This window comes from Ruegeria sp. CG3 (assembly GCF_056537205.1).
In genome coordinates this window covers 222,228-332,817 of the sequence record NZ_JBQFRC010000002.1, presented here as the reverse complement: position 1 = coordinate 332,817, position 110,590 = coordinate 222,228, and the positions used below count along the sequence as shown (strand labels likewise).

Here is a 110,590-nt window from a genome sequence, read left to right as displayed (position 1 = left end):
GGACAATCACACAGTCGGAATCGGGGAACAAGAGGTCAGTAGAAATAGACCGCGTTGTTGATGAGGATGATCCGCAGCGCATAGACCCCGATCAGCACCACCAGAGGCGTCAGGTCCAGACCGCCCATGTTGGGCAGAATGCGGCGGATCGGGCCGTAGATCGGTTCGAGCAGGCGGTTCAGGCCGTACCAGATCTGGGCGACCAGCTGTTGATGCAGGTTCAGGACCTGGAAGTTGATCAGCCAACTCATGATCACATGGGCCAGGATGATGAACCAGACGATGTCCAGGATCAGCAGCAGGATTTGGATCAGCGACAGCATGGGCACCTCGTTTTCCGTACGGCCTGAGACCTAAGTGCCCAAGCGGCAATAGGCAAGCCCGCAGTCACAGAACGCTTGCGAAATGGCCCAAAGGCCCGTCTTATGAAATCAAAAGCAGGCAAGGGGCAGAGATGGCAGTGATTTCCAAGCGCAGGCGCATCTGGGGCTGGTGGTTTTTCGACTGGGCCAGCCAGCCGTATCACACCCTGTTGGTAACCTTTGTCTTTGGCCCGTATTTCGCCGGCGTTGCGGCCGAATATTACGCAACCGCCGGGATGGATGCCGAGGCCGCCGCCGCGCAGGCGCAGACGGTCTGGGCCAACTGCCTGACGATCACGGGCCTGATCATCGCTTTCGGCGCGCCGCTGCTGGGGGCGATGGCCGATGTCTCTGGGCGGCGCATCCCGTGGATCTTTGCCTTTTCGGTGATGTATGCCGTGGGGTCTGCCGCGCTGTGGTTCACGCTGCCGGACGGGTCGAACATGTGGCTGATGCTGTCGGCCTTCGGTCTGGGCTTTGTCGGGGCGGAATACGCGCTGATCTTCATCAACTCGCAATTGCCCGATCTCGGCGATGACAACGAGGTGGGCGAGATCTCGGGCTCGGGCTTTGCCTTCGGCTATTTCGGCGGGCTGATTTCCCTGGCGATCATGCTGGCGCTGTTCGTCGAGCAGCCCAACGGCAAGACGCTGATCGGAATGGAGCCGCTGTTCGGGCTGGACGCCGGCGCACGGGAAGGCACGCGTTTTGTGGGGCCGTTCACCGCCGGGTGGTTTATCCTGTTCATGGTCCCGTATTTCCTGTGGGTGCGCGACGATCCCGCCGCCGACAAAAAGGGCAGCGTATCCGAGGCGCTGCGCCTGCTGGGCAAATCCGTGGCCGCTTTGCGGTACCGGGTCAGCCTTGCCAGCTATCTGGGGTCATCGATGTTCTACCGGGACGCGCTGAACGGGCTGTACAGTTTCGGCGGCGTCTATGCGCGGCTGGTGTTGGAATGGGACCTGATCAAGATTGGCGTCTTCGGCATCATCAGCGTGCTGGCTTCGGCGGTCTTCGCCTGGATCGGCGGCAAGCTGGACCGGAAATTCGGCCCCAAGCCAGTGATTCTGACTGCGATCTGGGTTTTGATCCTGGTCTGCACCACCATCGTGTCGATGGACCGGACGCAGATCTTCGGCATCGCCCTGCCCCAAGGCTCGGGCCTGCCGGACATTGTATTCTTTGGCTGCGGCATCCTGATCGGCGGGATGGGCGGCATCCTGCAATCGGCCAGCCGGTCGTTGATGGTGCGCCACACCGATCCGGCCGCCCCGGTCGAGAGCTTTGGCCTCTATGGTCTGTCGGGCCGCGCCACCGCTTTTGCGGCGCCTTTGATGATCGGAATTGCAACAACCGCGACCGGCAGCGCGCGGTTGGGGGTGTCTCCGATCGTCGGGTTGTTTATTCTGGGATTGTTCCTAATGCGCTGGGTCAAACCGGAAGGGGATCAGAGCAGATGATTTCATTACGTTTTTTGGTGTTTTTGGCAGGAATTGCGCTTGCCGGGGCGGCCGGGGCCCAACCGCTGGCCAAGCAGTTGTTCGGGGCTCAGAAGGACAGTTCGCAACAAAAGCCGGCCGCTTTCGGCAGTTATTCGCGCGGATGCGCCGCCGGATCGGTGCAACTGCCCGAGACCGGGCCCACTTGGCAGGCGATGCGTCTGTCGCGCAACCGCAACTGGGGCCATCCGCAAGCCATCGACTTCGTGCAGGACCTCAGCCGTTTTGCGGCAAGGCAACCGGGGTGGAACGGGCTTTACATCGGGGATATCAGCCAGCCGCGGGGCGGGCCTATGACCTCGGGCCACCGCAGCCACCAGCTTGGCTTGGACATCGACATCTGGATGCTTCCCGGTGACAACATGCGCCTGTCGCGCAAGGCCCGCGAGAACATCTCGTCCATCTCTCTGCGGCGCTCGAACGGGGCCTATGTGAACGGCAACTGGACGAAACAGCACCACGCCATCCTGCGCGAGGCGGCCAAGGACAAACGCGTGGCCCGCATCTTCGTGTTTCCGGGCGCCAAGGTGCAGATGTGCAAGGAAGAAAAAGGCAACCGCGCCTATCTGCGTAAGATCCGGCCCTGGTGGGGGCATCATTATCACTTCCACGTCCGGCTGAACTGCCCGCGCGGCTCGCGCGGGTGCGTCAATCAGGATCCGCCACCCAAGGGTGACGGCTGCGCCGAGGCCGAACAGTGGGTGCGCAACATCCTGAACCCGCCGCCGCCCGACCCCAACGCGCCGCCTCCGAAGAAACGGCGTGAGTATGTTCTGGCGGATCTGCCCCAGCAATGCGCCGCCGTCTTGCAGTCCAACTGATCGCCAGCCTGTTTCTGGCCGGCTCCGCCTGGGCGGTCGAAGTCAAATCGACCGAATATCTGGGCAGCTTTGCATGGCGCGCCGGCCATGACTGGTTCGGCGGGTTTTCCGCCATCCATGTCTCGGATGACGGGCAGCGCGCATGGGTGCTGAGCGACCGCTCCACCCTGGCATCGGTCCGCATCGAGCGGGATGGCGATGAGATTGTCGGCATCCGTATTGTTGGCCACTGGCCGGTTCTGTCCAGCCGGGGACGGATCATGCCCGGCAGCTCGGGTGACTCCGAGGGGCTGGCGCTGGCGCCGGATGGCAGCTTCTACATTTCGTTCGAAGGCGTGCATCGCGTGGCCCGTTATGCCGCGCCCGGTGCCCATGCTCAGGTGCTGCCGCGCCCCAAGGCCTTTGACGGGCTCGACCAGAATGGTTCGTTCGAGGGGCTGGCCATCGACGCGCAGGGTCGCCTGTACACGCTGCCCGAGAAAAGCCGCACGGCAAATGGCGACATTCCGGTCTATCGCTGGAACGGGCGCGCCTGGTCCACGCCCTTCGTCCTGGCGCAGCGGGACGGTTTTCTGCCCGTAGCGGCCGATTTCGGCCCGGACGGGCGGTTCTACGTACTGGAACGCGCGGTCTCGCTGACCGGGTTCCGGTCGCGTCTGCGTCGGTGGCAGATCGCGGGTGATACACCTGCGGCCGAGGAAATCCTGTTCCAGGCCAGAACCGGAACCCATGACAATCTCGAGGGGCTGTCGGTCTGGCGCGACGGGCAGGGGCGGTTGCGGGTCACGATGATCTCGGACGACAACTTTCTGGCCCTGCAGCGTACCGAACTGGTCGAGTATCTGCTGCCGGATTGACACGGGCCGATCCCGGGTCTAGAAGCGCGGCTTGCCTTGGGACGGTCCCTTGGCCAAGTCGCCGCTACCTTGTCAAAACGGGCATCAGAACATGCAACGCAACTTTATCCCCGGCATTCTTGCCATGGCCGCCATCGTCGTGGCCTCGAACATCCTGGTCCAGTTCCTGATCTTTGATGGGCTGTTGACCTGGGGTGCCTTCACCTACCCGCTGGCCTTTCTGGTCACCGACATCATGAACCGCGTCTATGGCGTGGGCCCGGCCCGCAAGGTCGTGTTTGCCGGCTTCGTCACCGGCGTGATCTGCTCGCTGATCGGCAGCCAGATCATGCTGCAGGGCGACGGCTTCACCTACGCCGCCGTGCCGTTGCGCATCGCCGTGGCTTCGGGAACCGCGTTCCTGATCGCGCAGCTGACCGATGTCACCGTGTTCAACGCCATGCGCGAAGGCCGCTGGTGGCGCGCGCCGCTGGTATCCACACTGGTCGGATCGGCGCTGGATACCGCGATCTTCTTCACCATCGCCTTCTCGGCCTCGGTGACCTTCTTCGGCGCCGATGCGGATGCGGCCATCAACTGGGCGTGGGAGCCTGTGCCCTTCATGCTGTCGGGCCCCGAGGCGCCTCTGTGGGTGACGCTGGCAATTGCAGACTGGCTGGTGAAGCTGTCGCTGGCTTTGGTCGCGCTTATCCCCTTCAAGGTGATCGTCGCGCGCCTGACCGCACAGCCCGCGTAAAAAACGCTTTGAGAATGGCACAAGTTGTGTCACCATCCTTTTCAACCGCAACAGATAGAAAAGGAGGTGATCCAGTGTCGAGAAAGAGATTGGAGAGAGGTGTCGGAACAACCGGGGGGACCGCCTGCTAGGGCAGCCCTTGGCGGAGCGCGCGCTCCGGCTGGTCGATTGATCTAACCGACCCGACCTCCTGAACTTTCGAAGGGCCGTCCCGCCGGGGCGGCCCTTTCTGTTTCCGGGTGGCGCCTGTAAGGTCGCGCCCATGTTGCGCATCACCGAAGATATCACCCTGCACGATTGGGAAATGACCGAGAGCTTCATCCGCGCTTCGGGGCCCGGCGGGCAGAACGTGAACAAGGTCTCGACCGCGGTCGAGCTGCGCTTCGAGGCGGCGCGCTCGCCCTCGCTGCCCGATCCGGTCAAGGCGCGGCTGAAACGGCTGGCCGGGCGGCGCTGGACCAAGGATGGTGCAATCATCATCCAATGCGACGAAACCCGCAGCCAGGCCCGTAACCGCGAGATCGCCCGCGCCCGTCTGGCCGAGCTGATCGGCAAGGCGCTGGTCAAACCCAAGCGGCGGATCGCCACGAAACCCACCTATGGCTCGGTCAAGCGCCGGCTGGCGGCGAAAAAGGCTCGATCTGACGTCAAGGCGCTGCGCGGCAAGGTGGCGGAAGATTGATCTGGCATCTTTCCCTGCCGTTGCTAGTCTGACCGCGACAGGCGGCAGGGAGGCAAGGCTATGAGGCTGGAGGGAAAAACCGCAATCGTGACCGGCGGCGCATCCGGGTTCGGGGCCGGGATCGTGCAGAAATTCCTGTCCGAGGGCGCACGGGTGATGATCGCCGACATCAACGGGGATGCCGCGCGTCACATGGCGGCAACGCTGGGCCCTCTGGCCGACCACTGCCAGGTGGATGTCTCCGACGGCGACTCGGTCCAAGCGATGGCGGATGCGGCGCTGCGACTCTACGGCCATCTGGACATCCTGGTGAACAATGCCGGTGTGACCCACCTGCCGACGCCGCTGGAGGAGGTCAGCGAAGAAGACTTCGACCGCGTCTATCGTGTGAACATGAAGTCGGTCTTTCTGACTGCGCGGGCGCTGGTGCCACATATGAAATCGCGCGGGGCGGGGGCGATCCTGAACGTCGCCTCGACCGCCGGATTGTCGCCGCGCCCGAATCTGAACTGGTACAACGCCTCCAAGGGCTGGATGATCACCGCGACCAAGACGATGGCGGTCGAACTGGCCCCCTCCGGTGTCCGCGTGAACGCGATCTGCCCGGTAGCGGGGGAAACGCCCCTGCTGAAATCCTTCATGGGCGAGGACACGCCCGAAATTCGCGCCAAATTCCTGTCGACCATCCCGTTGGGCCGGTTCTCGACCCCGCAGGACATGGGCAACGCCGCCTGTTTCCTATGCTCGGACGAGGCCAGCATGATCACCGGTGCCGCGCTTGAGGTGGACGGGGGCCGCTGTATCTGAACACCCCTTCATCTGGCCCGAAATATCCCCGCCGGAGGCAGCGCGCACCAGCGCGCTTTCCCGCAGTAAAGGACAAATCCGCATGACCCCCGGACCCAGAAACCTGATCACCGACGTACCCGGCCTGCTGGTGGGCAACGCTCAGGGCGCGGCTCTGAAATCCGGTGTCACCGTCCTGACCGGAGATCAGCCCCTGCGGGCCTCGGTTCATGTGATGGGGGGCGCCCCCGGCACGCGTGAGACCGATCTGCTGGCGGCCGACAAGACCGTCGACCGGGTGGATGCGATCGTGCTCTCGGGCGGCTCGGCCTTCGGGCTGGATGCCTGTTCGGGCGTGATGGACGCGCTGCATGCACTGGGACGCGGGTTTCAGGTGGGGCCGGCCGTGGTGCCGATCGTACCCGGGGCGATTCTGTTCGACCTGCTGAACGGCGGCGACAAGGCGTGGGGTGAAAACCCGTACCGCGCCTTGGGCCGGGCCGCATTTGACGCCGCGGCGGAGACGTTCGATCTGGGCAGCGCCGGGGCCGGAACCGGCGCGCTGACGGCCATGTGCAAGGGCGGGCTGGGCTCTGCCTCGGCGGCGTTGCCTGGCGGCGTGACCGTGGGTGCGCTGGTTGCGGCCAACCCGCTGGGCAGCGTCACCACTCCGGGCGACCGGCATTTCTGGGCCGCCCCGTTCGAGATCGGGGCCGAGTTTGGCGGGCTGGGGCCGGATGCGGCGTCCGGTCTGGGGGACCCCGCGCCCAGCCGCAAGGCCCGGGCGATGGGCCATCCCCCGCCCGACAAGGCCAACACGACCATCGCCATCGTCGCCACCGATGCCGCCCTGACCAAACCGCAATGCCAGCGCATGGCGGTGGCCGCCCATGACGGGATCGCCCGCGCCATCCTGCCCGCCCACACGCCGGGCGATGGCGACCTGGTGTTCGGCGTCAGCACGGGACGGATCCCTTCGGCCGAGGCCGATCTGGCCCTGCTGGGTCACGCCGCGGCTCTGTGCCTGACCCGTGCCATCGCACGCGCGGTCTACCATGCGAAACCGGCGCCAGGCGACCTGTTGCCGTGCTGGTCGGATCTGCAAAATACGCCTTGAAAATATACCTTTTCGGCTGCGTCAGGTCGCCGCCGCGCGTCAAATTGCGCATTGACTCTGCGTGCGTTTGATACTGGTTAAAGGGCAGCCAATTCATATCGGAGCAACGCCAATGAAACGTATCATCGCGACTGCCATCGTCGGCCTGCTGGCTGTGCCGGCCCTGGCCGAAGGCGACGCCGAAGCCGGCGCCAAGACCTTCAACAAGTGCAAGTCCTGCCACATGATCGCAACGCCGGACGGCGAAGCCATCGTCAAGGGCGGCAAAACCGGGCCGAACCTCTACGGCATTGCAGGCCGTACCGCCGGCACCGAGGAAGGCTTCAAATACGGCGACAGCCTGGTTGCGGCCGGCGAAAAAGGTCTGGTCTGGGACGAAGAAAGCTTTGTCGCCTATGTTCAGGACCCCAAGGCGTTCCTGAAAGACTACCTGGGTGAAACCTCGGCCAAGTCGAAGATGACCTTCAAGCTGAAAAGCGGTGGCGAGGACGTCTTTGCCTATCTGCAGAGCGTTTCGGCCGAATAAGCCGCACTTGCCAAAAAATCGGAACAAGTACAAAAGGCCGCAGCCCTGCGGCCTTTCGTGCGCTTGATTGAAACGTCGATCATCGCCAGTTTTGACGCAGACCAACAAAACACTGCGCCCAACCCGCCAGAGCATCGCACCCAGTTACCGATGCCGCCAGATCGACGCAGTCACATCAGGAGAGGACAGATGGGAATCATGATCCCGGCTTGGGTTCATGGCGAGCTTACACCCGTGGACAAGCTGGAAGCCCACGAAAAGGGGCTCAAGCACAAGGCGGTCTCGGTCTTCGTCGTGCGGGGCACCGAGATTCTGATGCAGCGCCGCGCGCTGGGCAAATATCACACGCCCGGCCTGTGGGCGAATACCTGTTGCACCCATCCCGACTGGGACGAAAACTCCTCGGACTGCGCCGTGCGCCGCCTGCGCGAGGAGTTGGGCATCACCGGGCTGTATCCCGAATACCGGCACCGGCTGGAATATCACGCGGATGTCGGCAACGGGATGGTCGAGAACGAGGTCGTGGACGTGTTCCTGGCGCATGTACGCGGGCCGCTGAAGATCGAGCCCAATCCCGACGAGGTGATGGAGATCCGCTGGATCGACTACCACGATCTGCTGGCCGAAGTGCGCCGTCATCCCGAACGGTTCACCCCGTGGCTGAAGATCTACCTGCACAACCACGCCGACACGATCTTTGGCCCCGACCTGATCATCTCGGCCAAATCCTGACGCGCCCATCTTGCAAGGGCTGACGAAGCCGCATACATCACGGCGTCATGGCCAAGCAGAAGACAGACCCCAACTACAAGGTGATCGCCGAAAACCGGCGGGCCCGCTTCGATTACGCGATCGAAGAGGATATCGAGTGCGGCATCGTGCTGGAAGGGTCCGAGGTCAAGTCTCTGCGCGCGGGCGGGGCCAACATCGCCGAAAGCTATGCCGCGGTCGAGGATGGCGAACTGTGGCTGATCAACAGCTACATCGCGCCCTACGAACAGGCCAAGGCGTTCAAGCATGACGAGCGCCGCCGGCGCAAGCTGCTGGTGTCCCGCAAAGAGCTGTCGAACCTGTGGAACGCCACGCAGCGCAAGGGCATGACGCTGGTGCCGCTGGTGCTGTATTTCAACCACAAGGGCCGGGCCAAGCTGAAGATCGGCATCGCCAAGGGCAAGAAGATCCACGACAAGCGCGAAACCCAGGCCAAGCGCGACTGGTCTCGCCAAAAACAGCGCCTGCTGAAGGATCACAGCTGACCCGGGCTGCGCCGCGGGTCAGACTGAATCAGAATGCCATGGTGGCCTGCACCGCCCGTTTCCAGCGCGCATAGGCCGCCTCGCGGTCAGCCTCGGGCAGGATCGGTTCGAACCGCTGGTCCAGCGCCCAGGTGTCGGCGAATCCCGCCTGATCGGGATAGACCCCGGCCTTCATCCCGGCCAGCCAGGCCGCGCCCAGCGCCGTGGTTTCCTGCATCACCGGCCGGTCGACCGGCGCGCCCAGAATGTCCGACAGACCCTGCATCGCCCAGTCGGACGCGCTCATCCCGCCATCGACCCGCAGGATCACGTCGGCCTCGGCGCCCCAGTCGCCCTGCATCGCGTGCCAGAGGTCGCGGGTCTGGAAAGCGATGCTCTCCAGCGTGGCCCGTGCGATCTCGGCCCGGCCCGAGTTGCGGGTCAGACCGAACATGGCGCCGCGGCAGTCGGGCTTCCAATAGGGCGCGCCCAGCCCGGTGAAGGCGGGCACCAGAACCACATGCTGGTTGGGGTCGGCCTGCGCGGCCAGTTCGCCGCTTTGCGGGGCCGAGTCGATGATCCGCAGCGCGTCGCGCAGCCACTGCACCGCCGCGCCCGCGATGAAGATCGAGCCTTCCAGCGCATAGGTCCGCTGACCGTCCAGCTGATAGGCGATGGTGGTCAGCAGGCGATTTTTCGACTCCACCGGCTGCGTGCCGGTGTTCAGCAGCGCAAAACAGCCCGTGCCATAGGTCGATTTCATCATCCCCGGTTGGAAACAGGCCTGCCCGATCGTGGCGGCCTGCTGGTCGCCGGCCACGCCCAGAATCGGGATTGCTCCGCCGAACAGGCCGGTCTGGCCGAAATCGGCCGCGCAGTCGCGCACCTCGGGCAGCATCGACAGCGGCACGTCCAGAAGATCGCAGATCTCGGCGCTCCAGTTGCCCTTGTGGATGTCGAACAGCAGGGTACGCGCGGCGTTGGTGGCGTCGGTGGCGTGGACGCGGCCCTCGGTCAGGCGCCAGATCAGGAAACTGTCGATGGTGCCGAACAGCAGCTCGCCCGCCTCGGCCCGGTCGCGCGCGCCGGGCACGGTGTCCAGCAGCCATTTGACCTTGGTGCCCGAGAAATACGGGTCGAGCAGCAGGCCGGTCTGGGCGGTCACGTCATCCTCGCAGCCCGCGTCGCGGAACCGCTGGCAGATCTCGGCGGTGCGGCGGTCCTGCCAGACGATGGCGTTGTGGATGGCCTTGCCGGTCGTCTTGTCCCAGACCACGGTGGTTTCGCGCTGGTTGGTGATGCCGATCCCGGCGATCTGGTCGGCCGCGACGCCCACCTCGTCCATCACCTGCCGGCAGACGTTCAGGACGCTGTCCCAGATTTCCTCGGGGTCGTGCTCGACCCAGCCTTCCTGCGGGAAATACTGGGTGAATTCCTGCTGTGCGGTGCCCACGCGCTGCATCTGCGCGTCGAACAGGATCGCGCGCGAGGACGTGGTGCCCTGATCGATTGCCAGAATATAGGTCATGCCAGTGCTCCCCCCGGTCGTCATTTTCAGGGGACATTAGGCGATTGGTCGGGGCCGTTCCAGACCCCAGTTTCAGGCCACCGGCACGTCGATATTGTCGATCAGGCGCACGCCCTCCAGCCAGGCGGTGGCGAACAGGCGCGCGGGGCGGGTGGCGGCGGTCAGCGGCGCAAGCGTTTCGGCGCAGCGCAGGTCGATATATTCCACCTCGGAAAAGCCCGCCGCCAGCAGCGTGTCGCGGGCCGGCCCCACCAGATCGGCGAACGCGACGCCCTGCGCCAGCTGCCCGGCCATGTCCTGCATCACCGCATGCATCAGCGCCCCGGTCGCCAGCCCCTGGTCCGACAGGCGCAGATTGCGCGAGGACATCGCCAGCCCCGAGGGCTCGCGCACGGTGGGGCAGCCGATCACCTCGATCGGGATGTCCAGATCGCGGGCCATGCGCTGCACGACCATCAACTGCTGATAGTCCTTTTCCCCGAAATAGGCCCTGTCTGCCTGCGTCTGCAGGAACAGTTTTGCCACGACGGTTGCCACGCCGTCGAAATGTCCGGGGCGGAATTCGCCCTCCATTACGTCGGTCAGGCCGGCGACGGACACGGTGGTGACGAACCCGTCCGGATAGATCTGGTCCGGGTCGGGGACATAGATCGCATCGACCCCCAGCGGCGCCAGCTTGGCCGCGTCGTCCTGCTCGGTGCGCGGGTACTTGGCCAGATCCTCGGGGTTGTTGAACTGCTTGGGATTGACGAAGATCGTCACGATCACCCGGTCGCAATCGGCCCGCGCCGCCTGTGCCAGCGACAGGTGCCCCTGATGCAGCGCGCCCATGGTGGGCACCACGCCGATGGTCTGGCCCGCCCGGCGCCAGGCCCGGGTCTTGGCGCGCAGCTCCGAAAGGGTGCGCAGGATGGGCGCGGTCATGACTTGCCCCCCTTGGCGGGCGCCTGATCGGCAAACACATGCTCGGCCGCGGGGAAGGTGCGGGCGCGCACCTCGGCGGCGTATTCGGCGATGGCGGCCTCGGCCAGCAGGCCTAGATCGGCATAGCGTTTGACGAATTTCGGTTTGAAGGCCGTGAAAAAGCCCAACATGTCGTCAACCACCAGGATCTGACCGTCACAGCCGGCCGAGGCTCCAATGCCGATGGTAGGGATGGGCAGCTCGGCGGTGATCCGGTCGGCCAGACCCTGCGGAACCTTCTCGAGCACGACCGAAAACGCCCCGGCCTCGGCCACGGCGCGGGCGTCGGCCAGCACCGTCTCGGCCTGTTCGTCGCGGCCCTGCACCTTATAGCCGCCCAGCGTGTTGATCGATTGCGGCGTCAGCCCGATATGCGCCATCACCGGGATGCCGCGCTTGACCAGAAAGCGGATCGTCTCGGCCATCTCGACCCCGCCTTCCAGCTTGACCGCGCTCGCGCCGGTCTCGGCCATAAGCCGGGCCGCGTTGCGGAAGGCCTGCTCGGGGCTTTCTTCATAGCTGGCAAAGGGCATGTCGATGACCATCATCGCCGTCTCCAGCCCGCGCGCCACGGCCTGCCCGTGCAGGATCATCATCTCCATCGTCACGCCCAGGGTCGAGCTCAGCCCGTGCAGCACCATGCCGACGCTGTCGCCCACCAGGACGAAGTCGCAATGGGGGTCCATCAGCCGGGCCATCGGCGTGGTATAGGCGGTCAGGCTGACCAGCGGATCGCCCCCTTTGCGGGCGCGGATATCCTCGGCATTCGGGGCTGTCTTGCGGGCGGTGGCGCTCATGCTCGCTCCTCGCGGGGTTCATGTTGCAGCGCGGCATAGCAGATCGGCAGGGGCCAGAGAAACCCCGGTTGCGCGAACATTTCCTTGAATGACCCAAGGTTTGCAGGGACATTGTTACCGTCAGGGCCGCGTCAGCCGCCGCCCATCCGCACATTCTGGGAGGGAATTTACATGACCAAGCCGTTCTTTCGTACCTTTGCCGGCGTCATGGCGCTGGGCGTGGGGCTGCTCGCCTCGCAGGCCATGGCCCGGTCGGACATCACCATCGCCATGCAGCTGGAGCCGCCGCATCTGGACCCGACCAGCGCCGCCGCGCAAGCCATCGATTCGGTCGTCTACACCAACGTGTTCGAAGGGCTGACCCGGTTCATGGGCGATGGCTCGGTTGTGCCCGGGCTGGCCGAAAGCTGGGAGATCTCCGAGGACGGAAAGGTCTATACCTTCACGCTGCACGATGGCGTCACCTTTCACGATGGCACCACGATGGATGCCGAGGACGTGAAGTTCAGCCTCGACCGTGCCACCGCCGAGGACAGCGCCAATGCGCAGAAGGCCCTGTTCGCCGGGATCGAAAGCGTCGAGGTCGTGGACCCGCTGACCGTCAGAATCACTTTGGCGGAACCCAACGGCAACTTCCTGTTCAACCTGGCCTGGGGCGACGCGGTGATCGTGGCGCCCGAAAGCATTGAGGGCATCAAGACCAACCCGGTGGGCACCGGCGCCTACAAGTTCGCCGAATGGGTCCAGGGCGACCGCATCACCTTGGAGCGCAACCCCGATTACTGGGGCGATCAACCCGCGCTGGAGAAGGCCACGTTCAAGTTCATCTCGGACCCCACCGCCGCCTTTGCCGCGATGATGGCCGAGGACGTGGACGTGTTCGACAATTTCCCCGCGCCCGAGAACCTGCCGCAATTCGAGGCCGACCCTCGGTTCCAGGTGCTTGTCGGTTCGACCGAGGGCGAGACCATTCTGGCGACCAACAACAAGACCCCGCCCTTTGACGACGTGCGGGTGCGGCAGGCGCTGGCCCATGCGATCGACCGTCAGGCCATCATCGACGGCGCGATGTTCGGTTATGGCACTCCGATCGGCACGCATTTTGCTCCGCACAACCCGGCCTATGTCGATCTGACCGGAAATTCGGCACATGACCCGGACAAGGCCCGGGCACTGCTGGCCGAGGCCGGTTTTGCAGACGGGTTCGAAACCACGTTGCATCTGCCGCCGCCCTCCTACGCCCGCCGTGGGGGCGAGATCGTGGCCGCGCAGCTGGCCGAGGTCGGCATCAAGGCCGAGATCATCAACGTGGAATGGGCGCAGTGGTTGGAAACCGTGTTCAAGGGCAAGGATTTCGCCCTGACCATCGTCAGCCATACCGAGCCGATGGACATCGGCATCTATGCCCGGCCGGATTACTACTTCCAATATGACAACCCGGACTTCCAGACCCTGATGGCGACGCTGAACGCGACCACCGACCCCGACGAACGCACCCGCCTAATGGGCGAGGCGCAGCGCATGATCGCCGAAGATTACGTCAACGCCTATCTGTTCCAGCTGGCCAAGCTGGGCGTGGCCACGGCCGGCGTTCAGGGCCTGTGGGAAAACGCGCCCACGGCGGCCATTGACCTGACCGCGATCAGCTGGGCGGAATGAGCCCTGCGGGTCCGCCCTGCGGGCCCGTTTCCCCCAATTTAGGGTCTTTTTCAGATGACACGTTGCCTGGTTTCGGTGTTTTTCTTCATGGCCGCCCTGGCCCTGTCTGGGCCCTCGGGCGCGCAAGGGTTGTTTCAGGATGGCCACAGCGCGCTGTTGGGCACCCCGGAAAACCCGGTCGAGGTCGGCGTCGGCATCAGGATCGATCAGATCACCTCGGTCGATCAGAAGGCCGAGAACTATGGCGCTGTGGTCGTGCTGCGGTTTGAATGGAGCGATCCGGCCCTGGCGTTCGATCCGGATGAACTGGGCCGCGATTTCCGCGTATTCGATCCGCCGGCCTTCGTGCGCCATGCGGCCGCCCGGGATGCGGTGGTTCCGGCCTTCGTCATCCACAACCAGCAATCCAACCGCTGGGTGCACGAATCCGCGGCCGCTCTGCGCCATGATGGGCATGTGACGTTTGTCGAGAAATCCTCGCTGACGCTGCAGGCGCCGCATTTCAACTTCCTCAGGTTCCCCTTCGACACGCAGGAGTTCCACTTCGAGGTCGTCTCGGTCTTTCCGTCCGACTTCGTGCACTACTACGCGCTGGACCAGTTCTCGGGGCTGGGCGACACGCTGGGCGAAGAGGAGTGGATTCTGGGCAACGCCCGTATGCTGGCCTCGACCACGACGGGCCTGTCGGGCAATGAAAGCGATCAGGTGTCGCTGGTCTTCGAGGGCAAGCGCCACCTGACCTACTATGTCATCCGGGTGTTCCTGCCCATGCTGGTGCTGGTTCTGGTCGGCTGGGCGCTGTTCTTTCTGGACGAATACCGCAAGCGGATCGACATCGCCGGGGCCAACCTGCTGGTCTTTGTCGCCTTCAACTGGGCGATCTCGGCCGATCTGCCCAAGTTGGGCTATCTGACCTTTCTGGATTTCATCCTGCAATGCATGTTCCTGATGACCGGGGCGCTGGTGGTGTTCAACGTTATGCTGCGGCGGCTCAAGGTCTCGGGGCGCGAGGACACGGCGCGCAAGCTGGACAACTACGCGATCAAGTGGATCTATCCGCTGGGCTATGCCGCGATCGTGGGCTATGCGGTCTGGGCGTTTCTGATGCAGTCCTGACGCGCTGTGCCGCTGGACCGGCGGCCAATCCCGGCCTAACGTGGCGGCAATGCTCCGATATGCGCTCAAACGTCTGATTTCGCTGGCACTCAGCCTGGCTATCGCTTCGGTGGTCATCTTCGCGGTGATCGAGGTGGCGCCGGGGGATCCGGCCTCGTTCATGCTGGGGGTGAACGCCCAGCCCGAAACGCTGGCCGCCCTGCGCGCCGAGCTGGGCTTGGACGTGTCACGGCCGCAGCGCTACCTGAACTGGGTCAGCGGCATGCTGGCCGGAGATTTCGGCACCTCGTATACCTATCGCACGCCTGTGGCGCAGATGGTGGCCGACCGGCTGTGGGTGTCGTTGCCGCTGGCGCTCTATGCGCTGACACTGTCGACGCTGATCGCCTTTCCGGTCGGCATCTATGCGGCCGCGCGCCGGGGGAAACCGGGCGATCTGGCGGTGATGGGGGCCACGCAGTTGGGCATCGCGGTGCCGAACTTCTGGTTCGCGATGATGCTGGTGCTGATCTTCGCGATCAATCTACGCTGGTTCAACGCGGGCGGGTTCGCGGGGTGGGACAACGGCCTGTGGGCCGGGCTGCACTCGCTGACGCTGCCGGCCATCGCGCTGGCCCTGCCGCAGGCGGCGATTCTGTCGCGGGTCATGCGCTCGGCGCTGCTGGACATTCTGGGTGAGGATTTCATGCGCACCGCCCGCGCCAAGGGGCTGTCGCGCCGCCAGGCGCTGTGGCGGCACGGGGTGCGCAATGCGCTTATCCCAGTGCTGACGATCATCGGGCTGCAGTTCTCGTTTCTGCTGGCCGGGTCGATCATCATCGAGCAGGTCTTCTACCTGCCCGGGCTGGGGCGGCTGGTGTTTCAGGCGATCTCGGCGCGGGACCTGATCGTTGTGGAGTCGGTGGTGATGCTGCTGGTCTTTGCGGTCATCACGGTGAACTTCCTGGTCGATCTGGCCTATGCCGCGGTCGATCCCCGGTTGCGGAGCCGCACATGAGCCGCGCGCTGATCCTTGGGGCGGGGCTGACCTCGGTGGTGGTGCTGATGGCCCTGCTGTCCTTCGTCTGGACACCCTATGATCACGCCGCGCTGAACATCCCAGACAAGCTGCAGCCGCCCAACGCACAGCACTGGTTCGGTACCGATCATTTCGGGCGCGACATGTTCTCGATGATCATGGTGGGTGCGCGTACCTCGATCGCGGTGGCGCTGGTGGCGGTGGGCATTGGCATGGGGTTCGGCGTGCCATTGGGCCTGACGGCCGCGGCGCGCAAGGGGTCTTGGCTGGATGAGCTGATCATGCGCGGCAACGATCTGGTCTTTGCCTTCCCTTCGCTGGTGATTGCTATCCTGATCACCGCCGTCTTCGGCCCCGGTGCGGTGAACGCGATCATCGCCATCGGCATCTTCAACATCCCCGTCTTCGCCCGCATCACCCGCGGCGCGGCGCTGTCCCTGTGGGAGCGCGAGTTCATCCTGGCGGCCCGTGTCGCGGGCAAGGGCGCGGCGCGGATTTCGGCCGAGCACATCCTGCCCAACGTCGCCAACCTGCTGATCGTGCAGGGCACCATCCAGTTCAGCCTCGGCATTCTGGCCGAGGCGGGCCTCAGTTATGTCGGTCTGGGCGCGCAACCGCCCACGCCAAGCTGGGGCCGGATGCTGGCGGATGCGCAGACGATGGTCAGTTTTGCCCCTCATTTGGCTCTGATTCCGGGGCTGGCGATCATCGTGACGGTGCTGGGGCTGAACCTGCTGGGCGACGGGTTGCGCGATTGGTTGGACCCTCGAATCCGGGTGGCCCGCGCGTGAGCCTGCTGGAAATCCATAACCTGTCGCTGTCGATCCACGGGGTCCCCGTTCTGGACCAGGTCAGCCTGTCCATCGACCCCGGTCAGATCGTGGCCGTCACCGGTGAGAGTGGCTCGGGCAAGTCGATGACGGCGCTGGCGGTGATGCAGTTGCTGCCCGCAGGGGCCGTGGCCAGCGGCTCGGTCCGCCTTGACGGGCACGAGGTTCTGAACAGCCCCGAGGACGAGATGTGCCGCCTGCGCGGCGCGGCCGTCGGGATGGTGTTTCAGGAGCCGATGACGGCGCTCAACCCGGTGAAGACCATCGGTGATCAGGTGATGGAGACCATCCTGATCCACAAGGCCATGCCCGCCGACGCCGCCCGCGCGCGCGCCCAAGAGGTTCTGACCCGCGTCGGCCTTCCGCCTGATCGCTTTCCCCTGTCGCGCTATCCGCACGAACTGTCGGGCGGGCAGCGGCAGCGGGTGGTGATCGCCATGGCCATCGCCCTGCGCCCCAGGCTGCTGATCGCTGACGAGCCGACAACCGCGCTGGACGTGACCACGCAGGCGCAGATCCTCGACCTGCTGCGGGGGCTGGTCACCGAATACGGCATGGGCCTGCTGATGATCACCCACGATCTGGCGGTGGTGGCCGACATGGCCGACCGGATCGTGGTGATGCAGAAGGGGCGGGTGGTCGAAACCGGGGCCACCGACCACCTGCTGCGCCACATGCAGCATCCCTATACGCGGATGCTGTTTCAGGCCTCGGGCCGCCGGGTCGCATTGCCTGCGCCGCCCGCGCCCGCGCCGTTGCTCGAGGTCCGCAACGTGGTGCGCGACTATCGCCTGCCGCGTGCGCGGCTGTTCGAAAAGCCCGGCCATCATCGCGTCGTGGACAATGTGAGTTTCACGCTGAATCGGGGCGAACGCCTTGGGCTTGTGGGCGAGTCCGGTTGCGGAAAATCGACTCTAACGCGGGCCATTTTAGGGCTCGAGGAGGTGCAGGGCGGGCAGATCCTGCTGGACGGCCAGCCGGTGTTCACCGGGCACAAACCCAATCTGGCGGTGCGTCGTAAAATGCAGGTGGTGTTCCAGGACCCGTTCGGCAGCTTCAACCCCCGCCACCGTGTCGCCCGCCTGATCACCGAGCCTTTTCACCTGCTGGGAACGCCGCCCACCGGGTCCGAACGGCAGCATCGGATCGCCGAGATGCTGACCGCCGTAGGCCTCTCGCCGGACGATGCGGGGAAATACATCCACGAATTCTCGGGCGGGCAGCGCCAGCGCATCGCCATCGCCCGCGCCCTGATCATCCGGCCCGAGCTGATCCTGTTCGACGAAGCCGTCTCGGCACTCGACGTGTCCGTGCGGGCGCAGATCCTCGACCTGCTGGCCGAGCTGTGTGCGGCCTATGACCTGACCTACCTGTTCATCAGCCATGACCTGAGCGTGGTGCGCACCATCACCGACCGGGTGATGGTGATGCAAGCAGGCCGGATCGTCGAGCAGGGCGAGACCGAGCGCGTGTTCGCGGACCCGCAGCACCCCTATACGCAATCCCTGATCCAAGCCGTGCCGAAATTGCCCGAGATCGGGCAGGGCGCAGCATGAAATCCCATTGTTAGAGCCTATTTTGGAGGCAGATATGCTAAATCCCATCTGGTTTGACCCCACCCTGTGCCTGATCGGCGGCGATTGGGTCGCAACCGACGACACGCTTGATCTGACCAACCCGTCCGACGGCACGCCGCTGTGCCGGATTGCGCGCGGTGGGGCGCCGCAGATCGATGCCGCCGTGCAGGCCGCGCAGGCGGCGCTGGACGGTGATTGGGGCAGGACGACCGCGCTGGAGCGGGGCCGCATCCTGACCCGGCTGGGGCAGTTGGTGCGGGACAGGACCGAAGAGCTTGCGCTGCTCGAAGCGTTGGACGTTGGCAAACCGCTGACCCAGGCGCGCGCCGACGCACTGGCGCTGGCGCGGTATTGCGAATTCTACGGCGGTGCGGCGGACAAGGTGATGGGTCAGACCATCCCCTATCTGGACGGCTACACCGTCTATACCCTGCGCGAGCCGCATGGCGTGACCGGCCATATCGTGCCGTGGAACTACCCGATGCAGATCATCGGCCGCTCGGTCGGGGCGGCGCTGGCCATGGGCAATGCCTGCGTTCTGAAACCGGCCGAAGAGGCCTGTCTGACAGCACTGGCCTTTGCCCATCTGGCCACCGAGGCCGGCCTGCCGCCGGGGGCGCTGAACGTGGTGTCCGGCATCGGGTCCGAGGCGGGCGCGGCCCTGTCGGCGCATCCGAGTGTGCATCATATCTCGTTCACCGGGTCCGTGGCGACGGGTGCGCTGGTGCAGCAGGCGGCCGGGGCCAACGTGGTGCCGGTGACGCTGGAACTGGGCGGGAAATCTCCGCAACTGGTGTTCGATGATGCCGATCTGGAGGCCGCGTTGCCGTTTCTGGTGAATGCGGGCATCCAGAACGCGGGTCAGACCTGCTCGGCCGGGTCGCGCGTTCTTGTGCAGCGCGGGGTCTATGCCGAGGTCAAGGCGCGCATGGCCGCTGCCTATGCCGACCTGACCGTCGGCCCCGCGACCGAGGATCTGCGAGTCGGACCGCTGATCTCGGACCGGCAGAAGCGGATCGTGACCGGCTTTCTGGCGCAGGGGGCCGATCTTGAGATCGCAGCACAGGGCCGGATCGTGGATCACGCGCCGCCGGGCGGGGCCTATGTGCGCCCGACGCTGTTTGGTGACGTGCCGCCCGATCATCCGCTGGCGCAGCAGGAAATCTTTGGCCCGGTCCAGGTTCTGATCCCCTTCGACACCGAGGAGCAGGCCATTCAAATCGCCAACGACACCGATTACGGGCTGGTGGCCGGTGTCTGGACGCGGGACGGCGCGCGGCAGATGCGGCTGGCCAAACGGCTGCGCGCTGGGCAGGTGTTCATCAACAATTACGGCGCGGGCGGCGGGGTCGAACTGCCGTTCGGCGGGGTCGGAAAATCGGGCCATGGCCGCGAAAAGGGGTTTGAGGCGCTGTATGGGTTTTCCCAGTTGAAAACCGTGGCCGCCCATCATGGCTGAGCCGGGCTAGACGATCACTTCGATCGCTTCTTGGTCCCCCACGCCAAAGACACGCTTGTAGCGCTCGATCTCGTCTTTCGGCCCCATCGCCTTTTCGGGGTTGTCCGAAAGTTTCACCGTCGGACGCCCATTGGCCGAGACCGCCTTGCACACCAGCGAGAACGGCGCCAGCGCATCCCCCGGCACCAGCCCGCGGAAATCGTTGGTCAGCAACGTGCCCCACCCGAACGAGACCTTCACCCGGCCCGCGAATTGGCCATGCAATTCGCGGATCTTGTCCACGTCGAGCCCGTCCGAGAAAATGATCCGCTTCTGGCTGGGATCCTCGCCGCGCGATTTCCACCAGTCGATGGCGATCTCGGCGCCCTTGGCCGGATCGCCGCTGTCGATGCGGATGCCGGTCCATCCGGCCAGCCAGTCGGGCGCGCGGTCCAGAAACCCCTTGGTGCCATAGGTGTCGGGCAGGATGATCCGCAGGTTGCCGTCATGTTCGTCATGCCAGTCGCTCAGCACGTCATAGGGCGCGCGGGCCAGTTCTTCGTCGGTTTCGGCCAGCGCCGAATAGACCATCGGCAGTTCATGTGCATTGGTGCCGATCGCCTCGACCTCGCGCCGCATGGCGATCAGGCAGTTCGACGTGCCGGTAAACGCCGGGCCCAGCCCTTCGATCATCGCCTGCACGCACCAGTCCTGCCACAGGAAGGAATGCCGCCGCCGGGTGCCGAAATCGGCGATGCCGAGGCCCTCGATCGCGCGCAGCTTTTCGATCTTTTCCCAGACGCGGGTCATGGCGCGGGCATAGAGAACCTGCAACTCGAACCGACGCATGTCATTCAGAACCGCGCGTGAGCGCAGCTCCATCAGCACCGCCAGGGCCGGGATCTCCCACAGCATGACCTCGTGCCATTTGCCCTCGAATGTCAGCTCGTACTGGTCGCCGCGGCGCTCCAGGTGATAGGGCGGCAGGCGCAACCCCTCGAACCATTCCATGAAATCGGGGCGGAACATCTGGCGTTTGCCGTAGAATGTATTGCCTCGCAGCCAGGTGCTTTCACCCCGGCTGAGGCTGAGCGAGCGGATGTGATCCAGCTGTTCGCGCAACTCGCCCTCGTCGACCAGCTTGGCCAGTGGAACGTGATTCGACCGGTTGATCAAGGAAAACTCGACCGTTGTTTGAGGTCGGTTTCGAAACACTGACTGGCACATCAGCAGTTTGTAGAAGTCTGTGTCGATCAAAGACCGGACAATCGGGTCGATCTTCCATTTGTGATTGTAGACACGGGTCGCGATGTCGACCATGGGGAACTCCTGCCATTTCCGTTGTTAGATCAATCGGGGCGGTGAATGGCAAGAGTCGCGGATTTGGTAACAATGCCAAGGACAGGCCATAATGCGGGCATAATGTCTGTTCTTTTCGCGGTCTAGTTAAACGGTGGGATGGTACGAGAAGGTAGTAGTTGGTTGAATGGTTCTGGCTTACGACTTTGATATTGTAACGATTGCAAAAGATGGGGGCGATTGCGGTTCGTCGGCTAAGACCGAGCCGAAAACCGCAACGGTCTGTGCGCGTTTTCGCGACGTGAAGACGGCCGATGCTCTGAGGGGGGCGTCACCGAAGCTGCGTCAGGTGTTCGTGGATGCCGGGTTCATTCTGGACAGCCACGGCAGTGGTGAATCGCGTGGTTTCTATCCGCCCGAAGACGCCGCGGCCCGCGAAAAGATCCTGCGCCAGCTGTTTGCAAATATTCGGGCCACGGGATTGCGCGGCCAGTATTGCGGTGAATTCGATCTGCGCGACTTTCTGCGCCATGTTCGCAGCGCGCAGCCTGGGATCGGCATCAAACGCCGCGATCCGGTGCGCCGTCCGCAGCCGGCCACACCTGCGCCCGCAAAACCTGACCGAAGAACCGTGCCCGGGCGCATTGGCTTCGCCCTTGGCCTTGCGGTGATCGTGTTCGTACTGCTGAAATACCTGGCTGCGGCCGGAGCGACGCCCTGAACCGCTAGGCCAGCGTAACACCCGCGTCGCGCATGGCCTGTTCCGCCGCTGCGAGCGATCCATCCAGATCGATTGCGCGGCAAACGTCGGTTCTGACGGTCACGTCAAAGCCCAACCGGGCCGCATCCACTGCCGAATAATGCACGCAGAAATCGGTCGCCAGGCCCACCAGCGTCAACCGGTCGATCTCGCGCGTGCGCAGATAGCCTTCCAGCCCGGTGGCCGTGGTGTGGTCGTTTTCGAAGAAGGCCGAATAGCTGTCGATCGCGCTGCGGAAGCCCTTACGCAGGATCAGGTCGGCATCGGTGCGCAGGTCGGGGCGGAATTCGGCGCCGGGCGTGCCCTGAACGCAATGGTCGGGCCACAGGACCTGCGGGCCATAGGGCATCTCGACCAGATCATAAGGTGCTTTGCCCGGATGGGATGACGCGAACGAGGAATGACCCGCCGGGTGCCAGTCCTGCGTCAGGATCACCGCATCGAAATCGGGCATCATGGCATTGATCGGGGCGACGATCTCATCCCCGTTGGGAACCGCCAGCGCACCGCCGGGGCAGAAGTCGTTCTGGACATCGATCACGATCAGGGCATGGGTCATGGCGGCCTCCTTTGCGTGTCCTATCGGTAGGGGGGCGGGCAGGGGTCGTCAATGCGGTGTCTTGCGTTGCGGGGGGCCGCGCATTAGATCGCGGCCATGTACACGATCGCCGCACTGTATCACTTCACCCGTTTTGCCGACCCGAACGCCCTGCGCGCGCCGCTGTTGGAGCTGTGCCGCGCGCAGTCGGTCAAGGGCACGCTTCTGCTGGCGCATGAGGGCATCAACGGCACCATCGCCGGCCCACGCGCCGGGATCGACGCGGTGCTGGCGCATATCCGGGCGCTGCCGGGCTGTGCCGATCTGGAATGGAAAGAGGCCACCGCCAGCCAGCCGCCCTTTGGCAAGATGAAGGTACGCCTGAAGAAAGAAATCGTGACCATGGGCCAACCGGATGTCGATCCGCGCGCCCGCACCGGCCACTATGTCGAGCCGCAGGATTGGAACGATCTGATCCGCTCGGATGATGTGGTGGTGATCGACACGCGCAACGACTATGAGGTGTCGATCGGCACGTTCGACGGGGCAATCGACCCTAAAACGGCCAGTTTCCGCGATTTTCCTACCTGGTGGGAGCAGAACAAGGACCGGTTCCACAACAAGCGCGTCGCCATGTTCTGCACAGGCGGCATCCGCTGCGAGAAATCAACCAACTATCTGCTGGGGCAGGGGGTCGAGGATGTCTATCACCTGAAGGGCGGCATCCTGCGCTATCTCGAGGAGGTCCCGCCCGAGGACAGCGCCTGGAAGGGTGAATGCTTCGTGTTCGACAACCGTGTCTCCGTAGGGCACGGGTTGGTCGAGGGACCGCACCAGCTGTGTCATGGCTGCCGCCGCCCGATCCTGCCCCAGGACATGAAGCGCCCCGAATACGAGCATGGCGTGTCCTGCCACCAATGCATCCACGAAACGTCCGAGGCCGACAAGGCCCGGTTCCGCGAACGGCAGAAACAGATCTCGCTGGCAAGGGCGCGGGGCGAAGAGCATATCGGCGGCCAATAGCTTCGAATCCCGCAAAAAAGCTTGCGATGATGCGCCCGGCGTTAAAAAATGGCCGGTACCCGTGCTTGGGAGGGGGGACGATGGCGCATGATCCAACCACATTGCAGGATTGGAAGCCCACGCTGATCGCAGCGATGGGCCTTGTCATGCTCAGTGCGCTGGCTTGGTACATCCTTTCACACCTGACCGAATCCGCCGCCGGCGACACGATCGGAGCCGCAGCCACCATCGGGCTGGCGATTTGGCTGTTCTCGCAAACCTGGTACTACATTGCGCTTGTGCGCTCGCCCAAGCGGCAGTTGCTGCTAATGGGGATTTCCTTCATCCAGGTCGTGCCGTTCCTGTTCGCTGCAGTCTACGGGTCATACGGGTACTACGATCTGTGCGTTGAAGGCGCCCGCGGTCCGGCGGATGTCCTGTATTTCTCGTATGTTACCTTCACGACGGTTGGTTTTGGTGACTTGCGGCCAGTTGGCGTGTGCCGCGCCCTTGCCGTGGCTGAGGCGATTACCGGCTATATTCTACTGGGCCTGTTCGTGGCAGCGGCCGTAGGGCTGTATGGTCGGTCGCATCGCCATCGCCATGACAAAGACGCCTGAGCCCGCCGGCCCCATTTCTTCACTTGTTCTGATCAATCCATCGCGACATCGCGCGTTTGTCGCGGAAGCACTCGCTGGGGATCGGGCGGCGTTTGGTGCGCGAGATCCGCTCGGCAAAGGCCACCTGTTTGCCCGTCGGGTAGTCGGCAAAAGGGGAGGGATCGTGCGGCTTGTGCGCCGAGATCCAATCGGACATGGATCGCCGGTCGCGCTGCGCCTCGACCGGAATCTCCAACGCGGACTGCTGGGCGATCGCGCGCGCATAGCGCATCTGACGGTCCGTGACGGGCAGAATGTGGTAGTCGTTGGTCGGCCCCATCGGGGTGGTTTTGCGCAATGACTGTTCCATCGGGTGATCCTCCGATCATGTAGAACAGAAATGGAACATTAACCATTTTTTTCAAGAGGCCCCCTTTTTTTGTTGGCAAGAATTCGCCCAAAGCAGTGCTTTATTGACTGATCAATCAATAATCATTACCTGCGGATGAAACCGACCGGCACCGGTTCCCCGGGGCCCGAGTAAAAAGGATCCGCGATGAAAATTCAGCCCAAGGCCAGCCACTTTATTGATGGCGAATATGTCGAAGACACCGCAGGCACCCCGATCGACGTGATCTATCCGGCCACGGGCGAGGTCATCGCCCGCCTGCACTCGGCCACGCCGCAGATCATCGAACAGGCTCTAACCAGCGCAAAACGGGCACAAAAGGCCTGGGCAGCGATGACCGGAACCGAACGCGGCCGCGTCCTGCGCCGCGCCGCCGACATCATGCGCGAGCGCAACCGCGAGCTGTCGATCCTCGAAACCCATGACACCGGCAAGCCGTTGCAGGAAACGTTGGTGGCCGATGCGACCTCGGGCGCGGATGCGTTGGAATATTTCGGCGGGCTGGCCGGGTCCCTGACCGGTGAGCACATCCCGCTGGGTGGCGGCGATTTCGTTTATACCATCCGCGAGGCGCTGGGCGTCTGCGTCGGCATCGGCGCGTGGAACTACCCCACCCAGATCGCCTGCTGGAAGGGCGCCCCGGCGCTGGCCTGTGGCAATGCGATGGTGTTCAAACCCTCGGAAACCACGCCCCTGTCGGCGTTGAAAGTGGCCGAGATCCTGATCGAGGCCGGCGCGCCCAAGGGCATCTACAACGTGGTTCAGGGCTATGGCGACGTGGGCGCCGCGCTGGTCACCGACCCGCGCGTGGCCAAGGTGTCGCTGACCGGCTCGGTGCCCACGGGCCGCAAGGTCTATGCCGCCGCGGCCGAGGGCATGAAACACGTCACGATGGAATTGGGTGGCAAGTCGCCCCTGATCGTGTTCGACGACGCCGACATCGAAAACGCCGTCTCGGGCGCGATCCTGGGCAATTTCTACTCATCCGGTCAGGTCTGTTCCAACGGCACGCGGGTCTTTGTGCAGAAGGGCATCAAAGAGGCCTTCCTGGCCCGTCTGACCGAACGCCTTGCCAACGTGAAGATCGGCGACCCGATGGATGAGGCCGTGAATTTCGGCCCGATGGTCAGCGAAAACCAGATGAACATCGTTCTGGGCTATATCGAAAAGGGCAAGACCGAGGGCGCACGGCTGGTCCATGGTGGCGCGCGGCTGGATCTTCCGGGCTTCTACATTCAGCCCACTGTCTTTGCCGACGTGACCGACGACATGACCATCGCCCGCGAGGAGATCTTCGGCCCCGTCATGTCGGTGCTGGATTTCGAAACCGAAGACGAGGTGATGGCCCGTGCCAACGCCACCGAGTTCGGCCTGGCCGCCGGCGTGTTCACCAACGACCTGACCCGCGCCCATCGCGTGGTGGCCGGGTTCGAGGCAGGCACCTGCTACATCAACACCTACAACCTGGCCCCTGTCGAGGCCCCGTTCGGCGGGTCGAAAATGTCAGGCGTCGGGCGCGAGAATTCGAAGCTGGCGATCAACCACTATTCGGAAATGAAAACCGTCTATGTCTCGATGAACGACGTCGAGGCACCCTACTAGACGTTCCCAAATCGGGATTCCGGTCCAACTTGCCCTGTTCCCGACATTTGGGGTCGGGAACAGAGCATACGGTGTGCAGGTCCTGTGGCTGACTTCTGAGGCAGAGGGGTGACGCGTCCCCGCCAGTCAGGAGAAAAGCCCAATGAGAACCCATGCACAGGCCGTCGTGATCGGAGGGGGCCTTGTCGGTTGTTCGATCCTCTACCACCTTGCCAAGCTGGGCTGGACCGACGTGATCCTGCTGGAACGGGACGAACTGACCAGCGGTTCAACGTGGCACGCTGCGGCCAACATCCACGGGCTGCACGACAACAACAACGTTACGCGCATCCAGCACTACACGATGAACCTGTACAAGCAGCTGGAGCAGGAAACCGGGCAGGGCTGCGGCGTGTTCCAGCCGGGATCGCTGTATCTGGCCCAGACCGAAGCGCGCGAGCACCAGTTGCGCCTGCAAGAGGCCAAGGCGCGGTTCTACGGCTTGAACTTCCATGAGATCAGCCGCGAACAGGCGATGGAGCTGCACCCGCTGGCGCAGTTCGATGACATCCGCTGCATCATGTATGAACCCGACGGCGGCAACGTGGACCCTTCGGGCGTGACCCACGCCTATGCGGCCGGCGCGCGCGCGCTGGGGGCCGAGATTCAGCGGTTTTGCCCCGTAATAGGGACTGAACAGCAGCCTGACGCCTCGTGGATCGTGCGCACGGAAAAGGGCGACATCCACACGCAATGGGTGGTCAACGCCGCCGGGTTGTGGGGACGCGAGGTGGCCGCGCTGGCGGGACTGGAACTGCCGCTGCAACCGACCGAGCATCAGTATTTCGTAACCGAGGCGATTGACGAGGTCGCCGCCCTTGGCCGCCGTCTGCCGTCGATCGCCGACCGCGACGGCGAGTATTACTTCCGGCAGGAAGGCAACGGGTTGCTGATCGGCGCCTACGAGAAAGACATGCGTTTCTGGGCCGAAGACGGCACGCCCCTGGATTTCGCCCATGACCTGTTTCCCGACGATCTGGACCGGATCATGGAGAACGTGATCCGCGCGACCGAGCGTGTGCCGGTGGCCGCGACCGCAGGTGTGAAACGGGTGATCAACGGCCCGATGATCTGGTCTCCGGATTCCAACGCCATCTGGGGGCCGGTGCCCGAACTGCGCAACTATTTCTGCTGCACCGGTATCATCCCCGGCTTTTCGCAATCGGGTGGGCTGGGCCTGCTGGCCGCGCAATGGATGATCGAGGGCGAGCCGCAATACGACATGTTCGCCTGGGATCTGGCGCGGTTCGGCGAATGGGCCGACAAGAACTTCACCAAGGCGCGGGTCGCCGACCAGTATTCCCACCGCTTCGCCATCCATTTCCCGAACGAGGAACGCAGCGCCGGCCGTCCGGCCCGCGTGCGCCCTGCCTACGAGTTGCAGAAGCAGATGGGCGCGGTCTTCGGCCTGAACTGCGGCTGGGAACACCCGCTTTGGTTCGCCGATCAACCCGGAACGGTCGAGACCACTGGCTTTACCCGTCAGAACTGGTTCGAACCAGTGGGGCAGGAGGCCGGGATGCTGCGCGAGCGCGTGGGCGTGATCGACATCTCGAACTTTGCCAACTACGTCATCAAAGGGCCGGGCGCGCGTGACTGGCTGGATCGGCTGGTGGCCAACCGGGTGCCGACCGAAGTGGGACGTTCATGCCTGACCCCGCTGATTTCCGTGCGTGGCGGCGTGGCGGGTGATTTCACCATCACCAAGACGGCCCAAGACGACTACATGATGATCGGCTCGGGTATGGCCGAACGCTATCACCAACGGTTCTTCAACATGGTGGACCTGCCCGAGGGCACCACCTTCGAAGTTGCCACCAACCGCATCGCGGGCTTCAACATCGCTGGCCCGAAATCGCGCGAGGCCTTGCAACGGCTGACCAACGCCGATCTGTCGAATGAGGCGTTCCGCTTCATGCGCTCGGCCACGATCGAGGTTGCCGGGGTCACCTGCCTTGCCATCCGCGTCAGCTTCACCGGCGATCTGGGGTGGGAGCTGCACTGCGCCGAAGAGGACCAAATCAGACTCTATACAGCGCTTCTGGACGCTGCCCGCGCCTGTGGTGGTGGGCCGGTCGGCGGCCGTGCTCTGGGCGCGTTGCGGATCGAAAAAGGCTATGGCTCATGGGGGCGCGAGTATTCGCAGGAGTACTGGCCGCACGAGGTCGGTCTGGATGGGTTGGTCAAGCCAGACAAGGATTTCCTGCACAAGGCGGCCTGGCTGGCGATCAAGGACAATCCCGCGCGCGAGGTGCTGTCGATTTTCGAGGTCGATGTCACCCACGATGCCGATGCCAGCGGGGGCGAGCCGATCTTCACCCCAGATGGTACGCCCGTCGGGCGCGTCACCTCGGGCGCTTATTGCTATACGGTCGGCAAGTCGCTGGCCATCGGATACGCCAACCCAGCCGTGGCCCAGCCGGGCGACGAGGTGCACGTCTTCATTCTGGGCAAGCCGCACAGGGCGCGGATCCTGCATGCGCCTCCGTTCGACCCCCAGGGCCTGCGCCTGCGAGACCAGAAACCGGCGATGGAGGGCGCCAGGTGACCGAAACCTTCGCCCGCGTTGCCGAGTTTGTTCTGAACCGCCCGGCGGACCAGATGCCCGACAGCTCGCGCGAAGCGGCGACCCTGATGCTGCTGGATACTTTGGGCATCGTGATCGCCTCGACCCCGATGGAGGCCGGCGTGATCGCGCGGGACACCGCGGCGCTGCTCTACGCCTCGACCGATCCGCGCTTCTCGGCGCGGATGCTGTGTGATGGGCGTCGGGTCAGTCTGGCAGGCGCGGCCTATGCGGCCGCCACGCAGACCGATAACCTCGACGGGCACGACGGCTACAACCCGACCAAGGGGCATATCGGCGTGGTGGTCGTGCCCGCGCTGTGCGCATTGGCCGAACACTGCCCTGATCTGTCCGGACCCGATGCATTGGCCACCGTCATCACAGGCTACGAAATTGCGGGCCGCGCCGGTATCGCGCTGCACGCCACCGTCAATGACTATCACACCTCGGGGGCCTGGAACGCGCTGGGCGTGGTTGCCATGGCGGCCCGCTTGCGGGGCCATTCACCGGATCAGCTGCGCCAAGGTCTTGGCATTGCTGAATACCACGGCCCCCGCAGCCAGATGATGCGCGAAATCGCCAACCCCACGATGCTGCATGACGGCTCGGGCTGGGGCGCGCTGGTGGGCATGTCGGCGGCAATTCTGGCCGAGCGCCGCTTTACCGGCGCCCCCGCCATCACCATCGAGGAGGATCGCGCCGCACCCTATTGGCAGGACCTCGGCACGTTTTGGCAGATGGAACATCAATATGTGAAACCCTATCCGATCTGCCGCTGGGCGCATGCCGCCATCGACGGGCTGCGCATGGTGATGAACTCGCACGGTCTGACCCATGACCAGATCGCCCGCGTCGAGATCCACAGTTTTCACGAAGCGGTTCAACTGTATTCGGGGATGCCCGAGACAACGTCGCAGGCGCAATACTCGCTGCCATTTGCCGTCTCGACTTTTGCAGTACACGGGCGGATCGGGGTAGAGCACATCAGCGGCGATGGACTATCCGATCCGATCGTCGCCGATTTCCTGAACCGCATCACCGTATCCGAGTCGGACCTCCATAATTCCCGCTTTCCCGCCGGGCGCTGGGCCGACGTTCAGGTAACGACGCAAGACGGTCGCGTTTTCCGCTCGGGCGACATCCATGCCCGGGGCGGGCCTGAGTCTCCGATGTCGCGACAGGACGTCATCGACAAGTTTGTCGAATTTTCTTCTCGGGAAATCGGAGGGTCTGCTGCCAAGAATCTGAGCAGCGCGGTTTTGAACCTTACCGATCCAGGCACCCGGTTTAGTGACATGGTGCAGCCTCTCTACCGGTCGGCCAAGTCGTCAGCCTGACCGGACCAGCCTTGCAACTGCAGAGGATAGGTCGACAGCGTTTCATATCGTGCGCCGTCCGGCCGAAGTGTCGAAGAGTTCAGGTTGAACTGGGTCACCACCATGGTGTCTTGGGTAACTGGGATATGCAAAAAGGGCTTGTTTAGAGACGATTCAATACCCCGAACTATGGTGATATGCGGTCGAAAGCGGCGGCGTTGCAGCTTCAGCCCGGCCCGCCTAATGCACTGCAGGACGCTTTCATGCAGGCGCAGGAGTTCGGGATCGGGCTCTACCACCATGTGCAGCGAGTTTCCGAAACTACCCAGCCCGGACAGTCTGATGGAAAAGGCCGGGCGCTTCAGCGCTTCGAGGTGATCATTCAATTCGATCAAGACGTTTCGGGTCTGGTCACCCAGGAAAGCCAGCGTCAGATGAAGGTTTTCAGCGGGCAAACTTCGACCGCAATGTGCCGCGCGCGCGACGTCGGCGCATAGCTGGGCGATTTCGGAAGATACGGGAATGGCGACAAAACATCGAATGAGCGCTCCGGACATCCGTTGCCCCTGACCTGGGTAAGGTTGAATTTGCTGGGCAGTCTGCCGGTGCTTGCTCTTTCAGACAAGCGCACGCTCTCAATTCGAGGCGCGCAAGCCGGCCGTTCGTCGCGCGGGTCCTGACTATTCCAATTCAGTTGTCACGTTCAGCAATTCGGCTATCTTCTGCCGCGCGTCGGCGCTGGCCTCAAGCAGCTGTTCAGCGTCCGAAATCGGCTTGTCCGGTTCTCGCTGCACTGGCGCACGCAGGGCCGAGCTCAGATCTATGACCTGCCCTAGCGCGGTGTCCTTCGCCCCAACTTCTTCCAAGTTGAACCCCGCCCACCATGACAGGCGCGCGGCGGTATCCTCATCCCCTATGTCTCGCCAAGCCTCAACAGCGGCCGCGTAATTTCCCATATCGGTCAGGGCTTGGGCCCGCAGCCTTTCAGCGTCATCGGAGGGATCCTCGGCCAATTCGCGCAGGGCCAGATCCGGTCGGTTTTCCAGCAGCGCGGCCCGCGCCCGAAGGATGGCGCGTTCGCGCCTGCGTGTCCCATCCGAACCTGCACCCGTCAAGTCTCGGGCTTGCTTGGCAAAGCCGAGGTCCGCAAAACGCTTGGCGAGCAACAGCGAAGTCTCGGTCGAAATAGACTCTAGTTCATATGGTTTCAGAGTACTTGAATACAGCAGAAAGGTCAGGTCATCCGCGCGCTCTGCTGCCAGATGCAAGATACGATTGCGCGTGCCGGCCCAGGTCTCGTCTCCGCGATGGGCATCAAGGATACTGAAGGCCGCAGAAAACTCGCCGCCCAGGGCAAGCGCCAGGGCGTGACCGCGGGCCATGACCGGGCCCAATTCAGAATTGCGCAGTTCGATCGCGTAGCCCGAGATCAGATCGATTTGCCGTCGCGAAACGGCCCCACCCTCTGCCCACTTCTTTTCAACGAGCCGGGCCAGGGCAAGCGGGGCTTCCAAATCCGAGCTTGGGTTGTCGATGACGTCGTTCAACAAAACGTCGCTGGTGTCCGCATCTCCCTCAGCGGCAGCAACAGTTGCCTGCGCGAGTGTCGCCTCGGGGTGTTGCAGAGTTTGGACGCGATCCACCGAACGCAGTACCCGCCGGGCGGCCTCAAGCTGGCCGGAGTTGACGAATATCTCGGCCAGCCGGGGGCCAAGGATCCGGCGTAGATGCTCAGGAAGCCTCAGGTACGCCTGTTCCATCCGTTCCTGCTGCGCATCATCCTGCAACTGGCCATCCGCCATCGCGGCCCACATGGCAACCGCGCCGTCGCAGCGTTGCAACCCCCGCAGTTTGTTAGGCTCTGATACGGGCTGATCATCAATAATTTGCGCGACCGCTCGAACCCATTCCTGTTCCGGCGATGCATCTTCCATCAACTGCAGAACCTGAATGGCCTCTGAACCAAAACCCCAGTGTGCCAACAGCTTTGCGAGCTTGAGCGCGATGGATCTGTCGACCCTGTCGAACTCCCGGAACAGCCCTGCGCGCAGCTCAGCAACCTGATGCGCAAAGGGCCGACCGTCAGACCAGGCGTCGAACCCCAATTCCGCATCCGAAATACAGGCTGGCAGCGACTCCAGAGGTTGCAGTGGTGGCTCTCCCAGTCTGCCCAACTCGTCAAGGATCGAGTTTACCTGGATATGGGCAGGCAGATCCCGCGCGATGTCCGGAAGCGCTTCCGGCGCCGAGGCACGCGGACCCGGAGGTGTGACGTTCAGGTCCACAAGCTCGCGATCCGAGCCTTGCAACAGACGGGTCGAAAGGCGCTGCTGCAGGCCATCGCGATCCAGTTGCAGAAGGGGGGCAACGATTTCAATTGATGGCGCTTCGGCCTGTGGGCGACGTTTGGAAGTCTGTTCTGGGATCACAATCGATGGAATGTCCAGACTTGGCGGAGGCAAGGCTTTTTGCGCCGCTATGTCCACAACGATCATCCTATCCTTGTACAAAAAAGCGGTCGCCGCGCAATCACAGCCGAAGTCCAGCTCAAGCGGTGCGCCGGGATCGGCCTGCGATATCGCCTCAAGCCGGCCTGCGGACAATCGTGCAAAGACCGATCCGGTCTTGAACACCACGTCGTCCAATTCGACGGCCAGGCGCGCGCCGTTTTTTCGGTGGGCGAGGCTCCAGTTGGTGCCCGCAGGAACGCTGAGAACAAGCCGCGTGAAACCGTCATGTTCGCCGGACCGCACCGGAACGTCCTTCGCCAGCACACCAGTTGCCAATGCGTTCAGGCCAAGGGTCAGGAGCAAAATCCGGATCATGCTGCCGCCTGCTTGATCTCTTTCAAGGCTTCTTCCAATTCGGTGAAGCCGGGGCGATTGTGGGTCGGCGTGTTCTGGCGACCAACCTCGATACACATTGCAGGGTTGTGATTGTGCAGGTTGGCAACCAGAACTTCCCGGATCAGTTGATAGAAGTGATTGTCTTCCTCCACGACCGCTTTCAGCTTTCCGGCGAAGGGGCCGACCAGCCCGTAGGCCAGAAAGACGCCCAAGAAAGTCCCGACAAGGGCACCTCCGATCAACTTGCCCAAGACCTCAGGCGGTTGGTCGATCGAGCCCATGGTCTTGATCACGCCGAGAACCGCCGCGACGATCCCCAGTGCCGGCAGCCCGTCCGCCACGGTTTGCAAGGCGTGGCTGGAATGCATGGCGTGGTGGAAATTGGCATCCATCCGCTTTTCCAGAACCTCTTCAACCTGATGGGGATCGTCATAGTTCATCGCCGCCGACCGCATGGTGTCGCAAATCAGGTCCACCGCCTCTTTGTCCGCCTGTATCTTGGGGAAGGCTGCAAAAATGGCTGAGTTTTCATGGTCTTCGATGTGCTGCTCGAGCTCGACCGGATTTGAACGGGCAAGCCGGATTAGCGAGAACAGAAGGCACAGCAGATCGCGGTAGTCTTCGGGCTTCCACTTCGGGCCTTTGAAAACCTTGCCCAGATCCTTGATCGTGTGTTTGACCGCCGACATGTCATTGCTGATCAGAAAGGCGCCGATGGCGGCCCCGCCGATCATCATCATCTCGAATGGCAGAGATTTGAGGATGATGGCCATCTTGCCGCCGGCGGCGAGGTAGCCGCCAAATACCATTACGAAAATAACGACGATTCCAAGAATTCCGATCATGTGGTCTCTCCGGCAGAGCGGTCTTTGAGGGTGGGGCTCATGGCGGCTACTCAGTGGGGGCGTTGGCGTTGCGTCCGGCCATTACGACACTGATGGTATAGGCGGCCTCGGGGCTGAGACCGGCCATCACACCCGCAGCAGCCTCAGGCGGCATACGCGACAGGAAACCGGCAGCAAAAACCGGATCCATCGTTTCGAACAGCGCCGCGGCGTCCTTGGGCTTCATGTTCTGATAGACATCGGTCAGACGGGTGAGGTCGGTTTCAGCCGCCTTGTCCGCCACGGCCAATGTCTCGCGCAGCGATGCCTCGGCCTCTTGCAAATCAGAGAGGCGCGTCGCAATGGCCTCGTTGGCAATCTCCAGGGCGCGCTCCCTGTCGCGCAGCGCGCTCTCACGCTGTTTGACGGCTGCTTCCCGACGCAGCAATTCGGTCAGCAAGGCTTGCATGTGCGGCTTTTCGTCCGACCCGGCGCTGTGTGTCGAGACTTCCGAGGGGTAAGGCCCCCTTGCCAAAGCCGGCCCAGCCTCAAGCCCCAGCCGTATGATGGCGGAACTGATCATCAAGGCTGAAATGAGGGTCAGAACGCCACCACGTGGTCGACGTTGGGCAGGTTGCAGGCTGCGCATCAGAATCGGGCCTCGCTACCTTGCGCCTTGTGCCTGAAAAACAATACGCCCTTGGGAATCGGGCCCGGATCCTCTGCGGGGTCGTTGGTGGATTTGACCTCGGCTTCCGGCCTGGATGGAATTTGTTCCACAGCCGCAGGCTCGGCGGGTTGCTCGGGTGCTTGAGACCGGGATTCCTCTTTCAGCGAGACCGGTTCCGCCTCGAGAGGTGACGGCTTTTTGGTTTCGGCCGAGGAATTTGCAGGGTCTTCAGCCGCGGGTTTGTCCTTGGGGATCACGTCGTGCATCGACGCCATGATCAACTCAAGCCGCTGTGCGACTGACTCGGCGCGCTCGGTCAGATCCTGCAGTTTGTGTCCGGACTGGTCAGATGCAGCACGCGCGGCATCCAGGGATTTTTTCAGTTCTTCCACCTGTGCGGACAGCACGGAAACCGCGCCACCGACGCCCCGCTCTAGGTCCGTGAACCGCCTGAGGCGTCGGGCCAGAACAAAACAGTACAACCCGGCCCCCAAGGCGCCGGCGACCAGCAAAATGTCCGAGATCAGTTCCAATTTCGCCTCCTAGTTCAATACGAATTCCGTGACCAGAACGTCACGTACCCGACCTTCGCCAACGACGATGCCGATGCGCCGCAGCAGATGCCCGCGGATGCGAACCAGAGCCAGCGAGTCTTCGAGGTCGGACAGGTTGATGGCCCGGAGATAGCCGTTCATCACGTCCACGATGCGGGGAATCATCTTTTCCACCTCGGCCTCGTGACCGGCGGCCACCTCAAGTTGAGCGTGGAATTTCAGATGGCGCGAATCGCCGGAATTCACGGACACGATCACGGGCGGTAGGTCGACGAACCCGACATCCGGCAACGCATCGATCGCATGTCCGGCGTCCGCATTTTCCGCTGTTTTTCCCTCGGCCTCTGGGGCTTTGCCCAAAAGCCCGGACGCGGTCACATAGTACCCGCCCGCAGCACCCAGCAGCGCCAGAACCGCGCCAATCATCAGTCCCTTTTTGCCCGACTTCTTCGGGCCTTCTGCCTCATCCACGGTCGCGTCTGTCATGGCGTCCTCATTCTTGCGTTCGGCACCCGTCATAACCCCGCAGGGACTAACCGATTGTTAAGGGCAATCGTTCAAACAGGGCACGAGCCGCACAGAATGTCGGCGAGTCGGAGGTGAGCGTGCAGCAGATCGGAACTGTCTGGGCAAGTTTGGGCAGGCGCAAACAAATCATCGTGGCGGGCGCGGCTGTCGTCGTGTTCCTGAGTGTCCTGGCGATGTCGCGGTTGGCGACATCGCCGTCCATGACACTCCTCTATGCGGGGCTGGAAAGCGGGGCAGCGGGGGATATCGTCCGGGCCTTGGATCAACGCGGTGTCACCTACGAGATTCGTGGCGGCTCAATCTATGTTCCGGGCTCGCAACGCGACGAGTTGCGCATGACCCTGGCAAGCGAGGGTCTGCCTGCAAATGGCAACCGGGGTTATGAACTGCTGGACACGCTGAGTGGGTTCGGTACGACCTCGCAGATGTTCGACGCTGCCTATTGGCGCGCCAAAGAAGGTGAACTGGCGCGAACCATCGTCAGCAGCCCTCATGTAGGGCAGGCGCGGGTTCACATTGCCAGCGGGTCCACAAGCCCGTTCCAGCCCAGCGTTTCGCCAACCGCTTCGGTCTATCTGGTGCCATCCGGGGCCAAGATCACGGTCGAACAGGCCAAGGCGATCCGTTTTCTGGTGGCCTCCGCAGTGACCGGCCTCGCGCCCGAGGATGTTGCGGTGATCGATTCCAACGGTGCGGTGATCGGCCCGAAAGAGACGGCGGTTGCCGCCGACACTGCCGATGACAAGGCCAAGGTCCTGCGCGACCGCGTCCTGCGGCTGGTCGAGGCACGCGTCGGACCCGGCAATGCGGTGGTCGAAGTCAGCGTCGACACGGTCACCGAGACCGAATCCATAAGAGAGCGGCGGTTCGACCCCAAGGGCCGCGTCGCAATCAGCACCGATGTCGAGGAACGGTCGGATACCTCCCGCAATCAGTCGTCTGATGTGACGGTCGCGTCCAACCTGCCGGACGGGGACGGCAATGGCAGCGATGAATCGAATTCTTCAGCCACGCAAACCCGCGAGCGGATCAACTATGAGGTTTCAGAGACCGAGCTTGAAGTTCTGCGGGTGCCGGGCGCCATCAAACGCCTGACGGTTGCCGTGCTCGTCAACGGGACCCGCAAAACGGACGCCACCGGTGCCGAGGTTTTTGAACCGATGGCACAGCCGGAACTGGATGCTCTGGAAGAGCTTGTCGCCTCGGCCGTGGGCTTCGATGCGGATCGCGGGGATGTCATCACGCTGATATCCTTGGAACTGCCCAATGTCGAACCGCAGGGAACACTGGCGACCGCTTCGGTCTGGCAAAGCATCCATCTGGATACGATGTCGCTGATCCAGATGGCAGTGTTAGCCATCGTCTCGCTGGTCATGGGGCTGTTCGTGATCCGGCCGATCCTGACCGGTTCGGCCGCAGTGCCAGCCTTGCCGCCTGTCGCAGCCTCCGCCGATGGCGGCGCGCCATTTCTTGTCGGTGAAATCTCAGAAGCTGATGGACAGGAATTCAGCGCTCTCACGGGCCAGGGTGAAAACGGAGGCTCTGTGCCTGCGATCGGGTCCACGGCAAGCGAAGATGCGGTCGGACGTCTGCGCGCCATGATCGGGGACAAACAGGAAGAGACGGTTGAAATTCTGCGGAGCTGGCTGGAAGAAAACGAGGAGAAGGTGTGATGTCGATCGCCCACCTTCTCGAGGATTTCACGGCTCAGGCTGACGGCGCGAATCTGCGGTTGCTGGACGAAGAAGCTTTGGAGGAAGAGCGGCTCGCCGCTTTCGAACGCGGATATGGTGAGGGGTGGGAGGATGCGCTGCAGGTTCAAGCCCAAGATCGCGCTGCGCTGACCGAGGATATGCGGGCAGCCTTCTCCGACATGTCCTTCACCTACCAGGAAGCTCTGACCCGGATGACCTTGTCGCTTGAACCGATGTTCAGCGCTCTGGTTCAGACCGTTCTTCCCCAGGCGTTGGATCGGGGGCTTGCCGCCCGCGTGATCGAGCAGTTGAGCGAAATGGCCAATGCGCAGGTTGCACAACCGATCCTTCTGTTGGTTCCACCCGGTGTTGAAGGGGATGTCGAGGCGTTGTTGCCCGTCGACATCACGCCCCTCCCCAAGGTCGTCGCGGACCCCGAGTTGCTGCCGGGTCAGGCGCGGTTGCAGGTCGGCACCGCCCGGTCCGAGGTTGATTGCACCGCGCTGCTGGACGCGATCGCCGCCGCTTTCGACGCATATGTTTTTGAGGCAAGAGAGGCTTTGTCAAATGAGTGACGTACCTGCATCCAAACCTGAAAGACCCAATCCGTTCGAAGCCGTTCCCATCGAGGTGACGGTTTCCGTCGGTCGGGCGCGCCCTCTGATACGCGACCTGTTGAGCATGGGTGAGAACGCCGTTCTGACCTTGGACAAACGGGTCGAAGATCCGGTGGATCTGTATGTCGGCGACCAATTGGTCGCTCGTGGTCTGCTCGAGGAAATGGAGGGGGACAATGCCGGTCAATTGGCGGTGCGTCTGACCGAGATTTCGGATTTCCAGAACGGACTTGGATGATGCGCCGGGCGGCCTGGTGTGCATTGGCGATCCTTGTGCTGACACCAGCACTGGCATCGGCACAGGAGCTGTCGCTGTCATTGGGCGACGGCGGATCCATATCGGCGCGAACCATTCAGTTGATCCTGCTGATCACGGTGCTCAGCTTGGCACCCGGCCTTGCGATCATGGTGACCTGTTTCCCCTTTTTGGTCACGGTACTGGCCATTCTGCGGCAGGGGATCGGGTTGCAACAGTCCCCGCCCAACATGTTGATCGTCAGCTTGGCGCTGTTTCTGACCTACTTCATCATGGAGCCGGTCTTTACCCAGGCTTGGGACACCGGGATCCGACCGATGGTCGAAGAAACACTTGCGGTAGAGCCTGCATTGGAACGTGCGATGGTGCCGTTCCGCGCGTTCATGGTGGCGCGGCTGGATGGTGACACGTTTCGGGCCATGGCGGCCTTGCGCCCCGACACCGCGTCGATGCAGCTGTCGCCGGAGGCGCCACTGTCGGTTCTCATGCCGTCGTTCATGCTGTCCGAGGTTGCCCGCGCGTTCCAGATCGGATTCCTGATATTTCTACCGTTTCTGATCATCGATCTTGTAGTGGCCGCGGTACTCATGTCGATGGGGATGATGATGGTGCCGCCCGCCACGGTTTCGCTGCCGTTCAAACTGGCGTTTTTCGTGATTGCAGATGGGTGGTCCCTGATCGCCAGTGCCTTGGTGCGAAGCTATTCCTAGCCTGCGTGTGGACGGTCTCAGCGCCGGATTTGCAGCCGTGCCCGCAGACCCTGATCACCCGCTTCAAAGCGCAGCGAGCCGCCATGCTGCTCTGCCACGGTTGCAACGATTGTCAGGCCCAGCCCGAACCCGTCGGACGACCCGATGTTCGAACCGCGCCGGAACGGGGCCATCAGCGCTTCGATGTCCGAGACGGACAAGTTGGTTCCCTTGTCTTCGACGACAATCGTGGCGGTTTCCGCGTCGGTTTCCAGTTCAACCGTTGCGTGGCGCCCGTATTTCAGCGCGTTGTCGATCAGGTTCGTCAACGCCCGTTTCAATGAGATCGGTCGCGCCATGACAAGGATGCGGCGGGTTTCCGGAAGCGAGCCATGCCCGCGCCGCGACATGAAGAGCGACGCCGCGCCCTCTACCTCGACCGGGGCGACTTGTTTCAGGGTCACAGGCAGATCCATGTCCTGATAGTCGGCAACCAGCGACTCGACCAGTGAGGTGAGAGAGATCTGGCGCGGGTCCTCGATGCTCAGTTCCGAGCGGGTGTAGGTCAACACGCTTTCGATCATGCCGGTCATCTGGTCGACATCGGACTCCAGCTTCTCTCGCAATTCGGCGTCCGGAATCAGCGCCGCGCGCAGACGCACGCGGGCCGCTGGCGTCCCAAGGTCGTGGCTGACGCCGGACAGGACCGTGGCACGCTTTTCCAGCTGTGCGCGTTCGTCCTCAAGATGCGTATTGACCGCCGATACGATGTCGCGCAGTTCGGCCGGCCCGGACATGTCGTAACTGTCCGGACCCCCGCTGCGCCGGCGGTCACGCAGCGACTGGGAGAACCGCGAAAAGCTGTCTGTCACATTGCCGACTGATGTCAGAATGATCGCAAGTGCCACGACCGCCAAAAAGATCGCGGGCAGGCGCAGGTCGGCCGGGGCCGCATCGCACCCCCAGACCTGCGTACCGTCGATCTTCTGCCACGCGCCCTGTCCGAACCGGGCCACCAGAATGGGTTCGCTGCAATAGGTGGCCAGCAGGCGTGTCAGGTTGCCCATCTTCTGCGGCCCGGTCTGGTCGCTGCCTGACACGATGTCGGATACCGGATAGACCAGCCGGTCGGACAAGACCGCAAGCGCCAGGTTCCGCCCGCTGAGCGGTGCGGAGCTGTCGGTCAGAATGGACAGGTTGGTCAGAAACCGGCGTCCTGCAAGGTCGGGCAACTGCTCGAATTCACCGGCATCTGCAAGACTTGCGGCCTCGGGCGGCAGTGGCGTGATAAACACGTCGGGATGCGAGGCGCGACCTGTGCGCAGATCTTCGTAGACCGAGAACCCGGCAACATAGGCCCGGGTCAGATAGGCGTCCCAGTTGCGAACGGATGAAAACCACAGTCCTGCCGCCAGCAGCCCGGCAGCAAACGCACCCAGGCTCCAGGCCCAGCCCAGATCCCGCAGGCGCAGGGTCATGCCTCCTGTTCCACGGTGACCTCGCAGGCGAAGACATAGCCGACACCGCGGGCCGTGCGCAGCATCTGCGGATCTTTGGGGTTGGCCTCGATTTTGGAGCGCAGCCGCCCCACCAGAACGTCGATGGCCCGACCCTGCGCTTCGGGCTTGTCACCGGTGCCGGTCACGTCCAGCGCGGCGGCGATCTCGTCGCGGGTCAGCGGAATGTGCGGGTTGGCCAGCAGCACCTTGAGCAACGCGGTTTCGCGCTGCGACAGCGACACCTGGTACCCGTCCGGGGCATGCACCTCGTCGCGTTTGCCGTCATAGACCCATCCGCCAAAGCGGAACGTGCGGATCCGTCGGCGATAGGCCAGCGATGGCGTGCGCCGCGCGCGCTGCATCACCGCGCGCACACGCGCCAGCAGCAGTTGCGGGTTGAACGGCTTGGCGATGTAGTCGTCGGCGCCAACCTCGTACCCGGCCATCCGCTGATGATCGGCAGACAGGGCCGACACGAAGATGATCGGCACGTCCTGCTCGCGGCGCAGGCGGGCGCAGATATCGACTCCGTTCTCGTCACCCAGCATGACGTCCAGAAGGATCAGGTCGATGCGACCTGACTTCAGGTGTGCCTGCACCTCGCGCTCGGTGGCTGCTGGCAGGGCAATGAACCCGTTCTGGTGAAAGAACTGGGTCAACATCGACCGGATTTCCGGATCGTCATCCACAACCAGCAGACGTGGAATGCTCACACTGTTCCTCCCCGATTTCCCCCTCGACGCTGCCCTCAATTGTAACGGACTGCAACAGATTCAAGGTCAACGTAACACGCTGTAACAAAAGGCGGGAAAATTTGCAGCCCGCGCCGGATACATGGGAAATTTGCCATTGCCAGACGGCAAGCGGCTACCGGTAATGTCCCGCATCGCTGCCCCGCGGCAGCAAACAAGGATCTGGGAGGATACCAAACATGAAACGTTTCGCACTCGCCACGGCGTCGTCGCTGGCCGTTCTGGCTGGCACGTCGGTGATGGCCGAACCGCAGGCCGAAGTTCTGCACTGGTGGACATCGGGCGGCGAGGCCAAGTCGGTCGCCGTTCTGCAGGAAGAGTTTGCGGCCAATGGCGGCACCTGGACGGATATGCCCGTTGCAGGCGGCGGCGGAGACGCGGCGATGACCGCGCTGCGCGCCCGCGTTCTGGCCGGCAACGCGCCGACCGCCGTTCAGCTGAAAGGCCCGGCGATCCAGGAATGGTACGAAGAGGGTGTTCTGGCGGACATCTCGAACGTTGCCGAGGCCGAGGGCTGGGCCGAAGTCCTGCCCGCCTCGATCGCGGCGCATATGCAGTGCGAAGGCACCTGGTGTGCCGCACCGGTCAACGTGCACCGCATCGACTGGATCTGGGCAAATGCCGACATCCTGGCCGCCAATGACATCGAGATGCCGACCACCTGGGACGAGTTCAACGCCGCTGCCGAGAAGCTGCAGGCCGCAGGCATCATCCCGCTGGCCCACGGTGGTCAGGCCTGGCAAGACGCAACCGTCTTCGAAGCAGTTGCGCTGGGCATCGGTGGACCCGAGTTCTTCAAGAAGGCCTTTGTCGATCTGGACCCCGAGACTCTGACCTCGGACACGATGGTTCAGATTTTTGACCAGATGCGCACCCTGCGCGGGTTCGTTGATGAGAACTTCTCGGGCCGCGACTGGAACCTGGCCACCGCCATGGTCATGAACGGTGAAGCCGCCTTCCAAATCATGGGTGACTGGGCCAAGGGTGAATTCCTGGCCGCGGGCAAGGTCCCCGGCGAAGACTTCCTGTGCGCCTCGACCCCCGGTGACGGCTATCTGTACAACGTCGACAGCTTTGCCATGTTCGACGTGGACGGCGACGACAAGCGCGCCGGTCAGGAACTGCTGGCCAAGCTGATCGTCGCGCCCAAGTTCCAGGAAGTGTTCAACCTGAACAAGGGTTCGATCCCGGCGCGGACCGACGTGGCGCTGGACAAGTTCGACATCTGCGCCAAGATCTCGGCCGAAGACATGGGCGCTTCGTCCGCCAATGGCTCGCTGCTGCCGTCCTACGCGCATGGCATGGCGCTGCGCGGTGCGCAGGCTGGTGCGATCACCGACGTCGTGACCGCGCATTTCAACTCGGATATGTCCTCGGCTGACGCGGTTCAGCAACTGGCGGACGCGGTGGCAAACAGCTACTGATCCAACACGCTCTGCCCCCTATACTGCGGGGCAGAGCATCTTTCCCCGGAGGAAAAAATGTCCGAATGGCTGGAAAACCACCTTCCAAAGGTGGTGCTGGCACCGTCGTTCATCGCCGTATTGATCTTTGTCTACGGATTTATCGGATGGACCGCCTGGGTGTCGCTGACCCGATCGAAACTGCTGCCGAAATACGAGATCAAGGGCTTCATCCAATATGACCGCCTGTTTGACTCGCCCCGCTGGGACACGGCGATCAACAACCTTTACGTCTTTGGCGCGCTGTTCATCGTGATCGCGATGGTGCTGGGCCTGCTGCTGGCGATCCTGCTGGATCAGAAGATCCGCGTCGAAGGCGCGATCCGTACGATCTACCTGTACCCGATGGCGCTGTCGATGATCGTGACCGGCACCGCGTGGAAGTGGATCCTGAACCCGGGTCTGGGTATCGAGGCCATGGTCCAGGGCTGGGGCTTTCCGAATTTCAAGTTCGACTGGCTGGTGAACCCGGACTACGCGATCTACACGATCGTCATCGCCGCGATCTGGCAGTGTTCGGGTTTTGTCATGGCGCTGTTCCTGGCCGGACTGCGCTCGGTGGATGGTGAGATCATCAAGGCCGCGCAGGTCGATGGCATCCCCACTTGGCGGATCTATACGGCAATCATCATTCCGTCGATGGCTCCGATCTTCCTGTCGGCCTTCATCGTGTTGGCGCACCTTGCGATCAAGAGCTTTGACCTTGTCATTGCCCTGACAGGCGGTGGTCCGGGTTACGCAACCGATTTGCCCGCAACATACATGTACGCGATGGCGTTTTCGCGCGGCGATATCGGCCAGGCGGCGGCGTCCGCGATGATCATGATGCTGGTCGTCTTTGCCATCGTGGTTCCTTACCTCTACTCAGAACTGAGGGCGAAAAATGACTGATCTGTCGATGCCCCAAACCCGAACCCGCAGCCAGAGTGCCACGGGCAAGATTGCCCTGCGTTGGTTGCTGTATGTCCTGCTTGGTCTTTTTGCGCTCTACTACCTGATGCCGCTTTTCGTGATGCTGACCACATCGCTCAAAAGCCTCGAGGAAATTCGTACGGGATCGCTGATCTCACTGCCGCGCGAGGTCAGTCTGGATGCCTGGAAAACCGCCTGGTCAGGCGCCTGCACCGGTATCCAGTGCGAAGGCCTGCGGCCCTATTTCTGGAACTCGGTCCTGATTGCGGTCCCTGCCGTGGCAATCTCGACCCTTCTGGGGGCGTTGAACGGATTTGTCGTCGCGCAGTGGCGTTTCAAAGGGGCCAACATCATCTTTTCTCTGATGCTGTTCGGTTGCTTCATCCCGTTCCAAGTGGTCCTGCTGCCGATGGCGCGTCTGCTGGGCATGATGGGGATCGCCGGAACCATTCCGGGCCTGATCTTCGTCCACGTGATCTATGGGCTTGGCTTCACAACGCTGTTCTTCCGCAACTACTACGTCACCATCCCGGCCGAGCTGACCAAGGCGGCGCGAGTGGATGGTGCCGGGTTCTTTCGGATCTTCTGGTCGATCTTCCTGCCGCTGTCGCTGCCCATCATCGTGGTGACCGTGATCTGGCAGTTCACCCAGATCTGGAACGATTTCCTGTTCGGCGTTTCGTTCAGCCAGGCGGGCACGCAGCCCGTGACCGTGGCGCTCAACAACATCGTCAACTCAACCACCGGCGTCAAAGAGTACAACGTCGACATGGCCGCCGCGATCATCGCGGGGCTGCCGACGCTGCTCGTCTATGTCGTTGCCGGTAAGTATTTCATCCGCGGCCTGACCGCCGGTTCCGTGAAGGGATAACCCATGGCTCCCATCCTCGATATCCAAAACCTGTACAAGAATTACGGCGCAACCGAGATTCTGAAGGACATCAACATCTCGATCGAACCGGGCGACTTCCTGGTGCTGGTCGGCCCTTCCGGCTGTGGCAAGTCGACCCTGCTGAACTGCATCGCCGGGCTCGAGCCGATCTCGGGCGGGACGCTGTCGATTGGCGGCAAGGACATGACTCATGTCAGCCCCAAAGACCGCGACATCGCGATGGTGTTCCAGTCCTACGCCCTGTACCCGACCATGTCGGTGGCCAAGAACATCACCTTTGGCATGAAGGTGCGCGGCGTCGATCAGGCAACTCAGGACGCCAAGCTGAAAGAGGTCGCCTCGCTTCTGCAGATCGAGCCGTTGCTGAACCGCCGCCCCAGCCAATTGTCGGGTGGTCAGCGACAGCGTGTGGCAATGGGCCGGGCTCTGGTGCGTGACCCCAAGCTGTTCCTGTTCGACGAACCGCTTTCAAACCTGGACGCCAAGCTGCGGGTCGAGATGCGGACCGAGATCAAGAAGCTGCATCAGACGCTGGATGCCTCGATCGTCTATGTGACCCATGACCAGATCGAAGCGATGACCCTGGCCACCAAGATCGTGGTGCTGAAGGGCGGCGTGGTGCAGCAGATCGGCACCCCGGCCGAGATATACAATCGCCCCGCCAACCTGTTCGTGGCCGATTTCATGGGCTCGCCGGCGATGAACCTGATCCCGGCGCGGGTCCAGCGCAACGGGACCGGCACGCAGGTCGCCATTGCGCGGGATGGGGCTGACCCGATCGTGCTGACGGATACGCGCGATCTGGACCTGCCCGAAGAAGTGATCCTGGGCCTGCGCCCCGAGGATATCGCTGAATCCGGGTTCCGCGCTGGTGCCGGTGTGCAAGAGGCCGCCTGCCTGGTCGATATGGTCGAACCGGCCGGTGCCGATACCTACGTCGTGTCGGAACTGGGCGGCAAACAGGTCACTGCGCGCCTGCATGCCGAGACCAGTGCCAGGGCCGGTCAGATGCTGAACCTGGCCTTTGACATGAGCAAAGTGTCCTATTTTGCGAAAGCGACGGGCGAACGCCTTAACTGAGCAACGAAAAACGCCGCGCAGGGATCCTGCGCGGCGTCATTATCACTCTGACCGGTTGGTTCAGCCGGTCTTTTTCAGGTCATTGATCAGCTGATCCAGGTTGCCTTTGCGCGCATCCAGCATGGCGCCGATCTCGGTCCTCTCTGTCAGCAGCAGGTTCACCCCTTCGATGAACATGTTGTAGAACTTGTCGCGACCCGACTTGTCCGACACCAGGAAGGTCACTTCGAACGGTGCTTCGCCGCGCAGCTTGACGCTGCTGCGAACCTCGTAGCCGGCCTTGATCTTGCGGGCATTCTTGACGGTGACTTCACCCCCGATGAATTCGCGGAAGCGTCGACCGTATTTGCGCGAGATATACCCTTGGAAAGCCTTGGTGAATTCGCGCATCTGGGCATTGCTGGCGCTGCGGGCGTCGGCGCCCAGCGCATAGCGCGCCATGATCGGAACGTCGGCATATTGCACGAAGATCTTTTCGAAATCGCGCAGCATGGCGCTTTCGGATTTGCCCGACTCGATCACGCGCGTGATGTCGGAAACGACGCTGTTGACCAGTTGTGTCGCGCTGGCCTCGGTCAACGCCAGGGTCTGCTGCGGAAGGCCAGCCACGGCCAGCCCGGCCAGGGCGGTGGCGGCAAAGGTACGGCGGTTCATGGCGTTATTCAGCATAGGGGTCCTCATATGGGTCCTCGTAAGGGTCAAGGTATGGGTCCCTGACCGGGTCGGTGCCGGTATCGGCGTAGGGATCGGAATACAGACCCAGATAGGCATCCTCATCGTCCCTTGCCAGTTCGAACCGGCGGTTTTGCAAATAGATCAGGCGGGCCTGAGCGTAACTGTCTGCGCTTTCGTACAGAATCGAGTCGACCGTGTCCGAGAATCTGCCCCGATCGCCCATCCGCCGTACCACCTCGGCATAGACGCCCAGGTTGTCGGCCGGTCGCGTCGGCGAGAAGTTGATCGGGTTCGAGAACAGGTTGACCACAACGCCGACCGCATCCCGGGTCGTCGAGGGGCCGTAGAACGGCAGTTCGACATAAGCCCCTTCGCCGAAGCCCCAGACATGAAGCGTTTCGCCGAAATCGGTATCAACCTGCGGCAGGTTCAACTCATCCGCCGGTTTGGACAGACCGAACCCGCCCACGGTCGAGTTGATCACGAACCGCAGCAGGGCGTTGCCCGACTGTTTCAGATTGCCCTGCAGCAGATAGTCGACGGCCTGTCCGGGCAACGAGATGTTTTCAGCGAAGTTGTTGAAGCTGGTGACCATCGGGTCGGGTACGATTTTCACATAGCCTTTCGAGGCCGGGCGGAACAGGAACCGGTCGACGCCCAGATTGAACTTGTGAATGCCGCGATTTGCGTTTTCGTAGGGGTCGAAGACCTCGCCGCGGGCCGCTGCGTCCTGGGGCTGCGACGCGCAGGCCGACAGAACCGCGAACAGCGACACTGCGACGATGTGCTTGAAACGGATCCGGTTGGACACGGTCTTGGTTACTCCCGATCGTCCGGATGTAATCCAGCCGGACACTCAATCAATACGTTTTCTCGTTGGCACAACGGACCAATTCAACGGCACATAGTCGTTTCGCACCCGAAAGGAAACTCCTAGCGTTTAACCCGCGCGCCGGACCCGGGTAAAGTGGCCTGCATTCAACACATCCGCATGAGTGGAGACCTGCCCAAATCGCGGGCAAATGCGAAATTGCCGGTTTCCGGCTTTCCGTGGGCGGTGTTCCCGGTTAGCGTCCGCCCGAGTCACATGAAGTTGAGGACAATCACATGAGCATCGCAGCCAAACTGGAATCCCTGGGCGTGACCCTGCCGGACGCCCCTGCACCGGCAGCCAATTACGTGCCGTTCGTGCGGGTGGGCAACATCGTCTATGTGTCGGGTCAGATCTCAAAGGACGATGCGTTGATCACCGGCAAGCTGGGCGCCGATATGGATGTCGCTGCCGGTGCAGCGGCGGCCCGGGTCTGCGCCATCAACCTGCTGGCCCAGGTCAAGGCGGCCTGCGGCGGGGACATCGACAAGCTGGTGCGGGTGATCAAACTGACCGGCTTCGTGAACTCGACCGCCGATTTCACCGACCAGCCGCAGGTGATCAACGGCGCATCGGACTTCCTGGTCGAGGCGCTGGGCGATGCGGGCCGCCATTCGCGCTCGGCCGTCAGCGCCGCGTCGCTGCCGTTGGGCGTGGCCGTCGAGATCGAAGGGATTTTCGAGATCCAATGACACCGTCTCTGCCTCGTGTGTTCATGGGCGCGCCGATCGCGCATCGGGCGTTGCATGACATTCGCCAGAACCGCCCGGAAAACAGCCGGGCGGCCATCCGGGCCGCCATTGCTGCGGGCTACGGGATCGAGATTGACCTGCAGTTGACGTCGGACGGCCATGCCATGGTGTTTCACGACTATGATCTGACGCGCCTGACCGGGCGGCCGGGCGCCATTCAGCAGATCACCCGGGCCGAGGCCGCGGACCTTCCGCTGCTGCACGGGGACGAGGGTATCCCTTCGCTTGAGGAAGTTCTGCAACTGGTGGCCGGCCGCGTGCCGCTGCTGATCGAGTTCAAGGATCAGCACGGTGCGATGGGGCCTGTGGACGGGCGGCTGGAGCAAGACGCGGTCGCGCTGCTGAAGTCCTATGACGGCCCGGTCGCGCTGATGTCATTCAACCCCAACTCGGTGGCCGAGCTGGCCCGGCTTGCGCCGGAGATGCCGCGTGGGTTGACGACCTGTTCCTACAAGCCCGAAGTCGAGCATCTGCCTGCCGAGGTCTGCGACCACCTGCGCGAGATCCCCGATTTCGACCGGGTTGGCGCCAGCTTCATCAGCCACGAGGTGCAGGACCTGTCCCGCCCCCGCGTGGCCGAGTTGAAGGCGCAAGGCGTGCCGATCCTGTGCTGGACGGTGCGCTCGGCCGAACAGGAGGCCGAGGCGCGCAAGGTGGCCGACAACGTGACCTTCGAGAACTATCTGGCCGCCATTCCGGGTTGAACCCGGCTGCCGGCGTCACAGATAGTTCAGGGGACGCAGGAGGGCACATGGACCAGTCACAGATCGAGATACGGGTTCTGTCGGCGCTGGATCAGATCCCGGCGGCCGAATGGGACAGTTGCGCCTGCCCCGAGGCCGCCGACGGCACCCGCCCGCTGGACCCGTTCACCACGCATCGGTTCCTGCGCGCGCTGGAAGACAGCGGCTCGGTCGGGCGGGGCACCGGCTGGCAGCCGCAATACCTGACCGCCTATCTGGACGGCCTGTTGATCGGGGCCGCGCCGATGTTTGCCAAGTCGCATAGCCAGGGCGAGTACATTTTCGATCACAGCTGGGCCCATGCCTATGAAAACGCGGGCGGGCGGTATTACCCGAAATTGCAGATCGCGGTGCCCTTCACCCCGGCCACCGGGCGGCGGTTTCTGACACGGCCCGGCTATGACGGGATCGCCATGTCGGCGCTGGTGCAGGGGGCGGTGCAACTGGCCGCCGACAATCGCCTGTCGTCGCTTCACGTCACCTTCTGCACCCAGGACGAGGCGCTGGCCGGGCAGCAGATGGGCCTGCTGGCGCGCGACTCGCAGCAGTTTCACTGGCTGAACGACGACTATGCCGATTTTGAAGCCTTTCTGACCGCGCTGTCCTCGCGCAAGCGAAAGAACATCCGCAAGGAACGGGCGCAGGCCAATGCCTTTGGCGGCGAAATCCGCACCCTGACCGGCGCCGATCTGCGCCCCGATCACTGGGACGCGTTCTGGGAGTTCTATCAGGACACCGGCGCGCGCAAGTGGGGCTCGCCCTATCTGACGCGACAATTCTTTGACATCGTTCACGAAGCCATGGCCGATGACGTGGCGCTGGTGCTGGCCGAGCGGGGCGGATACCCGATCGCGGGGGCGCTGAACTTCATCGGGCGCAAGACCTTGTTCGGGCGCTATTGGGGCTGCAACGAACATCACCCCTGCCTGCATTTCGAACTGTGCTACTATAGGGCGATCGACTTTGCCATCGCGCATGGTCTTGACCGCGTCGAAGCCGGCGCGCAGGGAGAACACAAGCTGGCGCGGGGTTATCTGCCCACGCGCACGCACAGCCTGCACTGGATCGCCGATCCCGGCTTTGCGGACGCCGTCGCGCGGTATCTCGAGGCCGAGGCCCGCGCGGTGGGGGAAGAGATCGAAATTCTGACGGATTACGGCCCGTTCAGAAAAGCCAACCCGGAGGAACAGCAATGAGCGAACTTCTGTCGACCGAGACCCGTGGCCCGCTGCTGGATCCGCTGTTCAAGAACGGCTGGACCATGGTCAAGGATCGTGACGCGATCACCAAGACCTTTATCTTCGACGATTTTGTCGATGCCTTCGGCTGGATGACCAAAGTGTCGATCTTTGCGGAAAAATGGAACCACCATCCCGAATGGTCCAACGTCTACCGCACGGTCGAGGTGGTGCTGACCACTCATGACGTAGGCGGCCTGTCGTCTCAGGACGCCAAGCTTGCGCGCAAGATGGACAGCCTGCTTTAGCCGCGGTCGCCCCGCGACCCCATGCCCCCAGCCAGCATCGCTACCTCGCCCAGACGGCGGAACTCGGCCGGGGTCACGGTGCCGTCGCTCACGTCGATGTCGCGCGGGATCCCGGCGGTGCGGTTGCCCATCATCCGTACGCTGCGCGCCGCGGGATTGATGTCCAGACAACGCGTCTGATAGCAGGTCAGACCAGCTGTATTGATCTGAATGCGCGCTTGCCCGTCCGGCCCGGTCACGACCGGCGCCTGCGGGACGTCGCACGCTGCCAGCAGAACGACCGCGCCAAGCCAATAAAATACTCTCATGCCTGCGCTCCTGTTGGTCACAGGGTCAGCCGTGCCGCGGCGCCGGGCCTCAATCCAACTGACCGTTCCGGTCTTTGTCCGCAGACAGGAAATCGTCATTCATCTGCGAGTCATACTCTGAGCGAGAGATAGTGTTGTCGCGATTGCGGTCAATCTTCTGGAACATCTTGATATCCATGAACGGCTTGGCCTCGTCCAGACCGAGCGTGCCGTTCTTGTCATCGTCCATTTCCTGATAGGCGTAATCCGAAAAGGCATCAAATTCGTCGCGCGACAGGAAACCGTCGTTGTTGGCGTCGATCGCGTTCAATTCGCGCTCATTCAGTTCGGCCACGCTGTCTGCGGCGGCAGGTGCTGCCATCATCAGGGCCGTCATCAATAGAACCGAGTGTTTCATCCTGGCGCTCCTCAGCATGCGAATCTCTGGCCTTCGACCCCGCCGGCCACGGCGCCGGCTGCGGTCAGAATATCCTTGCCCGACCCACCGCCAAACTGGTTGCCGATGGCGCCGCCGATCAACGCGCCGCCCAAGGTGCCGCCAAGACAGGCGATCTCGTGCTGGCGCGCAGCCTGTTGCTGCGGTGTTGGCGCAGGCCCGCACGCGGTCAACAGCCCCGCGCCGCCCAAAGTAATGACTGCTAGAAATCTTTTCATGAATGAGCTCCCGGTTCCCATGCAGGAACACTGGCACATTCCGAGGGTGCGGGCCAAGTTAATTGGCCTTCATCCAACGTGACCTGTGGCATGGCCCCGGTGCGCACCGGGGCCGTCCTGTCAGATGACTACGAGCAAGCCTTCGCCAGCCGAAATCTCGCAAGCGCCGGGGCTTTCCTCGAGGTTCAGTGCCACGACCTTGCCGTCTTCGACCAGCATCGCATAGCGCTTGGAGCGCGCGATCAGGCCGGCTGGCGGGGCGTCGAAATCCATGCCGATCGCCTTGGTGAATTCCGAGGCCGGATCGGCCAGCATGGTCAGTCCGGCCGCAGTTGCGCCCGTGGCCTCGCCCCAGGCCTTCATCACGAAGGGGTCGTTGACCGACACGCAGATAATCTCGTCCACGCCTTTGGCCGCAAACTGGTCCTTGGTGCGCATGAAGCTGGGCACATGGGCCGAGTGGCAGGTGGGGGTGAACGCGCCGGGCACGGCAAAGATCACCACCTTGCGGCCCTTGACCTTGCTGGAGACCCGCACCTCTTCCGGTCCGTCAGCGCCCATCTGGATCAGGGTTGCTTCGGGCAGGGTGTCGCCGGTTGAAATCATCTTCATGCTCCTGTCGATTGAAATTGCAAACTCGCTCCTTGCCGCAATATAGGTGGGCGGGTGGCACAAGCCACGGGAAATCGACAGGGGGCGGACCAGATGAGCCATATCGTCGTGATCGGAGCCGGGCAGGCGGGGTCATCCCTGGTGGCCGGGCTGCGCAAGGGCGGGTTTGAAGGGGCGATCACTCTGATCGGAGCGGAACCCGTGCTGCCCTATCAGCGTCCGCCGCTGTCCAAGGCCTATCTGCTGGGCGAGATGGAGCTTGAACGTCTGTTCCTGCGTCCCGAAAGTTTCTATGCCGAGAATGACATCACCCTTCGGCTGGGTCAGCAGGTGGACGCGATCGACCCGGCGGCCAAGACCGTGACCATCAGCGGTGAGGTGATCTCCTACGACCAGCTTGCCCTGACCACCGGTTCGCATCCGCGCCGCCTGCCTGCCGCCATCGGTGGAGACCTGGCGGGCGTGCATGTGGTGCGCACGCTGGCCGATGTTGACGCGATGGCCCCCGCCGTCACCCAAGGCGCGCGGGCGCTGATCGTGGGCGGCGGTTACATCGGGCTCGAGGCCGCGGCCGTCTGTGCCAAGCGCGGGGTGCAGGTGAAGCTGGTGGAAATGGCCGACCGTATCCTTCAGCGGGTCGCGGCCCCCGAGACCAGCGACTATTTCCGAGCACTACACAACGCGCATGGCGTGGACATCCGCGAGGGCGTCGGGTTGGAGCGGATCTCCGGCGAGAATGGCAAGGTCACCGGCGCAGTGCTGGGCGACGGGACGGAACTGGCGGTCCATTTCGTGGTCGTGGGCGTGGGCATCGCTCCGGCCACCGAACTGGCCGAGGCGGCCGGGCTTGCCATCGAAAACGGAATCAAAACCGACGCGCAGGGCCGCACCTCTGCCGCCCATATCTGGGCGGCGGGCGATTGCGCCTCGTTCCCCTACAAGGGCCGGCGCATCCGTCTGGAAAGCGTGCCCAACGCCATCGACCAGGCCGAGGTAGTGGCGCAGAACATGCTGGGCGCGGGCAAGGATTACGTGGCCACGCCCTGGTTCTGGTCGGACCAGTATGACGTGAAGCTGCAAATCGCCGGGCTGAACACGCGTTATGACCGGGTCGTAACCCGACCGGGCGAGGGGGCGACCACCTCGTTCTGGTATTACCAGGGCGATCAGTTGCTGGCGGTGGACGCGATGAACGACCCGCGCGCCTACATGGTCGGCAAGCGCCTGATCGACGCGGGCAAGACCGCCGATCCGGCGGTGGTGGCCAACCCCGCAGCGGATCTGAAGCCGCTGCTCAAGGCGTGAGGATCATTGCCGGAGATTTCCGGGGCCGGGCATTGGCCTCGGTCGGCAAGGGGGACGCGGGCGCGCATCTGCGCCCGACCACCGACCGGGTGCGCGAAAGCCTGTTCAACGTGCTGAACCACCTGATCGATTTCGACGGGCTGCGGGTGCTGGACCTATTTGCCGGCACCGGCGCGCTGGGGCTCGAGGCGCTTTCGCGCGGCGCGGCGCATGTCACCTTCGTCGATGACGGGCGGGTGGCGCAGGGGCTGATCCGCAAGAATATCGAGATGACCCGCAGTGCCGACCGCACCGCCCTGATCCGCCGCGATGCGACGCGGCTGGGCGACAATCCCCGGGAACCTTTCGACCTGATCTTCCTCGACCCGCCCTATGGCAAGGAAATGGGGCAAAAGGCGCTGGCGGCGGCGCTGAAGGGCGGCTGGCTGGCCGATGACGCGCTGGTGGTCTGGGAAGAGAACGCCCCGATGGCCGCGCCCGAAGGCTTCACGCTGCACGATGCGCGCAAATACGGCGACACCCATATCTCTCTGATGTGGCGGGACGGAACGCATGTATGATCTGGTAATCTTTGATTGCGACGGTGTCTTGGTCGACAGTGAAACGATCTCCAATCAAGTGATGGTCGACAACCTGGCCGGGTATGGGCTGCACCTGTCGCTGCAGGACTGCATGTCGATGTTCGTGGGCGGCACCATGTCGGGCGTCCGGGACTCGGCTCGCAACATGGGCGCTGACCTGCCCGATGACTGGACCGAGCAGATCTATGCGCAAATCTATGATGTGCTGCGCGCGGGAGTTCCCGTGATTCCGGGAATCCCCGAGTTGCTGCGCCATCTGGAGGAACAGCGCATTCCATTCTGTGTGGCCTCGAACGGACGTCGCGAGAAGATGCAGATCACCTTGGGCCAGAACGGGCTGTGGGACAGGTTCCAGGGCGCGATCTTCTCGGCCCATGAGGTCGGCAGCGCCAAGCCCGAGCCGGGGTTGTTCCAGACCGCAGCCCGACATTTCGGTGCGAAGTCGCCCGTCGTCATCGAGGACAGTGCGAACGGTGTGACCGCCGCGATCCGGGCTCAGATGAGGTGCCTTGCCTATGCGCCGCATGATGACGGCGCACGCATGGCCGGGCTTGGGGCCGAAGTCATCCGTCACATGAAGGACGTGCCGCGGCTTTTGGGTCATTGACCGGCCTGTGCTAGACTGCGGTCATGGATCGCGCACTCTCACGCCCGCTCTGGACCGCCCGGTTCGAGGCGCAGGCCACCTCAGGACCCGAGCCACAGGCTCGGCCCGCACCCGTGTTCATTCAGGACGCGGTGACGCCTTGGGGCCCGGACACCCTGCTGCTAAAGCTTCTGCGCGATCAGGCCGCCGATCAGGAGGAGTAGGTCGGGTGGAACTTGCCGCCTGGTGACAGGGTAAAGATATCTACCCCGTCCGCCGTCACACCTACAGAGTGCTCAAACTGCGCCGACAGCGACTTGTCGCGGGTCACGGCGGTCCAGTCATCGGCCAGCGTCTTGGTCTCGGGACGGCCCAAGTTTACCATCGGCTCGATGGTGAAGAACATACCTTCTTCCAGAACCGCGCCGGTGCCCGGGCGGCCGTAATGCAGCACGTTGGGCGGCGCGTGGAACACGCGGCCAAGCCCGTGCCCGCAGAAATCGCGCACCACGCTCATGCGGTGGGCTTCGACATAAGACTGGATCGCGTGGCCGATGTCACCGAAGGTGTTGCCCGGCTTGACCATCTCAATGCCTTTGAACAGGGCGTCGTGGGTCACCTGGATCAGCCGCTCGGCCTTGCGCGGCAGCTTTCCGGCCACGTACATGCGCGACGTGTCGCCGAACCAGGCGTCGACGATCACGGTCACGTCGATATTCAGGATGTCGCCATCCTTGAGCTTCTTGTCCCCGGGAATCCCGTGGCAGACCACGTGGTTCACGCTGATGCAGCTGGCGTGCTGATAGCCTTTATAACCGATAGTGGCCGATTTCGCGCCGGCGTCCTCGACCATCTGGGTGATGATCCGGTCGATCTCGCCGGTGGTCTGGCCGGGAAAGACATGCTCGGCAATATCATCCAGGATGCGCGCCGCCAGAGCCCCTGCCGCGTGCATGCCGGCAAAGTCAGCCTGTTCGTAGATGCGGATACCGTCCTTCGTCAGACGGCCACGATGCTCTTTCATTCGTGCGGGGCTCCAAAAAATTCTGCGCAGCATCCTTTCTACGCTGCTTGTGCAGAAAGTACCAGAGGGCGCAGGGACGCGGGTGCCTGCCCTGATCTGAATTTGGATGCGGGGGGCGAAACGTCAAGGGACGTTGCCGCGTTTTGCGCGGGTGGTCCGGCCCGGCGTCAAAAGGCCTCGACCGATGCCCGGATTTGGGGCCAAATGAATGTACACAGACTCATTTGGTCGGGAAGAGAGGAGCCGGATGAATGTCGCAGAAACGGGAACTGATATCGAATGGAAACCCCATGGAGGCGGTCGTCGGCTTCAGCCGCGCCGTCCGGGTGGGGAATTTCATCGCGGTCGGGGGGACTGCCCCGGTCGATGCGCAAGGCAAGACAGTCGGGGTCGGGGACGTCTATTTGCAGACCAAACAATGCTTTGAGATCATCAAGGATGCGCTGGAGCGTGCCGGATCGGGTTTGCAGGACATCGTCCGAACCCGCGTGATCCTGACCGATATCGACAATTGGAAGCAGGTGATCGAGGCCCGCAAGCTGTACTGTCTGGACGCGCGACCCGTGGACACGATCATGGCGATCAACCGGTTCGTAAATCCCGAATGGTTGGTTGAAATCGAGGTCGACGCCGTCGTCCCCGATTGAATCGCCACGCGGCGGAAATCGACCGGCCTTCAGTCGCTGGAGATCGTCGCCTGCGGCTGAACCCAGACGCCGTCCGGTGAAATGCGCGTACCACAGACCAAGTGTTCAACCCCATTGGCCCGGGCAGTCGAAAACGCTGCCGCATAGGCCGGGTCGATATCGGCGGCCAATGCGAAATTGCGGCAATCCGTGCGCTGAACCAGGTAGAGCAGGATGGCCCGGTGCCCTTGCGCGGCCATTTCGGCCAGTTCCCCCAGATGCTTGGTGCCCCGCGCGGTGACGCTGTCGGGAAACTCGGCCAGCCCCGGTTCGCGCGACAGGGTCACGCTTTTGACCTCGACATAGGCGTCGGGCAGCCCGGGTTGCGAAAGCAAAAAGTCGATGCGGCTGTTCTGGCCGTATCTGACCTCGGGCCGCACGGTTTCATAGGCGGCAAATGCGGGGATCTCCCGGGCTTGGAGCGCAGCGCGCAAGGCCCGGTTGGGCACCGAAGTATCGACCCCGGTGAAATGGCCGTTTTCATGATCGACCAGCCGCCAGCCGTATTTGAGCTTTTTCTTCGGGTCTTCATTAGGCTCAAGCCAGATCTTTTCGCCCGGTTCGGCCAGACCCATCATCGAACCCGGATTGGCGCAATGGGCCGTCACCTCGCGCCCGTCCTCAAGCCTGCAGTCGGCCAGAAAGCGTTTATAGCGGCGGATCAGGCGGGCGGGCACAAGAGGGGTTTGAAAGCGCATGGTTCCGGGCCTATACCTGCCGCAAAGGTCGATCAAGAGGAGAGCGTGCCATGCCCAACCCAACCGCTGCAATGCTGGTGATCGGGGATGAAATCCTGTCCGGCCGAACCCGCGACGCCAACATGCATTATCTGGCGCAGGAGCTGACCAAGCATGGCATCGATCTGAAAGAGGTCCGCATCGTCAGCGACGAGGCACCGGCGATCGAGGCCGCCGTCACGGCGCTGTCGCAGGGCTATGACCATGTGTTCACCAGCGGGGGCATCGGCCCCACCCATGACGACATCACCGCCGATTGCATCGCCCGCGCGGTCGGGGCGCAAATCGATGTGCGAGACGATGCCCGCGCCCTGCTGCAGGCGCACTACGACCAATCGGGGCTGGAGCTGAACGAAGCGCGCCTGCGCATGGCGCGCATCCCTGACGGGGCAACGCTGATCGACAACCCGGTTTCCACCGCGCCAGGGTTCACACTAGGTAATGTCCATGTGATGGCCGGCGTCCCATTGGTCTTCCAGGCGATGGTGGCCAGTGTGCTGCCCACCCTGACCGGAGGAAAACCGTTGTTGTCTCAGACCTTGCGGGTCAACCGGGGAGAAGGTGACATCGCTGCGACCCTGGCCGCCGTGGCAGAGGAATTTGGCGACGTGTCGATCGGGTGTTACCCGTTCCAGATCAACGGCGTCTTCGGGGCCAACGTGGTTGTTCGGGGCACTGACGGGTCGCGTATCGATGCGGTCACGACGCGACTGGCCAGGGAGCTTGGCCTGTGACGGTAGACTGGGCGGCAGTTGTCGATGGCACATGGCCCGCCGCAGGGTATGAGCAATTGGGTCCGTTTCTGCTGCGCGAAGGGCAGGGGGGCGGCTCGCGCGTGTCGGCGGCCAGCCGTATCGGCCCGGTCGCCCCGCCGGATATCGACGCGGCCGAGGCGGCCATGCTCGCGATGGGCCAGAAACGCATCTTTTGCCTGCGGCCGGGTGACAAGGCACTGGATGATATGCTGGCTGCGCGGGGCTATGAGATCCTCGATCCGGTCAACATCTATGCCTGCCGGGTCTCACGGCTGACGGACCAGCCGGTCCCGCCGGTCACGGTGTTCTGCCTATGGGAGCCGTTGGCGATTATGCGCGAGATCTGGGCCCAAGGTGGCATCGGGCCTGCCCGGCTGGCCGTGATGGAACGGGCAACAGGTCCGAAAACCGGGCTGTTGCTGCGTCACCGCGATCAACCGGCCGGCACCGCTTATGTCGCCATACATGATGGTATCGCCATGCTGCACGCGCTTGAGATCGTACCCGCCCACCGCCGGCAGGGGCTGGGCCAATGGGCAATGCGCGCCGCGGCCTTTTGGGCGCTGGACAATGGCGCGCATACCCTTAGCGTGATCTGCACCAAGGCCAATACCGGCGCCAACGCGCTCTACCACTCTCTGGGGATGGAACGCGTCGGAGAGTATCACTATCGCCAGCTGGTCTGAGAGGAGACAGACGTGACCGATCGAGACATGCCCACCGCGCTTGACCTGCCAATGGTGGATCCGCTGCCGCCCGAGACGCAGAAATACTTCGATATCTGCGTCGAGAAGCTGGGCATGGTCCCGAACGTACTGAAGGCAAACGCCTTTGACATCGACAAGCTGAACGCGTTCACGGGCATGTACAATGACCTGATGCTGGCGGACAGCGGGCTCAGCAAGCTGGAACGTGAGATGATCGCGGTCGTGGTCTCGTCGATCAACCGGTGCTTCTATTGCCTGGTTGCCCATGGTGCCGCCGTGCGTCAGCTGTCAGGTGATCCCAAGCTGGGTGAAATGCTGGTGATGAACTACCGTGTGGCGCCTCTGGATGCCCGTCAGCGCGCGATGCTGGACTTCGCTGCCAAGATGACCACAGCCAGCGCCGAGATCGAGGAACCGGACCGCCAGCGCCTGCGCGATGCGGGGTTCACCGACCGCGACATCTGGGACATCGCAAACGTTGCGGGCTTCTTCAACATGTCCAACCGGGTCGCCAGTGCCACGGCGATGGTGCCCAATGACGAGTATCACGCGCAGTTTCGATGATCCGATTTACTGTCCTTCTTTTCTGTCTGATCGCGGGTCCTGTGGCGGCGCAGGACCTGTCGCTGCCGGCGAGCGCGCGACAAATCAGCCAGCGCGTCAGCCCGTTGGACAGCTACCAATTGCCGATCGGCCCGTTTGCAGACAACGCCGTTCCCGCGCGCACGGTCGAAGGCCGGATCGAGCGCACCACATGGCGGCTGCAGGCCGGTTCCAGCACGACGCTGCAGATCCTCGACCCGCTGCGGGATCAGCTCAAGGCGCAGGGTTTCGAGATCGCTTTCGAATGTGAGGCTCGCATTTGCGGTGGGTTCGACTTCCGCTTTGGAACCGAGGTGGTGCCGACGCCCGACATGTATGTGGCAATCAATGATTATCGATTTCTGTCAGCCACTCGTGGAGCCGAAGCCCTGACCTTGCTGATCAGCCGAAACCAGCCCGACGGGTATGTGCAGATGATCCGCGTCACTCCGAAGGGTCAGACCCCACCGCCGCTGGTGGTCGAGGAAACGGTGATTGGCGGCGACGGGCTGGTTGCCAACCTGGTGCGGGATGGTCACGTGATACTCGGCGATCTCAGCTTTGAGACGGGCGAGGTCGCCTTGGGGGCCGGGCCGTTCGAGTCGCTGGGCCTGTTGGCTGGCTACCTGGCCGAGACCCCCGGCGCGCGGCTGGCGCTGGTTGGGCACACCGACGACACCGGCGACCTGCAGGCCAATATTGAAGTCAGCACACGCCGCGCCCAGGCTGTCCGTGCGCGATTGATCGAGGCACATGGAGTGGCCGAGGACCGCGTGCAGGCGCAGGGTGTCGGCTACCTCGCCCCGATCGTTTCGAACGCCACCCCGGAAGGGCGCGAACAGAACCGCCGGGTCGAGGCTGTTCTGCTGTTGAACTGACTACGAAAAAAAGCCCGCGCAATTTGCGCGGGCCGGTCAGTCTTCACTGGGAGGTCTTACCAATCCATCGGACCTTTTTCGGCAAAGGACTCGACAAGGAAATCAATGAACGCTCGCACCTTTGGCTGGGTGAACCGGCCCGGCGGGTACACCGCATAGACACCCTGGACTTCGTCCGGCAGCGACGGCATCGCGTCGACCACCTGGCCGGATTTAAGCGCGTCCGCGTAGAGATAGCTGGGCAGATAAGCGATTCCGAGGCCCGAGATAGCCGCGTTCAACAGGGATTGACCGTCGTTCACGCTCAGCCAACCGGCCGTGCGCACCTGCCTCTTTTCGCCCGAGGGTGCGGTCAACTTCCAGACGTTGCCCGAGGACTGGCTGGAGTAATGCAGCAGCTTGTGTTCGTTGAGGTCATCGATCTTTGCCGGGCGCCCGAACTTCTCGATATAGCTGGGGGCCGCAACCATGCGTTTGACCGTTTCGGTCAGCTTGCGGGCGCGCAGGGTGCTGTCTTCCAGCTCGCCGATGCGCACGGCCACGTCGAACCCTTCGGAAATCAGCTCGACATAGCGATTGTTCAAGACCATGTTCACGGTGATGTCGGGATAGGCCGCTAGGAAACCGGACAGAACGGGCGACAGGTGGTTCACCCCGAAATCAGTGGCCACACTGATGCGCAGCAGACCTGAAGGCGCCGATTGCATCGACGTCACCAGCGCGTCGGCTTCGCCTGCATCATTCAGCACACGGCGTGCGCGGTCGTAATAGGCCAGCCCGATCTCGGTCGGTGACACGCGGCGCGTCGTGCGGTTCAGCAAACGTGCGCCCAAGCGGGCTTCCAAGCTCGACACGTGCTTTGACACGGCTGATTTGGAAATGCCCATCTTTTTGGCCGCGTCTGTGAAACCACCTTGGTCCACCACGTTGGCGAAGGCCTCCATTTCTGTCAGTCGGTCCATTCTCGTTCCCCAGGTCGTCTGTTCGTTGTCCGACCATCGCCTCCAATCTGGGCGGAAACTAGGCAGACATGGGATAATATCAGGGTTTTGAATCGGATCGTTTGCGCTTCGGAAACGCGGAAACAGTGGTTTCCCGCCTGCATCCGCCCCCTGTTTGCGTGTTCTTTTCTGGTAATTTCTCGCAACGTGCTAAAGTCAGAATGGCATTTTTGTGACCAGGGAGGAGATCATGAAAGCCATTCTAGCAACCGTTTTTTGCCTGCTTGCCCCCTTGGCCTGGGCCGGAGGGGAGACGCCATCGAACCCCGATGCCGAGGTCTATTTCGTCAACCTGTCGGACGGCGACACGGTAACGTCACCGGTGACGGTGGTATTTGGCCTCCGCGGTATGGGCGTTGCGCCAGCCGGGACCGAAAAGGAAAACACCGGCCATCACCATTTGCTGATCGATCGCCCCCCATTGGGTCAGGGTGAGGACGGGGCCGACGAACTGGCATATGGGCTGCCGGCTGATGACAACCACCTGCATTTCGGTGGTGGTCAGACCGAAGTCACGTTGGAGCTTGCCCCCGGGACGCACACGTTGCAACTGGTCTTGGGCGATGCGGGTCATGTGCCTCACGCGACGCCGATCGTTTCCGAGGTGATAACGATCACCGTGGAGTAACCCGTACCGACCAACCGCAGCGCCGGGACCAACCCGCCGACAGCGGCGGGACGGTTTCGGTTTGATTGCATGTGCTTGCCTCGCCTATACACGATCCCGATCAGGGGCGGAGCCATGGTATTTGAATGAACGTTGTTTTTGGGGTCGACCGGAACTTTCTGTATCCCGCATTGCTGTCGGCCTATTCCGTGGTCAAGAACGCCAGCCGGCCTGTTGACGTTACCATTTTCGGTCAGGATTTCACCGCACAGGACATCGCAGCCGTCGAACAGCTGGACCGCGCCGTCGACAACGGCACGGTCCGCTATCGGGAGTTCCAGTCCGAGACGCTCGGCCGATTTTCAGAGTTCAAGACGAAATACCCGAAAATCACGCTGCTGCCGTTGTTTCTGCCAGACTTCTTTTCGGGCCGGTGTCTGTTCATTGACGCCGACACTCTTGTGCTGGGCGATGTCTGCGAGTTGCAGGATCTCGACATGAATGGCCACGGGATCGGGGCCTGTGTCGACATGGGATTGGTCACCTTGGGCGAAGGCCGCTTTCTGCGCCCATCCCTTCAGACAGTTCTGAGGCCGGGGCACGAACACCAAAAGTCGGTGACGCGCGTTTTGCGCAGCATCCGGTTGGGCTTTCTGCCCGGCGAGAACTACTTCAATGCGGGCATCCTTCTGATGGATTGCGAAGCGATCCGGAACTCACCCGCAGGCAAGGAGCTGGGCGATTTCGACAAGCTGATCCCGCATATCCACGACCTGCCCGAGCAGGATCGGATGAACCAGATTTTTGCGGGCCAGTGGCTCAGACTTCCTCAGCAGTGGAACACGCGGCCGCAGATTTGGTACGACGCGCACAGTCCGAAATTCCGGCATACCTCTGCCGAATTTCGAGACCAACTGAAACAGGCAAGCCGAAACCCGAAGATGTGGCACTATATCGGGGGCAAGAAGCCCTGGCGCGCGAAGCCAGCGTCACAAATTCTTCTGCGCCGCGCCTTTTGGGACTACCAGGAATACCTGGCACTGTTCGAGGACGAGACAGGTCTGACTTTTTCCGTTTAAGGCGGGGAATTGGCTCAACTCTCAAAAAAGCCACCCGGGCATCGTTCGGGTGGCTTTCTTTTGTCTGGGTGTTCTCGCCTTGGGGCAGTGGACGGAACGGGTCTTCCCTAAAGTGCAGCGGCCAGCCGCGTGCCCTGGTTGATCGCCCGCTTGGCATCCAGTTCCGCGGCCACATCCGCGCCGCCGATCACATGCGGGGTGATCCCGCGTTCGATCAGTGCATCGGCCAACGACCGCTCGGGCACCTGTCCGGCACAAAGGACAATCGTTTCGGCTTTGATAACCGTCGGGTCCGCGCGCTCTTCTCCGAATGAGACATGCAGCCCCTCGTCGTCGATGCGCTCATAGTTCACGCCGCCCACGAAGTTCACGTCCTTCATCTTCAGCGTCGCGCGGTGGATCCAGCCGGTCGTCTTGCCCAGCCCCTTGCCATGCGCCTGCTTCTTGCGTTGAAGCAGCGTGACCTGCCGCTTGGGCGCCTCGGGCTGCGGGCCTTCGGGCGCCAGGCCCGAGCGGTGTTGTTCAGGGTCGGCGACGCCCCATTCCTTCATCCACAAGGGCAGGTCGGTGGTGGGCGCGTGGCCTTCCTCGAGCAGGTATTCCGACACGTCGAAGCCGATGCCGCCGGCGCCGATCACGGCCACCGATTTGCCCACCGGGGCCTTGTCGCGCAGCACGTCGATATAGTTCACGACATTGTCGCGGTCCTCGCCGGGGATCTGCGGGTCGCGCGGGTTGACGCCGGTGGCGATCACCACCTCGTCGAACCCGGCCAGATCGTCGGCGCCAACCGCGCGGCCCAGTTCCACCTTGACGCCAAGGCTGTCGAGCATGGTGCGATACCAGTCCACCAAGCCCCAGAACTCTTCCTTGCCCGGCACCTGCTTGGCCATGTTAAGCTGGCCGCCGATCTCGTCGGCCTTGTCGAACACGGTCACGTCATGGCCGCGTTCCGCCGCCGTCATCGCCGTGGACAGGCCCGCCGGACCCGCGCCCACGATGGCCACGCGCTTGGGCGCGGCGGCCTTTTCGATCACCAGCTCGGTCTCGTGGCAGGCGCGCGGGTTTACCAGGCAGGAGGTCAACTTGCCGCTGAAGGTGTGATCCAGGCAGGCCTGGTTGCAGGCGATGCAGGGTGCGATCTTGGCCGACTCGCCAGCCATCGCCTTGGCCACGAAATCCGCATCCGCCAGCATCGGCCGCGCCAACGAGACCATGTCGGCGCAGCCGGTCGACAGCACTTCTTCGGCCACTTCGGGCGTGTTGATCCGGTTCGAGGTGATGACCGGAATCCCCACCTTGCCCATCAGTTTCTTCGTCACCCAGGCAAAGGCCGCGCGCGGGACGCTGGTGGCGATTGTGGGAATCCGCGCCTCGTGCCAGCCGATGCCAGTGTTGATGATCGTCGCCCCGGCCTTCTCGACCGCTTGCGCCAGTTGCACCACCTCTTCATGGGTCGAGCCATTGGGCACAAGGTCGATCATCGACAGGCGGTAGATGATGATGAAATCGGTGCCCACCGCCTCGCGGGTGCGGCGCACGATTTCCAGCGGCAGGCGCATCCGGTTCTCATAGGACCCGCCCCAGCGGTCGGTGCGCTTGTTGGTATGGGTCACCAGGAACTGGTTGATGAAATACCCCTCGGACCCCATGATCTCGACCCCGTCATAGCCCGCCTTCCGGGCCAGCACGGCGGCGTTCACGATGTCGCGGATCTGCTTCTCGATGCCCTCTTCGTCCAGCTCGTTGGGGGGGAAGGGCGAGATTGGTGACTTCACCGGGCTGGGGGCCACACATTTCGGGCCATAGGCATAGCGGCCTGCGTGCAGGATCTGCATGGCGATCTTGCCGCCCGCCTGATGCACCCGGTCGGTGACGACGGAATGATTGGCCACATCCTTGTCGCTGGCCATCATCGCCGCCCCCGGCAGGACCGAGCCTTCGAGGTTCGGCCCGATGCCACCCGTCACCATCAGCGCCACGCCACCACGTGCGCGCGAGGCGTAGAATTCGGCCACCCGGTTCCAGTCGCCGGTTTCCTCCAGCCCGGTATGCATCGAGCCCATCAGGACCCGGTTCTTCAACGTGGTAAAGCCCAGATCCAGCGGGGCCAGCAGGTTCGGGTACGCAGTCATCTTGAAACTCTCCCTCAATTCGGGGCCGACAATCGCGCCGCACCGCGCCGGTGTCACGCGAAACCTGACGTCACCCCCTTTGCCGCCGCTTTGCCAGTTGCTACAGCTTGGCCAACCACATCACGAGGCCCGCCCATGACCCCAGAACAGATCGCCAAACTGCCCTACCGCCCCTGCGTGGGCCTGATGCTGATGAACGATCAGGGCCAGATCTTCGTCGGCCAGCGCAACGACCGCTTCGAGGACGCCTGGCAGATGCCCCAGGGCGGCGTGGACGAGGGTGAATCTCCGCGCGCGGCGGCCCTGCGCGAATTGCAGGAAGAAATCGGCGTCACTCCCGACCTCGTGGAAATCGTGGCCGAGACCGACGGCTGGCTGCCCTATGACCTGCCGCATGACATCGTGCCCCACATCTGGAAGGGCCGCTTCCGCGGGCAGGAGCAGAAATGGTTCCTGCTGCGGTTTCTGGGAGCCGACGACCAGATCGACATCGAGACCGACCACCCCGAGTTCACCCGCTGGAAATGGCAGGACCCGGAACGGTTGATCGCCGAGATCGTGCCTTTCAAGCGCGAGGTCTACGAGCGGGTGATGGAGGCATTCGGCGCGCATTCTCGTCGCACTTGACGCGGGCTTGAAACAGGCGCAAGTCTTGCGCGCTTTTTTGGGCCGCGCAGCAGTAGCGGCCTTTTGCGGATGGTGAATTTCATGCGCCAGCCAAAGATTCTGACGACGCTCAAAACCTATGACATGGCTCAGTTCACGGCGGATCTGATCGCCGGGATTTCGGTTGCCATGGTGGCCCTGCCGCTGAGCCTGGCGATCGCCATCGCCTCGGGCGCGGACCCGGCGCAGGGGTTGGTCACGGCCATCGTCGCGGGGTTCGTCATTTCGGCGCTGGGGGGCAGCCGGGTCCAGATCGGAGGCCCGACCGGCGCCTTCATCGTGGTGGTGTTCGGCGTGATTGCCGAACACGGATATGACGGGTTGGTCATGGCCACCTTCATGGCAGGGTTCATCCTGCTGATCGCGGGTTATTTCCGGGCCGGGCGATTGATCTCATTCGTGCCCGAGGCCGTTGTCAACGGCTTTACCATCGGCATCGCCGTCATCATCGCCACCAGCCAGATCAAGGATTTCTTCGGCCTGTCGATTCAAAATCTGCCCGCCGAATTTCTTGAGAAAGTACCCGCGCTATGGGCCGCGCGCGACACGTTGAATCTGCCGGCCACGGGAATCGCCCTGCTGGCGGCGGTGCTGATCGTGGCCCTGCGCCGGATCGCGCCGCGTTTTCCGGGGCTGATCATCGCGGTGGGCGTTGCTTCGGCGCTGGTCGCGGTGATGGGGCTGGGGGTCGACACGATCCATTCGCGGTTCGGTGATCTGCCCTCGACCCTGCCTGCGCCCCAGCTGCCCGACCTGTCGCTGTCGCGCTTTGTCGAGCTGTTCCCTTCGGCGGTCGTGATCGCCTTTCTGGCCGGAGTGGAATCGCTGCTGTCGGCCATGGTCGCCGACCGGACGATCGGCGGGCAGCACAGGCCCAACGCGGAATTGACGGCCCAGGGCGCGGCCAACATCGCCTCGGCCCTGTTCGGAGGGCTGCCGGCCACCGGGGCAATCGCGCGCACGGCGACGAACATCAAGGCGGGCGGCAAGACGCCGGTTGCGGGCATCATCCACGCGCTGACGATCCTGCTGATCATGCTGGTTGCGGCCCCGGCGGCGGGCTATCTGGCCATGCCGGCATTGGCCGCGCTGCTGATGATCACCGCCTGGAACATGAGCGAGCCGCACAAATGGGGCGAATACGCCCGCGCCCGACCCAGCGACCGGGCGCTGCTGGTTCTGACCATGCTGCTGACCGTCTTCATCGACCTGACCGTGGCCATCGGCGTCGGCGTGGCCATCGGCCTTGCCCTGCGGCTCAACCGGCGCGAGTCGGTCCAGACGGACTGGACCCCGCCTGACCGGTGAGGACCGGACACGCTCTGGGCTGGGCAGGTTGAACGTGTTGACGTCCACCGGGGCTTGGACGTCATTTGCTGCACGACATCGAGACGGCCCCCCCGCGTTCACCGCCGGAATTGGCAGGACCCCGACCGGCTGATCGCCGAGATCGTGCCCTTCACACGCGAGTTCTACGAGTGGATGATGGAGGCGTTCGGATGGTATTGGGGGGTAGCTCTTAGTCCAGGCATTGAGAAAAACGGCGACCTTTCTCTCGATCTTCGACCAGATAAAAGCCGTGTTGATCACCATTCAGTGTGATCCCCGCGCTATATTCGTCGAACATTACGCCAGCAATGAAAGTAGCTGGCGGATTGTTCTTTCCGTAGTATGCATAAACCACTTCGGCATCCGAAATTCGCTGACCCTCATAAATTAGCTCTAGCATATCGTTGGATCTAAGACCGGTCACTTCGATGCCGCCGTCTTTGGAGCAATCCAGCGCGTATCTGCCTTCAACATCTTTGATGTCGAAGTTTTCATCGTACTGCGGAAGCCAATCCAAAAAGGATTCGCAATAAGGATCGGGCTCGTCCATTTCCCAACTCTGACACGGGCCGTCTCTCATAACGGCAAGGCTGGCTCCGGGTATCAGAAGTAAAAAAATAGCCATTGTGAGCTTTGTCACAGTCGATCTCCTAGTCTGTTTGACACTCGAAATCCGTGGAGTACTACACCTAAAAATTGTTTGATTGCAACCTAAGGCAGGTATCAAAGGGAGACATCCAATTTGATCTGCAATTTCATGCCAGCGCTTTCCAATCCAAATCTATTTCGCGAGCCATTGTGCATATGACTCTGTGCCAAGAGCCTATGCGCACGCATCAAACCAACCCCTCTTCCCGCAACAGCTCCAGCACATTTGTATCCGGCCGCGGGCCGATATGGCTGATTACTTCTCGGGCGCAGACGTTGCCGATGCGGGCGCAGGTCTCCATGTCGCGGCCCGTCGCCATGCCGAACAGGAATCCGGCGGCAAACTGGTCGCCCGCGCCGGTAGCGTCCACCGGCACAACCTTCTCGACCGGCACGTCGATGCGAATGCCGTCATGCAGAACCGCCACCCCGTCGCCCGAGCGGGTGCAGACAACCAGCGGGCAGATCGCAGCCGTGCGCCGCAGCGCCTCTTCCAAATCGTCGGTCTCGAACAGCGATTTGATCTCGGCCTCGTTGCCGATCACGAAATCCAGCTCGTGTTCGATCAGCAGCAGGAAATCGGTGCGATGACGCTCGACGCAGAACGGGTCGGAGATGGCGATGCCGGTCTTGCCGCCGCCGTTGCGACAGTCGCGCGCGGCCTCGAGGAAGGCGGTCTTGCCCTTCTCCTTGTCGAACAGATACCCCTCGAGGAACATGATCTGGCTGTTGCCCGCCACCTCGGCCGGCACGTCGGCCGAGGACAGTTCCGACGAGATGCCCAGATAGGTGTTCATCGACCGTTCGCCATCGGGCGACACGAAGATCATCGAGCGCGAGGTCGGCAGCTCGCCCCCCGGCACGGGCGGGTTCACGAAATCCACGCCGTCCTCGTTCATCGCATCGGCATAGAACCGGCCCAGCGCATCATCATGCACCCGCCCGATGAAGGCCGCGTCCAGACCCAGCGCTCCTGCGCCCGCGATGGTGTTGGCCACCGACCCGCCTGGCGTCTGCACCCGGTTTTCCATGGCCGCATACAGCACCTCGCCGCGTTCCCGTTCGATCAGCTGCATGATGCCCTTCTCGATTCCCATCATCTCGAGAAAGCTGTCGTCGGCCTGAGAGATGACGTCCACAACGGCGTTGCCGATGCCGGTCAGGTGATAGGTTTTCATAGGGTCTTGTCCTCGAATTGGCACAGGTCGCGGATCAGGCAGGTGCCGCATTGCGGCTTGCGCGCCTTGCAGTGGTACCGGCCGTGCAGGATCAGCCAGTGATGGGCGTGAAGCTGAAAGTCCACGGGAATATTGTCTTCGATGGCGCGTTCCACGGCATCCACATCCTTGCCGGGGCAGATACCCGTGCGGTTGCCGACGCGAAAGATATGGGTGTCCACCGCCTGCGCCGGGTATCGCCACCACATGTTCAGCACCACGTTCGCGGTCTTGCGCCCGACGCCCGGCAGCGACTGCAGTGCGGCGCGCGAGTTGGGCACCTCGCCGCCGTAGTCCTCGACCAGGATGCGCGACATCTTGATGACGTTCTTGGCCTTCTGGCGGAACAGGCCGATGGTCTTGATGTGCTCGATCAACCCCTCTTCGCCGAGGTCGAGCATCTTCTGCGGCGTGTCCGCGATCTTGAACAGCGCGCGGGTGGCCTTGTTGACGCCCGCATCGGTCGCCTGCGCCGACAGCGCCACGGCGACGACAAGCGTGTACACGTTCACGTGCTCAAGCTCGCCCTTGGGTTCGGGGTCGGCCTGCTGGAACCGGGTAAAGATCTCGCGGATCGTGTGATAATAAAGCTGCTTTGCCATCCGGGCCTTAATGCCGCCCGCGGTGCCGGGTGACAAGCCCAAAGCCCGCTGCACCGCCAATGCGCAAGTTTCGGGTCGCACGGTCGGGCCCGGCGCGGCTAGGATGGGACAAGCCACAGCAAGGTGAATGCCATGAACGTCCAGACATCCGAATCCGGGTACCACTACAACGTGATGCGGCGCGCGATCGATCTGATCGACCAGGGCGGTGAGTCGCTGTCGCTGGAAGAACTGGCCCGCCAGATGGACATGAGCCCCGCCCATTTCCAGCGCCTGTTCTCGCGCTGGACGGGCGTGTCGCCGAAACGCTACCAGCAGTACCTGACGCTGGGCCATGCCAAGGCGCTGCTGCGCGAGCGGTTCACCACGCTGGAGACCGCGCACAGCGTCGGTCTGTCCGGCAGCGGTCGCCTGCACGACCTGTTCCTGAAATGGGAGGCGATGAGCCCCGGCGAATATGCCCGCAAGGGGGCCGGGCTGACCATCTATTGGGGCTGGTTCGAAAGCCCCTTTGGCCCGGCGCTGGTGATGGGCACGGCCAAGGGCATCTGCGGCATGGCCTTTGCCGCCGAGACCGGCGAAGAGGTCGCGATGCAGGACATGCTGTCGCGCTGGCCCCTGGCCGACTTTGTCGAGGATCCGATGCGCCTGCGCCCGTGGGTCCTGTCGGCCTTTGGCGCGGCCAGTGACCGGCTTGAACCAACACCACTGTACCTGATCGGCTCACCCTTGCAGATCAAGGTTTGGGAGGCGCTGATGCAGATCCCCTCGGGCCAGGTGACGACCTATTCCCAGATCGCGCAGGCCGTGGGCACGCCGCAGGCGGTGCGGGCGGTGGGTACGGCGGTGGGCCGCAACCCGGTCAGTTGGCTGATCCCCTGCCACCGCGCGCTGCGCAAATCGGGGGGCCTGGGCGGCTATCACTGGGGGTTGCCCGTCAAACGCGCCATGCTGGCCTACGAGGCGGCGCAGGCCGATGCCTGATTGACTTGGGGTCTCGCGCCTGCCAAAAGGCGCGCAGGTTCGGGTCTCCTGCCGCTCGCGGCCCTTTGGCTTTGGTGAAACCCGGTTCAAACCACATCTGTTGCCCTTTCCCGGCGCGCGGATGGCAAGGCGAGCCCCGTCCAATACTCGCGCCCGTTTCTGGAAACGAGGCAAGACATGACACAGATCCGAACCATCGCCCCCGTGGGCGAGCTGAAAGTGCAGGCCAAACGCCTGCGCGAGAAACTGCGTGGCGCCGGCGTGGCCCTGAGCCATGCGCAATCGCTTGAGATGATCGCTCATCAGCACGGCGCGCGCGACTGGAACACGTTGCACGCGATGGCCGGAAACCGGCTGCACCTGAAGGTCGGAGACCGCGTGCAGGGCACCTATCTGGGCCAGCCCTTCACAGGGGAGATCCGCGGCCTGGCGATGCTGGGCGACGGTGCGCACCGGCGGATCACCCTGCAGTTCGACACCCCGGTCGACGTGGTGACCTTTGACAGCTTCTCGGCCTTTCGCCAGCGCGTCAGCGGTCAGATCGGCTGGGACGGTCGGTCAGCTCGCCATACGTCGAACGGCGAGCCACAACTGGTGGTGCGTCCGGCGTGACGCAAACGGGGCAAGGTGCCTGTCCGCGCCTTGCCCCGCATTTTGAACTTTCCTGTGCCGGGGTTATTCCGGGGTCCAGCCGCTGACGGCCTTGACCTCCAAAAAGTCCTCCAGCCCCCAGACACCGCCTTCGCGCCCGTTGCCGGACTGTTTCATGCCGCCAAAGGGCGACCCGGCGGCGCGCGACTGGCCGTTCATCTCGACCATGCCCGACCGCAGGCGCCGCGCCATGCGGTTGGCGCGGGCGCCGTCCTGCGTCTGAACATAGTTGGTCAGGCCATATGGCGTGTCATTGGCGATCTCGATGGCCTCTTCCTCGGTATCGAAGGGGATCATCGTCAGGACCGGGCCAAAGATCTCCTCGCGCGCGATGGTCATCTGGTTGTTGGCGTCGGCAAACACGGTGGGGCGCACGAAATAGCCTTTGTTGAACCCTTCGGGGCGACCGGGACCGCCGGCGACCAGGCGCGCACCCTCGTCGATGCCTTTCTGGATCAGGGCCTGGATCTTGGTCCATTGCAGCTCGTTCACGACGGGGCCGATATGGCGGCCTTCCTGCATCGCCGGCCCCACGGTGACCTTGCCCGCCACCTCGGCCGCGGTTTCCACCGCCTGGTCATAGATCGGGCGCTGCACCAGCATCCGGCTGGGCGCGTTGCAGCTCTGGCCGGTGTTGTTCATCATGTGCAGCACGCCGCGCTTGACCGCCTTGTCATCGGCATCGGCAAAGATCACGTTGGCGCCTTTGCCGCCCAGTTCCAGATGCACCTTCTTCAGCGTGTCGGCGGCGTTCTTGGAAATCGCCGTGCCCGCACGGGTCGAGCCGGTGAAGCTGACCATGTCGACGTCCGGATGCCCCGACAGTTGCGAACCCACGCCCACGCCGTCGCCGTTCACCAGGTTGAAGACACCCGGCGGGAAGCCCGCCTCGTGCATCATCTCGGCAAAGATCATCGCGTTCAGCGGGCTTTGCTCGGACGGTTTCAGAACCATGGTGCAGCCCGCGATCGCCGCCGCGCCCACCTTGAGCGTGATCTGATTCATCGGCCAGTTCCACGGGGTGATCAGCGCGGCGACGCCGACTGCCTCGTAGATGATCCGGTCATTGGGGGCATGATCGCCCAGGGGGCGCTCGAACTGGAAACTCTTGGCTGCTCGAATGAAATTCTTCAGGTGCCAGATCCCGGCGCCCACCTGCTGGGTGCGCGACATGTCGATCGGCGCGCCCATCTCCATCGACATTGCCTGCGCGAGGTCTTCGGCGCGGGTGGGGTAGATCTCGATCAGCTTTTCCACCAGCGCGATGCGCTCTTCGACCGGCGTGGCCATCCAGCCCGGCAGCGCCGTCTTGGCCGCCGCCACGGCCGCGTCGGTATCGGCCTGACCGCCCAGAGAAATCACCGTGCAGGACTCCTCGGTCGAGGGGTCGATCACATGGAAATCATTGGCTTGGCTGGGGGCGACCCACTGGCCGTTGATGTAAAAGTCGCGTTTCTCGATCATGGCGTGTCCTCTTGATCCGCATTCATTCGACCGCGCGGTCGGTTTTCCCGGGCACTCTGTCACTGCGGCCCCCTTGGGGCAAGGCAATTCTGGAAATTTGATCAAATTATTGATCGCACGTTTTTTGCCCCTGTGCCACATCAATGGTTTAACCTGAGGGCAAAGTGATTAGGTTTGCACCAACCGACTCGGGTTTTCACAGGAAAGGAGATGCATCATGGGTTTGCGCATCAACGATACCGTCCCCAATTTCACCGCTGAAACGGACCAGGGCACCATCCAGTTCCACGACTGGATCGGCGACAGCTGGGCGATCCTCTTCTCGCACCCCAAGGATTTCACTCCGGTCTGCACCACCGAGTTTTCGGCCGTGGCGCAGTTGAACGACGAATGGGCCAAGCGCAACACCAAGGTGATCGGTGTTTCGGTCGATGGGGTCGAGGACCATAAGAAGTGGAAGAAAGACATCGAGGCCTATGGCAAGGCCAACCCCGGCTTTCCGATCATCGCCGATGACGGACTGGCAGTGTCCAAGGCCTTCGACATGCTGCCCGCCGAGGCATATCTGCCCGACGGCCGAACCCCGGCGGACAGCGCCACGGTGCGCTCGGTCTTCATCATCGGGCCGGACAAGCAGCTGAAACTGTCGATGACCTATCCGATGACCGTGGGCCGGAATTTCGCCGAAATTCTGCGCGCGCTGGACGGCCTGCAGATGAGCGCCAAGGGCGTGGCCACTCCGGCCAACTGGGTGCCGGGCGAAGACGTGATCATCCCGCCGTCGGTTTCGAATGACGAAGCCAAGGAGAAGTTCGGCGAGTTCGAGACGATCTTCCCCTATCTGCGCAAGACCAAGGCGCCGAGCTGACATCGAAAGGGGCGGGGCACATCATGTCCCGCCCCGTACCGCATTGAACGTCCTCAGGCCTCAAGCGCCTCAAGCACTTTCCTTGCAACCGCAGCGGACGACGCCGGGTTCTGCCCGGTAATCAGTTTGCCATCCTGCACGGCGTGAGGTTGGAACGGCTCCACCTTGCTGAACTGTGCGCCCCTGTCTTTCATCGTATCCTCGACCAGCATCGGCACGATTTCGGTCAGGCCGACGGCGTCTTCTTCTTCATTCGTGAAACCGGTGACGGTGCGCCCCTTGACCAAGGGTGACCCGTCCGCGGCCTTGGCGTTCGCGAGAACGATCGGGGCGTGACATACGGCGCTGACTGGTTTCCCGGCCGACCAGAACGACTCGATCAGATCAATCGATTTTTCGTCCGACACCAGGTCCCATAGCGGCCCGTGCCCGCCGGGATAGAAGATTGCGTCATAGTCCTCGGCGTTCACCTCGGACAATTTCACCGTGTTGGCCAATGCCGCCATCGCTTCGGGATCGGCCTCGAACCGGCGGGTGTCGTCGGTCTGGCTGTCGGGTGCGCTGCTTTTGGGGTCCAGCGGCGGCTGCCCGCCTTCGGGCGAGACCAGCGTCAGTTCCGCCCCGGCATCCTTGAACACGTAGTACGGAGCGGCCAGCTCCTCAAGCCAGAACCCGGTCTTTTCTCCGGTGTCGCCCAGCTGGTCATGTGATGTCAGGACGACCAGAATTTTGTTTGCAGTCGAAGCCATGTGTTTTCTCCTAGTTCGGCCGGTTCACCCGGCCCGTGTCTTGTGTGATCGGGATATATGGCTGTTGCTGCTTGTTGATTAGTGCCGGATTTGGCAAAGCATTATTGCCGGCATGAAATAATGAGGCTGCGAGATGGCGCTGTGGGACGGGCTGGAAGAATTCCTGATGGTGGTCGAGACGGGGGGCTTCACTGCTGCGGCCCGGCGGCTTGGGGTTTCGGCCAGTCATGTCTCGCGTCAGGTCGCCCGGCTTGAGGATCGTTTGGGCGTCAAGCTTTTGGCGCGTTCGACCCGCGTGGTGCGCCTGACCGACGCCGGACGCGACTATCACGCGCGTGTGGCCGGGCTTGTGGCGGGTCTGGAAGAAGCGAACCAGTCGGCGGCAGGGGATCGGGCCCAGATCGCAGGGCGCATTCGCGTTTCGGCCGCCGGGCCGTTTGCTGAACAGTTCGTGGCGCCCGCTTTGGCGCGGTTCGCAAGCCTGCACCCAAAGCTCTCGGTCACCATCGACTTCAATTCGCGCCTTCTGAACCTGACCGAGGAAGGCTTCGACTTTGCCATCCGCTATGGCACTCTGACCGAAAGCGGGCTGATCGCGCGGCCGTTGGCCACCCGACGGATGGTCTGCGTGGCCGCGCGCGGCTATCTCGACCGGCACGGAAGGCCGACCCATCCGGCCGACCTGCGGCATCATCAGTGCCTGATCACCAACAATGACCGGTGGGTATTCCGCGACCCCGGCTCGGGCGACCCGATCGAGGTTCGGGTGCATGGCCGGTGGCAGGCCAACAACCCGCACGCCGTTCTTTCTGCCGCGCGGCAAGGTCTGGGGGTCATGTACGCGCCCGAGATTTTTCTGGGCGCGAAGCGCCCCCCTGAGCTGGAGCCGATACTGCAGGGGTACGAAGATCCAAGCCGCGCGAGTTGGATCGTCTATCCTGAACGGCGTCATCTGCCGCTGCGGGTGCGCCGGGCGATGGATTTCTTGGTCGAGGAACTGGGCGATGCGGTGCCCGACTAGGCGGGGCGCTGCGGATGCAGGTGCAGTTGCGCGCGATAGGCGGCGCGCTTGAACTCGCGGGTCAGCTTATCGGTCAACGGCGGTTTCGTCTGGATCGTCGAGCCGCCAATTTCACTTGCCACTTCCTGGTTGCCGCTGCCCAGCAGCGCGTGGACGCGCTGGCCCGTGATCCAGTGCATCTGCAGGAACGTGTCCACCGGGCGGTCGATCTGGTCGGTAGCCGCCAGCAGACGTTCCGCCGCCTTCCGGCCCACCACCTGGCAGACGCATTGCAGTCCGATGACCTTGGGCAGGATCAGACGAAGGCCGTCATGCTCAGCGAGGGTCTGGGCTGCGGTTTCGCGCTGCTTGACCGGGATGCGGATATAGTGGTCAGGGGTCGCGATCGGGCGCAACAGATCCAGTGCAGCGTTCATCCGATCGGGATCGACGCGCAGGTCATCCTCGGCGGTGATCGCCAGGTCGATCCCCTCGTCGACCATCTTGCGCCAGATCCGGCGGTGGCTTTCGAACACGCCGATCTCGGCCGGGCGCAGGGTGAACGGGTAGCGTGGGCGATGCAGGTTGCCCGGGTGCAGCGTGACCCCAGCAATCTGCGCCGGATCGCGCCCGTTGACCGCTTCGATCAGTTCGGCATTGGGCAGGTCGGCGCAGAGCTGCTCGGCATTGGGTCGGCGCGCGGTGCTGGAGGACATATGGATGACGAAGGATCGCATGGTGTCGTGCATAGAACAGGGGCGCCGCCCGGGAAAGGCCTCGGTAAAACAAAAAAGACCCCGGCCGGAACCGGGGTCTTGGATCAAGCAAGGGGCAGGGCGGATTATTCCGCGCCTTCCTCTTTCTTTTCCTTCTTCTCGGGCACGATCTCTTCGCCGGTTTCCTGATCGACGCATTTCATCGACAGGCGGACCTTGCCGCGATCGTCGAAGCCCAGAAGTTTGACCTTCACTTCCTGGCCTTCCTTCAGAACGTCCGAAGGGTGGTTCAGGCGGCGGTTTTCGATCTGGGACACGTGGACCAGACCGTCGCGCTTGCCGAAGAAGTTCACGAAGGCGCCGAAATCGACGATCTTCACGACCTTGCCGGTATAGATCTGACCTTCTTCCGGCTCAGCCACGATCGAGTGGATCATCTCGTAGGCTTTCTTGATCGACTCACCATCGGGCGATGCGATCTTGATGATGCCGTCATCGTTGATGTCGACCTTGGCGCCGCTGGTTTCCACGATCTCGCGGATCACCTTGCCGCCCGAGCCGATCACTTCGCGGATCTTGTCGGTCGGGATCTGCATGGTCTCGATGCGCGGTGCGTGGATCGAGAACTCGGCGGTCTCGCTCAGCGCCTTGCTCATCTCGTTCAGAATGTGCAGACGGCCGTCCTTGGCCTGAGCCAGGGCTTTTTCCATGATCTCGGGTGTGATGCCGGCGACCTTGATGTCCATCTGCAGCGAAGTGATGCCGTTTTCGGTACCCGCAACCTTGAAGTCCATGTCGCCCAGGTGGTCTTCGTCACCCAGGATGTCGGTCAGAACGGCATAGTCGCCGTCGTCTTCTAGGATCAGACCCATGGCCACGCCGGCCACCGGAGCTTTGAGCGGAACGCCCGCATCCATCATCGACAGCGAACCGCCGCAGACCGATGCCATCGAGGACGAGCCGTTCGACTCGGTGATCTCGGACACCACGCGGATGGTGTAGGGGAAATCGGTCGGAGCCGGCAGAACCGCCTGCAGGGCGCGCCATGCCAGTTTGCCGTGGCCGATTTCGCGGCGACCGGGCGAACCGACGCGGCCCACTTCGCCGACCGAGTAGGGCGGGAAGTTGTAGTGCAGCAGGAAGTTCGATTTGAAGTTGCCGTGCAGCGCGTCGATGAACTGCTCGTCGTCGCCGGTGCCCAGCGTGGTCACGGCCAGCGCCTGGGTTTCACCACGGGTGAACAGGGCCGAACCATGGGTTCGCGGCAGCAGGCCGGTTTCGGCCACGATCGGGCGCACGTCGGTGGTCGAACGACCGTCGATCCGCTTGCCGCCCTTCACCACGTCGCCGCGCAGGATGCTGGCTTCGAGCTTTTTCATCGCCGAACCCAGGTTCGAGTCTTCAAGCTGCTCTTCGGTCAGAGCGGCCTTGATGGCCTCGCGCGCGGCGGCGACAGCTGCGGTGCGCTCTTGCTTGTCGGTGATTGCGAATGCGGCACGCATCTGCTCTTCACCGGCAGCTTTCACGGCAGCGTACAGCTCCGAGTAGTCGGGGGCTTCGAAGGCAAAGGGCTCTTTCGCGGCGTCTTCGGCCAGCGAGATGATCAGGTCGATCACCGGCTGGATCTGTTCGTGCGCGAAGGTCACGGCGCCCAGCATCTCGGCTTCGGTCAGCTCGTAGGCTTCCGACTCCACCATCATCACGGCGTCTTTGGTGCCGGCAACAACCAGATCCAGACGCTGTTCAGGGTTCAGGCGCAGGTCCTGCATGTCGTCAACGGTCGGGTTCAGGACGTACTCGCCATCCACGAAACCAACGCGGGCACCGGCGATCGGTCCGCGGAAGGGCGCGCCCGAGATGGTCAGGGCCGCCGAGGCGGCGATCATCGCCACGATGTCGGGGTCGTTGACCAGGTCATGGCTCAGCACGGTGCACATCACCAGAACTTCGTTCTTGAACCCGTCAACGAACAGCGGACGGATCGGACGGTCGATCAGGCGCGCGGTCAGCGTCTCTTTCTCGGTCGGACGGGCCTCGCGCTTGAAGAAGCCACCCGGCACTTTGCCGGCGGCGTAGTATTTTTCCTGATAGTGCACGGTCAGCGGGAAAAAGTCCTGACCGGGCTTCTGTTCCCGGGCAAAGGTCACGTTGGCCATGACGCTGGTTTCGCCCAGCGTGGCAATCACGCTGCCGTCAGCCTGACGGGCAACTTTGCCGGTTTCCAGTGTGAGCGTTTCCTCGCCCCACTGCATCGATTTCTTCGTTACATCAAACATATGCGTATCCTAGATGGGAGCACTCCCGCCCCTGCGGGTCTCCCGTTTTGCGTGGCGGCCCCATTGCCGCCGACCCCAATTTATCTTCCATTCGAGTGCCGGGGTCAGGGCACAACGTCTCAGATACCGCGCGCATACATGAGATTGCGCCGGATTGAAAGGGATAAGGCCGCAGAAGGCACACGGTCCTGCATCTGTCGTGGTTCGCCTTTGCGTCAGCCGACACCGCGAACGTTCCGATGCGTAAGCCCGCATAGTATCTGGCGTGCACCCGCTCGCAAACAGGACCATCGCTCGTCACCGAGGATATGCAGATCGGAAATCGGTGCGGTCGAGGCTGGAGAGAAACTCCGGGCTGCGACGGTGGTAAGAAAGCCGCGAAACTAATGCGACCCCGTCCTCTCGACCTCGGTCAGGCCATCGCTGGCCATGCGCAGACATATTCCCGTAGGCGAATGCATTTTGTGAAAAAGTGATTGCAGTGTAGCCTCTTACCACGGAACCCGCGGTCCAGACGACGAAAAGGCGCCAAGGGGGTAAGACTACTCACTGTCGTCCGACGGCCGAATACCTTGGCGTTTGCAATTCGCGCGAACGAAAGGGACGGCCACATGTCTCAGACCAAGAAAATGCTGGATCCGGATCCGCGGATCTATGATTTCGAAACGGAATACGAGCTGGGGCAGGACAATGTTCGCCCATTCGGGCTGGATATTCACAACCCGGTTTTTCTTATCTCAAGCATCCTGATCTTTGCCTTCGTGCTGATCGCTCTCGCCAATCAAGAGGCCGCAGCAACGTTCTTCGGTTGGCTGCGGCCGTGGCTGACCAGCACCTTCGACTGGTTCCTCGTCCTTTCGGTGGATGCAATCACGCTGTTCTGCCTGGCCCTGATCGTTCTGCCGGTGGGCAAAGTGCGCATCGGCGGCAAAGACGCCAAGCCGGATTACTCCTATGCCGGCTGGATTGCGATGATGTTCGCGGCCGGGATCGGCATCGGACTGCTGTTTTTCGGCGTGTTAGAGCCGGTTTACTACAATTTCGCCGAGGATGGCGGCGCCCGTCCTTTGGGCATCGATATCGCGGTGCCGGGCAATGAATACATTGGTGTTGTAGGTACCATCCACCACTGGGGGCTGGAGGGCTGGGCGGTCTACGCCGCTGTGGGCCTGAGCCTCGCGATCTTCAGCTACAATCTCGGCCTGCCGCTGACCCTGCGTTCGGCCTTCTATCCGCTGCTGGGCGAGCGTGTCTGGGGCTGGTGGGGCCATGCGATCGACACGCTGGCGGTGTTTGCCACCCTGTTCGGCCTGACCACATCGCTGGGGTTGGGCGCGCAGCAGGTTGCCGCCGGTCTCTACGAGGTGTTCGGCATCGAACCCAGCCCCACCGTCGTCGTCTTGCTGATCATCGGTATCACGATGATCGCGCTGGGCTCGGTGCTGATGGGCATGGACGCGGGCGTGAAGCGGCTCAGCGAGATCAACATGATCATGGCCGTGGGCCTGTTCCTGTTCGTGATCGCAGTGACCGGGATCGGCACGGCGATCTCGCGCTATTTCAGCGTGATGACCGATTACGTCAGGCTGCTGCCGGCTTTGTCGAACCCGTTCGGGCGGGAAGACACCAGCTTCTTCCACGGTTGGACAACCTTCTACTGGGCCTGGTGGATCGCGTGGTCGCCTTTCGTGGGCATGTTCATTGCCCGCATCTCCAAGGGGCGCACGGTGCGTGAATTCGTGATCTGTGCGCTGCTGGCGCCTACTGCTGTCTGTGCGCTGTGGATGTCCACCTTTGGTGGCGCGGCCATCGACATGCTGAACGTCGGCGGTGCCGAGGGCGTCAAGGCTACGGTGATAGACAGCTATGCCCCCGAAGGCGCGCTGTTCGGCTTCCTGAAAGAGCTTCCGCTCTACGGCATCGTGGCTCCGATCGCGCTGATTCTGATCGTGGTCTTCTTTGTCACCTCGTCCGACTCGGGGTCTCTGGTGATCGATACGATCACCGCCGGCGGCAAGATGGACGCCCCGGTGGTGCAGCGTGTGTTCTGGTGCACGCTGGAAGGTCTGGTCGCGATCGCGCTGCTGCTGGGTGGCGGGCTTGCCGCGCTGCAAGGGGCGGCGGTGTCAACCGGCATCCCGTTCACGCTTGTGGTGCTGATCATGTGCTACTGTCTGTGGCTGGCGCTGAAGTCTGAGCGCGCCAAGATCTGAGCCGCCCTCGACGGCCAATGAACGCCCGCCATTCGGCGGGCGTTTTTTCGGTTTAACCGGACCCAGTCATAGTTCCAAAGGTTTGACCCGGGTCGGAAGTCTCTATTCAGGATCTCGCAACAAAGCCTTCGCAAATTGAATGAACATTGCGATGAACACGCCGACTCCAACAAAAATGTAGATCACGGTGAAGACCTTGCCGATCTTGGTCGCCGGGGACAGATCGCCGAACCCGACCGTCGATAATGTGGTCGCGCTGAAATACAGCGCGTCCACCCAATGCCAGCCCTCGACGCTGCTGTAGAACAACGTGCCGGACAGTAGAATAAGCCCACATAGCAGCAAACCACCCCGAAAATGCGGATCATCCCATGATCGGACGATCGCCTTGAGCAGACGGTAGGCATTGAGGATCAGAGCTATCATTCTATACGCCTTTCGGCTGTTTCGAGGGTACGTTCAGGATGCATGTTTTTGCGCGAAGTTCCGCATGTACAAATCGGATTATTTGCTAAGATGGCGATGTTTGACAGGAGATACTTCATGCGTATTCATCTTTTGGTGGCGCTGCTTGCCGCCACCTCGGTTTCCGCGCAGCAAGACCCGGCTCAGACCCTGATCACCAATGTGCATGTATTTGATGGCGTCAACGACGGGCGCATCGAGAACGCGAATGTTCTGATCGAGGGCAACCTGATTGCAGCTGTGTCGGCAGACCCGATCTCGGCCGAAGGAGCAACGGTGATCGACGGCGGTGGACGCACCCTGATCCCGGGTCTGATCGATGTACACTGGCACACGACATATGCGTATACCCCAGCAACCGTCTTGATCTTCAATCAAGGCGATATGTCGGAAGTGGCCATTCGTTCGATGACAGGGGCAAAGGAAACCCTGATGCGCGGCTTCACAACAGTGCGCGATCCCGGCGGCAATCCATTTGCAATCAAGAGACTGATCGATTCCGGCGAATACCCCGGGCACCGCATTCTGCCTTCGGGGCCGTTCATGAGCCAAACATCGGGTCATGCCGATTTCCACAGTTTGTTGGAAAACCCAAGAAACTCGACTTCCGAGTTGAGTTATTGGGAAAAGAACATGATGGCGATGGTGGCCGATGGGGTCCCCGAGGTTCGCAAAAGGACCCGCGAGATTCTCAAGTACGGTGCCTCCCAAGTCAAAATAACCACGGGCGGTGGCGTATCCTCACAGTATGATCCGCTGGATGTGAGCGAATACTCTGTTGATGAGATCGAAGCGGTCGTCGAAGAAGCTGCGAACTTCAATACTTACGTACTGGCCCATGTAATGACGGACCGCGGGATTCGCACCTCAGTCGAAGCCGGCGTCATGAGCATCGAGCATGGTTTCTTCGCGTCTCGTGAAACGCTCGAGCTCATGAAAGAAAAAGGGGCATGGCTAAGCCCCCAGACCATGAAAGAAGAGGACATGGTCTGGGACAGCCCGGTCAGCGCGGCAAAATACAAGCAGGTCACAGATGCCGTTGCGAACCTGTACCCGATGGCCAAAGAGGTGGGGGTGAACCTGGCCTTTGGGACCGACCAGCTTCTGGACGCCTCCAAGGCGTATCAACAAAGCCTTTATCTGGTGCGATTGGGCGAATGGTTCACCCCGTATGAAGTGTTGAAAATCGCCACTTCTGAAAACGCCCGGTTGCTGGAACTGAGCGGCCCCCGGCACCCGTATCAAGACGGCCCGCTGGGGGTCATCAAAGAGGGTGCCTATGCCGACCTGATCCTCGTCGACGGCAATCCGCTTGAAAACCTTGAGTTGGTTGGGAATCCGGGCGAGTACTTCGACCTGATCATGAAAGACGGTGTGGTCTACAAGAACACGCTGGACTGAACATCACGCTCCTCTGACAAAAAACGCCCGCCAAATGGCGGGCGTCTCGAACTTGAAAGCGGTGTATTCCGCGCTTAGCGGCGGATGCCCAGCTTTTTGATCAGGTCCTGATAGCGCGCTTCTTCCTTGCCCTTCAGGTAATCCAGCAGCTTGCGGCGCTGGGCGACCATCTTCAGCAGACCACGGCGGCCGTGGTTGTCTTTCTTGTGGGTCTTGAAGTGCTCGGTCAGGGTGTTGATGCGCGAGGTCAGAATAGCAACCTGGACTTCCGGCGAACCGGTGTCGCCGTCCTTGGTCGCGAATTCTTTCATGACGCGTGCTTTTTCTTCAGCAGTGATCGACATCGGGGTCTCCTTCGAAGGTTAGAGTTGATGGCGCAGGCCGGGATGTCGTCCAGCGCAGGCCCATGGAGAAAACCGCACCGATTCCAATGCGGATGGGCGCGTATAGGCGCAATCGGAATAAATGGCAAAGGGATTCTGCGTATCTCAGCCCGTGGGGCTGGTCAGGGTCGGGTCCAGACCCGGAGTCAGTTGGATGTCCTCGGGCCCAAGACCTTGGGCGCCGAACAGATAGGCCACCTCACGCCCGTTGACCAGAACGCGCGTCAGAACGGCGTTGTCCGCGTCTTGTTCGATCCCGATTTCGGGCGCGTCAGGGCCGTTCCATTCGATCAGCAGCTTGTCTTCTCCGGGAGTGAAATCCACGATGCTGACTTCCTTCCCGGTGCCCGTTCCATCGATGGCGATCTGGTCCGCTCCCTGACCGCCGGTGACGACATCTCCGGCACCGGCCAGGATCGTGTCGTCCCCCGCGCCGCCGTTCAGAAAATCGCTGGCGGGCGTGTCGCCATCGTCCCGGCCGGTCAGCGTGTCGTTGCCATCACCGCCGAACAGCGTGTCTGCCCCTGCGCCGCCGGCGAGCATGTCTTCGCCGTCGCCGCCTTGCAGCGCGTCTTCGCCCTCACCCCCGGCAAGGTCATCGTTGCCCTGACCGCCGTACAGATCGTCATCGCCTTCGCCACCAACCAACTGGTCGTCGCCGGCATGACCGTACAAGATGTCGTCACCGGCATTCCCCGAGAGGTCATCGTGACCGTTGCCACCGTGCAGAACATCATTGCCAGTGTTTCCGTTTAGCGTGTCATCCCCGTCAGCGCCGAACAACGTATCATTTCCGGCGCCACCATCGATAATGTCATCGCCGTCATAGCCGTTGATCTGATCGTTGCCCTCGACCCCGCTCAGATTGTCCACGCCCGGTCCGCCGGCGATGACCAGGTTTCCGTCTACGTCCGAAAGTATGGTTCCGGTGGACGCATCCTCGGCCTCGGCCGGGTCTTCGAAAGAATCGTCAATCTCAAGCAGGTTTCCTTCGGGAATGTCTTCGACGGCATCTTCTTCGATGACATCGTCGTTGTCCTCGTCCTCATCCCCCGAGAATACGTCGCTGATCGCGTATGCTGCGCCGCCCATTGCGGCCAGGCCGAACAATCCGAGCAGAAACATGGGAACCCTCCGAAAGCGCGCCGCCCCGAGTGTGAAATATCCCATGCCGCCAAAGGGTTGGTCAAAGCCAACCTGAGTCTGTGGTTAACCCTTTGTCACCGGCTCCACGGTTCGGGTTGCTGGGTGTACGCGATGTAGAGCGGATGCTTGGGGTGGCCTGCCTTGCTGAGCCCCAGGTGGAACAGCGGCTGGCCGGTGCCGCGCAGCAGGCGCTCGACCGTCGGGCCGCGATCCAGATGCGCGCCATGGGTGCCCCAGGCGGCGATCACCTGATCGGCCCAGTCCACGCCGGCTAGGATGGCGGCGTCGTTCTCGGGCCCGACCGGATCGGCCGCGGCACGCATCTTGCGCGGGTCGGTGTCACGCCAGGCAAAGATGTTGGTCACCTGGAAGGCCCCGAACCCCAAGGCCCGCGCGCGCCGCTCGCAACGCTCGACGGTCGGGTCATTCTGCACCTCGGTCGCGGTCGAAGGATTCAGCATCACGAACAGCGCTCGGCGCCCGGCCGGATCCCAGATGCGGGTCAGGCTGTAGCGATAGCGTTCGCAGTCGGAATAGACGGCTGTCGAGGGCGCGTCGCCCTTGGTGTGGGACCGGGTGATCATGCGCTAGCGAAACACTGGAGTGGTCGATTCATAGAATTGCAGAGCCTCCGCAGAGAAAAAGGTGTTCCGGGATCCCTTGCGTCAACGGAGTGCTGAGATCGCCTCCGCGACGTCTAAAGCCATCACCAATTCGCTTATTATGTGGCGGGGGGATGAGAGATGCCTGACGCTTTTCATTATGTCCAGCCCGTGTTTCCATTCGGCGCCTCCATACGAAAGGCGCATATGTTCTAATCCAGCCAAAACCGTGTTGGGATGATTGTCGGGCAGCAAAAAAGGGTAGTCTGAGCCAAGGTAAAAATGCGCGTCGTCGGTGCTTCGGTCCACGATAATATTGGCATTCATCGCGGCCGCAGTGAAACCCTTGGTGAAAGGTTTCGAAACCTCCCTTGAGTGGCTTCTGGTCCGTACCCCGTAGTGTGCCGGATAGTGGGCCAGCAACTTGGCGCAAAAGAAAAAGCCTTTTTCCATGTAAGGTAGAACTTCGACGATTTCGGAGGCTTCAACCATGTTTTTGGGGTTGCCTAGATAGCAAATTGAGAACCGATCATCTGATCTGGGGTTCGAAGACGGCAGGCGCGGGTCCGCGTGGTGCGTGACGTGCATAACTGCTGAGTATGGGGCGCCCGAGGCCTTCAGCCTTCGTTCCATCTTTTTTCGACCTTCGTGCGAGGCCATGATATGAACATCGTAGAGCGGCAGTGTGTCTTCTGTCGGAACGCTATCTACATGGTCAAGACAGAGTGCGCGCGCGTTTTCTCGCAACAGCGAGACGCTTTCAGGATCCATGTCTGAAATGGCGAACTTAAGCCCCACCACTATAGCGTCTTTGGCGTATTCAGCAAAAGCGCGATGTCGACGATGGAATCTTTTTTTGGGAATGCCCACAGTTTCGACCTCAAACTCGTCTCCTTGCCATGTGCGCAGCATTTCAGACAGTTGGTGAACGCGCATGACGGTAGAACCCATCTGAGATTGGTGGGCGCGATACGCAAAGATTATTTTGCGCTTCTTCGCCATCAGGGGGTAATCACCGCTGGTTTCACGACCGGCTCATGCGGCCGAGAGACTTTGGCGACGAGTTTGAACTCGTTGGAAATCTCGTCCCGTGTACTCTCGAATTGGTAGGTGTCCGCAAACTTGGCCCTGCCGTACGTTTCCAGAGTTTGGTTCCGGTATCTCGCGAGAATCTGGTCGTATGCATCGAGGAGCGTCGTGTTCTCCGGGTCCAGCCGCGAAATCACCAAAAGGCCGGTCGGGGCTGCGTCTAGTGCCGTCAGTGTAAGATCCGGCCGGTACTCACGCAGGATGGGTACTATCTTCCAGACGTCGCCGGTCCAGACCTTCGGCAATGCGTTCAGGTCTCGTGTGGTCATTTCGTCGTTGAACGGAAAGCAGTCATGGACGAATATGACCCCGTTCGGATCGCTGTTTTTCTCGGTGTTGATGACGTCCCTGAGGACATTCTCGACGAGATGCATGCCGTCTATGAAAGTGACGGAGACGCGCGCGCCCATAGCGATCAGTCGATTTTTTTCAAAGAACGTATCACTTTCCTCTTGGAACAAGTGCAGCTCCGGTTTCTCGCCGAGAACGTCCGTTCCAAGCCTGAAAACCGGATCAACACCGATTGATTTGCTTTTGCATTGCGACAAAATTCGACCACCGCGGCAGCCGATCTCCAGATACCAATCAAAGTTTCGGGCCGTGAACATTCGCCGAAAGAACCGAATGTAGTTCAGCCCGCGTGCTTCTCTTAGCATGTAACCCCACTTTTGACCAAAGGCGCAAAAAACGCTTCCCAACCATGTCGTAAGGCATCCAAACAGAACTGCAAACCGCAATTTCTTTGTGCGGGCAGTCTGAGGACCGGTGTGGCTGAGTCGTGGCCGAACTACACGGCGAACACCCGGCTGGGGTGCAGTTCACCGGATTTGTAGACCCCCACCGCCACGGCCTTGCCGTCGAACGAGGCCCAGGCCTCGTCGCCGTATTCCACGTCGCCGGCTAGAACCATGCCGGGGTTGCCGTTGCGCAGGCGGGTGGCGCCTTCGGGGGTGCATTTCAGCTCGGGCAGGTCGGCCAGCCCTTCTTCCAGCGGGCGCAGGTGCTCATCCAGCGCCGGGGTTTTCGCCATCTCGTCGATCTGCTCGATGCTCAGGCCGTCCTCGGCCTCGAACGGACCGGACCAGATCCGGCGCAGCTCCTTGACGTGGCCATGGCAGCCCAGCGCCGCACCCAGGTCGCGGGCGATCGAGCGGACATAGCCACCCTTGCCGCAGGTCATTTCCAGCACGACATGGTCGGGGTCGGGCCGGTCGACCAGCACCAGTTCCTCGATCCACAGGGGCCGGGCGGCCAGTTCGACATCCTCGCCGTCGCGGGCCAGCTTGTAGGCGCGCTGACCGTCGATCTTGACCGCCGAGAACTTGGGCGGCACCTGCATGATCTCGCCCACGAAGGGCAGCAGTGCCTGCTTGATCTCGTCATCGGTGGGGCGCAGGTCGCTTTCCGCGATCACTTCGCCCTCGGCATCGTCGGTATTGGTGGCCTGACCCAGCCGCATGGTAAAGGTATAGGCCTTGAGCGCATCGGTGATGTAGGGAACGGTCTTGGTGGCCTCGCCCAAAGCGACGGCCAGAACGCCGGTGGCTTCGGGGTCGAGCGTGCCGGCATGGCCCGCCTTTTTGGCGTCCAGCGCCCAGCGGACCTTGTTGACCACGGCGGTCGAGGTCATGCCTGCCGGCTTGTCGACCACCAGCCAACCGGAAATGTCACGACCCTTGCGTTTGCGTCCCATGATGCACCTAGAATTCTGCTGAGGCGCGCGACCTAGCGGATCGGTCCGGCGCTGTCAATTTGCCGGGATGTCCTCGACCACGCCGACGATCGGCCCCAGCGAGAATCCCACGTCCGACCGGTTCGCCGCGCGGTCATACATGCGCGAGATGTTGCCGTCGAAAAACAGCGCGTTGGGCGTGTTCAGCACGTCGCGGAACAGGCGGCCGAATTCATGGAAGGTGACATAATCCTCGGAGATCACGAACACCGCGCGGCTGCCATCGGCGCTGGTGCCCACCCCGTTGCGGATATAGCGCGAGGTCGAATCCTCGAGAAACCGAGGATGCAATTCGCCGCCGATCACCAGCATCGGCCCAGATTGGGTGGCAAAGCGGCAATCGGGCTTGCGATCAAGATAGTCCAGCGTCTCGAACACGTCGGCGCGGCCTTCGCGGATGCAGAACACCCCGTTGGGCAGCAGGCCGAAATTGCCGGGGCCGGCGTTGGGAATCACGCGCATGAGTTCCTGCCTGTCTTCGACATAGTGGCCCACCGGCGAGCGGTCCTCGTGATACATGCCGGCGTTCATCGCAAAGCTCAGGCGCAGGTCCGAACTGGCCAGTTCCTCGTTCACCGACGAGAAATGGCCCAGCACCTGGCCCGCTTCGTCATACAGGAACAGGCGCAGGTCCTCGGTGGTGGCGTCGACCTCGCACACGGTATAGCGCCGGTCTTCGTGGGCCACGCGCTCGCAGGTCACCGCACCGGCCTGTCCGGCCCAGAGCAATGCGATCAAAGCGGCGGTCCTGCGGATCACTCGTCCAGGTCCCGGCGCACGGCGTCCTGTTCGAACATCCGGCGTGTGTCGTCCATGCGGTCGAACGTTTCGTCCAGCCGGAAGCGCAGGTCGGGGGCGAACTTCAGGCCGACCTTCTTGCCGACCATGCGGCGCAGCTCGCCTTTGTTGCGGGCCAGCAGCTCGATCACGGTGTCCTGCCCCTTGCCGCCCAACGGCAACACATAGGCGGTGGCGATCTTGAGATCGGGCGAGGTGCGGACTTCGCCCACGGTGATCGACAGGCGGTTCAGGTCGGGGTCGTGCACGTCGCCGCGCGCCAGCACCTCGGACAGGGTGCGGCGGATCAGTTCGCCGACGCGAAGCTGCCGTTGCGAGGGGCCGGGGCCGTCGTGGAATTTGTTCTTAGCCATGTCCCCGATCTAAGCGCAAAGCGGGGCTTTGCCAAGCGGCCCCGAACCGAGTAGGAGGCTTTGAGCCGAATTTCAGAAGAAGGACCAGCGCAATGACGCATATTCCGGGAATCGTCGTGACCGGGGCTTCGGGCCGGATGGGGCAGATGCTGATCAAGACCATCACCGACAGCGATCAGGCGCGGCTAGTCGGCGCGGTCGAGCGCACGGGCCATGACTGGATCGGTCAGGACGTGGGCACCGCGATGGGCGGCCAGCCGCTGGGCGTGACCGTCACCGACGATCCGCTCGAGGCCTTTGCCCAGGCCCAGGCGGTGATCGACTTCACCGCGCCCGAGGCGACGCTGGAGTTCGCCGCGCTGGCGGCGCAGGCGCGCTGCGTGCATGTGATCGGCACCACCGGCATGAGCGACGAACAGATCGCCGCGCTGGAACCCGCCGCGCGCCATGCGGTGATCGTGCGGGCGGGCAACATGAGCCTGGGCGTGAACCTGCTGGTGCAGCTGACCAAAAAGGTCGCCGCCGCGCTGGACGAGGATTTCGACATCGAGGTGATCGAGGCGCATCACCATCACAAGGTCGATGCGCCTTCGGGGACGGCGCTGATGCTGGGCGAGGCCGCGGCCGAGGGGCGGGGCGTGAACCTTGCCGATGTCGCCGACCGGGGCCGCGACGGGATCACCGGCGCCCGGCAGGGGGGGCATATCGGCTTCCACGCCATCCGCGGTGGCGACATCGTTGGCGAACACGACGTGCTGTTCGCGGCGCCGGGCGAACGGATCGTGCTGCGCCACGTGGCGACCGACCGGGCGATCTTTGCCCGAGGCGCGCTGAAGGCGGCGCTGTGGGGACAGGGCAAGGCCCCCGGCCAATATGACATGGTGGATGTGCTGGGGCTTTAACCCTCGCCCAGATGCCGGTCGACCATGCGCTGAACGATCGGCGCGAAATGGTCGAAGCCGGGGGTGTCCATGTCGGGCCGTTTGCCGGCCTCGTCCAGATACCGGACCTGGATGATTTCCTTCAGGTTCGGGTTGGCCTCGAATGCGGCGACTTCCTCGGCGCTCATCGGGCCGCCCTGCAGGTCCAGCGTATGGACCGAGGCCGCCGACAGACGGTTGAAATACTCGGGCTTTGTCGCACACAGGTACCGCTTGGCCGCGACATGATAGCGGCAGCAATCGGTGATGACCGACGGAAAGAACCGCTCCAGCACCTCGGCGCCGGCATCCTCGTGGTGGCGGTCTTCGGTATCGTCGGGGTGGTAGGTGCCGAATTCCGAGGTGAAATGCCCGATATCGTGCAGCAGGGCACCCACGATGATCTCTTCGGGCATGCCGTTCTGTTCGGCGATGGTGGCGCCCTGCAGCATGTGCTGAGCCATGGTCACCGGCTCGCCCAGGTATTCCTCGCCCCCGCGCCGGTCGAAGATATCGGCGATGAAGGCCACGATGTTGTCGCGGGTCAGGGTCTGGAAATCGGGTCTCATTCCGCCGCCTCCGGTTGTGCCATCCGCATCGCGGCCAGAGTCGACAGCAGCCCGTCCTTGTCGGCATAGCATCCCTGCAGCCAGCGCGACCCGGCACCCGAATATCCCAGACGCGCATGCAGGACGCGGGTGTTGTCGACGATGAAGCTCTCGCCCGGTTCCAGCTTGAACGCCACGCCCATGGCCGGGTCGTCGATGATCTCGCCCAAACGGCGGTAGGCGGCGTAATAGGCCTCCATCCGGTCGAAGGGCACATCCACGAACGGGGCCGAGGACCGGTTATTGAAGCGGATGCCGATCAATTCGCCATCGGGCGACAGCTCGATCATCGGGCGGCGCGCGCGCAGGCATACCCCGTCCGAACCGCGGTATTCGAACCGCGCGGGATAGCCCGCCAGCAGGGCAAAGCCTTCGGGGTTTTCGTCGCGCAGGCGCTGGGCCGCGCGAAAGCCGTCGACCACGATCGACTCCCCGCCCTCGGCGCTATTTTCCAGGCAGTAGAGGATCTGCAGCGTGGGCACCGGATCGCGATAGGGGTTGTCGGTATGCGCCTGCAGTCCAAGGCCGGTATAGGCCAGGTTGGTCGGGTTCACCTCGGTCCGCACCTCGAAATAGGGGCCATAATTGGTCTCGCGCACATAGCCGAACAGGTCGGCGACCTTCAGCAGCGAACCGGGCTCGGTCGGGCCGCCGGTCAGCTTGGCAAGGCCGTATTCGGCGACCGCCGCCAGCCAGTCGCGCTTGGCGGCGGGGCTTTCATGCACCTGCGTCCAGTCGCCGGCCGGGGCCGCGAACCCGCCGTCCCAGGTGGTGATGCCGGGCGACAGCCAGCCCATCGGGCGGGTCTGGTCCCGATCATAGACATGCGCGGCCAGCCAGTTTGCGGGGAAGGTGACGGTCTTGTCTTCGGGGGCGAAGGTCACCTGAAGGTCACCGCCCGCCACCTCGGCCGCCTGAATCGCGATCTCTGCCGGAATGTCGCCGATCGTGATCAGGCGCTGGCCGTTGCCGGCGTCGCGCGTCTGCGGGTCCAGCGCATTGTCGCGCAGCCAGATGGCGTGGAAACGGGCGCGGGTGCCGTCTTCGAATTCAACCGAAACGACCGCCGGGTCATGAGTGGCATGGCGCAGCATGGGGCTCTCCTGTTCAGCGCGGGCTTTGATTGAGGAGATACGCGGGATATGGCATTACGACAATTAAGGCTTGTTTCCTCTGAGGATTGGAAAATCTAATGAGCAAGAAAAAGGTCGGCCTGCCCCCGCTGGACTGGCTGCGCGTGTTCGAGGCGGCCGGGCGGCTGGGCGGGTTCTCGGCCGCGGCGCGCGAGTTCGGCCTGACCCAGGCGGCGGTCAGCCAGCGCATCGCCAATCTGGAATCCTGGCTGGGCCGGTCCCTGTTCGTGCGCGAGGCGCGCGGCGTGTCGCTGACGGTCGAGGGCGAAAGCTATCTGCCGCTTGTGCAGGACAGCCTGCGGGCGTTGGAACGCAACACCGAGGATCTGTTCGGCACCGCCCCGCGCGCGTTGCGGGTGGCCGGGCTGTCCTCGCATATCCAGGCGCTGGTGCTGCCCAGCCTGGGGGCATTTCGCGCCCTGCGGCCCGAGGTGCAGGTCACCACGGATTCTGTGGCTCGGCGGTCCTCGCTGGAGGACGAGCGGACCTGGCTTCAGATCCGCTATGGGCGCGGCAACTGGCCGGGGCGCGCCGCCGACCTGATCGCGCCCGAGGTTCTGACCCCGATGGCGGCACCGGGCGTCAGCTGGGGCGCGCCGGTGATCGAGCTGCGCGGCGAACGGCCCGGCTGGCAGGACTGGATGCAGAAGACGGGCGACACGGATCTGCCACGCGCCGGTCTGAGCTTTGATTCGATGGAACACGCCCTGGGCGCGGCGCGGCAGGGGTTGGGGGTTGCTTTGGGGTCGGTCGCCCTGGCCTCGGCGGATCTGGCTTCGGGCCGTCTGATCCGGCTGGGGCGTCCCGATCTGAAAACCCGCGACGGATACTGGCTGACCTGGCCGCAGGACCGGGCGCAGTCGAAAAAGCAGCAGGCCCTGATCGGCGATTTCCTGCAGGCCCTGCGAGGGGCGGTCTGAGCGGTCAGAAATCGATCGCGATGCCCTTCTTCTCCCAATCGCCATAGCGCGCGGGATCGGGTCCGTCGCGCCCGCCCAGCTCCTTGGGCAGGGGTTTGGCCTCGGCTTCGGCCTTGCGCCGGCGCTCTTCGGCCTCGGCCAAGGCGCGCTGGGCGGCGGGCGGCAGGTCTCTGCGGTCGTCGCTCATGACATCGGGTTCCTTTCCGTGCATGGCCTTGATATACGCCCTCGTCCGCTGATGGCAATGCGGGCGCAAACCTTGCAAAGGCGGTTTCATGACCAACACCCCGACGGCGGCGCGGCGCAGCGCCATCTATCTGCTGGATCAGATCCTGGGCGAGGGTCGTTTGCTGTCCGAATGCTTGGCGGCCGGGGCGCTGGACCGCCTGGCCCCCGAAGACCGCGCCAGGGCGCAGCGCTTGACGCTGGAGACCCTGCGCGGGCTTGAGCGCGCAGACCGCCTGCTGGAGGGGCATCTGCGGCGCACACCGGCGCTGACCGTCCAGAACGCGCTGCGTCTGGGAACGGTCGAACTGTGCCAGGGTGAGGCTGCGCATGGCGTCGTGAACGCGATGGTCGAGATCATCGGCCGCTCGCGCAAGCACGGGCGGCTCAAGGGGCTGGTCAACGCGGTTCTGCGCAAGATCGCCGCCGAAGGCCCCGACGCTTGGCCGAAGATGCGGGTGCCGCGCCTGCCGGACTGGCTGCGCGAGCCGCTGATCGCCGCCTGGGGCGCGGAGGCGGTCAAGGGCATGGAGCAGGCACATTTCGCCGGCGCACCGCTGGACCTGACGCCAAAACCCGGCGCAGCGATCCCCATGGGCACCGAACTTCCGACCGGGTCGGTGCGGGTTGCCGATGCGGGGCAAGTCTCGGCCCTGCCGGGCTATGCGGCCGGAGACTGGTGGGTGCAGGATGCCGCCGCCGCCCTGCCGGCGCGGATTCTGGCGCCCCTGCCCGGCGAGCAGGTTCTGGACATGTGCGCCGCGCCCGGCGGCAAGACGCTGCAACTGGCGGCGGCGGGGGCCGAGGTCACCGCGCTGGACATTTCCGAGGCCCGGCTGGCGCGGGTGCGGGAAAACCTCGAACGGACCGGGCTGTCGGCCCGGGTGGTCGCCGGCGACGCGCTGGACCATCAGGGCCAGTACGATGCGATCCTGCTGGACGCGCCCTGTTCGGCGACCGGCACCATCCGGCGTCACCCGGATCTGCCCTTTGCCAAAGACGGTTCCGAGTTCGGCGGGTTGATCGAGTTGCAGGCGCGGATGCTGGCCCATGCCTGGACCCTGCTGAAACCCGGCGGGCGTCTGGTCTATTGCACCTGCTCGCTGCTGCCCGACGAAGGCGAAGTGCAGATCGAAGAGGCTCTGCCGCTCCATCCCGACATGCAGGTGGACCGCGCCGCGTTGCAGGTGCCCGGCGTTCAGCCCGACTGGCTGACCGAGGAAGGCGGGCTGCGCCTGCGTCCCGATTTTTGGGCCGATCTGGGCGGAATGGACGGGTTTTATATCGCCTGCCTGAACAAATCGGCCTGACCGGTCGCTTTTCGATGACTTGACGAACCGGCCCGGCTATCGTTGGTTCAAACGCCAGCAGAGCGGCAGGGGCAGAGCAACACACGTCATGTCGAATTCGGACACCATGGCCAACCGATGGGTGCGGTTTCAGAACCGTCTCTACGCGCGCCTCAGCCAGCGCCGGAAACCCGTCAGCGGCTTTGTCGGTCAGCCCGAGCCGCGCACCGTCGGTTCATTTGCGCGCGGGCGGCAACTGGTGGCGGGGAATCTATTGTTTGCCGGTTACCTTGTCGAAGCCCCGGACACGGGCTTGTGGGAGGTCGTGGCCCCCAACGCCGCATTCGATGCTGAACGCCACGGGTTTGCCTGGCTGGACGATCTGGCCGCGGTGGGTGATGCCGCGGCACGGGAAAAGGCGCAACGCTGGGTCTGGGGCTGGATCGAGTCCCACGGCAAGGGGCAGGGTCCGGGTTGGGCCCCGGACCTGACCGGGCGCCGCCTGATCCGCTGGATCAACCACGCGCTGTTCCTGCTGCGCGGTATGGACGAGGCCCATAGCCGCCTGTTTTTCCGGTCTCTGTCACAACAGACCTGGTTCCTGTCCAAACGCTGGCACGCGGCGACACCGGGGCTGCCCCGTTTCGAGGCGCTGGCCGGCCTGGTTCAGGCCGGTTTGGCGCTGGAGGGGATGGAAGACATCTCGGACCCGGCCGTTCGGGCCCTGGCGCGGGAATGCGAGGCTCAGATCGACGCCCAAGGCGGCATTCCCACGCGGAATCCGGAGGAACTGCTCGAGGTCTTTACCCTACTGGCCTGGACATCCGCCGCGCTCAGCGAAGTGGGGCGCGGTACGCCCGCCGCTCAGACGGCAGCAATCAAACGGATTGCCCCGACCCTGCGCAGCCTGCGTCATGCAGACGGCGGGTTGGCCCGGTTTCACGGCGGTGGCCGCGGTATAGAAGGCCGGTTGGAACAGGCGCTGGCCCAAAGCGGGGTCAAGCCCAAACCCGTCAAAGGTCTGACCATGGGCTATGCCCGTCTGGCCGCCGCCCGCACCACGGTGATCATCGACGCAGCACCCCCGGCCAAAGGGGCGGCCTCGTACATGGCGCACGCCTCGACGCTGGCTTTCGAGCTGACCTCGGGTCGTCGGCCATTGATCGTCAACTGCGGTTCGGGCGAAAGCTTCGGGTTGGAGTGGCGCCGGGCCGGGCGGGCCACGCCTTCGCACTCGACCCTTTGCCTGGATGGATACTCCAGCGCCCGGTTGGCTGCCCCGACCAAGGGAACCGCGAACGAAGCGCTGGTGGATGGCCCGAGCGAGGTGCCGGTAGAGTTCGAGGATTCGTTCGAAGGCGCGCGCGTGATGGCGGGCCATGATGGGTACGCCAAGGTTTTCGGACTTACCCATGCCCGTACGATCGAGCTGCGCTTTGACGGGCGCGAGGTAACAGGTGAAGACATCCTTCTGACGGCCACCGACAAGGCAAAACGCCAGTTCGACCGGGCGGTTGACGCATCCAAGCTGTCAGGGATCGGTTTTGACATCCGGTTTCACCTGCATCCGGACGTGGACGCAGCGCTGGATCTGGGGGGGTCTGCGGTGTCGATGGCGCTCAAAAGCGGCGAGATCTGGGTTTTTCGCCATGACGGCGCCGGAAAATTGTCTCTTGAGCCAAGCGTTTATCTGGAAAAAGGCCGTCTGAAGCCCCGCGCGACAAAACAGATCGTTCTATCCGGCCGCGCAATCGAGTATGCGACGCGCATCCGGTGGACGCTGAGCAAGGCGCAGGATACAGCCTATGCCGTGCGCGACGTGCACCGGGACGAGCCCGATTTCGACTGAGCCAAAAGGATCTTTGGACCCATGACCGACCTTCACCCCGTGCGCCGCGCGTTGCTTTCCGTTTCCGACAAGACCGGATTGATCGATCTGGGCAAGGCCCTGGCCGACCGCGGGGTCGAGCTGCTGTCGACCGGCGGCACCGCCAAGGCGCTGCGGGATGCGGGGCTTGCGGTCAAAGATGTCAGCGAGGTCACGGGGTTCCCCGAGATGATGGATGGCCGGGTCAAGACGCTGCACCCGATGGTGCATGGTGGCCTACTGGCGCTGCGCGACAATGACGCCCATGTGGCGGCGATGCAGGAGCATGGCATCGGCCCGATCGACCTGCTGGTGGTCAATCTCTACCCGTTCGAGGAAACGGTGGCCAAGGGCGCGGGCTATGACGAATGCATCGAAAACATCGACATCGGCGGCCCCGCGATGATCCGCGCCGCGGCCAAGAACCACGCCTTTGTCAACGTGGTGGTCGATGTCGAAGACTACTCGGCCCTGCTGGATCAGCTCGAGGAAAACTATGGCAAGACGTCGCTGGGCTTCCGCCAGTGGCTGGCGCAGAAGGCCTATGCCCGCACCGGAGCCTATGACGCGGCCGTGTCCAGCTGGCTGGCAGATGCACTGCAAATCGACACCCCCAAGCGCCGCGTGTTCGCCGGCGAGTTGAAACAGCCCCTGCGATATGGCGAGAACAGCCACCAGCAGGCGGCGTTCTATGTCGATGGCTCGGGCCGCCCCGGTGTCGCCACCGCCGTGCAGCATCAGGGCAAGGAACTGAGCTACAACAACATCAACGACACCGACGCCGCCTTTGAACTGGTGGCCGAGTTCGACCCGCGCGACAGCGCCGCCTGCGCCATCATCAAACATGCCAACCCTTGCGGCGTTGCAACGGGCGCCACGTTGCTCGAGGCATACAAAGCCGCGTTCGACTGCGACCGGACCTCGGCCTTCGGCGGGATCGTGGCGCTGAACCGGCCGCTGGACGCGGAAACCGCGCGCGAAATCACCGGCATCTTCACCGAGGTCGTGATCGCCCCCGGCGCCACCGACGAGGCCAAGGCGATCTTTGCCGCCAAAAAGAACCTGCGCCTGCTGACCACCGAGGCTCTGCCCGACGTGCGCGCCGGCGGCAAGACCGTGCGCCAGGTGGCCGGCGGGCTGCTGGTGCAGGACAAGGACAACGGCCATGTCGAGATGGATGACCTGAAGGTCGTGACCAAGCTGGCCCCCACGCCCGAGCAGATGCGCGATCTGCTGTTTGCCTGGAAAGTGGCCAAGCATGTCAAGTCGAACGCCATCGTCTACGTCAAGAACGAGGCCACGGTGGGCGTTGGCGCCGGTCAGATGAGCCGGGTGGATTCGGCCCTGATCGCCGCGAAGAAGGCCGAGCGCATGGCTGAAAGTCTGGGCCTGCCTGAACCGCTGACCATGGGCTCGGCCGTAGCCTCGGACGCGTTCTTTCCCTTCCCCGACGGGCTGATGGAGGCTGCTGCCGCAGGCGCAACCTGCGTGATCCAGCCGGGCGGATCGATGCGCGATGACGAGGTGATCGCCGCCGCCGACGAGGCGGGTCTGGCCATGGTGTTCACCGGCATGCGGCACTTCCGTCACTGATGCGGGTCCGGGTTCTGCTCTGGGCCGGGCTGGCCGCATTTGTGATCGACCAGCTCAGCAAGTACCTGGTGGTCCACATGTTGCGCGTGGCCGACCGGCCCGGCGGCATCGACGTACTGCCGCCGCTGCTGACCTTTCGCTACGGCGAGAACCGCGGCATCAATTTTGGCCTGTTTCAGGGCAATTCCGAAGCCGCGCGCTGGTTTCTCATCGCTATTTCGCTGGCCATCAGCATCGGCGTTTTCGTCTGGCTCTGGCGCACGGCCGCATCAAGGCGGATGCTGGTTTTCGGCGGATTGCTGATCGGCGGAGCGTTGGGGAACGTGGTTGACCGGGTGTTGTATGGATACGTTCTGGATTTCCTGAACATGTCCTGCTGTGGCATCAACAACCCGTTCGTCTTCAACCTCGCCGACGTGTTCATTTTCGCGGGTGCCCTCGGGTTGGTGCTGTTCGAAGGCAAAAAGCCCTCGTGACGCGCCGGATGTTATGCGATAAAAGCGCCTGAAACAGGCTGGAGACCAAGATGCGGATGCCGCGCGCCATTATTGCTCTGACACTTGCTGCTGCGGTCGCAGGATGTTCCGATATCGGCCTGCGCCATCTCGAAGCGCCAGGGCCCGGGCCGGACGAGTTTTCGGTCATGCCGGTCAAGCCACTGACCCAGCCCAAAGATTATGCGTTCCTGCCCGCGCCGACGCCGGGTGGCGCGAACCTGACCGACCCGAACCCGAATGCCGATGCCGTGGCTGCCTTGGGTGGCAATCCCGGGGCGCTGAACCCCGGCACAGGGATTCCGTCGTCGGACGGGGCGCTGGTGACGGCTTCCAGCCGCTATGGCGTTTCCCCGAACACCCGCCAGGTTCTGGCGCAGGAAGATGCGGATTTCCGCAAGCGTCAAAGCCGTTGGACGCGGTTGCGCCTGTTCAAGGTGGACCGCTATTCGCAGGTCTACAAGCGCAATTCCATCGATCCCCAGGTGCAGACCGAAGCTTTGCGCAGACAGGGCGTGGAAACACCCTCGTCGCCGCCGGATGAATAATTCTTAACTTTCCGTCATCGCTCTTGAACCCGTTCGGCGTCACCGTAGTTTGAACACCGTAACGAAACGGAGGATGCCCCATGGCTCGGGCCTTGGCGTTTTGCGCCGCTTTGATGACCGCAACCCCGGTTTTGGCCGAAACCGGGCACGAGGCCGTCACCACATTTACCCTGGACAACGGCATGGATGTCGTCGTGGTGGAAGATCACCGCGCGCCCGTGGTTCAGCACATGGTCTGGTATCGGGCCGGATCGGCGGACGAGCCGATCGGGTCGTCAGGTGTGGCGCATTTCCTCGAGCATCTTCTGTTCAAGGCCACCGATACAATGGCGGCGGGCGAGCTTTCGGCGACCGTTGCGGCCAATGGGGGCAACGACAACGCCTTCACCTCGTATGACTACACGGCCTATTTCCAGCGCGTCGCGGCCGACCGGCTGGAGTTGATGATGAAGATGGAGGCCGACCGGATGCGCAACATCCGGCTGACCGAGAGCGACATCGCCACCGAGCGCGACGTGATTCTGGAAGAGCGCAACCAGCGTACCGAGAACAACCCCCGTGCCCTGTTCGGCGAACAGATGAGCGCGGCGCAGTATCTCAACCACCGCTACGGGGTTCCGGTGATCGGCTGGAAGCACGAGATGGAGACCTTGGACATGGAGGACGCGCTGTCCTTCTACCAGACCTATTACGCGCCCAACAATGCGATCCTGGTGGTGACCGGCGATGTGGATCCGGCTGAGGTCAAAGCCTTGGCCGACACCTATTATGGCGTGATCCCCGCCAACCCGGACCTGCCTGAACGGGTCCGATCGCAGGAACCGCCGCAGACCGCCGAGCGGCGTCTGACCTTCAAGGATGCGCGGGTGTCGCAACCATATGTTCAGCGCAGCTACCTCGCGCCCGAGCGTGATGCCGGTGCGCAGGAGAAGGCTGCGGCGTTGTTCCTGCTGGCCGAGCTGCTGGGCGGCAGCACCACATCCTACCTGAACGAGAAACTGCAGCTTGAGCAGCAGTTGGCTGTTTATGCCGGGGCGTTTTATCGTGGGGTGTCGCTGGATGACACGACCTTTGACCTGATCGTTGTTCCGGCTGAAGGCGTGTCGCTGCAAGAGGCCGAGGATGCGATGGATCAAGCGGTGGCCGATTTCATCGCCGAAGGCGTCAACCCGGAGGATCTGGACCGGATCAAGATGCAGCTGCGCGCCGCACAGGTCTATGCCCGAGACAATGTCGATGGAATAGGCAACCGCTATGGTCGGGCGCTGACCAGCGGCCTGACGGTCGAGGACGTGCAGGCCTGGCCCGACATCCTGCAGGCCGTCACCGGCGAAGAAATCATCGCCGCCGCGCGCGAGGTGCTTCAGCCCGAAGCGTCTGTCACCGGCTGGCTGATGCGTGATGACGAGGTGACCCAATGATCCGTTTCCTTGCCCCCTTGATCGCCCTGCTGATCGCGCTGCCTGCCTGGGCCGAGATCAAGATTCAGGAGGTCACCTCGCCCGGCGGCATCCGGGCCTGGCTGGTCGAGGATCACTCGATCCCGTTCACTGCGCTGGAACTGCGGTTCCGTGGGGGAACGTCACTGGACGATCCCGACAAACGCGGCGCGGTCTATCTGATGAGCGGCCTTCTCGAAGAAGGCGCGGGCGACATGGATTCCCGCACCTATGCGCGGGCGCTGGAATCTCTGGCCGCGTCGATCGGATACAGGGCCACGGATGACAGTGTTGCGATCTCGGCCCAGTTCCTGACTGAAAACCGGGACGACGCCGTTGAGCTGCTGCGCACCACCATCCAGCAACCGCGCTTTGATCAGGACGCGATCGACCGGGTTCGGGCGCAGGTCCTGTCCGGGCTGCGCTCGGAACAGACCGACCCCAATGACATCGCGGGTGAGACATTCGCCAAAATGGCCTATGGCGATCATCCGTATGGATCCAACGGCAAAGGCTCGATCGACAGCGTATCGGCCCTGACCCGGGACGACATCATCGACGCATACAAAGGCGTCTTCGCCAAGGACCGTCTGTATGTGGGCGCAGTGGGCGACATCACACCCGAAGAGTTGGGTGCGTTGCTGGACAATCTGCTGTCGGACCTGCCCGAAACGGGCAAACCGATTCCCGGGAATGCAGAGGTGACGGTCCCCGGTGGCGTCACGGTGGTCGAGTTCGACACGCCGCAATCGGTGGCGCTGTTCGGCCAGAAGGGCATCGACCGCGACGATCCGGATTTCTTTGCAGCCTACATCCTGAACCACATCCTCGGCGGCGGCGGCTTTGAAAGCCGCCTGATGCAGGAAGTGCGTGAAAAACGCGGCCTGACCTATGGCGTCGGGACCTATCTGGTGCCCAAGGATCTGGCCTCGGTCTATCTGGGGTCGGTATCCTCGGCCAATGACCGGGTCGGGCAGGCTATCGAGGTAATTCGCGACGAGTGGCGGCGCGCCGCGACCGAAGGTGTAACCCAGAAAGAGCTGGACGACGCCAAGACCTATCTGACCGGCGCCTATCCGTTGCGCTTTGACGGCAATGCCCAGATCGCGGGCATCATGGTGGGCATGCAGATGGAAGATCTGCCGATCGACTACATCGCGACGCGAAACGACAAGGTCAACGCGGTGACGCTGGACGAGGTGAACCGCGTCGCGGCCGAGCTGCTGGACCCGGACGGGCTGCATTTCGTGGTTGTGGGCAAACCCGAGGGGCTTGAGACCACGAACTGACTCGAAGGGCCGTCAGTCGGCAGGCCTTTTGCAGAACTCCCGACGAGCGGTCATTCAGCGCCGCTCGCCCCGGGTCCCTTGAACCGGAAGCGTCCGCAACCTCTGGATCGTCCGCGTATCCGGCATCGGTTCCGTGAAATCCACATGGAGTTCACGGTCATGCGGGTCCGCCGGCGGGCTTGCTTCACTTGATGGACAGATGTCATCATGAAGCGGAACTATTTTCGCGGGTAAGGAAGGAGGGGTCCTTGATGCCCTATCAGTTCTGGCATTCGAAGTTGACCGACCCTCCCATCCACGTCCCGGCGATTGGACTGCAGTTGTTTGTCCGGATACCGCACGACACCACCGACGAGAATATCTCGGTCATAGAGACAATAAATGAACCGGGGTTTGGCCCGCCCCTGCACCGTCACCCGCAAACTGAGATCTTTCGCGTTTTGGACGGGCGGTATCTCTATGAGTGCGATGGAAAGCGTTTTGTTGCAGAAACAGGCGACGTCGTAACGATCCCCGGGGGCGCCACGCATGCGTTTCGCAACCTTTCCGACGGGCCAGCGCGGCAACTGGTCATGATACTGCCATCCTTCGACACGGTCGCCTTTTTCAACGGGCTAGGAGACATCATGGCAGACGGAGTTCCCGACCGCGGCGTGCTGAATGCATTCTCCGAGAAATGGCAGATCGAGTTTCTGGGGCCGCCCCTGCAGCTTTGACGTCGGTCCAATTTGCCTCGGGTGCCAAAGTTGGCGGCTGCGTCAAGCATTCACCGGATTTTCGCGTTTCTTTTCCGGCCAGAACTCATCCACGACCACGTAGGCTATGATGACGAACAGGGCCGCGCTTGCGACTTGCAGAACCCGAGTAATGCTTTTGACATCAGCCTCGTCCGAAAACGGTGAAATCGACCCGCCGTAGACAATCAAGACCGTCGTCAGGGCCGATCCGGCGGCGGCGGCCAGCGGGATCTGGGATTTGCCGAGCGCGCCCAGCGTCACGCAGGCGAAAAAGCACAGCAGGATCGGCGTGAGAATGACCGGCGCGATGACGTTGACTTCGTAGCAGATGATGGACGCAGCTGCTCCGAGCAGGTTTGCCGTCAGCATCGCCTTGGCCACGGCTTTGCCGGCGGCAGGCATCGCAGCGAGCTGCTGGCTGAGCAGGGCCACAAAGAACAGAACCAGCAGCGCAGATGCACCAGACACAAAAAACGCCAGGGCGAAAGGAACCGTGACAAGAGACATTCTGACGATGCGTCGATGCTTGTCAAAGTCAGCGGCGGATGCGGCTTTGGCCTGCGTGGCGTTCTCGGGGGCGGCCGGAATAAGCGTGAACATCAACGTCGATACGAAACCGGCAAACAACAGGTTCAGCGGGATCCAGAATACAAGCACCAGCGCCAGATCCGGAGATTGCAGAACGAGGTTGGGGATCATCAGCGCCCCCATCAGGGCGATGACGCCCGGCAGGACACCGGCACCAGACACGGACCATATGAAGGACAGGATTATCCCGATCGCCACCAGTATCAGAAACACGGCCGGGTAGGGCGCGAAAACCGATGAGAGCAGGAAGGAAACGAACATCAACGCAATCGAGAAGATGAACAATTTCGCAAACGCGGCCAGCGGCAACGCGGTAGGTGCCTGAAGGAAGAGCGCGGTGAACACCGCGCCAACAACCGCCAATGGCCACCCAAGGAAAAGCCCCAAGGAAAAGACGGCGGTCACACCCAGTGCAAGTCTGCAAACGGCGTTTCTATCCTCAGTACGCATAAGAAAAGATCGAAACCAAACGAATGTATGTCCGGCCGACCGCGTTCAGTATCCCGTTGTCGCTGAGGTACATGATGACATCCGCCTGACCGTTCAACTGAAATCTGAGGTCGTCCTCCGCGCTTCCGGCCTCGTAGCCCGGCAGTATGATGCGCACGGGAAACCGTTCAGGTTCACGCAGAAAGCCTTTGGTGCTCGGCGGGCTTGCCAATTGTCCGGGTGTGTCGCCGCCACTCAGCGAGACGGCAGCGCTGAAGCTCTCGATTTTGCCCGGGATGATCTGACCGGGGTGCATATCCAGCACGACATCCACCGGAGACCCGACGGTGGCGCGCCCCAGATTGTTCTCGGTGAAATACGCCTCGATCCACACGTCCGTCGCATCAAGAAAGGTCAGCAGATCCTGGCCGGACCGGGCGTATGTACCGGGCGCAATCAACAAGTTGGATATGACACCGGTCGCCGGCGCGCGCAGTTCGGTCCATTCCAGATTGAGCTCGGCATCGGCCAAAGCCGCCAAGGCACGCTGGATTTTGGGATTCTCATTCCCTTCGTCCCCAAGCCTTTGCTTGGCCTTCTCCAGATCCGCTTTGGCGTTTTCATAGTTCGCCTCGGACTCGGCCAGCTGGCCTCGGGCGTCGTCGGCTTTCGAGATGGCAATCAGCCCTTTCTTCTCGAGCGCGAATACCCGCTCCGTCTGAATGCGCATCGTATCCAGATCGCTCTGCGCGCGGGCCAACTTGGCTTGCGCCGCACTGACCTCGGCCGAGGACGCGCCCACCTCCTGAGTGGCCGCCTCAAGGTCGGCCTGGGCTCTGTCGCGATCAATTTCGTAGGGTCTCGGGTCGATCCGAACCAGCAGATCGCCGGCCGAGACGACCTGCCCGTTTTCCACCAATACCTCGATCACGGTTCCCGTGACCTGCGGAACGATTTGGGTCGCCACGGCCTTTACCCGTGCGTTCCCGGTGAACGGCGTCTTGCGGTCGGCAACCAGATACCAGGTGAGGAAGATGAGAATGACGGCCAGTGTCGTCCAGATCGTCTTCCTCATTTTGCGGCTCCCTCGGCGGTGTCATCGGTCGTTGGTGAGGCGTCGATCCAGACCTTGAACAACTCGTAGAAGACGGCGAACAAGACCGGACCCATGAAGATGCCGATCAGGCCATAGGCCATCATCCCGCCCAGCACCCCGATGAGGATCACGAGCATCGGGGTCTCCAGGCCTTTTGAAATGAAAACCGGCCGCAGGAAGCTGTCCATTATGCTGACGGGAATGGCCAGAACGGTGAAGATCAGCGCCGCACCGCCGGACATGGAACTCCATGCATAGATGACCAGCGGCAGAAGGACGAGGCCGGGGCCGATCTGGATGATCGAGAGTATCAGGCAGATGAACGCCAGCGTCGCGGCCGAGGATATCCCGAACAGCGCCAACAGGACCCAGACAACGACGGCCTGAATGGCGGCAACCCCGATTACTCCCTTGGTGACGTTCCGGATCGTGGCCCCAGCCAGAGTGACGAATTCGCCGCCGCGTGGCGCAAAGACGCGGTTGGCAAAGCGCTGAAGGCCCTGCACCAGATCCGGTCCGGGGCTGAACAGGGCGCCCATGATCACCACCGACAGCGCAAGGCCGAGAAGCCCGATTCCGATCCCCAGAACTTTGCCAAAGAGCGATTTGGTGATCTCGAGGATTTGCGGGCCGTATTTTGCAAGCGCACCATCCAGGTTCCGTTCGAACATGCCCCAGGCATCGGCAAGCTTGGCACCGACCAGAGGCAGATCCTTCAGGCCTTCCGGCGCCGGAGGTATCTTCAACTCGCCCTTGTCAGCTTGCTCGGCAAACTCGGACCCCAGTTCCGCGGCCCCAGATACCGCCGTTGCGACCGGCCCCAATGTGAGAACCAGACCCAGCAAAACCAGGATCGTCGTTGCCAGCTTCTTCCGTCCTCCCAGCTTGGACTGAAGCCAATCGAAGGCCGGATAAAGCGCAACGCAAAGAATTGTGGCCCAGATGACCACGCTTGCAAGCGGGGCGACCATGACCAAGGCGCTGTAGAGAAACAGCCCGAGAAACAGCAACCTTATCGCAAGGTCGACAATCTTTGCGTCCTGAGTCTTTTCCATTCCATCCCCCTGGTATGTTTTTCCGTATGTTACACTCAAAAAAGTAAATATGTATATTTTTTGAGCTTTTAGGGGATGCCCGGCAGTGCGGTGTTTGACTCAGCCCCGAAATGCAAGCGGATCCCGGGGCGCAAAGCACGCCGTAGTTCACCTTGCCAGAGCCTATTTTTGCGGGGTCTCGTCGTCTTGGGACAGGATCGTGTCGGCCACGGTCGTAGCGGCGGTGACGAAGATACCCAGACCCACGATTATGTACGCCATCGTAAAGATCTTGCCCGCAGCGGTTTCAGGAGAAAAGTCGCCAAAACCCACTGTCGAGATCGTCACTACGGAAAAATAGACGGAGTCCAACCAGCTCCACCCCTCGACAAAATGGTAGAACACTGACGCCCAAAGGATCATTCCGACGGTGAAGGCGAGTATGCCTTTCACTCTGCCGTCCTTGAAAGCGACGCCTATCCCACGCGTTATTCTGGTCAGTGAATTCATCATGCCCTCATTCGCAAAAGAATTCACGTATAGCAGTAATTGGATGATTGTGTGAATCCAAAGGGTGAGTTGGCCCGGGCAACGGCAATCTCGTGGCCTCAGAAGGCGCGCGAAACATGTATTCCATTAACATGATGGATAAATGCTCTAGGGTAATCACATGCTGAATCGGGACGCTGAGGGATAACGTGCGAATAATTGTCAAAGGTGTCTTGATCTGTTGCGCGGTCGCGCTTGTGGTTTTTGCCGCGGCTTGGTTGTTTCTGTCTTCCGCTTTGTTCTCGTCGGTGCGGACCAGTTTCGTTGAGAACCTGATCTCAAGGAAGCTGGGTCAGCAGGTCTTGATTGAGGATGAGGTGCGTTTGGGCCTTGGTCGTCAGTTGCAGGTATCAGCAGCTGGACTGGTATTGCCCGCTACGCCCAAGGCCGAGGCGGATCTGGCGGCGATCGATCAGATCGAGTTCGAAGTATCTGCACGGGACCTGTGGAACAGCAAGCTGTCGGTGAGCAATCTTTCAGTGTCTGGGGTTCATCTGAACCTGATCACAGACGAAGAAGGCGTGACCAACTGGCAGTCCTTTTCGCGCACCGGGACCGAAACCGACAAGACTTCGGAACGTCCGACCCAGCCTTTGGCCGGAACTCTGACGGATCGTACGATCGACCTGAAGGATGTCACCGTACTCTATCAGAACGACCTGAACGGCATTGGACTGGACTTGCAGCTTCCAGAACTGGTTTTGCAGCGCGATGCCGAAACCGGTGTTGCCTCGGCGGTCGGAACGGGGTCGCTCAACGGTCAGAGTTTTGACTTGAAGGGCACGTTCCCGCCCCAGGACCCGTTCCAAGTGGCATTGAACTTTGATCAGATTTCGGTCGAAGCCCAACAGATTCCTGTGGAGACCGGCCTTCAGGTCAAGGCGACCCTCGAGGTCGATCAGTTGGGTCAACTGCTCGATGTCTTGAAACTCAACCGCGTGTTGGAGGGTTCGGGCAATGTTGGTGCAACATTCAAACTGGCAGACGGCGTCGCACGGGTTGATGACCTGTCTGTTCTGGCCGAGCTGGATGGTGGCCAAAGCCTTTCCGTCACCGGACAAATCGGGGAATTGGGCAATCCGGAAGATGTTTCTTTGACGACCCACATTCGCCTGTATCCTGAGGATGCCGAGCCGGCTCCGGCTGCCTCGCGGTATGACCTCAAGCTTATTGCTGTGGATATGGTCATCGACAGTGTCCCGGGACAGGTCCCGCAACGGCAGATGGTCATCAAGACGAACGGTTTCACGCTGGACACCTCTGGTGAGGGCCCGCCGCCGATCAAATTCTCCGAGCTTGCCAGAACGCCCGAAGGCGCCCTGAGCGTGGGCAACATCAATTTGAGGATCGGAAACCCCGCCGATCCGTTTATCATTCTGACCGGTTCGGTCGAGGATGCGTTGCAGTTGCAGGGCGTATCCGCCGAGGGTTTGATTGATATTCCGGCAAGCAGTCTGATCTCGCCCGAACTGCTGGGCCCCGATGACCAGCTGGGCAGGTTTTCGGGAAACTTTCATTTGAACGGAAACATCGAACAGCTTGCTTTGACCAATCTGGATGGTCAGACAAGCGAAACCGAGGTCTGGAACCTGGAGGTGCACGGGTCCGTAGAAAATGTCCTCAAGTTCGAGAATCTGGATCTGGCGATCGACGTGGATGTTCCGTCTGGCGCGGATCTTCTGAAGGCCCTGTCGCTGGAGCCGGTGGACACCGGTCCGGCCCATCTTGAAATCGACCTGGTAAGTGAAGGCACCGATTGGAATGCCAAAGCCAATGTCGAGGTTTCCGAGTCGGTCTTGAAAATCGCGGCGGATCTTGATGACGCAACAAGCGATCCCGTGCTGCAGGGGTCGATCGAGAGCGATCTGATAAAAATCGATCAAATCCGGACCATCGTTCAGGCGGCCGCCCAACTGCGCAAGATAGGTGGTTCACCGCCGGAGCAGGAAGATGCCGAGCAAGGCGACGGTGACACAGGTCCGTTGAGGGATGTGACCCTCAAACCCATCGGGCGGGCCATTTTGCTGTCGGGTGTGAATGTAGATGTCGACATAGACCTGCGTCACATTGAGGGTGCAAAGGGCATCAGCAGCCTGCAGAGCGAACTGACTCTGGACGAAAACGAGCTACGGGCCGGACCTCTGAAGTTTGAATACGGAGGTGGTCATTTCGACGTCAGCGGGCAAATGGATCTTTCGAATGAGGCACATCTGCTGACCCTGACCGGAAAGGCGGGCGGATGGCAGTTGGATGACCTTCTGCAAAACCTGAACTTCAAGAAAGGCGCCAGCGGCACGGTGTACGCAGATTTCTCGGTTACGGGGGGCACGGATACCGTCAAGCAATTCGTCGGCAGCATGCGTGGCAATGCCACGGTTTCCATGCGTGACGGTTCGATCGAAACCCAGCTTCTGGATCTGGCCGGGCTGGGTATTCTTCCGTGGGTATTTACCAAGGAAAAACAGAAAGTGGCGCCAATCGTGTGCCTGCGCGCGCCGATCAGCATTTCCAACGGAAAAATTGAGACGAAACAGACGACGCTGGAAACAGATCATGTTCAGGTCGTTGTCTTTGGCGCTGTCGACCTGACGGACAAGGTGTTGGACCTGAACATCCAGCCAAGAAAGATTGGCGAGCCACTTGCGCGCAGCCCGTGGCCAGTGACACTGAGGGGAGCGCTCGCTGAGCCCAAGGTCAAAGTCAAGGATGGTCCGAAAAGGCTGAAGCGGTCGGATGGTGCAGACCAGATGCCGGCACAAAGAAAGCTCTGCATCCCGGATATCCTGCAGTTGCAGTAGCGGCGGTTTGCCAAGCGGCCACGGCCCTGCCTGTGTTCGGCAAGGCCGGCCAAGCCTGTCGGACGCGGATCACCCCTTTTTCATGCTGCGCAGCATCTGCCCCATCATCTGGCCGAACTGACCCGAGCCGCGCTGATACAGCGCCCCGTCCACGGCCAGAACCGTACCGCTGACATAGCTGGCCATGTCCGAGGCCAGGAACAGACAGGCGTTGGCTACGTCCTGAGGCGTGCCCCAGCGGCCCAGCGGCACGTCTCGGCGCAGCTGCTCGCCCGCGTCGGGGGTGGGGGCCAGACGCTTGGCGCCCTCGGTGCCCTCGATGAAACCCGGCACCACCGAGTTCACCCGGATGCCTTCCACGCCCCATTCCATCGACAGGGTGCGGGTGATCTGATCGACACCCGCCTTGGCCGCGCAGACATGGGCCTGGCCCTCGTAGGGCAGGTAAGATTGCGGGGCCGAAATGTTGATGATGTTGCCGCCGGGCCGTTTCAGATAGGGATAGGCGCCTTTCAGCACATGCACAGTACCCATCAGGTCGATCTCGACCACGGTGCGGAAAGCGTTGACCGACATCTCCGCCATCAGCGCCGGGAAGTTGCCCGCCGCCCCCGAAACCAGCACGTCGAAATCACCGAGTTTCGCGTGGAACTGTTCCAGCCCCGCCGCGACCGCTTCGGCGTCGCGCACGTCGAAGGCCGCGCCGATGGCCTCGGCCGCGCCGGCCGCCTTCAGCGCGGCGATGGTGTCGTCCACCTTCTCCTGCGAGCGGCTGGCCACGGCCAGTTTGGCGCCCGAGGCCGCGAAGGCCTCGGCGATGCCCCGATTGATACCGCTGGTCCCGCCGATGACGATGACCGTCTTTCCTGCAAAGTCCATGTAGAGCCTCCCGCTTTGGAAGGGGCCCTACTCGCCGTAGGGCACCCAGATGTTCTTGATCTCGGTCGCAGCCTGCAGGAAGCGGCGGGTGTGGTCCATGCCCCAATCGAATGCCGTCGCGTTATTGACCCAGGTCCGTTTCAGGTTCCCGGCCGAGACGACCTCGATCTGCGCTGACAGGTCCGACGACGAGAAGGACCAGACCGCATCCACGTTCAGATGCGAGGCCAGCGGTTTGGCCAGTTCCCCATGACTGCCGGTCAGGATGTTGACCACGCCTGCGGGCACGTCCGAGGTGTCCAGTACCTGATAGAAATCGGTGGCCGCCAGCGGATAGGGCTCGGACGCCACCAGAACCACCCGGTTGCCCATCGCGATCGCCGGCGCCATGGCCGAGACCAGACCCAGCAGCGGCGCTTCGTCAGCGCAAAGCGCGCCGATCACGCCCACCGGTTCCTTCATCGCAATCGCCACGCCCCGGATCGGAACGCCATGCACCTGGCCGTCATACTTGTCGGCCCAAGCGGCTGCAGTGAACACGCGCTGGATTGCGGCGTCGACCTCTTTCGCGCCGTCCTTGCGGCCGGTCATCGCGTCGATGCGATGCGCGAACTCGTCGGCGCGGGCCGAGAGGTTCTCGCCGATGTAATACAGGATCTGCGCCCGCAGATGGCCGGTGGTTTTCGACCAGTTCGTAGCGCCTGCTGCGGCCTCGACCGCGTTGCGCACGTCCTTGCGGTTGGCCAGACCCACATGGCCCAGCAGCCCCGCCTTGCCCCAGACCGCGCGGGAATAGCCGCCATCAGGCCGGGCCTGCTTGCCGCCGACATAGAGCTTGGCGGTGCGGTCGACCGGATCGACCGGGCCGCCTTCGCCCGCGACGGGTTCGATCTTGGTCAACGGTTTGGTTTTACCCTTGGGCTTGGTATAGGCGCTCAGCCCTTCCCAGCCGCCTTCCCGGCCAAAGCCGCTTTCGCGCACGCCGCCAAAGCCCGCGGCCGCGTCGAACAGGTTGGTGGCATTGACCCAGACCACGCCGGCGACCAGCTTGGGCGCGATGTCGAGCGCAAGGTTGACGTTCTCGGTCCAGACCGTGGCCGCCAGCCCGTAGCGGGTGTTGTTGGCCAGCTCGACCGCCTCGGCCGGGGTGCGGAAGGTCGACGAGACCAGAACCGGGCCGAATATCTCCTCCTGCATCAGCGGGTCCGAGGTTTCGAGGCCGGTGATCAGCGTCGGCGGGTAGTAGCAGCCGTTGGCGGGCAACTCACAGGCGGGTTGGTAAACTTGGCCCACCGCGTTGCCCTCGACCATCGATTTGATGGTCTGCAGCTGTACCGGGTCCACCACGGCACCCACGTCGATACATTTGTCCAGCGGGTTGCCGATGCGCAGCGTGTCCATACGCGCGCGCAGCTTGGCGTAGAACCGCTCGGCGATGCCCTCCTGCACCAGCAAGCGCGAGCCCGCACAGCAGACCTGGCCCTGGTTGAACCAGATCGCATCGACCAGACCTTCGATGGCTGAATCGATGTCGGCATCGTCAAAGACGATATAGGGCGACTTGCCCCCCAGCTCGAGCGTCAGGGCCTTGCCAGACCCGGCGGTGGCCTCGCGGATGCGGCGCCCCACGATCGTCGAGCCGGTAAAGGCGATCTTGTCCACGTCCGCGGCCACGATCATCTCGCCCACCGCGCCGTCGCCGGTGACGATGTTGACCACGCCCTTGGGCAGACCGGCCTGCATGCAGACATCGGCAAACAGCAGCGCCGTAAGCGAGCTGTATTCGGCAGGTTTCAGAACCACCGTGTTGCCCATGGCCAGCGCCGGGGCCACCTTCCACGCCAGCATCAGCAGCGGGAAGTTCCACGGGATGATCTGGCCGCAGACCCCCAGCGCCTGCGCGTCGGGCAGCTCGGCTTCCATCAGCTGGGCCATGCCTGCGTGATAGTAGAAATGCCGCTGCACCAGCGGAATGTCGATGTCGCGCGATTCCCGGATCGGCTTGCCGTTGTCCAGCGTTTCCAGCACTGCGAACAGGCGGGCATGCTTCTGGATCAGCCGCGCGATGGCATAGAGGTAACGGGCGCGGGCCGGGCCGCCCAGCTTTTCCCATTTGGGTTGCGCCTTGCGGGCGGCGGCCACGGCGGCGTCCACATCGGCTTGGGTGGCCTGGGTCAGCTTGGCCAGAACCTCGCCCGTGGCCGGGTTGCGGCTTTCAAACCCTTGGCCGGGCTTGGTGAAGGCGCCGTCGATGAAATGGCCGAACTTGTCGCCCTGGTCGACCAGCCATGCCAGGGCTTCGGCGGCACTTTCCGGGGCGGGTCCGTATTCCATGGTCTCGAAAATCTCTTTGACTGTCATTGTTCCTGTCCTCAGCCCATCGGGTGCCGGTATCCGGCCGAGTATGCCCCGGTGACGAAATGTTCCAACTGCCGCTCGATATCGCCCAGCAGGGACGACGCGCCGAACCGGAACAGGTCGGGTTGTAGCCAGCGGCCGCCCAGCTCGTCCTTGATCAGCGAAAGGTAGACCAGCGCGTCCTTGGCCTTGGAGATCCCGCCCGCGGGCTTGTAGCCCACGCGATAGCCGGTGCGGTCATAATAGTCACGGATCGCGCGGATCATCACCAGCGACACGGGCAGGGTGGCGTTGACGCTTTCCTTGCCGGTCGAGGTCTTGATGAAATCGGCCCCGGCCATCATGCAGACCAGCGAGGCGCGCGCCACGTTGCGCAGGCTGCCCAACTCGCCGGTGGCCAGGATGGCCTTAACATGCGCCTCGCCGCAGGCCGCACGAAACGCTTTCATCTCGTCATACAGCGCCTGCCAGTTGCCCTGCAGCACATGGCGGCGCGAGATCACGATGTCGATCTCCTCGGCCCCGGCCTTCACGCTTTCCTCGATCTCGGCCAGACGCAGGTGAAAGGGTGACAGACCCGCCGGAAAGCCGGTGGATACGGCCGCGACCGGAATGCCAGTGCCTGTCAGCGCATCCACCGCCGTTTCGATCATGTCGTGATAGACACAGACTGCGCCGGTGGTGATCGGCGGCATGCCCAGCGCCCTCAGCAGGGCGGGGGACACCGG

At 62.7% G+C, this 110,590-nt stretch carries 115 protein-coding genes (1 of these 115 running past the window's edge); 64 read left to right on the top strand and 51 right to left on the bottom strand.

Annotation, left to right across the window (positions count from 1 at the left end):
- Positions 1–35: 35 nt before the first annotated feature.
- On the bottom strand, positions 36–323 hold the full coding sequence (locus ACR0NB_RS12225) for a YggT family protein (RefSeq protein ID WP_005980077.1): 288 nt from the start codon (positions 321–323) through the stop codon (positions 36–38).
- Between the two features lie 131 nt (positions 324–454).
- Here ACR0NB_RS12225 and ACR0NB_RS12220 point away from each other — a divergent pair, with 131 nt between their 5' ends.
- From ACR0NB_RS12220 to smpB, 10 genes are all read left to right on the top strand, one after another.
- Positions 455–1,822 (top strand): MFS transporter, encoded by a 1,368-nt coding sequence (locus ACR0NB_RS12220; protein WP_480775823.1) that lies wholly within the window; start codon positions 455–457, stop codon positions 1,820–1,822.
- Entirely contained in the window at positions 1,819–2,682 is an 864-nt protein-coding gene (gene mepA, locus ACR0NB_RS12215) for a penicillin-insensitive murein endopeptidase (protein ID WP_480775822.1), read from the top strand. Before ACR0NB_RS12220 ends, mepA begins: the two co-directional genes overlap by 4 nt.
- Positions 2,655–3,539 carry an esterase-like activity of phytase family protein gene (locus ACR0NB_RS12210; RefSeq protein WP_480775821.1) on the top strand — a complete coding sequence of 295 codons (885 nt, stop codon included), beginning with the start codon at positions 2,655–2,657 and terminating at the stop codon, positions 3,537–3,539. Before mepA ends, ACR0NB_RS12210 begins: the two co-directional genes overlap by 28 nt.
- Positions 3,540–3,630: 91 nt before the next feature.
- Positions 3,631–4,275 (top strand): queuosine precursor transporter, encoded by a 645-nt coding sequence (locus tag ACR0NB_RS12205; protein WP_480775820.1) that lies wholly within the window; start codon positions 3,631–3,633, stop codon positions 4,273–4,275.
- A gap of 262 nt (positions 4,276–4,537) precedes the next feature.
- Positions 4,538–4,957 carry an alternative ribosome rescue aminoacyl-tRNA hydrolase ArfB gene (gene arfB / locus ACR0NB_RS12200; RefSeq protein WP_170360441.1) on the top strand — a complete coding sequence of 140 codons (420 nt, stop codon included), beginning with the start codon at positions 4,538–4,540 and terminating at the stop codon, positions 4,955–4,957.
- A gap of 60 nt (positions 4,958–5,017) precedes the next feature.
- Positions 5,018–5,764, top strand: coding sequence for an SDR family oxidoreductase (locus ACR0NB_RS12195; protein ID WP_170440010.1), 747 nt, complete (start codon positions 5,018–5,020; stop codon positions 5,762–5,764).
- Between the two features lie 82 nt (positions 5,765–5,846).
- Positions 5,847–6,860: a P1 family peptidase gene (locus ACR0NB_RS12190; protein ID WP_480775819.1), complete on the top strand. Its 1,014-nt coding sequence runs from the start codon at positions 5,847–5,849 to the stop codon at positions 6,858–6,860.
- A 112-nt stretch (positions 6,861–6,972) separates the two neighbouring features.
- Positions 6,973–7,386: a c-type cytochrome gene (locus tag ACR0NB_RS12185; RefSeq protein ID WP_170405871.1), complete on the top strand. Its 414-nt coding sequence runs from the start codon at positions 6,973–6,975 to the stop codon at positions 7,384–7,386.
- Positions 7,387–7,575: 189 nt separating this feature from the next.
- Positions 7,576–8,118, top strand: coding sequence for an isopentenyl-diphosphate Delta-isomerase (idi, locus tag ACR0NB_RS12180; protein ID WP_093964071.1), 543 nt, complete (start codon positions 7,576–7,578; stop codon positions 8,116–8,118).
- A 47-nt stretch (positions 8,119–8,165) separates the two neighbouring features.
- A complete protein-coding gene (gene smpB / locus ACR0NB_RS12175) occupies positions 8,166–8,642 on the top strand; it encodes an SsrA-binding protein SmpB (RefSeq protein ID WP_170447423.1) in 477 nt (158 codons plus the stop codon).
- Between the two features lie 28 nt (positions 8,643–8,670).
- Here the strand turns inward: smpB and glpK are convergent, their stop codons facing one another.
- The 3 genes from glpK to panB all read right to left on the bottom strand — a co-directional run bounded on the left by glpK (position 8,671) and on the right by panB (position 11,909).
- Positions 8,671–10,149: a glycerol kinase GlpK gene (gene glpK / locus ACR0NB_RS12170; protein ID WP_480775818.1), complete on the bottom strand. Its 1,479-nt coding sequence runs from the start codon at positions 10,147–10,149 to the stop codon at positions 8,671–8,673.
- A 72-nt stretch (positions 10,150–10,221) separates the two neighbouring features.
- Positions 10,222–11,073, bottom strand: coding sequence for a pantoate--beta-alanine ligase (panC, locus tag ACR0NB_RS12165; protein WP_480775817.1), 852 nt, complete (start codon positions 11,071–11,073; stop codon positions 10,222–10,224).
- Entirely contained in the window at positions 11,070–11,909 is an 840-nt protein-coding gene (gene panB, locus ACR0NB_RS12160) for a 3-methyl-2-oxobutanoate hydroxymethyltransferase (RefSeq protein WP_480775816.1), read from the bottom strand. Before panB ends, panC begins: the two co-directional genes overlap by 4 nt.
- 171 nt (positions 11,910–12,080) lie before the next feature.
- Between panB and ACR0NB_RS12155 the strand changes: the two genes are divergently transcribed.
- From ACR0NB_RS12155 to ACR0NB_RS12130, 6 genes are read left to right on the top strand one after another with little or no spacing between them, the layout of a single operon-like run.
- Positions 12,081–13,568, top strand: a complete 1,488-nt coding sequence (locus ACR0NB_RS12155) for an ABC transporter substrate-binding protein (protein ID WP_480775815.1) — start codon at positions 12,081–12,083, stop codon at positions 13,566–13,568.
- A gap of 54 nt (positions 13,569–13,622) precedes the next feature.
- Positions 13,623–14,684: a ligand-gated ion channel gene (locus ACR0NB_RS12150; protein ID WP_480775814.1), complete on the top strand. Its 1,062-nt coding sequence runs from the start codon at positions 13,623–13,625 to the stop codon at positions 14,682–14,684.
- Positions 14,685–14,733: 49 nt separating this feature from the next.
- Complete coding sequence (locus tag ACR0NB_RS12145; protein ID WP_093964078.1) at positions 14,734–15,681, top strand: ABC transporter permease; 948 nt, start codon at positions 14,734–14,736, stop codon at positions 15,679–15,681.
- Entirely contained in the window at positions 15,678–16,493 is an 816-nt protein-coding gene (locus ACR0NB_RS12140) for an ABC transporter permease (RefSeq protein ID WP_480775813.1), read from the top strand. The genes ACR0NB_RS12145 and ACR0NB_RS12140 overlap by 4 nt, the downstream gene beginning before the upstream one ends.
- Positions 16,490–18,088: an ABC transporter ATP-binding protein gene (locus tag ACR0NB_RS12135; protein WP_480775812.1), complete on the top strand. Its 1,599-nt coding sequence runs from the start codon at positions 16,490–16,492 to the stop codon at positions 18,086–18,088. The genes ACR0NB_RS12140 and ACR0NB_RS12135 overlap by 4 nt, the downstream gene beginning before the upstream one ends.
- Positions 18,089–18,122: 34 nt before the next feature.
- Entirely contained in the window at positions 18,123–19,568 is a 1,446-nt protein-coding gene (locus ACR0NB_RS12130) for an aldehyde dehydrogenase family protein (protein ID WP_480775811.1), read from the top strand.
- 6 nt (positions 19,569–19,574) lie between these two features.
- Here the strand turns inward: ACR0NB_RS12130 and pncB are convergent, their stop codons facing one another.
- Positions 19,575–20,867: a nicotinate phosphoribosyltransferase gene (gene pncB / locus ACR0NB_RS12125; RefSeq protein ID WP_480775810.1), complete on the bottom strand. Its 1,293-nt coding sequence runs from the start codon at positions 20,865–20,867 to the stop codon at positions 19,575–19,577.
- 166 nt (positions 20,868–21,033) lie between these two features.
- On the opposite strand from pncB, the gene ACR0NB_RS12120 reads away from it, so the two are divergent.
- Positions 21,034–21,567 (top strand): hypothetical protein, encoded by a 534-nt coding sequence (locus ACR0NB_RS12120; RefSeq protein WP_480775809.1) that lies wholly within the window; start codon positions 21,034–21,036, stop codon positions 21,565–21,567.
- Positions 21,568–21,571: 4 nt separating this feature from the next.
- Here the strand turns inward: ACR0NB_RS12120 and pncA are convergent, their stop codons facing one another.
- Positions 21,572–22,165 (bottom strand): bifunctional nicotinamidase/pyrazinamidase, encoded by a 594-nt coding sequence (pncA, locus tag ACR0NB_RS12115; protein ID WP_480775808.1) that lies wholly within the window; start codon positions 22,163–22,165, stop codon positions 21,572–21,574.
- Positions 22,166–22,261: 96 nt separating this feature from the next.
- On the opposite strand from pncA, the gene trhO reads away from it, so the two are divergent.
- Positions 22,262–23,167, top strand: coding sequence for an oxygen-dependent tRNA uridine(34) hydroxylase TrhO (trhO, locus tag ACR0NB_RS12110; protein WP_480775807.1), 906 nt, complete (start codon positions 22,262–22,264; stop codon positions 23,165–23,167).
- Between the two features lie 80 nt (positions 23,168–23,247).
- Entirely contained in the window at positions 23,248–23,766 is a 519-nt protein-coding gene (locus ACR0NB_RS12105; protein WP_170364636.1) for a potassium channel family protein, read from the top strand.
- A gap of 19 nt (positions 23,767–23,785) precedes the next feature.
- Here ACR0NB_RS12105 and ACR0NB_RS12100 read toward each other — a convergent pair whose 3' ends face one another.
- Positions 23,786–24,115 carry a hypothetical protein gene (locus tag ACR0NB_RS12100; protein WP_170364639.1) on the bottom strand — a complete coding sequence of 110 codons (330 nt, stop codon included), beginning with the start codon at positions 24,113–24,115 and terminating at the stop codon, positions 23,786–23,788.
- A 186-nt stretch (positions 24,116–24,301) separates the two neighbouring features.
- Between ACR0NB_RS12100 and betB the strand changes: the two genes are divergently transcribed.
- The 3 genes from betB to ACR0NB_RS12085 all read left to right on the top strand — a co-directional run bounded on the left by betB (position 24,302) and on the right by ACR0NB_RS12085 (position 29,698).
- Positions 24,302–25,756 (top strand): betaine-aldehyde dehydrogenase, encoded by a 1,455-nt coding sequence (gene betB / locus ACR0NB_RS12095; protein WP_480775806.1) that lies wholly within the window; start codon positions 24,302–24,304, stop codon positions 25,754–25,756.
- A 142-nt stretch (positions 25,757–25,898) separates the two neighbouring features.
- Positions 25,899–28,343: a GcvT family protein gene (locus ACR0NB_RS12090; protein WP_480775805.1), complete on the top strand. Its 2,445-nt coding sequence runs from the start codon at positions 25,899–25,901 to the stop codon at positions 28,341–28,343.
- Positions 28,340–29,698: an MmgE/PrpD family protein gene (locus tag ACR0NB_RS12085; RefSeq protein ID WP_480775804.1), complete on the top strand. Its 1,359-nt coding sequence runs from the start codon at positions 28,340–28,342 to the stop codon at positions 29,696–29,698. The genes ACR0NB_RS12090 and ACR0NB_RS12085 overlap by 4 nt, the downstream gene beginning before the upstream one ends.
- Here the strand turns inward: ACR0NB_RS12085 and thpR are convergent.
- From thpR to ACR0NB_RS12055, 6 genes are all read right to left on the bottom strand, one after another.
- Complete coding sequence (gene thpR, locus ACR0NB_RS12080) at positions 29,671–30,234, bottom strand: RNA 2',3'-cyclic phosphodiesterase (RefSeq protein ID WP_480775803.1); 564 nt, start codon at positions 30,232–30,234, stop codon at positions 29,671–29,673. The genes ACR0NB_RS12085 and thpR overlap by 28 nt on opposite strands.
- A gap of 123 nt (positions 30,235–30,357) precedes the next feature.
- Positions 30,358–32,502, bottom strand: coding sequence for a hypothetical protein (locus tag ACR0NB_RS12075; RefSeq protein ID WP_480775802.1), 2,145 nt, complete (start codon positions 32,500–32,502; stop codon positions 30,358–30,360).
- A complete protein-coding gene (gene motA / locus ACR0NB_RS12070) occupies positions 32,499–33,368 on the bottom strand; it encodes a flagellar motor stator protein MotA (RefSeq protein WP_480696178.1) in 870 nt (289 codons plus the stop codon). Before motA ends, ACR0NB_RS12075 begins: the two co-directional genes overlap by 4 nt.
- Before the next feature lie 46 nt (positions 33,369–33,414).
- Positions 33,415–33,996: a MotE family protein gene (locus ACR0NB_RS12065; protein ID WP_480775801.1), complete on the bottom strand. Its 582-nt coding sequence runs from the start codon at positions 33,994–33,996 to the stop codon at positions 33,415–33,417.
- Positions 33,996–34,550 (bottom strand): DUF6468 domain-containing protein, encoded by a 555-nt coding sequence (locus tag ACR0NB_RS12060; RefSeq protein ID WP_170419891.1) that lies wholly within the window; start codon positions 34,548–34,550, stop codon positions 33,996–33,998. The genes ACR0NB_RS12065 and ACR0NB_RS12060 overlap by 1 nt, the downstream gene beginning before the upstream one ends.
- 9 nt (positions 34,551–34,559) lie before the next feature.
- Positions 34,560–35,057, bottom strand: a complete 498-nt coding sequence (locus ACR0NB_RS12055) for a flagellar basal body-associated FliL family protein (RefSeq protein WP_480775800.1) — start codon at positions 35,055–35,057, stop codon at positions 34,560–34,562.
- A 119-nt stretch (positions 35,058–35,176) separates the two neighbouring features.
- Between ACR0NB_RS12055 and fliF the strand changes: the two genes are divergently transcribed.
- From fliF to fliP, 4 genes are read left to right on the top strand one after another with little or no spacing between them, the layout of a single operon-like run.
- Complete coding sequence (gene fliF, locus ACR0NB_RS12050; RefSeq protein WP_480775799.1) at positions 35,177–36,772, top strand: flagellar basal-body MS-ring/collar protein FliF; 1,596 nt, start codon at positions 35,177–35,179, stop codon at positions 36,770–36,772.
- The gene (locus tag ACR0NB_RS12045) at positions 36,772–37,368 is read left to right on the top strand and encodes a FliH/SctL family protein (RefSeq protein WP_480775798.1); all 597 of its coding nucleotides are present in this window, start codon (positions 36,772–36,774) and stop codon (positions 37,366–37,368) included. Before fliF ends, ACR0NB_RS12045 begins: the two co-directional genes overlap by 1 nt.
- Entirely contained in the window at positions 37,361–37,648 is a 288-nt protein-coding gene (locus ACR0NB_RS12040) for a FliM/FliN family flagellar motor switch protein (RefSeq protein WP_480775797.1), read from the top strand. Before ACR0NB_RS12045 ends, ACR0NB_RS12040 begins: the two co-directional genes overlap by 8 nt.
- A complete protein-coding gene (gene fliP / locus ACR0NB_RS12035) occupies positions 37,648–38,376 on the top strand; it encodes a flagellar type III secretion system pore protein FliP (RefSeq protein ID WP_480775796.1) in 729 nt (242 codons plus the stop codon). Before ACR0NB_RS12040 ends, fliP begins: the two co-directional genes overlap by 1 nt.
- 17 nt (positions 38,377–38,393) lie before the next feature.
- Here fliP and ACR0NB_RS12030 read toward each other — a convergent pair whose 3' ends face one another.
- Positions 38,394–39,833 carry a sensor histidine kinase gene (locus tag ACR0NB_RS12030; RefSeq protein ID WP_480775795.1) on the bottom strand — a complete coding sequence of 480 codons (1,440 nt, stop codon included), beginning with the start codon at positions 39,831–39,833 and terminating at the stop codon, positions 38,394–38,396.
- Positions 39,830–40,567: a response regulator transcription factor gene (locus ACR0NB_RS12025; RefSeq protein ID WP_480775794.1), complete on the bottom strand. Its 738-nt coding sequence runs from the start codon at positions 40,565–40,567 to the stop codon at positions 39,830–39,832. The genes ACR0NB_RS12030 and ACR0NB_RS12025 overlap by 4 nt, the downstream gene beginning before the upstream one ends.
- A gap of 218 nt (positions 40,568–40,785) precedes the next feature.
- Between ACR0NB_RS12025 and ACR0NB_RS12020 the strand changes: the two genes are divergently transcribed.
- From ACR0NB_RS12020 to ACR0NB_RS12005, 4 genes are read left to right on the top strand one after another with little or no spacing between them, the layout of a single operon-like run.
- Positions 40,786–42,030, top strand: coding sequence for an ABC transporter substrate-binding protein (locus tag ACR0NB_RS12020; protein ID WP_170360522.1), 1,245 nt, complete (start codon positions 40,786–40,788; stop codon positions 42,028–42,030).
- A 57-nt stretch (positions 42,031–42,087) separates the two neighbouring features.
- Positions 42,088–42,960, top strand: a complete 873-nt coding sequence (locus tag ACR0NB_RS12015) for a carbohydrate ABC transporter permease (protein ID WP_480775793.1) — start codon at positions 42,088–42,090, stop codon at positions 42,958–42,960.
- Positions 42,953–43,852, top strand: coding sequence for a carbohydrate ABC transporter permease (locus ACR0NB_RS12010; RefSeq protein WP_170341932.1), 900 nt, complete (start codon positions 42,953–42,955; stop codon positions 43,850–43,852). The genes ACR0NB_RS12015 and ACR0NB_RS12010 overlap by 8 nt, the downstream gene beginning before the upstream one ends.
- Positions 43,853–43,855: 3 nt before the next feature.
- Positions 43,856–44,953, top strand: coding sequence for an ABC transporter ATP-binding protein (locus ACR0NB_RS12005; RefSeq protein WP_170341040.1), 1,098 nt, complete (start codon positions 43,856–43,858; stop codon positions 44,951–44,953).
- Between the two features lie 60 nt (positions 44,954–45,013).
- On the opposite strand, the gene ACR0NB_RS12000 is transcribed toward ACR0NB_RS12005, so the two are convergent.
- On the bottom strand, positions 45,014–45,622 hold the full coding sequence (locus tag ACR0NB_RS12000) for an MlaC/ttg2D family ABC transporter substrate-binding protein (RefSeq protein ID WP_170364106.1): 609 nt from the start codon (positions 45,620–45,622) through the stop codon (positions 45,014–45,016).
- Positions 45,612–46,439, bottom strand: coding sequence for an MlaA family lipoprotein (locus tag ACR0NB_RS11995; RefSeq protein ID WP_480775792.1), 828 nt, complete (start codon positions 46,437–46,439; stop codon positions 45,612–45,614). Before ACR0NB_RS11995 ends, ACR0NB_RS12000 begins: the two co-directional genes overlap by 11 nt.
- Before the next feature lie 296 nt (positions 46,440–46,735).
- Here ACR0NB_RS11995 and ACR0NB_RS11990 point away from each other — a divergent pair, with 296 nt between their 5' ends.
- From ACR0NB_RS11990 to ACR0NB_RS11975, 4 genes are read left to right on the top strand one after another with little or no spacing between them, the layout of a single operon-like run.
- The gene (locus ACR0NB_RS11990; RefSeq protein ID WP_005980179.1) at positions 46,736–47,191 is read left to right on the top strand and encodes a RidA family protein; all 456 of its coding nucleotides are present in this window, start codon (positions 46,736–46,738) and stop codon (positions 47,189–47,191) included.
- Entirely contained in the window at positions 47,188–47,955 is a 768-nt protein-coding gene (locus ACR0NB_RS11985; RefSeq protein ID WP_170364672.1) for a glycerophosphodiester phosphodiesterase family protein, read from the top strand. The genes ACR0NB_RS11990 and ACR0NB_RS11985 overlap by 4 nt, the downstream gene beginning before the upstream one ends.
- A 47-nt stretch (positions 47,956–48,002) precedes the next feature.
- A complete protein-coding gene (locus ACR0NB_RS11980; RefSeq protein ID WP_480775791.1) occupies positions 48,003–49,190 on the top strand; it encodes a GNAT family N-acetyltransferase in 1,188 nt (395 codons plus the stop codon).
- Positions 49,187–49,480 (top strand): 4a-hydroxytetrahydrobiopterin dehydratase, encoded by a 294-nt coding sequence (locus tag ACR0NB_RS11975; RefSeq protein WP_170341049.1) that lies wholly within the window; start codon positions 49,187–49,189, stop codon positions 49,478–49,480. The genes ACR0NB_RS11980 and ACR0NB_RS11975 overlap by 4 nt, the downstream gene beginning before the upstream one ends.
- On the opposite strand, the gene ACR0NB_RS11970 is transcribed toward ACR0NB_RS11975, so the two are convergent.
- The 4 genes from ACR0NB_RS11970 to ACR0NB_RS11955 form a co-directional block, all read right to left on the bottom strand.
- Entirely contained in the window at positions 49,477–49,788 is a 312-nt protein-coding gene (locus ACR0NB_RS11970; RefSeq protein ID WP_093964392.1) for a hypothetical protein, read from the bottom strand. The two genes, ACR0NB_RS11975 and ACR0NB_RS11970, sit on opposite strands and share 4 nt — an antisense overlap.
- Before the next feature lie 49 nt (positions 49,789–49,837).
- A complete protein-coding gene (locus tag ACR0NB_RS11965) occupies positions 49,838–50,185 on the bottom strand; it encodes an EF-hand domain-containing protein (protein WP_480775790.1) in 348 nt (115 codons plus the stop codon).
- Positions 50,186–50,196: 11 nt separating this feature from the next.
- Positions 50,197–50,442: a glycine zipper 2TM domain-containing protein gene (locus ACR0NB_RS11960; RefSeq protein ID WP_093964393.1), complete on the bottom strand. Its 246-nt coding sequence runs from the start codon at positions 50,440–50,442 to the stop codon at positions 50,197–50,199.
- Between the two features lie 120 nt (positions 50,443–50,562).
- Entirely contained in the window at positions 50,563–51,048 is a 486-nt protein-coding gene (locus ACR0NB_RS11955) for a redoxin family protein (RefSeq protein WP_480775915.1), read from the bottom strand.
- 99 nt (positions 51,049–51,147) lie between these two features.
- Between ACR0NB_RS11955 and ACR0NB_RS11950 the strand changes: the two genes are divergently transcribed.
- The 4 genes from ACR0NB_RS11950 to ACR0NB_RS11935 are packed head-to-tail and all read left to right on the top strand — an operon-like array spanning position 51,148 to position 53,750.
- Positions 51,148–52,359 (top strand): NAD(P)/FAD-dependent oxidoreductase, encoded by a 1,212-nt coding sequence (locus ACR0NB_RS11950; RefSeq protein WP_480775789.1) that lies wholly within the window; start codon positions 51,148–51,150, stop codon positions 52,357–52,359.
- Positions 52,356–52,919, top strand: a complete 564-nt coding sequence (gene rsmD, locus ACR0NB_RS11945) for a 16S rRNA (guanine(966)-N(2))-methyltransferase RsmD (protein WP_480775788.1) — start codon at positions 52,356–52,358, stop codon at positions 52,917–52,919. Before ACR0NB_RS11950 ends, rsmD begins: the two co-directional genes overlap by 4 nt.
- Positions 52,912–53,547, top strand: a complete 636-nt coding sequence (locus tag ACR0NB_RS11940; RefSeq protein WP_480775787.1) for an HAD family hydrolase — start codon at positions 52,912–52,914, stop codon at positions 53,545–53,547. The genes rsmD and ACR0NB_RS11940 overlap by 8 nt, the downstream gene beginning before the upstream one ends.
- A 23-nt stretch (positions 53,548–53,570) precedes the next feature.
- Positions 53,571–53,750: a hypothetical protein gene (locus tag ACR0NB_RS11935; RefSeq protein ID WP_170369095.1), complete on the top strand. Its 180-nt coding sequence runs from the start codon at positions 53,571–53,573 to the stop codon at positions 53,748–53,750.
- Here ACR0NB_RS11935 and map read toward each other — a convergent pair.
- Positions 53,738–54,550, bottom strand: coding sequence for a type I methionyl aminopeptidase (gene map / locus ACR0NB_RS11930; RefSeq protein WP_480775786.1), 813 nt, complete (start codon positions 54,548–54,550; stop codon positions 53,738–53,740). The genes ACR0NB_RS11935 and map overlap by 13 nt on opposite strands.
- Positions 54,551–54,801: 251 nt before the next feature.
- Here map and ACR0NB_RS11925 point away from each other — a divergent pair, with 251 nt between their 5' ends.
- Positions 54,802–55,197 (top strand): RidA family protein, encoded by a 396-nt coding sequence (locus ACR0NB_RS11925; protein WP_480775785.1) that lies wholly within the window; start codon positions 54,802–54,804, stop codon positions 55,195–55,197.
- 29 nt (positions 55,198–55,226) lie between these two features.
- Here ACR0NB_RS11925 and sfsA read toward each other — a convergent pair whose 3' ends face one another.
- Positions 55,227–55,934, bottom strand: coding sequence for a DNA/RNA nuclease SfsA (gene sfsA, locus ACR0NB_RS11920; RefSeq protein ID WP_170364686.1), 708 nt, complete (start codon positions 55,932–55,934; stop codon positions 55,227–55,229).
- A gap of 50 nt (positions 55,935–55,984) precedes the next feature.
- Between sfsA and ACR0NB_RS11915 the strand changes: the two genes are divergently transcribed.
- The 4 genes from ACR0NB_RS11915 to ACR0NB_RS11900 are packed head-to-tail and all read left to right on the top strand — an operon-like array spanning position 55,985 to position 58,895.
- Positions 55,985–56,707 (top strand): competence/damage-inducible protein A, encoded by a 723-nt coding sequence (locus tag ACR0NB_RS11915; protein WP_480775784.1) that lies wholly within the window; start codon positions 55,985–55,987, stop codon positions 56,705–56,707.
- Positions 56,704–57,414 carry a GNAT family N-acetyltransferase gene (locus ACR0NB_RS11910; protein WP_480775783.1) on the top strand — a complete coding sequence of 237 codons (711 nt, stop codon included), beginning with the start codon at positions 56,704–56,706 and terminating at the stop codon, positions 57,412–57,414. Before ACR0NB_RS11915 ends, ACR0NB_RS11910 begins: the two co-directional genes overlap by 4 nt.
- A 12-nt stretch (positions 57,415–57,426) precedes the next feature.
- Positions 57,427–57,999 (top strand): peroxidase-related enzyme, encoded by a 573-nt coding sequence (locus ACR0NB_RS11905; protein ID WP_170360556.1) that lies wholly within the window; start codon positions 57,427–57,429, stop codon positions 57,997–57,999.
- A complete protein-coding gene (locus tag ACR0NB_RS11900; protein WP_480775782.1) occupies positions 57,996–58,895 on the top strand; it encodes an OmpA family protein in 900 nt (299 codons plus the stop codon). Before ACR0NB_RS11905 ends, ACR0NB_RS11900 begins: the two co-directional genes overlap by 4 nt.
- A gap of 56 nt (positions 58,896–58,951) precedes the next feature.
- Here the strand turns inward: ACR0NB_RS11900 and ACR0NB_RS11895 are convergent, their stop codons facing one another.
- Positions 58,952–59,857: a LysR family transcriptional regulator gene (locus ACR0NB_RS11895; RefSeq protein ID WP_093964122.1), complete on the bottom strand. Its 906-nt coding sequence runs from the start codon at positions 59,855–59,857 to the stop codon at positions 58,952–58,954.
- Between the two features lie 229 nt (positions 59,858–60,086).
- Between ACR0NB_RS11895 and ACR0NB_RS11890 the strand changes: the two genes are divergently transcribed.
- A complete protein-coding gene (locus ACR0NB_RS11890) occupies positions 60,087–60,524 on the top strand; it encodes a DUF4399 domain-containing protein (protein ID WP_475145315.1) in 438 nt (145 codons plus the stop codon).
- Between the two features lie 125 nt (positions 60,525–60,649).
- Positions 60,650–61,582, top strand: a complete 933-nt coding sequence (locus ACR0NB_RS11885) for a glycosyltransferase family 8 protein (RefSeq protein WP_480775781.1) — start codon at positions 60,650–60,652, stop codon at positions 61,580–61,582.
- A 107-nt stretch (positions 61,583–61,689) separates the two neighbouring features.
- Here ACR0NB_RS11885 and ACR0NB_RS11880 read toward each other — a convergent pair whose 3' ends face one another.
- Entirely contained in the window at positions 61,690–63,717 is a 2,028-nt protein-coding gene (locus ACR0NB_RS11880; protein WP_480775780.1) for an FAD-dependent oxidoreductase, read from the bottom strand.
- A gap of 135 nt (positions 63,718–63,852) precedes the next feature.
- Here ACR0NB_RS11880 and ACR0NB_RS11875 point away from each other — a divergent pair, with 135 nt between their 5' ends.
- Together ACR0NB_RS11875 and ACR0NB_RS11870 are read left to right on the top strand one after the other, a co-directional pair.
- Complete coding sequence (locus tag ACR0NB_RS11875) at positions 63,853–64,344, top strand: RNA pyrophosphohydrolase (protein ID WP_480775779.1); 492 nt, start codon at positions 63,853–63,855, stop codon at positions 64,342–64,344.
- 81 nt (positions 64,345–64,425) lie between these two features.
- Positions 64,426–65,691, top strand: a complete 1,266-nt coding sequence (locus ACR0NB_RS11870; protein WP_480775778.1) for a SulP family inorganic anion transporter — start codon at positions 64,426–64,428, stop codon at positions 65,689–65,691.
- Between the two features lie 211 nt (positions 65,692–65,902).
- Here ACR0NB_RS11870 and ACR0NB_RS11865 read toward each other — a convergent pair whose 3' ends face one another.
- The 3 genes from ACR0NB_RS11865 to nth all read right to left on the bottom strand — a co-directional run bounded on the left by ACR0NB_RS11865 (position 65,903) and on the right by nth (position 68,179).
- On the bottom strand, positions 65,903–66,352 hold the full coding sequence (locus ACR0NB_RS11865) for a hypothetical protein (protein WP_480775777.1): 450 nt from the start codon (positions 66,350–66,352) through the stop codon (positions 65,903–65,905).
- 196 nt (positions 66,353–66,548) lie between these two features.
- A complete protein-coding gene (locus ACR0NB_RS11860; protein WP_480633716.1) occupies positions 66,549–67,538 on the bottom strand; it encodes an adenosine kinase in 990 nt (329 codons plus the stop codon).
- Positions 67,535–68,179, bottom strand: coding sequence for an endonuclease III (nth, locus tag ACR0NB_RS11855; RefSeq protein ID WP_480775776.1), 645 nt, complete (start codon positions 68,177–68,179; stop codon positions 67,535–67,537). Before nth ends, ACR0NB_RS11860 begins: the two co-directional genes overlap by 4 nt.
- A gap of 132 nt (positions 68,180–68,311) precedes the next feature.
- Between nth and ACR0NB_RS11850 the strand changes: the two genes are divergently transcribed.
- Positions 68,312–69,163, top strand: coding sequence for a bifunctional helix-turn-helix domain-containing protein/methylated-DNA--[protein]-cysteine S-methyltransferase (locus tag ACR0NB_RS11850; protein ID WP_480775775.1), 852 nt, complete (start codon positions 68,312–68,314; stop codon positions 69,161–69,163).
- A 177-nt stretch (positions 69,164–69,340) separates the two neighbouring features.
- Positions 69,341–69,775 carry a glyoxalase superfamily protein gene (locus ACR0NB_RS11845; RefSeq protein ID WP_170525661.1) on the top strand — a complete coding sequence of 145 codons (435 nt, stop codon included), beginning with the start codon at positions 69,341–69,343 and terminating at the stop codon, positions 69,773–69,775.
- 63 nt (positions 69,776–69,838) lie between these two features.
- Here ACR0NB_RS11845 and ACR0NB_RS11840 read toward each other — a convergent pair whose 3' ends face one another.
- Positions 69,839–71,278 (bottom strand): aldehyde dehydrogenase family protein, encoded by a 1,440-nt coding sequence (locus tag ACR0NB_RS11840; RefSeq protein WP_480775774.1) that lies wholly within the window; start codon positions 71,276–71,278, stop codon positions 69,839–69,841.
- Positions 71,279–71,495: 217 nt separating this feature from the next.
- On the opposite strand from ACR0NB_RS11840, the gene ACR0NB_RS11835 reads away from it, so the two are divergent.
- A complete protein-coding gene (locus ACR0NB_RS11835; RefSeq protein WP_093964131.1) occupies positions 71,496–72,146 on the top strand; it encodes a peroxiredoxin in 651 nt (216 codons plus the stop codon).
- 53 nt (positions 72,147–72,199) lie between these two features.
- Here ACR0NB_RS11835 and ACR0NB_RS11830 read toward each other — a convergent pair whose 3' ends face one another.
- Positions 72,200–72,895 carry a type 1 glutamine amidotransferase domain-containing protein gene (locus ACR0NB_RS11830; protein WP_480775773.1) on the bottom strand — a complete coding sequence of 232 codons (696 nt, stop codon included), beginning with the start codon at positions 72,893–72,895 and terminating at the stop codon, positions 72,200–72,202.
- A 133-nt stretch (positions 72,896–73,028) separates the two neighbouring features.
- Between ACR0NB_RS11830 and ACR0NB_RS11825 the strand changes: the two genes are divergently transcribed.
- Entirely contained in the window at positions 73,029–73,916 is an 888-nt protein-coding gene (locus ACR0NB_RS11825; protein ID WP_480775772.1) for a LysR family transcriptional regulator, read from the top strand.
- On the opposite strand, the gene ACR0NB_RS11820 is transcribed toward ACR0NB_RS11825, so the two are convergent.
- On the bottom strand, positions 73,913–74,644 hold the full coding sequence (locus tag ACR0NB_RS11820) for a glycosyltransferase family 25 protein (RefSeq protein ID WP_480775771.1): 732 nt from the start codon (positions 74,642–74,644) through the stop codon (positions 73,913–73,915). The two genes, ACR0NB_RS11825 and ACR0NB_RS11820, sit on opposite strands and share 4 nt — an antisense overlap.
- Before the next feature lie 92 nt (positions 74,645–74,736).
- Positions 74,737–76,887 carry a polyribonucleotide nucleotidyltransferase gene (gene pnp, locus ACR0NB_RS11815; protein ID WP_170341993.1) on the bottom strand — a complete coding sequence of 717 codons (2,151 nt, stop codon included), beginning with the start codon at positions 76,885–76,887 and terminating at the stop codon, positions 74,737–74,739.
- 611 nt (positions 76,888–77,498) lie between these two features.
- Between pnp and ACR0NB_RS11810 the strand changes: the two genes are divergently transcribed.
- Positions 77,499–79,100 carry a BCCT family transporter gene (locus ACR0NB_RS11810; RefSeq protein WP_170341096.1) on the top strand — a complete coding sequence of 534 codons (1,602 nt, stop codon included), beginning with the start codon at positions 77,499–77,501 and terminating at the stop codon, positions 79,098–79,100.
- A gap of 102 nt (positions 79,101–79,202) precedes the next feature.
- Here ACR0NB_RS11810 and ACR0NB_RS11805 read toward each other — a convergent pair whose 3' ends face one another.
- Positions 79,203–79,526, bottom strand: coding sequence for a potassium channel family protein (locus ACR0NB_RS11805; RefSeq protein WP_170360586.1), 324 nt, complete (start codon positions 79,524–79,526; stop codon positions 79,203–79,205).
- 42 nt (positions 79,527–79,568) lie between these two features.
- On the opposite strand from ACR0NB_RS11805, the gene ACR0NB_RS11800 reads away from it, so the two are divergent.
- Entirely contained in the window at positions 79,569–80,966 is a 1,398-nt protein-coding gene (locus ACR0NB_RS11800; RefSeq protein ID WP_480775770.1) for a metal-dependent hydrolase family protein, read from the top strand.
- Positions 80,967–81,040: 74 nt separating this feature from the next.
- Here the strand turns inward: ACR0NB_RS11800 and rpsO are convergent, their stop codons facing one another.
- The 8 genes from rpsO to rbfA all read right to left on the bottom strand — a co-directional run bounded on the left by rpsO (position 81,041) and on the right by rbfA (position 87,069).
- Positions 81,041–81,310 carry a 30S ribosomal protein S15 gene (gene rpsO, locus ACR0NB_RS11795; protein ID WP_005980247.1) on the bottom strand — a complete coding sequence of 90 codons (270 nt, stop codon included), beginning with the start codon at positions 81,308–81,310 and terminating at the stop codon, positions 81,041–81,043.
- 144 nt (positions 81,311–81,454) lie between these two features.
- Positions 81,455–82,474, bottom strand: coding sequence for a calcium-binding protein (locus ACR0NB_RS11790; protein WP_480775769.1), 1,020 nt, complete (start codon positions 82,472–82,474; stop codon positions 81,455–81,457).
- A gap of 95 nt (positions 82,475–82,569) precedes the next feature.
- Positions 82,570–83,079 (bottom strand): DUF1643 domain-containing protein, encoded by a 510-nt coding sequence (locus tag ACR0NB_RS11785; RefSeq protein ID WP_170451546.1) that lies wholly within the window; start codon positions 83,077–83,079, stop codon positions 82,570–82,572.
- Between the two features lie 81 nt (positions 83,080–83,160).
- Positions 83,161–84,099: a hypothetical protein gene (locus ACR0NB_RS11780; protein ID WP_480775768.1), complete on the bottom strand. Its 939-nt coding sequence runs from the start codon at positions 84,097–84,099 to the stop codon at positions 83,161–83,163.
- Entirely contained in the window at positions 84,099–84,842 is a 744-nt protein-coding gene (locus tag ACR0NB_RS11775; RefSeq protein ID WP_170529633.1) for a class I SAM-dependent methyltransferase, read from the bottom strand. The genes ACR0NB_RS11780 and ACR0NB_RS11775 overlap by 1 nt, the downstream gene beginning before the upstream one ends.
- A 131-nt stretch (positions 84,843–84,973) precedes the next feature.
- Positions 84,974–85,879 (bottom strand): tRNA pseudouridine(55) synthase TruB, encoded by a 906-nt coding sequence (gene truB / locus ACR0NB_RS11770; protein WP_480775767.1) that lies wholly within the window; start codon positions 85,877–85,879, stop codon positions 84,974–84,976.
- Positions 85,880–85,933: 54 nt separating this feature from the next.
- Positions 85,934–86,677, bottom strand: a complete 744-nt coding sequence (locus tag ACR0NB_RS11765) for a phosphodiester glycosidase family protein (protein ID WP_480775766.1) — start codon at positions 86,675–86,677, stop codon at positions 85,934–85,936.
- Entirely contained in the window at positions 86,674–87,069 is a 396-nt protein-coding gene (gene rbfA, locus ACR0NB_RS11760) for a 30S ribosome-binding factor RbfA (RefSeq protein WP_093964142.1), read from the bottom strand. The genes ACR0NB_RS11765 and rbfA overlap by 4 nt, the downstream gene beginning before the upstream one ends.
- Before the next feature lie 92 nt (positions 87,070–87,161).
- Between rbfA and dapB the strand changes: the two genes are divergently transcribed.
- Positions 87,162–87,971: a 4-hydroxy-tetrahydrodipicolinate reductase gene (gene dapB / locus ACR0NB_RS11755; protein WP_480775765.1), complete on the top strand. Its 810-nt coding sequence runs from the start codon at positions 87,162–87,164 to the stop codon at positions 87,969–87,971.
- Here the strand turns inward: dapB and tmpB are convergent.
- Positions 87,968–88,558 (bottom strand): (R)-1-hydroxy-2-trimethylaminoethylphosphonate oxygenase, encoded by a 591-nt coding sequence (gene tmpB, locus ACR0NB_RS11750; protein ID WP_480775764.1) that lies wholly within the window; start codon positions 88,556–88,558, stop codon positions 87,968–87,970. The genes dapB and tmpB overlap by 4 nt on opposite strands.
- Positions 88,555–89,691 (bottom strand): 2-trimethylaminoethylphosphonate dioxygenase, encoded by a 1,137-nt coding sequence (gene tmpA / locus ACR0NB_RS11745; RefSeq protein WP_480775763.1) that lies wholly within the window; start codon positions 89,689–89,691, stop codon positions 88,555–88,557. The genes tmpB and tmpA overlap by 4 nt, the downstream gene beginning before the upstream one ends.
- A gap of 98 nt (positions 89,692–89,789) precedes the next feature.
- Between tmpA and ACR0NB_RS11740 the strand changes: the two genes are divergently transcribed.
- Positions 89,790–90,650 (top strand): LysR family transcriptional regulator, encoded by an 861-nt coding sequence (locus ACR0NB_RS11740; protein ID WP_480775762.1) that lies wholly within the window; start codon positions 89,790–89,792, stop codon positions 90,648–90,650.
- Positions 90,651–90,654: 4 nt separating this feature from the next.
- On the opposite strand, the gene ACR0NB_RS11735 is transcribed toward ACR0NB_RS11740, so the two are convergent.
- Entirely contained in the window at positions 90,655–90,837 is a 183-nt protein-coding gene (locus tag ACR0NB_RS11735; RefSeq protein ID WP_480775761.1) for a DUF1674 domain-containing protein, read from the bottom strand.
- 88 nt (positions 90,838–90,925) lie between these two features.
- Between ACR0NB_RS11735 and ACR0NB_RS11730 the strand changes: the two genes are divergently transcribed.
- The 8 genes from ACR0NB_RS11730 (at position 90,926) to ACR0NB_RS11695 (ending at position 100,110) form a co-directional block, all read left to right on the top strand.
- Positions 90,926–92,185, top strand: coding sequence for an RsmB/NOP family class I SAM-dependent RNA methyltransferase (locus ACR0NB_RS11730; RefSeq protein ID WP_480775760.1), 1,260 nt, complete (start codon positions 90,926–90,928; stop codon positions 92,183–92,185).
- An 88-nt stretch (positions 92,186–92,273) separates the two neighbouring features.
- A complete protein-coding gene (locus tag ACR0NB_RS11725) occupies positions 92,274–94,013 on the top strand; it encodes a heparinase II/III family protein (RefSeq protein ID WP_170364735.1) in 1,740 nt (579 codons plus the stop codon).
- Between the two features lie 21 nt (positions 94,014–94,034).
- Complete coding sequence (gene purH / locus ACR0NB_RS11720; protein WP_480775759.1) at positions 94,035–95,624, top strand: bifunctional phosphoribosylaminoimidazolecarboxamide formyltransferase/IMP cyclohydrolase; 1,590 nt, start codon at positions 94,035–94,037, stop codon at positions 95,622–95,624.
- The gene (gene lspA / locus ACR0NB_RS11715; RefSeq protein ID WP_222457671.1) at positions 95,624–96,100 is read left to right on the top strand and encodes a signal peptidase II; all 477 of its coding nucleotides are present in this window, start codon (positions 95,624–95,626) and stop codon (positions 96,098–96,100) included. Before purH ends, lspA begins: the two co-directional genes overlap by 1 nt.
- 50 nt (positions 96,101–96,150) lie before the next feature.
- Positions 96,151–96,666 carry a DUF3035 domain-containing protein gene (locus ACR0NB_RS11710; RefSeq protein WP_170341119.1) on the top strand — a complete coding sequence of 172 codons (516 nt, stop codon included), beginning with the start codon at positions 96,151–96,153 and terminating at the stop codon, positions 96,664–96,666.
- 80 nt (positions 96,667–96,746) lie between these two features.
- A complete protein-coding gene (locus tag ACR0NB_RS11705; RefSeq protein WP_480775758.1) occupies positions 96,747–98,087 on the top strand; it encodes a M16 family metallopeptidase in 1,341 nt (446 codons plus the stop codon).
- On the top strand, positions 98,084–99,394 hold the full coding sequence (locus ACR0NB_RS11700; protein ID WP_170451528.1) for a M16 family metallopeptidase: 1,311 nt from the start codon (positions 98,084–98,086) through the stop codon (positions 99,392–99,394). The genes ACR0NB_RS11705 and ACR0NB_RS11700 overlap by 4 nt, the downstream gene beginning before the upstream one ends.
- A 251-nt stretch (positions 99,395–99,645) precedes the next feature.
- Positions 99,646–100,110: a cupin domain-containing protein gene (locus ACR0NB_RS11695; RefSeq protein ID WP_170457306.1), complete on the top strand. Its 465-nt coding sequence runs from the start codon at positions 99,646–99,648 to the stop codon at positions 100,108–100,110.
- A gap of 42 nt (positions 100,111–100,152) precedes the next feature.
- Here ACR0NB_RS11695 and ACR0NB_RS11690 read toward each other — a convergent pair whose 3' ends face one another.
- The 4 genes from ACR0NB_RS11690 to ACR0NB_RS11675 all read right to left on the bottom strand — a co-directional run bounded on the left by ACR0NB_RS11690 (position 100,153) and on the right by ACR0NB_RS11675 (position 103,731).
- Positions 100,153–101,169: a DUF2955 domain-containing protein gene (locus tag ACR0NB_RS11690; RefSeq protein WP_480775757.1), complete on the bottom strand. Its 1,017-nt coding sequence runs from the start codon at positions 101,167–101,169 to the stop codon at positions 100,153–100,155.
- Entirely contained in the window at positions 101,159–102,223 is a 1,065-nt protein-coding gene (locus ACR0NB_RS11685) for an HlyD family secretion protein (protein WP_170370224.1), read from the bottom strand. The genes ACR0NB_RS11690 and ACR0NB_RS11685 overlap by 11 nt, the downstream gene beginning before the upstream one ends.
- Positions 102,220–103,299, bottom strand: coding sequence for an AI-2E family transporter (locus tag ACR0NB_RS11680; RefSeq protein WP_480775756.1), 1,080 nt, complete (start codon positions 103,297–103,299; stop codon positions 102,220–102,222). Before ACR0NB_RS11680 ends, ACR0NB_RS11685 begins: the two co-directional genes overlap by 4 nt.
- 162 nt (positions 103,300–103,461) lie before the next feature.
- Positions 103,462–103,731 (bottom strand): potassium channel family protein, encoded by a 270-nt coding sequence (locus tag ACR0NB_RS11675; protein ID WP_254920200.1) that lies wholly within the window; start codon positions 103,729–103,731, stop codon positions 103,462–103,464.
- A 245-nt stretch (positions 103,732–103,976) separates the two neighbouring features.
- On the opposite strand from ACR0NB_RS11675, the gene ACR0NB_RS11670 reads away from it, so the two are divergent.
- Entirely contained in the window at positions 103,977–106,625 is a 2,649-nt protein-coding gene (locus tag ACR0NB_RS11670; RefSeq protein ID WP_480775755.1) for an AsmA family protein, read from the top strand.
- A 69-nt stretch (positions 106,626–106,694) separates the two neighbouring features.
- Here the strand turns inward: ACR0NB_RS11670 and ACR0NB_RS11665 are convergent, their stop codons facing one another.
- The 3 genes in view from ACR0NB_RS11665 to deoC are tightly spaced (at most 27 nt apart) and all read right to left on the bottom strand, a layout consistent with a single transcriptional unit that may run on beyond the window.
- Complete coding sequence (locus tag ACR0NB_RS11665) at positions 106,695–107,504, bottom strand: SDR family oxidoreductase (RefSeq protein ID WP_170364152.1); 810 nt, start codon at positions 107,502–107,504, stop codon at positions 106,695–106,697.
- A gap of 27 nt (positions 107,505–107,531) precedes the next feature.
- Positions 107,532–109,865, bottom strand: coding sequence for an aldehyde dehydrogenase family protein (locus ACR0NB_RS11660; protein WP_480775754.1), 2,334 nt, complete (start codon positions 109,863–109,865; stop codon positions 107,532–107,534).
- Between the two features lie 11 nt (positions 109,866–109,876).
- Positions 109,877–110,590 carry the 3' portion of a deoxyribose-phosphate aldolase gene (deoC, locus tag ACR0NB_RS11655; protein WP_480775753.1) on the bottom strand. 285 nt of this gene lie beyond the right edge of the window, so 714 of the gene's 999 nt are visible here — the last part of the coding sequence; its start codon lies off the right edge, out of view; the stop codon is at positions 109,877–109,879.

Bases quoted from the DNA above. Each gene is read 5' to 3' on its own strand.
- ACR0NB_RS12225 (WP_005980077.1), bottom strand. From the start codon at position 323: ATGCTGTCGCTGATCCAAATCCTGCTGCTGATCCTGGACATCGTCTGG.
- ACR0NB_RS12220 (WP_480775823.1), top strand. From the start codon at position 455: ATGGCAGTGATTTCCAAGCGCAGGCGCATCTGGGGCTGGTGGTTTTTC.
- mepA (WP_480775822.1), top strand. From the start codon at position 1,819: ATGATTTCATTACGTTTTTTGGTGTTTTTGGCAGGAATTGCGCTTGCC.
- ACR0NB_RS12210 (WP_480775821.1), top strand. From the start codon at position 2,655: ATGCGCCGCCGTCTTGCAGTCCAACTGATCGCCAGCCTGTTTCTGGCC.
- ACR0NB_RS12205 (WP_480775820.1), top strand. From the start codon at position 3,631: ATGCAACGCAACTTTATCCCCGGCATTCTTGCCATGGCCGCCATCGTC.
- arfB (WP_170360441.1), top strand. From the start codon at position 4,538: ATGTTGCGCATCACCGAAGATATCACCCTGCACGATTGGGAAATGACC.
- ACR0NB_RS12195 (WP_170440010.1), top strand. From the start codon at position 5,018: ATGAGGCTGGAGGGAAAAACCGCAATCGTGACCGGCGGCGCATCCGGG.
- ACR0NB_RS12190 (WP_480775819.1), top strand. From the start codon at position 5,847: ATGACCCCCGGACCCAGAAACCTGATCACCGACGTACCCGGCCTGCTG.
- ACR0NB_RS12185 (WP_170405871.1), top strand. From the start codon at position 6,973: ATGAAACGTATCATCGCGACTGCCATCGTCGGCCTGCTGGCTGTGCCG.
- idi (WP_093964071.1), top strand. From the start codon at position 7,576: ATGGGAATCATGATCCCGGCTTGGGTTCATGGCGAGCTTACACCCGTG.
- smpB (WP_170447423.1), top strand. From the start codon at position 8,166: ATGGCCAAGCAGAAGACAGACCCCAACTACAAGGTGATCGCCGAAAAC.
- glpK (WP_480775818.1), bottom strand. From the start codon at position 10,149: ATGACCTATATTCTGGCAATCGATCAGGGCACCACGTCCTCGCGCGCG.
- panC (WP_480775817.1), bottom strand. From the start codon at position 11,073: ATGACCGCGCCCATCCTGCGCACCCTTTCGGAGCTGCGCGCCAAGACC.
- panB (WP_480775816.1), bottom strand. From the start codon at position 11,909: ATGAGCGCCACCGCCCGCAAGACAGCCCCGAATGCCGAGGATATCCGC.
- ACR0NB_RS12155 (WP_480775815.1), top strand. From the start codon at position 12,081: ATGACCAAGCCGTTCTTTCGTACCTTTGCCGGCGTCATGGCGCTGGGC.
- ACR0NB_RS12150 (WP_480775814.1), top strand. From the start codon at position 13,623: ATGACACGTTGCCTGGTTTCGGTGTTTTTCTTCATGGCCGCCCTGGCC.
- ACR0NB_RS12145 (WP_093964078.1), top strand. From the start codon at position 14,734: ATGCTCCGATATGCGCTCAAACGTCTGATTTCGCTGGCACTCAGCCTG.
- ACR0NB_RS12140 (WP_480775813.1), top strand. From the start codon at position 15,678: ATGAGCCGCGCGCTGATCCTTGGGGCGGGGCTGACCTCGGTGGTGGTG.
- ACR0NB_RS12130 (WP_480775811.1), top strand. From the start codon at position 18,123: ATGCTAAATCCCATCTGGTTTGACCCCACCCTGTGCCTGATCGGCGGC.
- pncB (WP_480775810.1), bottom strand. From the start codon at position 20,867: ATGGTCGACATCGCGACCCGTGTCTACAATCACAAATGGAAGATCGAC.
- ACR0NB_RS12120 (WP_480775809.1), top strand. From the start codon at position 21,034: ATGGTTCTGGCTTACGACTTTGATATTGTAACGATTGCAAAAGATGGG.
- pncA (WP_480775808.1), bottom strand. From the start codon at position 22,165: ATGACCCATGCCCTGATCGTGATCGATGTCCAGAACGACTTCTGCCCC.
- trhO (WP_480775807.1), top strand. From the start codon at position 22,262: ATGTACACGATCGCCGCACTGTATCACTTCACCCGTTTTGCCGACCCG.
- ACR0NB_RS12105 (WP_170364636.1), top strand. From the start codon at position 23,248: ATGGCGCATGATCCAACCACATTGCAGGATTGGAAGCCCACGCTGATC.
- ACR0NB_RS12100 (WP_170364639.1), bottom strand. From the start codon at position 24,115: ATGGAACAGTCATTGCGCAAAACCACCCCGATGGGGCCGACCAACGAC.
- betB (WP_480775806.1), top strand. From the start codon at position 24,302: ATGAAAATTCAGCCCAAGGCCAGCCACTTTATTGATGGCGAATATGTC.
- ACR0NB_RS12090 (WP_480775805.1), top strand. From the start codon at position 25,899: ATGAGAACCCATGCACAGGCCGTCGTGATCGGAGGGGGCCTTGTCGGT.
- thpR (WP_480775803.1), bottom strand. From the start codon at position 30,234: ATGTCCGGAGCGCTCATTCGATGTTTTGTCGCCATTCCCGTATCTTCC.
- ACR0NB_RS12075 (WP_480775802.1), bottom strand. From the start codon at position 32,502: ATGATCCGGATTTTGCTCCTGACCCTTGGCCTGAACGCATTGGCAACT.
- motA (WP_480696178.1), bottom strand. From the start codon at position 33,368: ATGATCGGAATTCTTGGAATCGTCGTTATTTTCGTAATGGTATTTGGC.
- ACR0NB_RS12065 (WP_480775801.1), bottom strand. From the start codon at position 33,996: ATGCGCAGCCTGCAACCTGCCCAACGTCGACCACGTGGTGGCGTTCTG.
- ACR0NB_RS12055 (WP_480775800.1), bottom strand. From the start codon at position 35,057: ATGACAGACGCGACCGTGGATGAGGCAGAAGGCCCGAAGAAGTCGGGC.
- ACR0NB_RS12045 (WP_480775798.1), top strand. From the start codon at position 36,772: ATGTCGATCGCCCACCTTCTCGAGGATTTCACGGCTCAGGCTGACGGC.
- ACR0NB_RS12040 (WP_480775797.1), top strand. From the start codon at position 37,361: ATGAGTGACGTACCTGCATCCAAACCTGAAAGACCCAATCCGTTCGAA.
- fliP (WP_480775796.1), top strand. From the start codon at position 37,648: ATGCGCCGGGCGGCCTGGTGTGCATTGGCGATCCTTGTGCTGACACCA.
- ACR0NB_RS12030 (WP_480775795.1), bottom strand. From the start codon at position 39,833: ATGACCCTGCGCCTGCGGGATCTGGGCTGGGCCTGGAGCCTGGGTGCG.
- ACR0NB_RS12020 (WP_170360522.1), top strand. From the start codon at position 40,786: ATGAAACGTTTCGCACTCGCCACGGCGTCGTCGCTGGCCGTTCTGGCT.
- ACR0NB_RS12015 (WP_480775793.1), top strand. From the start codon at position 42,088: ATGTCCGAATGGCTGGAAAACCACCTTCCAAAGGTGGTGCTGGCACCG.
- ACR0NB_RS12010 (WP_170341932.1), top strand. From the start codon at position 42,953: ATGACTGATCTGTCGATGCCCCAAACCCGAACCCGCAGCCAGAGTGCC.
- ACR0NB_RS12005 (WP_170341040.1), top strand. From the start codon at position 43,856: ATGGCTCCCATCCTCGATATCCAAAACCTGTACAAGAATTACGGCGCA.
- ACR0NB_RS12000 (WP_170364106.1), bottom strand. From the start codon at position 45,622: ATGCTGAATAACGCCATGAACCGCCGTACCTTTGCCGCCACCGCCCTG.
- ACR0NB_RS11990 (WP_005980179.1), top strand. From the start codon at position 46,736: ATGAGCATCGCAGCCAAACTGGAATCCCTGGGCGTGACCCTGCCGGAC.
- ACR0NB_RS11985 (WP_170364672.1), top strand. From the start codon at position 47,188: ATGACACCGTCTCTGCCTCGTGTGTTCATGGGCGCGCCGATCGCGCAT.
- ACR0NB_RS11980 (WP_480775791.1), top strand. From the start codon at position 48,003: ATGGACCAGTCACAGATCGAGATACGGGTTCTGTCGGCGCTGGATCAG.
- ACR0NB_RS11975 (WP_170341049.1), top strand. From the start codon at position 49,187: ATGAGCGAACTTCTGTCGACCGAGACCCGTGGCCCGCTGCTGGATCCG.
- ACR0NB_RS11970 (WP_093964392.1), bottom strand. From the start codon at position 49,788: ATGAGAGTATTTTATTGGCTTGGCGCGGTCGTTCTGCTGGCAGCGTGC.
- ACR0NB_RS11965 (WP_480775790.1), bottom strand. From the start codon at position 50,185: ATGAAACACTCGGTTCTATTGATGACGGCCCTGATGATGGCAGCACCT.
- ACR0NB_RS11960 (WP_093964393.1), bottom strand. From the start codon at position 50,442: ATGAAAAGATTTCTAGCAGTCATTACTTTGGGCGGCGCGGGGCTGTTG.
- ACR0NB_RS11955 (WP_480775915.1), bottom strand. From the start codon at position 51,048: ATGATTTCAACCGGCGACACCCTGCCCGAAGCAACCCTGATCCAGATG.
- ACR0NB_RS11950 (WP_480775789.1), top strand. From the start codon at position 51,148: ATGAGCCATATCGTCGTGATCGGAGCCGGGCAGGCGGGGTCATCCCTG.
- ACR0NB_RS11940 (WP_480775787.1), top strand. From the start codon at position 52,912: ATGTATGATCTGGTAATCTTTGATTGCGACGGTGTCTTGGTCGACAGT.
- ACR0NB_RS11935 (WP_170369095.1), top strand. From the start codon at position 53,571: ATGGATCGCGCACTCTCACGCCCGCTCTGGACCGCCCGGTTCGAGGCG.
- map (WP_480775786.1), bottom strand. From the start codon at position 54,550: ATGAAAGAGCATCGTGGCCGTCTGACGAAGGACGGTATCCGCATCTAC.
- ACR0NB_RS11925 (WP_480775785.1), top strand. From the start codon at position 54,802: ATGTCGCAGAAACGGGAACTGATATCGAATGGAAACCCCATGGAGGCG.
- sfsA (WP_170364686.1), bottom strand. From the start codon at position 55,934: ATGCGCTTTCAAACCCCTCTTGTGCCCGCCCGCCTGATCCGCCGCTAT.
- ACR0NB_RS11915 (WP_480775784.1), top strand. From the start codon at position 55,985: ATGCCCAACCCAACCGCTGCAATGCTGGTGATCGGGGATGAAATCCTG.
- ACR0NB_RS11900 (WP_480775782.1), top strand. From the start codon at position 57,996: ATGATCCGATTTACTGTCCTTCTTTTCTGTCTGATCGCGGGTCCTGTG.
- ACR0NB_RS11895 (WP_093964122.1), bottom strand. From the start codon at position 59,857: ATGGACCGACTGACAGAAATGGAGGCCTTCGCCAACGTGGTGGACCAA.
- ACR0NB_RS11890 (WP_475145315.1), top strand. From the start codon at position 60,087: ATGAAAGCCATTCTAGCAACCGTTTTTTGCCTGCTTGCCCCCTTGGCC.
- ACR0NB_RS11885 (WP_480775781.1), top strand. From the start codon at position 60,650: ATGAACGTTGTTTTTGGGGTCGACCGGAACTTTCTGTATCCCGCATTG.
- ACR0NB_RS11880 (WP_480775780.1), bottom strand. From the start codon at position 63,717: ATGACTGCGTACCCGAACCTGCTGGCCCCGCTGGATCTGGGCTTTACC.
- ACR0NB_RS11875 (WP_480775779.1), top strand. From the start codon at position 63,853: ATGACCCCAGAACAGATCGCCAAACTGCCCTACCGCCCCTGCGTGGGC.
- ACR0NB_RS11870 (WP_480775778.1), top strand. From the start codon at position 64,426: ATGCGCCAGCCAAAGATTCTGACGACGCTCAAAACCTATGACATGGCT.
- ACR0NB_RS11860 (WP_480633716.1), bottom strand. From the start codon at position 67,538: ATGAAAACCTATCACCTGACCGGCATCGGCAACGCCGTTGTGGACGTC.
- nth (WP_480775776.1), bottom strand. From the start codon at position 68,179: ATGGCAAAGCAGCTTTATTATCACACGATCCGCGAGATCTTTACCCGG.
- ACR0NB_RS11850 (WP_480775775.1), top strand. From the start codon at position 68,312: ATGAACGTCCAGACATCCGAATCCGGGTACCACTACAACGTGATGCGG.
- ACR0NB_RS11845 (WP_170525661.1), top strand. From the start codon at position 69,341: ATGACACAGATCCGAACCATCGCCCCCGTGGGCGAGCTGAAAGTGCAG.
- ACR0NB_RS11840 (WP_480775774.1), bottom strand. From the start codon at position 71,278: ATGATCGAGAAACGCGACTTTTACATCAACGGCCAGTGGGTCGCCCCC.
- ACR0NB_RS11835 (WP_093964131.1), top strand. From the start codon at position 71,496: ATGGGTTTGCGCATCAACGATACCGTCCCCAATTTCACCGCTGAAACG.
- ACR0NB_RS11830 (WP_480775773.1), bottom strand. From the start codon at position 72,895: ATGGCTTCGACTGCAAACAAAATTCTGGTCGTCCTGACATCACATGAC.
- ACR0NB_RS11825 (WP_480775772.1), top strand. From the start codon at position 73,029: ATGGCGCTGTGGGACGGGCTGGAAGAATTCCTGATGGTGGTCGAGACG.
- ACR0NB_RS11820 (WP_480775771.1), bottom strand. From the start codon at position 74,644: ATGCACGACACCATGCGATCCTTCGTCATCCATATGTCCTCCAGCACC.
- pnp (WP_170341993.1), bottom strand. From the start codon at position 76,887: ATGTTTGATGTAACGAAGAAATCGATGCAGTGGGGCGAGGAAACGCTC.
- ACR0NB_RS11810 (WP_170341096.1), top strand. From the start codon at position 77,499: ATGTCTCAGACCAAGAAAATGCTGGATCCGGATCCGCGGATCTATGAT.
- ACR0NB_RS11805 (WP_170360586.1), bottom strand. From the start codon at position 79,526: ATGATAGCTCTGATCCTCAATGCCTACCGTCTGCTCAAGGCGATCGTC.
- ACR0NB_RS11800 (WP_480775770.1), top strand. From the start codon at position 79,569: ATGTTTTTGCGCGAAGTTCCGCATGTACAAATCGGATTATTTGCTAAG.
- rpsO (WP_005980247.1), bottom strand. From the start codon at position 81,310: ATGTCGATCACTGCTGAAGAAAAAGCACGCGTCATGAAAGAATTCGCG.
- ACR0NB_RS11790 (WP_480775769.1), bottom strand. From the start codon at position 82,474: ATGTTTCTGCTCGGATTGTTCGGCCTGGCCGCAATGGGCGGCGCAGCA.
- ACR0NB_RS11785 (WP_170451546.1), bottom strand. From the start codon at position 83,079: ATGATCACCCGGTCCCACACCAAGGGCGACGCGCCCTCGACAGCCGTC.
- ACR0NB_RS11780 (WP_480775768.1), bottom strand. From the start codon at position 84,099: ATGGCGAAGAAGCGCAAAATAATCTTTGCGTATCGCGCCCACCAATCT.
- ACR0NB_RS11775 (WP_170529633.1), bottom strand. From the start codon at position 84,842: ATGCTAAGAGAAGCACGCGGGCTGAACTACATTCGGTTCTTTCGGCGA.
- truB (WP_480775767.1), bottom strand. From the start codon at position 85,879: ATGGGACGCAAACGCAAGGGTCGTGACATTTCCGGTTGGCTGGTGGTC.
- rbfA (WP_093964142.1), bottom strand. From the start codon at position 87,069: ATGGCTAAGAACAAATTCCACGACGGCCCCGGCCCCTCGCAACGGCAG.
- dapB (WP_480775765.1), top strand. From the start codon at position 87,162: ATGACGCATATTCCGGGAATCGTCGTGACCGGGGCTTCGGGCCGGATG.
- tmpB (WP_480775764.1), bottom strand. From the start codon at position 88,558: ATGAGACCCGATTTCCAGACCCTGACCCGCGACAACATCGTGGCCTTC.
- tmpA (WP_480775763.1), bottom strand. From the start codon at position 89,691: ATGCTGCGCCATGCCACTCATGACCCGGCGGTCGTTTCGGTTGAATTC.
- ACR0NB_RS11740 (WP_480775762.1), top strand. From the start codon at position 89,790: ATGAGCAAGAAAAAGGTCGGCCTGCCCCCGCTGGACTGGCTGCGCGTG.
- ACR0NB_RS11735 (WP_480775761.1), bottom strand. From the start codon at position 90,837: ATGAGCGACGACCGCAGAGACCTGCCGCCCGCCGCCCAGCGCGCCTTG.
- ACR0NB_RS11730 (WP_480775760.1), top strand. From the start codon at position 90,926: ATGACCAACACCCCGACGGCGGCGCGGCGCAGCGCCATCTATCTGCTG.
- ACR0NB_RS11725 (WP_170364735.1), top strand. From the start codon at position 92,274: ATGTCGAATTCGGACACCATGGCCAACCGATGGGTGCGGTTTCAGAAC.
- purH (WP_480775759.1), top strand. From the start codon at position 94,035: ATGACCGACCTTCACCCCGTGCGCCGCGCGTTGCTTTCCGTTTCCGAC.
- lspA (WP_222457671.1), top strand. From the start codon at position 95,624: ATGCGGGTCCGGGTTCTGCTCTGGGCCGGGCTGGCCGCATTTGTGATC.
- ACR0NB_RS11710 (WP_170341119.1), top strand. From the start codon at position 96,151: ATGCGGATGCCGCGCGCCATTATTGCTCTGACACTTGCTGCTGCGGTC.
- ACR0NB_RS11705 (WP_480775758.1), top strand. From the start codon at position 96,747: ATGGCTCGGGCCTTGGCGTTTTGCGCCGCTTTGATGACCGCAACCCCG.
- ACR0NB_RS11700 (WP_170451528.1), top strand. From the start codon at position 98,084: ATGATCCGTTTCCTTGCCCCCTTGATCGCCCTGCTGATCGCGCTGCCT.
- ACR0NB_RS11695 (WP_170457306.1), top strand. From the start codon at position 99,646: ATGCCCTATCAGTTCTGGCATTCGAAGTTGACCGACCCTCCCATCCAC.
- ACR0NB_RS11690 (WP_480775757.1), bottom strand. From the start codon at position 101,169: ATGCGTACTGAGGATAGAAACGCCGTTTGCAGACTTGCACTGGGTGTG.
- ACR0NB_RS11685 (WP_170370224.1), bottom strand. From the start codon at position 102,223: ATGAGGAAGACGATCTGGACGACACTGGCCGTCATTCTCATCTTCCTC.
- ACR0NB_RS11680 (WP_480775756.1), bottom strand. From the start codon at position 103,299: ATGGAAAAGACTCAGGACGCAAAGATTGTCGACCTTGCGATAAGGTTG.
- ACR0NB_RS11665 (WP_170364152.1), bottom strand. From the start codon at position 107,504: ATGGACTTTGCAGGAAAGACGGTCATCGTCATCGGCGGGACCAGCGGT.
- ACR0NB_RS11660 (WP_480775754.1), bottom strand. From the start codon at position 109,865: ATGACAGTCAAAGAGATTTTCGAGACCATGGAATACGGACCCGCCCCG.